Source organism: Mycobacterium sp. smrl_JER01 (genome assembly GCF_048513595.2).
GTDB lineage: Bacteria > Actinomycetota > Actinomycetes > Mycobacteriales > Mycobacteriaceae > Mycobacterium.
This window is the reverse complement of sequence record NZ_JBLXXK020000001.1, coordinates 1,023,269-1,138,611: the sequence shown is the minus strand read 5'-3', so window position 1 is coordinate 1,138,611 and position 115,343 is coordinate 1,023,269. Positions and strand designations below refer to the sequence as shown.

The following is a 115,343-nucleotide window of genomic DNA, read 5'->3' as shown; positions in this document are numbered from 1 at the left end:
ATTCACCAATTCGGCGATCGCGGCCAGCTTGCGCGCCGCGGCCTGGGCTTCCTCGCGCGCAGCCTGTTCGATCGCAGCGATCAAGGCCGGCTCATCCAGCCCGGCATGCAATCTATCGAACATATGTTCGATTCTAGCGGGCCGCACCGACATGCCGCTGCACTGATCTCTCGCCGGCGGTGGTTCCCCGACCACGGGACGAGCAGGTGAAACTAGCCGAGCAACTCCGCGATCGGCGCGCCGGCGGCGATCTTCGCCCGGACCTTCATCACCTTGCCCGGGAACCCGCCGCCGACCACACCGACCACCACGCCGTCGCGCTCGTAGTAGGCCAGGAACTTGCGTCCGTCGTCCTCGACGATGTGCACGGTGTCGGTGGCCTCCGGCTCGCCGAGGGCCTGGATCTTGACGTCGTACTGGTCGCTCCAGAAGTACGGCACCGACACCGTGGCCGGCGGTTGCTGACCGAGCATCGTCGGTACCAGCACCCGAGCCTGGTCGGCGACGTTGCTCCAATGTTCCACGCGCACTTGACCACCGACGTCGTCGCGCCACGACGCGACATCACCGATGGCCCACACGTGTGGGACGTTGGTCCGGCCCGCCTCGTCACAGACCACACCGTTGTCGATCTCGATGCCGCTGCCGCCGAGCCACTCCGTCGCGGGATGCGACCCGATACCGACGATCACGAGGTCGGCGTCGACCTCGGTTCCGTCGCTCAGGGTCACCGTGCGGACCCGGTCGTCACCTTTGACGTCGGAGACCCCGACGCCGCAGCGGACGTCGACCCCCTCGGCGCGGTGCAACCGCGTCACCAGGTCGCCGATCTGCGTGCCCAGGACCGATGCCAGCGGTGCGGGCTGCGGCTCGACCAGTACCACGTCGACACCCAACTTGCGCAGGCTGGCGGCCACCTCGCAACCGATGAATCCGGCACCCACCACCACGGCGCGGCGCGCCGCGGCGGATTCCTGCCGCAGGGCGAGGCTCTCGTCGACGTTGCGCAGCACGTGAATGCCCGGCAGATCGGGAAACGACGGGATCCGTTTGGGCACCAGGCCGGTCGCGATCACCAGCTCGTCGTAGCTCAGCTCGGTGCCGTCGGCCAGCGTCAGCGTCCGGGTGTCGGTGTCGATCGACCTGGCTCCGTTGTCCAGCAGCACGGTGATGTCGTTGTCGGCGTAGAACTCGGCCGGTTTGAGGGTCACATCGTCGGTCTCGGCGCGCAGCACCTCTTTGGACAGCGGCGGCCGGTCATACGGCAGGTGGCGCTCGTCGCTGACGATGGTGATGGCTCCGGCATACTCCGAACGACGCAACTGCTCGGCCGTGCGGGCCGCGGCCAGCCCACCGCCGACGATGACGACCCCTGCCGAGCCTCCGGAAACCTCAGATGTGCTCACGTGGGCTTTTTACACGATGTTCGGGAACCCGTGTGCGACACCCCACGGATCGGTGTTCAGCCCGGAGCACGCTCGATGATGTTCGACAGCACGACGATGCTCTCACTGCGCTCGATGTCGGCGCTGGCACGGATCCTCTCCAGCGCCTCTTCCAGGTGCCGCATATCGCGCGCCAGCACCCGCAGTATCGCGTCGGCAGTGCCGGTGACCGTGGCGGCGCTGACCACCTCCGGGATGTCCTGCCAGGCCGCGCGCAACTCGGTGGGCGCGATGGTGCCGTGGCAGAACACCTGCACGAACGCCTCGGTGGTCCATCCGAGCGCACTGCGGTCGATCACCGTGGTGAACCCCCTGATGACACCGGTGTCGAGCATGCGATCGACCCGGCGCTTGACCGCGGGCGCGGACAGACTCACCTGCTGCCCGATCTCGGCGAACGTGGCGCGAGCATTGTCGGCGAGCTCGGCCAGAATGCGCTCATCGGTTTCATCCAGCCGGTCCATGATCCTCCTACGCAACAAACCAACGCCCTGCAGTCCTGAGCGCAACAGATCCATACTAGACACGCAAGATTCGTCGATTGATTGCGTGAGCGCAGCTCCATATCGTTGATTTCATGAGGATGGAGATCGCCGCTGTTCCGGTGAGCGCTGCTGTTCCGGTGAGCACCGCCAGCCCAACCCGTGCCGCCCGCCCTCGCCGCTACGCCATGACGTCCCCGCAGTTCTTCGCCGTCGAATACGTCATCAACCCCTGGATGGACACCTCCACGCCGGTCGATCGCGGGCTCGCGTCACGCCAATGGCACGCGCTGCGCCAGACCTACCTCGATCTCGGCCACCGTGTCGAGCTGGTCGAGCCGCTGGCCGGATTACCCGACATGGTGTACGCCGCCAACGGCGGCACCGTCATCAACGGCCACGCCGTGGTGGCGCGTTTCGCGCATGCCGAACGCGCCGGAGAGGCGGTCGCCTACGCCGCGTGGATGATGCGCAACGGCTACCGCCCGCTGCAGACCCGGCACGTCAACGAGGGTCAGGGCGACTTCCTCGCCGTCGGCGCGACGATCCTCGCCGGCCACGGGTTCCGAACCGACCGGCGCGCCCACGACGAAGTCGCCGCACACGTCGGGATGGACGTCGTCAGCCTGGAGCTCGTCGACCCCCGCTTCTACCATCTCGACACGGCACTGGCCGTCCTCGACGACAGCACCATCGCCTATTACCCGCCCGCTTTCGCCGAACACTCCCGCACGGTGCTGGCCGAGCTGTTCCCCGACGCCATCGAGGTGGGCAGCGCCGACGCCTACGTGCTCGGCCTCAACGTCGTCTCCGACGGCCTGAACGTGGTGCTGCCCGCCGGGGCCACCGGTTTCGCCGGACAGCTGCGCGCGGCCGGGTTCCGCCCGGTCGGCGTCGACCTGTCCGAGCTGCTCAAAGGCGGCGGCTCGGTGAAATGCTGCACGCTGGAGGTTCATCCGTGACGCTGAGCATCATGAGCACCACAGAGTCCACCATCGAACTCGACAGCCGCCACGTCGCGCACAACTACGCGCCGCTGCCCATCGTCGCCGCCGAGGCCGACGGTGCCTGGATCACCGACGTCGAGGGCCGTCGGTACCTCGACTGTCTGGCGGCGTATTCGGCGGTGAACTTCGGGCACCGCAACCCCGAGATCATCGCCACCGCACATGCCCAACTGGACAAGGTGACGCTGGTCAGTCGCGCGTTCCACTCGGATCGGCTCGCCCCATTCTGCGCGGCGCTGGCCGATCTGTGCGGCAAGGACATGGTGCTGCCGATGAACAGCGGCGCCGAGGCCGTCGAAAGTGCGATCAAGGTCGCCCGTAAATGGGGCGCCGACGTCAAGGGTGTCCGAGATCCCAGCGCGTCCAATATCGTGGTCGCACAGAACAACTTTCACGGTCGCACCACCACGATCATCAGCTTCTCCGACGACGAGACCGCACGCCGCGGCTTCGGCCCGTACACCCCGGGATTCCGGTCGGTGCCGTTCGGAGACGCCGAAGCTCTGGCGCGCGCTATAGACGACGACACCGTCGCCGTGCTGATCGAACCGATCCAGGGCGAGGCCGGGATCATCGTGCCCCCCGACGACTACCTGCCGCGGGTGCGCGCGCTGTGTACCGAACGCACCGTGCTGATGATCGCCGACGAGATCCAGTCCGGCCTGGCCCGCACCGGCCGCACCTTCGCCTGCGATCACTGGGACGTCGTGCCCGACGTCTATCTGTTGGGCAAAGCTCTCGGCGGCGGTGTCGTCCCGCTCTCGGCGGTGGTTGCCGACCGCGAGATCCTCGGCGTGCTGCATCCGGGCGAGCACGGTTCGACGTTCGGCGGTAACCCGCTGGCCGCCGCGATCGGGACCACCGTGGTCGACATCCTGCGCCGCGGCCACTTCCAGGCCCGCGCCGCCGAACTCGGCGTCGGCCTGCACACCCGGCTGCGACAGCTGATCGGCCGCGGCGTGCTGGCGGTGCGCGGTATGGGCCTGTGGGCTGGCGTGGACGTCGACCCCGTGCACGGCACCGGAAAGCAGGTCAGCCTGCAGCTGGCCGAACGCGGCATCCTGGTCAAGGACACTCACGGATCGACGCTGCGCTTCGCGCCGCCGCTGGTCATCACCGCCGACGAGATCGACTGGGCTGTCGACCAGCTCGCAGAAGTGCTGGGCGGCTAGTACTTCGCGGTGCCGCGGTCGACGGCGATCTGGGACCCCGAGATCGTGGCCGACCCGTCGCTTGCCAGCCAGGCCACCACGTCGGACACCTCTTCGGGGGTCATGAACTCCTGCAGCCCCGGCTTACCCTCGTGCGCAACGGGTTTGTAGGGCATCGGCGCGAAGCTGTGCAGGAACGCCGGGTACTTGCCGAAGATCTTCATCATCTCGTCGGGCTCGACCATCGGGGTGTCGATCGAGTACGGGTGGATCGAGTTCACCCTAATCCCGAACTCCCCGGCCTCGATCGCCAGCGCATTGGTCAGTGCCACCAGGCCGTGCTTGGAGGCCGAGTAGTGCGCGTTGCCCGGGGTGGCCTTCGTCCCGGCCGACGAACTGACGATGACGATGGAACCACCGTTACCGGCCTCGATCATCGCGGGCACCGCGGCCCTGATGGTGCGCCAGGTGCCGTTGAGGTTGACGTCGATGACGCTGTCCCATTGCTCCTCGGACATCTCCCAGATTCGGCCCCAGCTGAGGATGCCGGCGTTGGCGACCACGATGTCGAGCCGGCCGAACTGTTCGATACCGTCGGCCACCAGTTGCTGTTGCGCACCGAGATCGCGGATGTCGACCTCGCGGGCCAGCACCTTGCGGCCGGTGGCCTCGACCAACCGCACCGTCTCGGCCAGGTCCTCCGGCGTCGGCATCGGGTAGGTGACCGTTTCGGAGACGGGCTTGCAGACGTCGATCGCGATGATGTCGGCGCCATCGCTCGCCAGCCGGACCGCGTGTGCGCGGCCCTGCCCCCGGGCGGCTCCGGTGATGAGCGCGACGCGGCCTTCCAGTGGTGCACCTGATGACATGCGCATCAGGCTAACAGCAGAACTAGAACGCGTTCTAGAGTCCGGCGATCAGAGATCGGCGATGATCTGCTGCCGCTTGGCTGCGTACTCGTCGTCGGTGATCGATCCGGTGGCCCGTAGTGTCTCCAGCTCCTGAAGCCGTTGGGCGATGGTCGGTTCGGGAAGCGGTGCCGCGTACGACGGGGCCGCGGGCACCGGCGGCGGCACCACGTGGTGCGCGGCCGCACGCCGGACGATCGCTTGCACCTGCTGCCGCGCCCCGGGATTGGAACGAAGGTCGATCATGCTGTCCATGCCGATTCCGTGGGCCTTGAGCACCTGCAAAATCTCCATCAGCGGCTCGGTCTGACCCGTCAGATCGTAGGTCCGGTTGTCCAGCCCGTCGGCCTCAGCGACGCTGAAGGTGGCCGGCATCAGCCCGGCGACCAAAGCGCTGCGCTCCCAATCGATCTGGTAATCGTGGGTGACCGGATCCACCAGCACGACAAGCTTGCGGCCGGTGATCATCGGCAACCGTCCGACCGAGGCGACGACCTGGTCCTGGGTGGAGAACGGGGTGACGCCGGGCCCGGAAACCTGCAGGTCGAGCTTGACCAGCGGCTGGTCGTTGATCCTGGTGTTGGTCTCGTGGATCCCGACAACCTGGCCCAGCGCCAACACCCCCGAAGCCTCCAACGCCTGCTTCTTGGCCGCCGATCGAGCCCCGAAACTCGTCAGGACCAACGCGATCAGCACGTCGGCGGCGGTGATGAGCAGTCCGGTCCAGAACATCCACCGCAGCAGCGGATCGCCGCCCGTCGCGAAGTAGATGACCAGGAAGATCGGGCCGACGATGCCACACAGCAGGACGAAGAGCTGAATCTTCACATATCGCCAGAAAGTCGACATGCGGAGATTATGACCGCAAAGCGGCTCAGGAACCGGCTGTTACCTGCAGTGGGTAGGAGGGCAGCGGCACCGGCTGCGGCGCCTGACTGACAAGCTGGTAGAGCGGCACGGTCCAGGCGTCCATCGCGCTGGCTCTGCGCGCGTAGCTGGTGTGCACCGCCACCGACGCCGGGTTCATCACGTCCTCGGCATCGGGGTCGTAGTCACACACCGCATCGCCGAGATCGCAGACGCTGATGGTGCGGGCACCCATGGTGACCGGCAGCGGCGCCGGCGCACCGGCGAGGATCGGCCAGTCCTGGGCGACCCCCTTCCCAGCTCCCGGCACCGAGACCACCGACCCGATGTTGATGGTCGGGTCCTGCGGCAGCCGGTCCCCGTCGGCGACCAGCAACGCGGCCGCCAAGTTCGGGCTCGCATCGAGCTCGTGCAGATTGCGGTGCACCACCATGGCCCCCTGCGAGTAGCCTGCCAGCACCACCTGGGTGGTCGGGCACTGCGCAACGAACGCCTGATACTGCTGCCCGAGCGCGGCCGCGCCGGTGTCGACGCTGCTCATGAAGCCGGCCCAGGCCAGGATGCCGCCGTCGTCGGGCACCGCGGTGGCGGGGTAGTTGACGGCTTCGGCGGTGATGGTCCGTCCGCTCTGCTGCACCAGCGAGGCGAAATCCCGGTAGGACTTGTAGACCACCCGGCCCATGCCGGCGTCGGCGGCCATGTCGCCGGCACGCTCGCCGGAGCCGGCGGCGCCGATCCAGTGCACATCGGGACACGCGGGCTGCGCGGACGCAGCCCCCGTCCCCAGTCCCAGAAGAGCAGCGCCGCCGATGACGGCGGCGCCCGCGACTGCGGCAATGCCAGAACTGCTTCTCAACACCAACCTCTTCACCTCGAGCCGGCCGACCCCTCGACAGCCGTCGGAACATACATCGGACTCGGCGGCGACGGTGTTACGCGTTCACCAACAAGAAAGGCGCCCACCCTTGCGGGTGAGCGCCATTCTCGTACTGAGCTAGATCACGTGATGATCCGTAGGCGGGGCCTACGTGATGATCCGTAGGCGGGCCTACTTGATGATCCGTAGGCGGGCCTACTTGATGATCTTGGTCACGCGGCCGGCGCCGACGGTGCGGCCGCCCTCGCGGATCGCGAAGCGCAGGCCTTCGTCCATGGCGACAGGCTGGATCAGCTTGACGGAGATGTCGGTGTTGTCACCGGGCATCACCATCTCGGTGCCCTCGGGCAGGGTCACCACGCCGGTCACGTCCGTGGTACGGAAGTAGAACTGCGGACGGTAGTTGTTGAAGAACGGCGTGTGGCGGCCACCCTCGTCCTTGGACAGGATGTAGACGCTGCCCTCGAAATCGGTGTGCGGGGTGGTGGTGCCGGGCTTGACCACAACCTGGCCACGCTCGACGTCCTCACGCTTGATACCGCGCAGCAGCAGACCGACGTTGTCACCGGCCTGCCCCTGGTCGAGCAGCTTGCGGAACATCTCGACACCGGTGACCGTGGTCTTGGTGGTGTCGGGACGGATGCCGACGATCTCGACTTCCTCGTTCACGTTGATGATGCCGCGCTCGACACGACCGGTGACCACGGTGCCACGGCCGGTGATGGTGAAGACGTCCTCGACGGGCATCAGGAACGGCTTGTCGGTCTCGCGAACCGGGTCCGGGATGGACTCGTCGACGGCCTCCATGAGCTCCTCGACGGACTTGACCCACTCCGGGTCACCCTCGAGAGCCTTGAGCGCCGACACCTTGACGACCGGGGCTTCCTCGTCGAAGTCCTGGGCAGCCAGCAGTTCGCGGACCTCCATCTCGACGAGCTCGATGAGCTCCTCGTCGTCCACCATGTCCGCCTTGTTCAGCGCGACCAGGATGTAGGGCACGCCGACCTGACGAGCGAGCAGCACGTGCTCACGGGTCTGCGGCATGGGGCCGTCGGTGGCGGCGACCACCAGGATCGCGCCGTCCATCTGGGCGGCACCGGTGATCATGTTCTTGATGTAGTCAGCGTGACCGGGGGCGTCGACGTGTGCGTAGTGACGCTTGTCGGTCTGGTACTCCACGTGGGAGATGTTGATCGTGATACCGCGCTGACGCTCCTCGGGCGCATTGTCGATCTGGTCGAATGCGCGCGACTCGTTCAAATCGGGGAACTTGTCGTGCAGAACCTTGGTGATCGCTGCAGTCAGCGTGGTCTTGCCGTGGTCAACGTGACCGATGGTCCCGATGTTGACGTGCGGCTTCGTCCGCTCGAACTTCGCCTTCGCCACTTCTGTGTCCTCCTGGACTGTGTTGGTGCTCTTACTTAAGCAGTGTTGATTTTTGCAGTTGTGGTTCCCTGCGCCGGCGGCAGGTCAGATTACTGACCCGTCGCCTTCGCGATGATCTCCTTCGACACGTTCGCCGGAACCTCGGCGTACGAGTCGAACACCATGGAGTAGTTCGCCCGGCCCTGGGTCTTCGACCGAAGGTCGCCGACGTAGCCGAACATCTCCGAGAGCGGAACCTGCGCCTTGACGACACGGGCACCGCTTCGCTCCTCCATGGCCTGGATCTGACCACGGCGGGAGTTCAGGTCGCCGATCACATCGCCCATGTAGTCCTCGGGCGTGGTGACCTCGACGGCCATGATGGGCTCCAGGATGACCGGCTGCGCAGACTGCGCGGCCTTTTTCAACACCTGGGAGCCGGCCACCTTGAACGCCATTTCCGACGAGTCGACCTCGTGGAAAGCGCCGTCGAGCAGGGTGACCTTGATGTTCACCAGCGGGTAGCCGGCGAGCACGCCGTACTGCATGGCGTCCTGCGCACCGGCGTCCACCGACGGGATGTACTCGCGCGGGATGCGGCCACCGGTGACCTTGTTCTCGAACTCGTAGGTCGCACCGTCCTCGCCGCTGAACGGCTCGAGGTCGATGAGCACCTTCGCGAACTGGCCGGAGCCACCCGTCTGCTTCTTGTGGGTGTACTCGACCTTCTCCACCTTGCGGCGGATGGTCTCGCGGTAGGCGACCTGCGGCTTGCCGACGTTGGCCTCGACCTTGAACTCGCGGCGCATGCGGTCCACCAGGATGTCCAGGTGCAGCTCGCCCATACCGCCGATGACGGTCTGGCCGGTCTCCTGGTCCAGGTGCACCTTGAAGGTCGGGTCCTCTTCGGCGAGCTTCTGGATCGCGGTGCCCAGCTTCTCCTGGTCGCTCTTGGTCTTGGGTTCGATCGCGACCTCGATCACCGGATCCGGGAACGTCATCGACTCCAGCACGATCTGATCGCTGGAATCGGAGAGGGTGTCGCCGGTGGTGGTGTCCTTGAGGCCGATGACCGCGTAGATGTGGCCGGCTGAGGCCCGCTCGACCGGGTTCTCCTTGTTGGAGTGCATCTGGAACAGCTTGCCCAGCCGCTCCTTCTTACCCTTGGTCGCGTTGATGACCTGGCTGCCCGACTCCACGGTGCCCGAGTAGACGCGCACATAGGTCAGCTTCCCGAAGAACGGGTGGGTGGCGACCTTGAACGCCAGGGCCGAGAACGGCTCGTCGGTGGACGGCTTGCGGGTGATCAGCTCCTCTTCCTTACCGGGCACGTGGCCTTCGGCAGGCGGAACGTCCAGCGGCGAGGGCAGGTAGTCGATCACCGCGTCGAGCATGGGCTGCACACCCTTGTTCTTGAACGCGGAGCCGCACAGCACCAGGTAGGCCTCGGAGTTGATGGTCAGCTTGCGCAGCGCGGCCTTGATCTCCTCGACCGTCAGCTCTTCGCCGCCGAAATACTTCTCCATCAGCGCATCGTCGGTCTCGGCGACGGCCTCGAGCAGCTTGGTGCGGTACTCGTCGGCCTTCTCCGCCATATCGGCGGGGATCTCGACGGTGTCGTACTTCTCGCCCAGCTTGGCTTCGGCGCTCCACACCTTGGCGTTCATCTCGACCAAGTCGACGACACCGGCGAAGTCACCCTCGGAGCCGATCGGCAGCTGGATCGGGATGACGTTGGCGCCGAGGCGCTCTTCCATGGTGCGCACCGAGAAGTAGAAATCGGCGCCGAGCTTGTCCATCTTGTTGACGAAGCAGATCCGCGGCACGTCGTACTTGTCGGCCTGGCGCCACACCTGCTCGGACTGCGGCTCCACACCTTCCTTGCCGTCGAAGACGGCGACGGCGCCATCGAGAACGCGCAGCGAACGCTCCACCTCGACGGTGAAGTCGACGTGGCCCGGGGTGTCGATGATGTTGATCTGGTTGTCGTTCCAGAAGCAGGTGGTGGCAGCCGAGGTGATGGTGATGCCCCGCTCCTGCTCCTGCTCCATCCAGTCCATCGTGGCGGCACCGTCGTGCACCTCACCGATCTTGTAGCTGATACCGGTGTAGTAGAGGATGCGCTCGGTCGTCGTCGTCTTGCCGGCATCGATGTGCGCCATGATGCCGATGTTGCGGACCTTCGTGAGGTCGGTCAGCACGTCCTGTGCCACGGCTTGATACCACTCTTTCGCTTGCTTGTCGGGTGTTGTCGTCGCGCCGCGCCGGCGTCACTGACCGCGGGGCACCCCGGCGAGCCGGGCGGTTGGAACCAGAATCACCAGCGGTAGTGCGCGAAGGCGCGGTTGGCCTCGGCCATCTTGTGGGTGTCCTCACGCCGCTTGACGGCGGCACCCAGGCCGTTGCTCGCGTCGAGGATCTCGTTCGCGAGACGCTCGATCATGGTCTTCTCGCGGCGCTGCTTGGAGAAGCTGACCAGCCAGCGCAGCGCCAGCGTCACCGAGCGGTCCGGACGGACCTCCACGGGCACCTGGTAGGTGGCACCGCCGACGCGGCGGCTGCGGACCTCGAGGGCGGGCTTGACGTTGTCCATGGCCCGCTTGAGGGTGACCACCGGATCGGTGCCGGTCTTGTCGCGGGCCTGTTCGAGCGCACCGTAAACAATGCGTTCGGCCAGCGATTTCTTCCCGTCCAGCAGAACCTTGTTCACCAGCTGGGTGACCAGCTGCGATCCATAGACCGGATCGTTGACCAACGGACGCTTGGGCGCGGGTCCCTTGCGCGGCATCAGCTCTTCTCCTTCTTCGCGCCGTAACGGCTGCGGGCCTGCTTGCGGTTCTTGACGCCCTGGGTGTCGAGCGACCCACGGATGATCTTGTAGCGCACGCCGGGGAGGTCCTTCACACGGCCACCGCGCACCAGCACCATCGAGTGCTCCTGCAGGTTGTGGCCTTCACCCGGGATGTAGGCGGTGACCTCGACCGCGCTGGTCAGGCGCACGCGCGCGACCTTGCGAAGCGCCGAGTTCGGCTTCTTCGGGGTCGTCGTGTACACGCGGGTGCACACGCCGCGACGCTGCGGGCTGCCCTTGAGGGCCGCGGTCTTCACCTTGGCGATCTTGTCGCGGCGACCCTTACGGACCAGCTGGTTGATGGTTGGCATGTACCGGCTTTCTCTGTTCCTCGTCGTTGTGACGTCTGTGCTGCTTGTTACGTCTTAAGTTCTCTGTACTGCTGTTTTGCCTGCTGCGGTTACCCCGCGTCCGGGCGTGTCGCATGCGTCCGCCGCGGTCTCTGCGACAGTTTCCACAGCACCCCGCGAGAGCGAGACATGCGAATTCGCCCGGCGTGCAGGCATGCTGCGCCTTAGCGGCCAGGCACGAACGTCCACAATACCAGGGCCGGATACCTCGACAAAACCCGCTGACCTGCGAATCCGCGGTGACAGCGTCTCAGCGGGGCTGCATTCCGGTGGCCAGCCTGGTCACCATATCGGTGAAGACCGCGTCGGTGTCGATGCCGGCCATCACCCCGGTCATCTCCAACAACACGAAGCCGTGCATCGCCGACCAGAACTCCAGCGCCGCGTGGAACGCGGGCTCGCTTTCCAGCCCGAAAGTGGCCAGCACCGAGATGACCGGGGCCGCGGCTGCCCAGGTGGCCTCGGTGAACTCGGGGTCGTCTCCACCCAGCGGCATCCGGGTGAACGCCGAGTACCGGCCCGGATGATGGTGCGCGTAGCTGCGGTAGGCGCTGGCCATCACCATCACCGCATCCTCCGGGCTGCGGCCCTGCCCGACCGTGTTGAGCATGTCGATGATGTCGCCAACCACCCGCATGCGCACGGTGCGGCGCAGATCGTCGAGGCTGTGCACGTGGTTGTACAGCGACGGACCCTTGGTCCCGAGCTGATTGGCCAGGGCGTTGATGGTCAGCGCGTCCCAACCCTCCCGGTCCAGGAAGGTCAACGCAGCGTTGACGATGGCGTCGCGGCTGAGCTTGGCGGATCGCGGCGGCCGAGCTGCCATGCCACATCCCCCTCGGATCGATCAGTCGTCCAGGGTCAGCCTGGTCAGCGAGCAACTCTAGTTCACCCGTTGTTGGCTCAACTGAGCCAGTTCGTCGACGATCGAGCACAGGTCGGGCATCGTGGTGGCGTTCATCGTCTGAATCGACCAGGTGATGACGTCACCGCCCTTGCCGACATAGATGCTGCACGCGGTGTCATCGTAGGCCTTGAAGCCCTGGTTGCCGTCGATGGTCAACTCGGTCAGGGTGCGTCCGGCCCGTTGCTCGAGTTCGCGTTCGGTGGCCATGTCGCTGCCGCGATACCACCAGGTAGAGATACCCATACCGGCCCCGACATCGCCGATCGTGGTGTCTTCCTGCCAGAAGCAGCCCGCGTCACCGACGACCGCCGGGGTGTAGAGGTCCTCTCCCGCGATCTCGGCGATGTCGGCATCGGTGACGCCGTTGCAGTCGCCGCTGCGGAAGCCCTCGCCCGACGCCCGTGTCCCGGGTCCGGTGCCGGGTTGGTCCTCCTGATCAGGGCCACCGCATCCGGCCAGCAGCGCGGCGAAGGTCAGCGCCGCGCAGATGCGGGCGGGTGTGCGTGCGCCCACGTCACATATCCGAGCGCAGCGTCGCCGCGAGCAGCTTCTCGGCATCCAGGCAGGGGTCGCCGGTGGTCTGTCCCCGGTACTGAACCCACCAGCTGAGCACACCGGTGCCGGCCGCGGCGGTGGCCGAGCAGGCCGCGCCGGTGGTGTCGCGCCGGGCAGAGAACGCTTCATGGCGTTCGACCACGGCGTCGGTGACGTCTGCACCGCGCGCGGTCGCGAGGTCCCGTTCGCGCCGCAGGTCGCCGGTGTCGAACCAGGAGAAGGTGACGTCGACGGTCCCATCGGAACCCACGCGCAGGATGTACTGGCAGACCGCACCGCTGTAGGGCCGGGTAATCTGATCGGCGCCGACGGTCGCTTGGACGGTGGTGTCGTCGAGCAGGCCGCAGCGGTCGTCGACGTAGCCGTAGCTGCGGTCGGGGTCCACCGCGCCGGCATCGGAACGTTGCGCCACGCCGGTCACCGTCTGCGCGCAGCCGACCACCGTCGCCGTCGTGGTCACCGCCACGGCGAGAATCCGTCCGAGATCGCCACACCACCGGAGCATCGCGCCTCACGCTACCCTTCCGCGCGAACCCCGACAGCGCGAGCGACGGACGTCGTAGGCTGCCGGTGTGACTGCATCTGTTGTCGGACGTCTGGTTGCGGTGGGTGCGTTGGCGATGGGGGCGGCGCTGGCCGCGGTGAACCCGGTGGCGCACGCCGAGAACGGGGACACCCACATCACCGGAATCGGTGTCGTGCAGACCATCGACTGCAACCACGGCACGCTGATCGTCAACGGCAACAACAACCAGATCAACGCACTCGGCACCTGCTGGGCGGTGACCGTGCAGGGATCCTCGAACCTGGTGGTTGCCGACAATGTGATCAACGACATCACGGTCTACGGCTGGGATCAGACGGTGTTCTACAAAGACGGCGTGCCCGTCGTGTGGGACCGGGGCCGCGAACTGGGGATGACGAACCGCATCGATCGGGTACCCACGTAGGCATGATTCGTCTGGGTGTGATCGGGTGCCTCACGGCCGTGGCGGTCGGGCTCACCGCATGCGGTTCGGCCAGCAACGACACCAACAGCCCTACCGCGACGGCGGGCACCTCCGGTGCGCAGGTCGAGATCGGCAACACCATCAACTACGGCTCGTTCGGAACGACCGCCGAGATCGACTGCGCAGACGGCAAATCACTCAACGTCGGCGGGTCCAACAACACCTTGACCGTCACCGGCACCTGCGCCAACGTCAACATCGGTGGGGCGGACAATCGGATCTCGCTGGACCGGGTGGACTCCGAGCTGTCGGTGGTGGGGCTCAACAACACCGTCACCTACCGCCAGGGCGACCCGAAGGTCAACGACACCGGCAGCAACAACAACGTCAGCCGAGGTCAGTGAGGCCCAAGTCCTCTATCGGCAGAGCCTTTCGGAAAGGTTCAGTCTTCCCATGAGGGGTTTCCGTCCACTCTTGTCCGGGCTGGGCGCCGTGGTGTTGCTGGCTGCGCCCGCCTCGGCCGCGCCGCCCGGAGACATCGATGCCTACCCGCTTGCGGACGGCGATTTCACGACGCCTGAGGACTACGGCTGGGTTTTCTTCATCACTCCGGACGGGCGGGCGTGCGGCATCGGGCCGAACGGTGGACCCGTGGGCTGCGACGCGGTCGCCGCCGACGCTTCGCCCGGGGTCAACCAGACCTGGGTGATGAGTTGGGGCCCAGCGCAGTACCGCTACTCGGACACGGCCTCGTTCACCCGCGTCGTCGACATGCTCCCCGTCGGTGAACGCGTGGAAAGCCTCGGTGGCGCCTGTGCGGTCACCTCCCCCGACACCGTGCGCTGCGAGACCTACGGAAACCACGGCTTCACCTTGTCCGCCGATCAGGGCGTCTTCTGGTGACTCAGCCGGGCGCTCCGTGCCGGCCCGCGCCCCCGGCGAAACGTGCCGCGCCTTGCAGTGATTCGGCTGCCACGCGTGACATGCTGCCGAACTCGACGTCCATCGCCTCGGCTTCCGACACGCCCCACTGGTTCAGCACCGACATCCGGTCCGAGCGCAGGCACTGCTGCGGCAGCGCGGCCAGTTCGGCCGCCAGCTCCTCGGCCCGTCGGCGCGCCTTCCCCGTCGGCACCACCCGGTTGGCCAGCCCGATGGCATAGGCCTCGTCGGCGTCGACCGCGCGCCCGGTGAGGATCAGGTCCATCGCCCGGCTGTGCCCGATTAGCCGCGGCAATCGCACGGTGCCGCCGTCGATCAGCGGAACACCCCAGCGCCTGCAGAACACCCCGAGCACCGCATCCTGCTCCACGATCCGCAGGTCACACCACAACGCCAGCTCCAGGCCGCCCGCGACGGCGTAACCGCTGATGGCGGCGATGACCGGTTTGGACAGCACCATGCGACTCGGGCCCATCGGACCCGGACCGGTGCGGTGCACGGGGTTGGAGTTCTCGGTGCCGATCGCCTTGAGGTCCGCACCGGCACAGAAGGTTCCGTTGGCACCCCAGAGCACCGCCACCGACGCCGACTCGTCGTTGTCGAACTCGTCGAAGGCGGCGTAGAGCTCCATCGCTGTCGGGCCGTCGACGGCGTTGCGCGCGTGCGGCCGGTCCAGCACGACCGTCGTGACCGCACCGGATTTCTCCACCCTCACACTCATCTGGCCTCCATCAGTTCCACGTCGTCGCGCCGCGCGACCAGTTCGGCGGCGAAATCGCGGTAGGCGTCGCGCAACGCCGCCCCGGGCCATTCGGCGGGCAGCAGCTCGTCGGGCAACACCGGGTCGGTGAGAAGGTGGCGCACCATCGCAGCCGCGACGACGAACCGGCCCGGGACATCCTCGGCGTCGGTCATCGAGGTGAGCAGATCGCGGCCGTGGCCGGCCCAGCCGGGCAGGTCCCACAGCCGGGCCGCCAATTCGGCGGGCGCGTCGTCGCGCGCCGCCAGGATGCGCACCTTCTCGGTGATGTCGGGGCCGAGTTCCACCGCGACATTGTCCGGGCGCATCCATACGCCCTCCCGCATCTCACCGAAGCGGTTGTGTTGCAACGTGTTTCGCAGTTGAGCGCGCGCCCTGGCGTCATGGCCGACGCTGGTGATCACCAGCGTGGTCCAGCTGCCGTCCCAGTGCCGCCGCCGCGGGGCGATGGCGTCGTCCTGGCGGCGCTGGCGGGCCAGCAGCCGGTCCGAGAGCCGGTAACCGTCCTGGGAACGCACCAGGTCACCGGTGCCGACCATACGGGTCAAGGCGACCCGCACCGTGGACTCCCGGATGCCGAAATCCTCGGTGAGCCTTATCAGCTCGGCGGCCGTCGCCCAGGCCGGATGCGCACCCAGCAGCACGCTCAGCACCACCGAGCGTGCTGTCATCCGCAGCACCGCTACACCCCGGAGGTGGTGCGGCCGTGGTCACCGAACGGCGCGTCGCGGCCACGCACCGCCTCGCGGAAACCGTGCTCACGGGCCTGCGCGACGAACGCGTGTCCTTCGGGGGTATGGCGGGCGATGCCGTCGAACACGGTGGAGATCATCGCGCTGTTGGCCACCCCCTGGTTGTACAGCGCACTGTTCATCGCGAGCTTGACCATGATCAGCTGGTTGACCGGCATCGCGGCGATCCGCGCCACCAGCCGCTCGGTACGCTCGTCCAGGTCGGCGGGTGCAGGCGCCTCCACCGCCAACCCCCATTCGGCGGCCTGCGCCCCGGTGATGCAATCACCGGTCAGCAGAAGGCGTTTGGCACGCTGATCACCGAGCCGGTGCGCCCACAACCCGGCCGCCGGTACGCCCCACACCCGGGTGGGCGGATAGCCGATCTTCGCGTCGGCGGCGGCGATCACCTGATCGGCATGCAGCGCGATGTCGGTGCCGCCGGCCACGCAGTAGCCATGGATCTTGACCACCGTCGGTTTGTCGCAGCGCATCAGGCTGGAGAAGCCTCGCACGAAGCGGCTCATCATCTGGTAGTCGATCATCGGATCCCACGGCCGGTCCGCGCGATGGTTGACCGCCTGGGTCTTGGCGTCGAGCACGGTACCCCGACGATCGGAGCCGGGCGAGGAAGATCCGTCGGCGTAGGCCGACAGGTCGAATCCGGCGCAAAACCCCTCGCCACGTCCGGACACCAGGATCACGTGGACGTTCGGATCCAGGTCGGCGCGCTCGACCAGGGCCGCGAGTTCCAGTGGGGTGTCGGCGATGATCGCGTTGCCCTTCTCCGGCCGGTTGAAGGTGATGCGAGCGACCCGGTCGGTGACCTCGTAGGTCATGGTTGTGAGGGTCTCCGCTTTGAGGGCATCAGTCACGCTTTCACCAGGGCCCGCTCGAGGATCGGCGCCAGGTCGAGCCCGGTCGGCAGCGTCCCGAACGCGCCGCCCCACTGGCCACCCAGTCTGCTGGCCAGGAACGCCTCGGCCACAGCGGGATGGCCGTGACGCACCAGCAGCGAACCCTGCAACGCCAGCGAGATGTCCTCGGCGACCTGGCGGGCGCGGTACTGGATCGTCACCAGATCCTCCAGCTGCGGTCTCAGGTGTTGAACATGCGCGTCCAATCGTGGGTCGTGGCCGGCCGTCGCGGCGAGTTCGTCGAACAGCACGTCGACACACTCGGGCCGGGTCGCGATGGCGCGCAACGTGTCCAGCGCACTGACGTTGCCCGAGCCCTCCCAGATTCCCATCAACGGGGCCTCCCGGTACAGCCGCGGCATTCCGGAGTCCTCTACGTAGCCGTTGCCACCCAGGCATTCCATCGCCTCGGCCGCATGTGGGGTGGCACGCTTGCACACCCAGTACTTGGCTGCCGCCAACCCGATTCTGCGCAAGAGGGTTTCGCGGTCGTCGCCGCGCACAGCCCGATCGGTGGCGCCCGCCATCCGCATCGCGAGTATCGTGGCGGCCTCGGCTTCGACCGCGAGGTCGGCGAGCACATTACGCATCAGTGGCTGGTCGATGAGGTAGGCGCCGAAGGCCTTGCGGTGCTGGGCGTGGTGGATGGCGCGCATCAGCCCGTTGCGCATGCTCGTCGCACTGCCCAACGTGCAGTCCAGCCGGGTCAGGTTGACCATCTCGATGATGGTCGGCACGCCGCGCCCCTCCTCGCCGACCAGCCAGGCCGTCGCCCCGTCGTACTCCACTTCACTGGAGGCGTTGGCGTGGTTGCCGAGCTTGTCCTTGAGGCGTTGCAGGAACATCCGGTTTCGGGAGCCGTCGGGCAGGATGCGCGGCAGGAAGAAGCAGCTCAGCCCGCCGGGCGCCTGCGCGAGCACCAGGAAGATGTCGCACATCGGTGCAGAGGTGAACCACTTGTGCCCGCGCAGCGCGTAGGTGCCGTCGCCGTTGGGGGTGGCCTCGGTGGTGCCGGCCCGCACGTCGGAGCCGCCCTGCTTCTCGGTCATCGACATCCCCGCGGTGATGCCCGGTTTGGCGCTGGGCACCGACAACTCGGGATCGTAGACGCGGCTGGTCAGCAGGGGTTCGTAGACCGCGGACAGCTCCGGGTTGTGACGTAGCGCGGGCACCACGGCGTAGGTCATCGAGATCGGGCAGATGTGCCCAGGTTCCGGAGTCCACACCGAGGTCTTGGCGGCCCGCACCACGTGGGCTCCGGGGCGGTCGTCGGCCCACGGCGCGGCGTGCAGGCCGTGGCCGATCGCCACGGTCATGAGCTGGTGGTAGGCCGGGTCGTATTCGACTTCGTCGATGCGGTGGCCGGTGCGGTCGTGGGTGTGCAGCACCGGCCGGTTGCGGTCGGCCAAATCCCCCCAGCGCTGCGCCTTCGCGGTGCCGGCCAAGGCGCCGAGTTCGGCGACCTCGTCGACACCCCATTGCCCACCCTCGCGGATCAGCGCCTCGGCGAGGACCGGCGAGCCGGCGGGGTTGAAGTCCTCCAGCGGCGGAACCTGGTTGGTGACGACATGGGTGTCCGGCATGCCACCACTGTTACATCAATCAGACAATCGCACAAGAACTGTAATAGTCGTTACGAGCTGCAGATCGTGCTCAGCTTGTTCCGGGAGGATTCGGCGCTGATGATGCGGCCGGCCTGCAGCTCGTCCTCGTTGGAGACGCCGGCCAATGCGTTGGCGCCGATCTGCTGCAGGGTGTTGCCGAACGAACGGGCCGCCTCAGCGAGATCCTGGGGGGTATCGGAGCTGATCTGGCTCAGCAGATAGTCACCACCGCCGAGCATCGCCAAGCGGGCATTGGCCGCCACCGCCTCGATCGCGGCGGGCTCCTCGCCGATGTTGGCGTTGGTCTGGCGCTGCACCGCCATCGCCACGGTGTGCGCCGCGGTGCAGACGCGGTCCTTGGCATCCCCGGCAAGCGGTGCACCGGTCGCCGAGACCGACTGCTGTTCGGGCACACTCAGCAGCGCCCACACCGCGAGCCCGACCGCGATCAGCGCTACCAGCAACGCGACCGGGGTGAGCGGTGATCTGTTGCGGGTGACTTTCTGGGGTACCCGTGACACGTGCGGTTCAGGGGTGGAATCGTCGTCGGGATCTCGGTGATCGGCCACGAACGCGATGGTAGAGCTACCGATGCCGAAGAAATGAGCGGAATGGCGAAAACGGAACACATCAGCGACCGGATCGTCACTCGAATTTGTGCTTTTCGCAAAGGATCTCTTGTGTATCCTCAGCGCGCAAGGGGGTCTTTCGCCTATTCGGGGGTGTGCTGATGTCGATTGATACGACCTATATGCGGGAGGCGCTGACACGGCGGCTTTTGCGCCGCGGCGTGTCCAGCGGGAAGATCACGCTGCCCGCGGTGCCCAGCATGGTCGACGAATATGTTTCTTTGTGCAACAAGATTTTCAGCGCACTCGGCCGGAAGTTCACCCGCGAGGAGCTCGATCATCTGCGAACGCTGCTTGCCAAGGAATTAGCCAACGCATTCGAGGGGTCGAACCGGTCCAACATCGTCATCAGCTATGACGCCCCGGTCGGAACGGTGCTGAACTACTTCATCCAACCCGAGATCACAACTCTCGAGCAGTCCTACGACAACTGGGTGGCGACCCGAAAACCCCCATTGTTCGGCAAGCATCCCGATGCCAGAGTGATGGCGTTGTCGGCCGGAACGGCCGATCCGGAATCGAGTCGGGTGCTCGACATCGGCGCCGGGACGGGCCGCAACGCACTGGCGCTGGCCCGTCGCGGTCATCCCGTCGACGCCGTCGAACTGACGCCGAAGTTCGCCGAGATCCTGCGCGCCGAGGCGTACAAACAACTGCTGAACGTCCGTGTCATAGACCGTGACGTCTTCGAGACCCTGGACGACCTGAACAAGGACTATCAGTTGATCGTCTTGTCCGAAGTAGTGTCCGATTTCCGCAATGTGCAACAACTTCGGGCCATTTTCGAACTCGCAGCCCAGTGCCTGTCACCTGGTGGACGCCTGGTGTTCAACACATTCATGCCGAGGCCCGGTTACCTGTCCGACGACGCAGTCCAGGCGCTCGCCGATGCGGCACGTGAGCTCGGCCAACAGGTGTACACAACGATTTTCACCGGAGAGGAAATCGATTCGGCCTCCGCGGGATTGTCGCTGCGGTTGATGACCAACGACTCGGTCTACGAATATGAGAAGGCCAACCTCCCTACCGGTGTCTGGCCGCAGACGGGGTGGTATCCCGAGTGGGTCAGCGGCCAGGATGTCTTCGACGTGCCGCGCGAGCAGTCGCCGGTCGAGATGCGTTGGCTGGTCTATCAGAAGACGGACTGAACCTCATGCCGGGAGCACAGCCCACGATCTGTCTCAACATGATCGTTCGCAACGAGGCGCACATCGTCCATGAGGTCCTCGATTCCGTCGCGCCCTTCATCGACTCGTGGGTGATCGTCGACACCGGGTCCGACGACGGCACCCAGGACAAGATTCGCGACCATATGGCCGCGTTGGGCATTCCGGGTGAACTGTATGAGCGACCATGGCGCGACTTCGGCCACAACCGGTCCGAAGCACTGGACCTCGCGCGTGGGCACGGCGACTACATCTGGGTCATCGACGCCGACGACCTGCTCGTCGGCACGCCGGACTTCAGTGGGCTCACCGCTGACGTCTATCAGCTGCACTACGGCCCCGGCGTTTCCTACTGGCGCAGGCAGTTATTCAAGGACGGCCTGCCGTGGCGCTATATTGGTGTGCTGCACGAGTACGCCGACTGTGGTGGTCCGTGCGCGGAGGAACGGCTCGACGGCGACTACTACATCGAGTCACGGCGGCTCGGCGGCCGGAGCCAGGATCCCGAAAAGTACCTTCGCGATGCCGAGATACTGCTCGCCGAGGTCCAGCGCGACCCCGAGAATCCCCGCTCGGTCTTCTACCTGGCGCAGAGCTACTACGATTACGGCGATTTCGTGAGCGCTCGCCGCTGGTATCAGCGTCGCACCGAGATGGCCGGCTTCGACGAAGAGGTCTACTGCTCGCTGATGCGTGTCGCCGATACGATGGTGCGCCTCGATGAACCGTGGCCGGCAGTTCTGGACGTTTATCTGCGCGCCTGGGAGTTTCGTCCGAGCCGCGCCGAACCGCTGCACGCGATCGCACACCGGTACCGAAACGATCAGCGCTATCAGTTGGGTTACCTGTTCGCGGAGCGCGCCGCCGCGATCCCGCTGCCCCAGGACGACGTGCTGTTCGTGAACTCCGCGGTGTACGAGTGGTGTGCCCTCGACGAGCAGGCGGTGTGTGCATCGTGGATCGGCAAACACGAGGAGGCGTTCACCCTCTGCCGCCGATTGATCAGCCGCGACGACATTTCCGACGATGACCGACGTCGCATCGCGGCCAACCGTGACTGCTCGGCGGGCCCGCTGATCGAGGCTGCGGCCGTTTACCCGATCGCTTTGGCGCAGCACCTGTCAGCAGGTGGGCACGAAGGTGATGTCACCGTCACGCTGATCGCCGGGCCGGGACGTGACATGACCGAGCGGACGCTGAACTCGTTCCTGAACTGCTGCGCCGACTCCCGGCTGATAGAGAAGACGCTGATCCTCGATGTCGGTTTGCGACCGGACGACCGCGCCGCGTTGTCAGCATCGTATCCCTTCATCGAGTTCCGCCCACTTCCGCCCAATCTGGAACTGCGGCAGATCCGCGCTCAGATCAGTGGCCGATTCTGGTTCCACCTCGGGATGGGTTGGCAGTTCTTCGCCCGCGAAGACTTGATAACCCGGCTGACCGCAGTGCTGCAGTCGGGACCCGAAGTCGTACAGGTCGGCGTCAACTACGAAGACGCGGACAAGTTGACCGGCGCCGCCGCATCCGGCCCGTCGGTGCGCCACGCCGTCCGGGCAGGCCGCTACGCACTGACCGATGCGGCGGTCAGCGGTCCCGCGATGTTCGACTGCACGCGGCTGGACCAAGTGTTCGCCGGCGAGGACGGCAGAAGAACGACCATCGCCGACCTGGGCCGGCGCGCAGCCGAAACCGGTCTGCATATCGCCACGCTCGACGAAGTGCTATGCATCCTGCAATTCTGAGATCGACCGGTGAGGTGAGGCGATGAGCGAACCGACCGGGGTCGACATCCAGGGCGGCAAGGACGTCGGGCGGCTACTGCTCCGGTGCGCAGACCGACCCGGACTCGTCGCCGCCGTCAGTACCTTCCTGGCCGGCGCCGGCGCCAATATCATCTCGCTGGACCAGCATTCCACCCAGCAGACCGGTGGAACCTTCATGCAGCGCACCATCTTTCATCTTGCCGGCTTGACCGCAGCACGCGATGCGCTGGAGCAGGATTTCGCCCGTGAGGTGGCCGGGCCCTTCGCCATGGACTTTCGGCTGACCGAGGCCGCCAAACCCAAACGTGTCGCGATCATGGCGTCCAAGGAAGACCACTGCCTGCTCGACCTGTTGTGGCGGAACCGCCGCGGCGAGTTGGACATGTCAGTGGTGATGGTCATCGCCAACCACCCCGATCTGGCCGACGAGGTGCGCCCCTTCGGAGTGCCCTTCATTCACGTCCCCGCACACAGAGACATCCGCGAGGACGCCGAATCCCGCCAGCTCGATCTGCTGCGTGGAAACGTCGACCTGGTGGTGCTGGCCCGCTACATGCAGATCCTGACCCCGAACTTCGTCGACCGTGTCGGTTGCCCGTTGATCAACATCCATCACTCCTTCCTGCCGGCATTCATCGGAGCGTCGCCGTACCGGCGGGCCCGCGAGCGCGGTGTCAAACTCGTCGGCGCCACAGCGCATTACGTGACCGAGGACCTCGACGAAGGGCCCATCATCGAGCAGGATGTGGTGCGGGTGGACCACCGGCACAGCGTGGACGATCTGGTCCGGCTCGGCGCCGACGTGGAACGCGCCGTCCTGTCCCGCGCGGTGCTGTGGCATTGCGAGGATCGGGTGATCCGGTTCGGTAATCAGACTATCTGCCTTTAGCGGCAACGACATCGGCCGCCGGCCGCTGTGCCGAAGTTTCACCGAAAGAAACGGCCCCCTCCCGAAGGAGGGGGCCGTTCCCTTCATCTCACCGGCTAGTCGTCGCCGCCCGCGCCGTTGGAGCCACCGGCACCGCCGTCGCCTCCGCCGCCACCGGCTCCGCCGCCGCCACCATTTCCACCGGTTCCACCGGTGCCGTTGGGATTACCCGCGCCACCGGGGGTTCCGGGGTCGCCGGCCTTGCCGGGCTCGCCGGCCTTACCCTGCTCGCCGGCCTTACCGCCCGCACCGGTCGCACCGGTCGCACCGGTCGCACCGGTCACACCGTCGGCTCCGGTCGCACCGGCCTTACCGGTTGCACCGGACGTGGTGCCGGCCGCACCGGATGCTCCGGTCCCACCCTGTGCGCCCTGCGCGCCGGTGGCACCGGTCGCACCGGTCGCACCGGTTGCACCCGCGGCACCGCTGGCCCCGGCGGCGCCTGTTGCGCCGGTGGTGCCGGCCTTGCCGTTGCCGCCGAACAGGCCGCCCTTACCGGCGGTTCCCGCCTGGCCACCCGCGCCTCCGGCGCCGCCGGTGCTACCGCCCGGGCCGCCGGCACCGCCGACGCCACCGGCGCCACCGGGACCGCCTAGACCGCCGACACCGCCGAGACCACCGGCTCCACCGACGCCGGGTGCGCCGCCTTCGCCGCCGTCACCACCGAGACCGCCGGCACCGCCCGGACCACCGGGACCACCGGTACCGCCGGTACCGCCGGCACCGGCTGAGCCACCGGTACCACCAGTGCCACCGTTACCGCCGGTGCCACCCGTGCCGCCCTGACCGCCTGTGCCGCCCGCACCGTTGCCGGTGCCGGTGCCAGTGGCGCCGCCTTGACCACCGGTACCGCCTTGACCGCCGGTACCGCCCTGACCACCGTCACCGCCGGTGCCACCCTTGCCACCGTCACCGCCGGTGCCGCCGGTGCCACCCGTGCCACCGGTGCCACCCGTGCCACCGGTACCGCCCGTGCCACCGGTACCGCCGGTGCCGCCGATTCCGCCGGTGCCACCTTTACCACCCGTGCCGCCCTGAGCGCCGGTACCACCCGTGCCGCCGGTGCCACCGGCGCCGCCGGTGCCACCCGTACCGCCCTGGCCACCGGTGCCGCCGGTACCGCCGCTACCCGCGTTGCCGCCTTTACCGAACAGGCTGAACAGACCGGCGCTGCCGCCGTTGCCGCCCTTGCCGCCGACGCCGCCCGTCGAGCCGGCACCACCGATGCTGGTGGAGGCCGATCCCGGGCCGCCCTGGCCGCCGGCGCCGCCTTGACCACCCTGACCACCCTGGCCGCCCTGAAGTCCGGGGAGGCCCTGCAGACCGGTGTTGCCGGTGTCGCCAACGCCGCCGTTTCCGCCCTGACCGCCGACACCGCCGACACCGCCTTTGCCGCCGGCTTCGCCGGTTCCGCCGGCCTCACCGGCTTTACCGTCCTCACCGGCGTCACCTTCGCCGCCGATACCGCCGATACCGCCGGCGGTACCCGCACTACCGGTCACCCCGGGTGTGCCGGGAGAGCCCTCATAGCCCGCACCGCCGGATGCACCCGGACCGCCGTTGGCGCCGGGACCGCCCGGGTCACCGGGGCCGCCGGTCGAGCCGACGTCTCCGGCCTTGCCGGAGGCACCGATGCCGCCCGCAGCTCCCGCTTTGCCGATCGGCGGCAAGCCCGGAAGTCCCGGCAGCTGACCGTTGGGGACATCCGCGCCGACGGAGCCGACGGCACCGCTCGCTGCCCCGGCGGCGCCCGCAGCGCCGACCGCACCTGGCGTACCGATCTGGCCGATCTCGCCGACGACACCCCAGCCGCCGTTACCGCCGTTACCGCCGTTGCCGCCGAACAGGCCGCCGTTACCGCCGTTGCCGCCATCCCTGCCGGCGATGGTGCTGTTCCACCCGTTACCGCCATTTCCGAACAGGATGCCGCCGGCCTGGCCGTCCGGGTTCTCCTCCGTGCCGTCGGCACCGTTGCAGATCAGGCCGCAGGGCCGGCTGTAATCGACCACTGCGGCGGCCAGATTGTTGGGGGTCGGAGCGGCAGAACGTCCGAAGTTGACCACGTACCACGGATCGGTGGCATCCGATCCCGTCGACGTCAACTGAATTGCCGCGGACACGGGTCCCGGCCCCCCCGGAGGCGCGAGGAACATCATTCCCGCGGCCAACATTCCCGCACCGGCGAGGCCGGTGGTGATAACAGGGCGGACCGCTTTCTTGGTACCGCCAGACTTTTGCTTACGTCGACTGGACAAGGTCGTAAACCCCCTACTGAGAACCCGATCGGTGCCTGCGGAGCGCAGACGGAGGGAAATTAACACCCCGATTTACCAGGCATAAGGGTTTCGGCAGCTTCGGCCATGGTGTTGTTGCGTGCTCAATTAGCTTTCGCTCGCGATCTGTGCTACCGCAATTACTTGACGGGCGCGTCAGTTTGCCAGAGCCTCATGGGCAGCTTCGGTAACCGGCAGGTCACCGGCCATGGAAGCGAGACATCACCGGTGGATCCGGCCCCGCCCATCCCGGGTTCGCGGCGTGAAATTGACAACCTGTCAGAGAATGGGACGCGAGCAAATTGCTTGGGCATTGCGATCGGCGATGTCGTCCGAACACCCGCAAAATGCGTCACCAGTGCGGAACGGCCCCGGTCGCCGGACCCGGATTCTCGTCGAGATGCTGGTTGCGCCAACGGCGCCCGCATGTCCTGGCCGCATCGGCGCCGCCTCGGCGCACGAATCACTCAGCAAAGCGAATTCCCGACCAACGGGAGGTTGCCTGCCGACGACGAGTCACCTTCGGCGAACCGATTGACGAATTTGGCCTCTGGCGGATCGACCAGAAACGTGCTCCGAAAATCTGCCCGAACACCGGACTGCTGAGCGATAGATTCGTCTCGCCCCTTCCCCGGTCCCATCCCCGCTCGAAGGCGACGTCATGACCACTGCTTTTCGCGACCTGCTGGGCCCCTCTCGGGTGACCGAGGTGGTGGATGTCGGCGCGAATCCGATCGACGGCGAGCCGCCCTACACCCCGATGCTCGCCGCGGGGCTGTGCCGGGTGACCGGATTCGAGCCGCAACCCGCTGCCCTCCAGGAGCTGCAGAGCCGCCAGGGCGCGTCCGAGCGCTACCTGCCCTATGCCGTTGGCGACGGCGGCCAACACACCCTCAACCTCTGCCGTTCCTCCGGCATGACCAGCATGTTCGAACCGGATCCGGACACCCTGAGTCTGTTCGAGGCGCTCGCACCCCACGGCGAGGTCATCGAGCGGATCCCGCTGAGAACACACCGGCTCGATGACATCGCCGAGATCGAACACCTCGACTTCATGAAAGTCGACATCCAGGGCGGCGAGCTGGCTGTTGTGCAGAGCGGCCGCGACAAGCTCGCAGAGGCGGTGGTGATCCAGACGGAGGTGTCGTTCGTGAAGCTCTACCTGAGGCAACCCGGCCTCGGCGACATCGATGTGGAGTTGCGGGAACAGGGCTTCATCCCGCACGGCGTCGCGGACGTCAAGTACTGGCCGATCGGCTCCTACCGGGTCAACGAGGACCCGCGCTGGGGACTGAACCAGATTCTCGAAGCCGACATCGTCTACGTCCGCGACTTCACCCGTCCGGACGCGATGACCGACGAACAGCTCAAGCATCTCGCATTGGTCGCCCACCACTGCTACGGCTCCTACGACCTGGCCCTGCGCTGCGTGCTGCTGCTCGAGCAGCGCGGATCCCTCGAACCGGGCGCCCAACAGCGCTATCTGTCCCTGCGCTCCGACTGACGTTTCTCGTAACACCAGAGCGCGCCGACGACGACCGCCGCCAACGCCCAACCGAGCACAATGTCGACCACATAATGCTCGGCGGTGTAGACCAACGTGAACGCCATGATCAGCGGATAGGCCACCAGAACCGGACGCCACCCGGCATGTACCCGCGTCCACAGGAAGATCGCGATCCCCAGCGACAACCCGGCGTGCAGTGACGGGATGGCCGCGACGAGGTTCACGCTCGCCTGACCCTGATCGATCAGCGCGCTGGCGGTGTGCAACTCCAGCGCACCCCAACCCCGACCGACGATGCGCTCGATCCAGTCGTTGGCGCCGGGCTGCACGACCTGCATGCTCCCCAGCAGCCCCCCGTCCGGCACCCCCCGCGCGGACCGGAACATGCAGCCGGGGTCGGAGGGCCCGCCGGCGACGTCGGCCGCCGTACACCGGGCCGCGGCCCACGGCGGTGCGGCGGGTACCAGCGCATAAATCACCAGCGCGGTGAACGACAGCCCGACGAACAACCGGACGAACGACTTCCATTCCTCACGGTTGCGTAGCCACAGCACCCCGGCCACCACGTACGGGAGGATGAAGAACGACATGTAGACGCTGCTGATCACCACCTCCCACCACGGCGGGTGGGGCAGCTTGAGCCGTTCCTGCAGCCACACCGTCGGCATCGTCCCGCCGAACAACCACCGGTCCATATCCGCCTGCCAGTGCCAGAGCGTCGGACTGCCGACCAGCAGCGCCGCTCCCCTGCTGAAGTCGTAGGCGATCAGCACCAGCGCGAACGGCAACCAGTCCCTGACCACATACAGGACCCGACGGCCCTGTCCGATGCTGGCCGCGGCCAGACCGATGCAGATGTAGAGCAGCAGCAGTTCACGGTTGAAGGCGAAACCATCAGTCACCGTGCGCCAGACGACCACCACCGCCCACGTGACGATGGCGACCCAACGAATGATCGTCAGACGGCGAGTCCGGCGGCGGGTCCGTGCGGTGACCGGATCCTCCGAAGGCGCATGCGGCAGCGCAATCGACGGCTGGTCAATCGCGGACACACAGGCCTTTCGACGAGGGACACTCGGTTCTCGGCGTCAGCCTATTTAACCCCGCCGCCACCTGCAGTTTGGTAACCGTTTGGCGACAATGGTGCCGATAAGGGTTCAGACGTGCTCGCGCAGAAAGGCGATGTCGTCCTTGCGGCCGTCGTCGGAGGTTTCACAGATCACCGGCGCACCGGCCGCCTTGACCACGGCGACCAGCAGCTGAGGGTCGATCTGGCCGGTGCCGAAGTTGGCGTGCCGGTCGGCCCCCGACCCCGCAGCGTCCCGGGAGTCGTTGCAGTGCACCAGGTCGATGCGCCCGGTGATGGCCTTGATCCGTTCGACGGCGTCGATCAGCGCCTCTCCGGCGGCCCACGCGTGGCAGGTATCCAGGCAGAACCCGATGCCCATGTCGCCGATGTGATCCCACAACCGCGCGATGGTGTCGAAGTGCCGGGCCATCGCGTGGTCACCGCCGGCGGTGTTCTCCAGGTAGATGGGCACGTCGGTCTTCAGGCTCGCCAGCGCCTTGACCCAGCGCTCGAACCCGGCGTCCATGTCGTTGTCGTCGGCGTGCCCACCGTGCACGATCACCGCGGTGGCGCCGATGGCCGAAGCCGCATCGCAGGTGTCCTGCAAGATCTTTCGCGACGGGATGCGCACCCGGTTGTTGGCCGACGCGACATTGATCATGTACGGCGCATGCACATAGACCGGAACCGGTGAGGCCTTGAGCACCTCGGCGTCCTCGCGGGGCGGCGGCTTCTTCCAGCTCTGCGGATTTCCGAGGAAGAACTGCACGACGTCGGCGCCGTCGGCTTCGGCGGCCGCGAGCGGATCGTCACCGTGGACGTGGGAACCAATGAGCACGCCGACGAGTGTAGGCGCGCCGAGGCCAACGACGACCGCCGGCGCCGGTTGCGCGGATAGCTTCACGATCGGCCTCGAGCGAGCCGATAAATTCACACCCGGCCACCGACAGCTGCGCTGCGCTGGGCGCGACCGTCATCGTGGGATGCGAAAAAGCCCCCACCCCCGCAGCGGGGATGGGGGCCTTCTCATCGACCTATCGGTAGTCCGAGTAGCCGTAGTCGTCCAGCGGCACCGCAGCGCCGGTGGCCTGGCCGAAGTCCGGGCTGTAGTACTGATCCTCGTAGGACGGGATCGTGTACGCCGCGGCGCGGGCCTCCTCGGTGGGCTGAACCTGGATGTTGCGGTACCGGTTGATGCCGGTGCCGGCCGGGATCAGCTTGCCGATGATCACGTTCTCCTTCAGACCCTGCAGCTTGTCGCTGCGGCAGTTGATCGCCGCATCGGTGAGCACGCGGGTGGTCTCCTGGAACGACGCCGCCGACAGCCACGAATCGGTGGCCAGCGACGCCTTGGTGATACCCATCAGCACCGGGCGACCGGCCGCGGGCTCGCCGCCCTCGGCCACCACCCGACGGTTCTCGGTCTCGAACTCGCCACGCTCGGTCAGCGAGCCGGGCAGGAACTCCGTGGCGCCCGAATCGATGATCGTGACGCGACGCAGCATCTGCCGGACGATGACCTCGATGTGCTTGTCGTGGATCGACACACCCTGGGCGCGGTAGACCTCCTGGACCTCCTTGACGAGGTGGATCTGCACCTCGCGGGGACCCTGGACGCGCAGCACCTCGTGCGGGTCGGCCGAACCTTCCAGCAGCTGCTGGCCCACCTCGACGTGGTCGCCGTCGGTCAGCAGACGCTCAGAACCGTCATCGTGCTTGAACACCTTCAGGCGCTGACGCCGCGAGAGCTTGTCGTACACGACCTCCTCGCCCCCGTCGTCGGGAACGATGGTGATCTTGTAGAACTTGTCGCTCTCCTCCAGGCGGACCCGCCCGGACACATCGGCGATCGGGGCCCGGTTCCGCGGAATGCGGGCCTCGAACAGCTCCTGCACGCGGGGCAGACCACCGACGATGTCGGCACCGCCGGTGACGCCACCCTGGTGGAAGGTACGCATCGTCAGCTGCGTGCCGGGCTCACCGATGGACTGCGCGGCGACGATGCCGACGGCCTCACCGATGTCGACCAGCTTGCCGGTGGCCATCGAGCGGCCGTAGCACATCGCGCACACCCCGGTGCCGGTCGCACAGGTCAGCACCGAACGGACCTTCACCTCGGTGATACCCGCCGCCAGCAGCGCATCGATGGCCGGATCGCCGAGGTCGTGACCGCGCTCGACGATCACATTGCCGTTGGCGTCGACCGCATCGGTGGCCAGCGTCCGCGCATAGGCAGACGTCTCGATGTGCTGATCGCGCACCAGCTGCTCGCCCTGCAACTCGGCCAGCGTGACCGTGATACCGCGCTCGGTCTCGCAGTCGGTCTCGCGCACGATGACGTCCTGCGACACGTCCACCAGACGACGGGTCAGGTAGCCCGAGTCCGCCGTGCGCAGGGCCGTGTCCGCCAGGCCCTTGCGCGCGCCGTGGGTGTTGATGAAGTACTCCAGCACCGTCAGGCCCTCGCGGAACGAGGACTTGATCGGACGCGGGATGAACTCACCCTTCGGGTTGGTCACCAGACCCTTCATGCCGGCCAGTGTCCGCGTCTGGGTGAAGTTACCCGTCGCGCCCGAATCCACGATCGTGATGATCGGGTTGTCCTTCGGGTAGTGCGACCGCAGCGCCTGACCGACCTCTTCGGTCGCGTCCTGCCAGATCTTCACCAACGCTTCGTTGCGCTCGTCCTTGTTGAGCTTGCCGCGCTGGTACTGCTTCTCGATGCTGTCGGCTTCAGCCTCGTAGCGCTCGAGGATCTCCTGCTTCTCCGGCGGGACCAGCACGTCGGCCATCGACACGGTGACACCCGAACGGGTGGCCCAGTAGAAGCCGGCGTCCTTGAGCTTGTCCACCGTCTGCGCGACCACGATCATCGGGTAGCGCTCGGCCAGATCGTTGATGATCGCGGCCTGCACCTTCTTGTGCATCTGCTTGTTGACGAAGGGATAGCCCTTGGGCAGCAGCTCGTTGAACAGCACGCGGCCCAGCGTGGTCTCGGCCGTCCAGGCATCGCCCATGGTCCAGCCGTCCGGGAACTGCTCGGCCTCGACCTCGGCCGACGGACGCAGCTGCGTCAACCGCACCCGGATCCGGGCCCGCGGGCTCAGCGCGCCGCGGTCCATCGCCATGATGGCTTCGGCCGGGCTGCTGTACACACCGGACTCCGGCTGATCCGTGGCGGCCGGGACGAACTCACCCTTGTCGCCTTCGATCTCGGTGGTCAGGTAGTACAGGCCGGTCACCATGTCCAGACGCGGCATGGCCAGTGGACGGCCCGACGCCGGCGACAGGATGTTGTTCGAGGACAGCATCAGGATGCGGGCCTCGGCCTGCGCCTCCGCCGACAGCGGAAGGTGCACGGCCATCTGGTCGCCGTCGAAGTCGGCGTTGAACGCCTCGCAGACCAGCGGGTGCAGCTGGATGGCCTTACCCTCGACCAGCTGCGGCTCGAAAGCCTGGATCCCTAGACGATGGAGTGTCGGTGCCCTATTCAGCAGCACCGGGTGTTCGGCGATGACCTCTTCGAGGACGTCCCACACCTGGGGACGCTGACGTTCCACCATGCGCTTGGCGCTCTTGATGTTCTGCGCGTGGTTCAGATCGACCAGACGCTTCATCACGAACGGCTTGAACAGCTCGAGAGCCATCAGCTTGGGCAGGCCGCACTGGTGCAGCTTGAGCTGCGGGCCGACCACGATGACCGAACGGCCCGAGTAGTCGACGCGCTTACCGAGCAGGTTCTGCCGGAAGCGGCCCTGCTTGCCCTTGAGCAGATCCGACAGCGACTTGAGCGGACGGTTGCCCGGCCCGGTGACGGGCCGGCCGCGACGGCCGTTGTCGAACAACGCGTCGACCGACTCCTGAAGCATGCGCTTCTCGTTGTTGACGATGATCTCGGGAGCGCCGAGATCGATCAGCCTCTTGAGCCGGTTGTTGCGGTTGATGACGCGGCGGTACAGGTCGTTGAGGTCCGAGGTGGCAAAGCGGCCACCGTCGAGCTGAACCATCGGGCGCAGCTCCGGCGGGATCACCGGAACCGCGTCGAGGACCATGCCCATGGGCGAGTTCCGGTTGGTCTGGAACGCCGCGACGACCTTGAGCCGCTTGAGCGCGCGCAGCTTCTTCTGGCCCTTGCCGTTCTTGATGGTGTCGCGCAGCGACTCGGCCTCGGCCTCGATGTCGAAGTTCTCGATGAGCTTCTTGATCGACTCGGCACCCATGGCGCCCTCGAAGTACTCGCCGTAGCGGTCCTGCAGCTCGCGGTAGAGCAGCTCGTCGACGATCAGCTGCTTGGGAGCCAGCTTGGTGAACGTCGTCCAGATCTCCTCGAGCCGGTCCAGCTCGCGCTGGGCCCGGTCGCGCAGCTGGCGCATCTCGCGCTCGCCGCCGTCCCGCACCTTGCGCTTGACGTCGGACTTGGCGCCCTCGTCCTCGAGCTCTTTCATGTCGGCTTCGAGTTTCTGGGCACGCGCCTCCAGATCGGCGTCGCGCTGATCCTCGATGGCCTTGCGCTCGACGGCCATCTCGGCCTCCAGCGTCGAGAGCTCGTTGTGCCGCATCTCGTCATCGACCGCGGTGATGACGTAGGCCGCGAAGTAGATGATCTTCTCGAGATCCTTCGGGGCCAGGTCGAGCAGATAGCCCAGACGCGAGGGCACGCCCTTGAAGTACCAGATGTGCGTGACGGGTGCGGCCAGTTCGATATGGCCCATCCGCTCACGCCGCACCTTGGCGCGGGTCACCTCGACGCCGCAGCGCTCACAGATGATGCCCTTGAACCGGACGCGCTTGTACTTGCCGCAGTAGCACTCCCAGTCGCGAGTAGGTCCGAAGATCTTCTCGCAGAACAGGCCGTCCTTCTCTGGCTTGAGCGTGCGGTAGTTGATGGTCTCCGGCTTCTTGACCTCGCCGTAGGACCAGTTGCGGATGTCGTCCGCGGTCGCGAGACCGATGCGGAGTTCATCGAAGAAGTTGACGTCTAGCACGTAACTCCCTTTCCCCTTTCGGGATTAGAAACTTGAACTATCAGGCACCACGGCGGAGCCGTGAATCAGGCACCACGGCGGAGCCGTGAATCAGGCACCACGGCGGAGCCCTGCATCAGGCACCACGGCGGAGCCGTGCATCAGGCCAGGTCCTCGACAGAGGCGGATTCGTTGCGCGACAGGTTGATTCCGAGGTTGGCAGCAGCGCGCTCCAGGTCCTCGTCGTCACCGTCCCGCATCTCGATGGCCGCACCGTCCGAAGACAGCACCTCGACGTTCAGGCAGAGCGACTGCAGCTCCTTGAGAAGCACCTTGAACGACTCCGGGATGCCCGGTTCGGGGATGTTCTCGCCCTTGACGATCGCCTCGTAGACCTTGACGCGGCCGACGGTGTCGTCGGACTTGATCGTCAAGAGCTCCTGCAGCGTGTACGCCGCACCGTAGGCCTGCATGGCCCAGCACTCCATCTCACCGAAGCGCTGACCACCGAACTGCGCCTTACCGCCCAGCGGCTGCTGGGTGATCATCGAGTACGGACCGGTCGAACGCGCGTGGATCTTGTCGTCGACCAGGTGGTGCAGCTTCAGGATGTACATGTAGCCGACCGTCACCGGGTACGGGAACGGTTCGCCACTGCGGCCGTCGAACAGCACCGCCTTGCCGTCGGCGTTGACCATGGTCTCGCCGTCCCGGTTGGGCAGCGTCGCACCGAGCAGACCCTGCAGCTCGCTTTCCTTGGCGCCGTCGAACACCGGGGTCGCGACGATGCTGTCGGGCGGTGCCGAGAGCATCTGCTCGGGCAGCTTGGCCGCCCACTCCGGAGTGCTTGCGACATCGATGTTCCAGCCGGCCTTGGCCACCCACCCGAGGTGGGTCTCCAGGATCTGGCCGATGTTCATACGACGCGGTACACCGTGGGTGTTCAGGATGATGTCCACCGGGGTGCCGTCGGGCAGGAACGGCATGTCCTCGACGGGCAGGATCTTGCCGATGACGCCCTTGTTGCCGTGACGTCCGGCGAGTTTGTCGCCGTCGGAGATCTTGCGCTTCTGGGCCACGTAGACGCGGACCAGTTCGTTGACACCGGCGGGCAACTCGTCGTCATCCTCGCGGCTGAACACGCGGATGCCGATGACCTTGCCGGACTCACCATGGGGCACCTTGAGCGACGTATCGCGCACCTCGCGGGCCTTCTCACCGAAGATGGCGCGCAGCAGCCGCTCCTCCGGAGTCAGCTCGGTTTCACCCTTCGGGGTGACCTTGCCGACCAGGATGTCGCCGTCGCGGACCTCGGCGCCGATGCGGATGATGCCGCGCTCGTCGAGATCGGCCAGCACCTCATCGGAGACGTTCGGGATGTCCCGGGTGATCTCCTCGGCGCCCAGCTTGGTGTCGCGGGCATCGATCTCGTGCTCTTCGATGTGGATCGAGGTGAGCACGTCCTCTTCGACCAGACGGTTCGAGAGGATGATCGCGTCCTCGTAGTTGTGTCCCTCCCACGGCATGATCGCCACGAGCAGGTTCTTGCCCAGCGCCATCTCACCGTTCTCGGTGCACGGTCCGTCGGCCAGCACCTGACCCGACTCGACACGCTGCCCGGCGTCCACGATCGGACGCTGGTTGGCGCAGGTGCCATGGTTGGAGCGGGCGAACTTGCGCATCCGGTAGGTGTGCCGGGTGCCGTCGTCGGCCATCACGGTGATGTAGTCGGCGGAGACCTCCTCGACCACACCGGCCTTGTCGGTGACGACCACGTCGCCGGCGTCGATGGCGGCACGCAACTCCATGCCGGTACCGACCAGCGGCGCCTCGCTGCGCACCAGCGGAACCGCCTGACGCTGCATGTTGGCACCCATCAGGGCGCGGTTGGCGTCGTCGTGCTCGAGGAACGGGATCATCGCGGTCGCGACCGACACCATCTGGCGCGGCGAGACGTCCATGTAGTCCACCTCGGCGGCCGACACGAACTCGACCTCGCCACCCTTACGGCGGACCAGGACGCGGTCCTCGACGAACTTCTGACCCGCGGGGGTGTCCTCGGTCTCCGAGTTGGCCTGCGCCACGACGTGGCGGTCCTCCTCGTCGGCGGTCAGGTAGTCGATCTGGTCGGTGACGACGCCGTCGACGACCTTGCGATAGGGCGTCTCGATGAAGCCGAACGGATTGACCCGGGCGTACACCGACAGCGAACCGATCAGGCCGATGTTCGGGCCTTCCGGGGTCTCGATCGGGCACATCCGGCCGTAGTGGCTGGGGTGCACGTCGCGGACCTCAAGGCCGGCACGCTCTCGGGACAGACCGCCGGGGCCCAGCGCCGACAGTCGGCGCTTGTGGGTCAGACCGGACAGCGGGTTGTTCTGGTCCATGAACTGCGACAGCTGGCTGGTGCCGAAGAACTCCTTGATCGCCGCCACGACGGGACGGATGTTGATCAGGGTCTGCGGCGTGATCGCCTCGACGTCCTGGGTGGTCATGCGCTCACGCACGACACGCTCCATCCGGGACAGACCGACGCGGATCTGGTTCTGGATCAGCTCGCCGACGGTACGCAGCCGGCGGTTACCGAAGTGGTCGATGTCGTCGACCTCGACCGGGACCTCGGTGCCGCCGGGGGCGGTCATCGTCTGGTCACCCTGATGCAGACGCACCAGGTATTCGATGGTCGCGACGACGTCCTCTTCGGTCAGCGTCGAGCTGGTGATCGGCTGACCCACGTTGAGGCCCAGCTTCTTGTTCACCTTGTAACGGCCGACGCGGGCCAGGTCGTAGCGCTTCTCCTTGAAGAACAGGTTCTCCAACAGGGTCTGCGCGGACTCCTTGGTGGGGGGCTCGCCCGGGCGCAGTTTGCGGTAGATGTCCAGCAGCGCCTCGTCGGTGCCTGCGGTGTTGTCCTTCTCCAGGGTGCTCATCATGATCTCGGAGAAGCCGAAGCGCTCGGTGATCTGCTCGCTGGTCCAGCCGAGGGCCTTGAGCAGCACGGTGACCGGCTGGCGGCGCTTGCGGTCGATACGCACGCCGACGGTGTCGCGCTTGTCGACGTCGAATTCCAGCCACGCGCCGCGGCCGGGGATCACCTTGACGCTGTGCAGTGTCTTCTCGGTCGACTTGTCGATCGACTCGTCGAAGTACACACCCGGCGAGCGGACCAGCTGGCTCACCACGACACGCTCGGTGCCGTTGATGATGAAGGTGCCCTTCTCGGTCATCATCGGGAAGTCACCCATGAAGACCGTCTGGCTCTTGATCTCACCGGTGTTGTTGTTGATGAACTCGGCCGTGACGAACAGCGGGGCCGCGTACGTCATGTCCTTGTCTTTGCACTCGTCGACCGGCGCCTTGACCTCGTCGAAGCGCGGGTCGGAGAACGACAGCGACATCGAGCCGGAGAAGTCCTCGATCGGCGAGAGCTCTTCGAGAACCTCCTGCAGCCCACCCTTGGGGTCGACGTCGCCGCGGTCGGCGGCACGCCGGAACCAGTCCTCGGCGCCGACCAGCCACTCGAATGACTCGGTCTGCACGTCGAGAAGCCCCGGAACCTCAAGAGGCTCGCGGAGCTTGGCAAAAGAAATTCGGTTTGGCGCTCCGGGAACGGAGTTATTGGTGGTTACTGACTCGATCTGGCGGGACCCTGCCAAGATGCATCCTTCCAGCACCTCATGCGACCCTTCGGGGACCGGAGAGGCCGGACCCGTTCAGTCGCGTTTCTGCGTCGGTTTGGCCGGCTTCACCAGACCACCCGACGCACGGCACGCGTCTAGATCCCTGAGCAGAGGCTCAGGCTAGGACCACGTGACTAGTGCGGGTCGGAAAGAGCGAGGTGGGCAGGATGCAGCCAGCGCAACGTCCAACGATAGCGCACGCCGACCTATTCCTCAACCCTCGAGGCAGCACCGTATGCTACGGAACTCTGGGCGCTGGCCGGCGTCCCTGTTCGCTGTCATCCGTGTACACATTGCTGGCCAATAGATTGGCCCGGTTTCGTCCTTCCGTCAAGAGATAACGCCGTGTTGGGTACCGAGTTTTCGTAGTTTCGACCGAAACCTTCGCCCGCGTCGACGGCGCAGGTGGCGAAGTTGATGCCGAACATGATCCGGGCTCCGGTGGTGAACAACCAGTCGAAGAATGTCTGACGCTCGGTGGGGCCCGGCAGAACGCGGGCGGTCGCGGTTCCGCGGGCGGTCGGGATCTGCAGGACGTCGTCGGGAGCGCCGTAGAAGCCGGACTGCGCCGAAGGCGGCGTCCCGCTGAACATGTCGTTGAACCACCCGGCGCTGAGGATCTCGGCGGCCGCCACATTGGCCGGACGCGGCCATCCGGTGACGAGGTTCATCGCCACCTGGACGAAGATGTTGCCGGCGCTCATCGCGTCGCCGTGCGAGCTGTTGTCGAGCTTCACCCCGTTGAACTCCCCGGGCCGCCACTGCTGCAGAACGGCATTGGTCGTTCCGGACAGGTTCCAGTAATACGACCTGGCCGCCAGGTTGTAGATCGGGAAGTCCAGCGGCAGTTTCGCCAGCGCTTGCGGGGTGACGTCGCCGAAGCCGACCCCGTCGAGCATCACCACCCCCGCCAGCTTGTCGAAGGAGCCGTTGCGGGTCATATGGCCCGCGGCGCCCACGGCCAGTCCCCCGCCCGCCGAATGGCCGGTGAGCCCGACCTTGTCGATACCGTCGAGCAGGGTGCCGCTGTAGCCCGCTGCCAGCGCACTCTGCGCAAGTGCGGTGTTGCCGTCGACGAACAGGTCGGCCACCGCCCGGTGCATCTGCGTGCCACCGACCCAGCACCCGTCGCAGGCAAGGAAGTTCGACGTCAGTGACGTGGCCACGACGATGCTGTTGGTCGCCTCGGCGAGCCGGGCGGCGGTGTAGCTGTAGAACGGGCCGGCCGCCATGAAGCCATGCTGGAAATAGATCAGCCGGGTCGGGGTCGCACCGTCGGGGACGTACCAGTCCGCGGGCACGTCGTAACCGTCGCCGCAGTCGATTCTGAGCTTCGAGCTACGAACGGTGACGGTGCTGTTGGGCGGCAGGATCGGCGGGCCGCCGAGGACGCGGATGGCGACCGAATAGATATTGAAGATGACGGCGCCGATGACGCTGAGCAGCGTCTGCTTGCGTGGACTCGACGCTGCCTCGTCGGCGGGCGCGACCTGCATCGAAGCCAGCGGCCGCAGCACCGCGGTGTTCACCTCCGCGACCGCCGGATCGGCACCGGCGGCGGGCGCGTCGACCGGGATGGACGCCACGGGCTGCTCGGCGGTAAAGGGAGCTTCGGATCCGCCGGCCGCGGCCTCGGCATCCACACGTTCCTGTTCGGCAGCGTCGGGGTCGGGGATGTCGGGGTGATCGCTCGACGCGGCGGCCGGGTGATCGGACCCGACGGCGCCGTCGGCACGGCCGGCCGGTTCGTCGGGGACGGCGGCATGCGCGCCGCCGGCCTCCTCGGAGGAGTCGTCCCCGCCCCCTTCTTCCTCGGCGTCTTCCCCGGCGTCCTGTCCCTCTTCCTCGGCGTCTTCCCCGGCGTCTTGATCGGCGTCTCCCTCGGCGCCGTCGGGATCTTCGACGGTGTCCTCGGTTTCTGGGGCAGCGTCGTCAGGATCGGCGTCCGGGCCGAGGGTGTCGACGCGGGACTCGGTGCTGTCCTCGCCACCCGCCGAATCCGCCTGCGCCTGCGACTGCGATGTCGACTGCGATGTCGATGTCGACTCCGGGGCGGCAACCGCCACACCGGCACCGGCCAGCAGCGCGGCCGCGACCCCCGCGGTGACAGCGCCGGCCCCGAGCAGTACCGAAACCCGGTCGCCCATCGCAATCCCCTCTGCCCGAATCGGGCACACCGTAACGCGGCGGCACGGGGGCCGACGCGCTTTGCTCAGATCAGACCGCGACGCGGGCGGACGGGCTGTCGGACTCCCGACCGAGCACGTCGGGGGCCGACGCATCCGCACAGCTCAGTCCGGCCGGATCGGCAGGACACACTTGCGGGACACCTTCGACGTACGCCGTGAGTGTGACGACCCGGGCGCTGGAGGGCGGGCTGAACCAGGTGCTGGTCACCAGCACCGCCGGAAGTACCGGGAACAGCGAAGACGGATACCACCGCTCGGTGTAGGTGCCGTCGAGCATGTCGTTGATCCAGCCCGCTGTCAGGAGCTGGTTCGCCTGGACGTTCCACGGCGAGGAGAACCCGGTGGCCAGATAGGCCATGAACTGCACCGACAGGCTGGAGCTCTGCATCGAGTCGCCGTGCAGACCACCGCGGACCTGCACGCCGGTGAACATGCCGGGCCGGGCGACCTTGAGCCGGAAGCTGGCATGACCGTAGTTGTTCCAGGTGTCGGCGGTAGCTGCCAGGTTGTAGACCGGGATCGACTTCGGGATCTTGGCCAGGTCAGCGCTGAGGACCCCGATCCGGCCCGCGCCGTCGAGCATGACGACACCCGCGAGGTTGTCGGCCAATCCGGCGTCCACCATGTACCCCGCCGTACCCACCACCGCGCCGCCGCCCGCCGAGTGCCCGGCGAGGACGATCCGCGTGGGCAGCTCGCCCTGGAAACCGGCCTCACGGGCGCTGGCGGTGAGCGCACCGCGATCACCGGCGAACAGCTGCGCCAGGACGCGATGGGTCTCGGGCATGTTCAACGGATAGTTGTCGGTGTCGAAGACGTCCCAGGTCAGTGTCGGCACGACGACGATGCTCTGGGTCTTCTCCGCGAGATAGGCGGCGGTGGCGCCGTAGAACGACGCACTGGCCAGCAGGCCGTGCTGCAGATAGATCAGGCCCTTGGGCTCACCCTTGCCGGGCGGGAAGTACCAGTCCGCGGATACCACGACACCGTCGCCGAGGGTCAGCGACGAGGTCTCGACGCGGACCCGGCTGCCGAACGGCGCGCGCGCCGGGCCGGCCAGGAACTGCATGGTGCGGGTGTACCAGTTGAAGAAGCCCGCGCTGATGTCGCTGAGGAAGCCGAACACGGTGTTGAAGGGCGACTCTTCTTCGACTTCGGTCTCGGTCTCCGGCCAGGGCGCCGACGCCGCTGCGAATTGCATGACCGCTGTGCCCTCCGGGGAGGACAGATCGGTTTCGATGCTGTCGATGAACGGCGAGGTCTCGACGGCGTCGTCAGCGTTCGAGTTCGAGCCGTCCGCGCCGCTGCCGACCGATCCCGCCGGCACGTCGGTCACCGCGGGAAGGTCTGTCACCGACTTCGCCGGCGGCAGATCTTCGGTCACCGGCGCGGCCGACCCACCCCCGGACACCGGTGCGGCGCCGTCTTTGCCTTCTGAGACCGGTGCGGGGTCCTGGTCGCCGTCGGCCTCGTCGGTGTCGGCCGGGTCTTGAGCGTCGGCGGGGTCTTCGGAGTCTTCGGTGTCGCCGTCTGCGTCCTGGTTGTCTTCGGCGTCCTGGTTGTCTTCGGCGTCCTGGTTGTCTTCGGCGTCCTGGTTGTCTTCGGCGTCCTGGTCGTCACCGTCGGACTGCGCGGGCGCATTCGCGTCATCGTGGCCGGCCTGCGACGTCGACGTGGTCGAGTCGGTACCGGCGGACTCTCCCGAACCCGAGGCATCCGAACCCGATCCGGCCGAACCCGCAGCCGAACCACCCGAACTGGATGACGTGCCGTCATCCGCGGCTGCGATACCGGCACCAGCCAGCATTGCCGCCGAAACTCCCCCCGCCAGTACGCCTGCCCCCAACCAGACTCGATAGCGGTCGACCATTCTTCTCCCGTTCTCAGACACCGCGGAGCGCCACCGACTCGACGACGCCGAGATGGTTTGATGCGACGAAACGCGATTCTGGCAAACTGTATAGCCAGTCACGGAAGTATTCAAGATCACAGCCGACAAAATTGACGACTGCGACGAGAAGTGGCTAGTCAGCTGCTCTGACGCCTCGCTTGCGATACTGGCCGGTGCGACCTTCGCGGCCCACCCGGCTCATGCCGAGACCTTGTTACCTACAGGTAGTTTTCTAGCAACGCGAGTCACAGTTGCCACAGCAGACACGGATTGTCGCAGCACAACAGCGGTACGCCCGGGAACGAAAGCGCGCCTGAAGTTTGCCGACCCCGCGTCGTCGCACAGTGCGCATCGACCACCCGCCCGGCGGTCGCCGGGCGGCCAGGAAGTCAGCGCTCCGGCGGCGTCAGCGCTCGCCGGCGACCGGGATACGTCCGGTCGGAGCGTCGTCCTCGTGACGGTGCGCCGGCTCCCCCGCGAACTCGTGGGTCGGGTACTGGTGGGTACCTTCGAGGTCGTCACGGATAGCAGCCTGCGCGGCAGGCGGCAGGGTGTGCATGATCTCGCGCACCCGGGCTTGACGACGCTCGACGGCCCTGCGCTCGGGCATGCCGGGAGTCGCCTGCACCTGCGGGGGCACACCCTCGATCTCCTCGACACCACCGTCGTGGTGACCGGCGTCGATCATGGCCTGCTCTTCGGCCATCGTCGACTCGTCCTTCTCCTCCGACATACCGATGGGTCCGATCCGGCGGCCGTTGAGGAACTGCTTGACCACCGGCTCATCGCTGGTCAGCAGCACCTCGCGGGGGCCGAACATCACCAGCTTCTTGCGGAACAGCATGCCCATGTTGTCGGGCACCGTACGGGCGATGTTGATGTTGTGCGTCACGATCAGGATCGTGCAGTCGATCTGGGCGTTGATATCGATCAACAGCTGGGACAGATACGCGGTACGCACCGGGTCCAGACCGGAATCGGGCTCGTCACAGAGGATGATCTGCGGGTCGAGCACTAGCGAACGGGCCAGACCGGCGCGCTTGCGCATACCGCCGGAGATCTCACCCGGGAACTTGTTCTCATCGCCCGCCAGACCCACCAGGTCCAGCTTCTCCATCACGATCTGACGGATCTCGCTTTCCTTCTTCTTCGTGTGCTCACGAAGCGGGAACGCGGTGTTGTCGTAGAGGCTCATCGACCCGAACAGCGCACCGTCCTGGAACATCACGCCGAACAGCGTGCGGATCTCGTAGAGCTCCTTGGCCGAGCACTCGATGATGTTGGTGCCGTCGACGATGATCTTGCCGCGCTCCGGGCGCAGCAGGCCGATCAACGACTTCAAGAACACCGACTTACCGGTACCGGACGGGCCGAGCAGAACGCTCACCTCACCCGCGGGGAGATCGAAGGTCACGTCCTCCCAGATTCGCTGGGCTCCGAAGGACTTCGTCAGCCCCTCAATCTGAATGCCAATGCCCACGCGAAGTCCCTTCCCACCAAAAACCGGCAACCACCTGCCACACGTTTCCCGCCTGTGGCTTGAGTCACTGTAACCTACGCACCCACTCGGGAACACTCGGTCCGCCAACACCGCCGACGGCCCTCGACCGCAGACGACTGTGGGGCCGGTCTGTTTGCCAGACCGGCCCCACAGCTCGCGTTTGGTCGAACTACTTGACGGTGACCGACGCGCCGGCAGCCTCGAGCTTGGCCTTGGCGTCGTCGGCGGCCTCCTTGTTGACCTTCTCCAGCAGCGGCTTGGGGGCGCTGTCGACGAGATCCTTGGCTTCCTTGAGGCCCAGGCCGGAGACGATCTCGCGGACGACCTTGATGACGCCGATCTTCTTGTCGCCGGCACCCTCGAGGATGACGTCGAACTCCGACTGCTCCTCGGCGGCCTCGGCGGGGGCACCACCGCCGGCGGGGCCGGCAGCGGCGACGGCAACCGGAGCCGCAGCGGTGACGTCGAAGGTCTCTTCGAACTGCTTCACGAACTCAGAGAGTTCGAGCAGGGTCATTTCCTTGAACGCGTCGAGCAGTTCGTCGGTGGACAGCTTGGCCATGGTTATGGTCCTTCCTGGTTACTTCTTTTGGGGTGGTTTGTTACGCGGCGGATTCGGAATTTTCCGAGCCGGACTTCTTTTCCTGCAGAGCTGCGGCCAGGCGGGCGATCTGAGACGCGGGCGCCACGAACAGCGCCGCGGCCTGGGACTGCTTGGCCTTCATCGCACCGGCCAGCTTGGACAGCAGCACCTCGCGGGACTCCAGGTCGGCGATCCTCTCGACCTCGGAGACGCTCAGTGCGCGACCGTCCATGTAGCCGCCCTTGACGACCAACGCCTTGTTGTCCTTGGCGAACTTCTTGAGCGCCTTGGCGGCGTCGACCGGCTCACCCTCGATGAACGCGATCGCGGTCGGACCGACGAAGAGCTCATCGAGCCCCTCGATGCCCGCTTCTGCCGCGGCACGCTTCACCAGAGTGTTCTTGGCGACGGTGTAGGTCGTCGATGAACCCAGCGACCTACGCAGCTCGGCAAGGTTGGACACCGTCAGGCCGCGGTACTCGGTGACGACGGTGGCCGTCGACCCCTTGAACTTCTCGGCGATGTCGGCGACCGCGGTGGCCTTGTCAGCCTTGGCCATGCTTGCCTCCTCGTGATGGTTGGGACGTCCACCGACCGAAAGGCACATCCGGCTGATGAGCCGGGAAAACACAAACGCCCCGACGCAGACAGGTCGGGGCGCACAGAAGTACGTATCAGACGTACCAGCCTCGTCCTCCTGCGTGGGCCGCCGGGATTTTCCCGGACCTTCAACCGATTTCTTGAGTTCTTGCTCTTCGCGCAAGCGCTCATCTGAGTTCTTGCTCTTCGCGCAAGCGCTCATCTGAGTTCTTGCTCTTCGCGCAAGCGCTCATCTGAGTTCTTGCTCTTCGCGCAAGCGCTCATCTGAGTTCTTGCTCTTCGCGCAAGCGCTCATCGGTGACCGACGGTCTTCGGTGGAACCGAGTCAGGATAGCGCGTCGCCCCCCGATCAGCCAAAACGGTCGGCGCGGGCCAGTGCGGCCGCCCCGACCAGGCCCGCGTCCCCACCCAGCTGGGCCGGAACCACACGCAGCCCGCGCAGAAAGTCCAACCCGGCGTACGCGGTCAGGGCCTCGCGCAGCGGGTCGAACAACAACGCACCCGCCCTGGCAACCCCTCCTCCGATCACCACCAGGTCCAGATCGCACACCGCCGCCACCGACGCGATGGTCCGCGCGATGGCATCGGCGCCGCGGCCGAACGCGCGCAGCGCCACCTCATCACCGCGGCCGGCGGTCTCAGCGAGATCCTTCGCGTCAGCGCCGTCGACCCAGCCGTGCTCGCGGGCCCACCGCGCCAGATGAGGTCCCGACGCGACCGTTTCGACACAGCCATGGCCGCCGCACGTGCACGCCGCTCCGCCCGGTTCGATCACCACATGCCCGACGTGTCCGGCATTCCCGGTGCGGCCGTGGTAGGGCGCGCCGTCGAGTACCAGGCCGCCGCCGATCCCGGTCGACACCACCATTCCCAACAGGAAATCGGCGTCGCGGCCGGCACCGCGCCACCACTCCCCCATCGCCATGCACAGACCGTCACCGCCCAGGCTCACCGGCACGCCGCTCAGTTCGGCGACGCGCTGCACGATCGGGAAGCGGCTCCAGTCGGTGATGTTGATGGGGCTGACCGTGCCGCCGGGGACGTCGATGGGGCCGGCCGAGGCGATACCGACCGCGGCGACCGGCTCCGGAGCCGCGGCCGTGGTGTCCGCGAGCAGCGACGCGACCGTCTCCCAGACGAGTGCGGCGTCACCGTGCGGTGTCGGCCGCTGGGCATGGTGGACCAGGGTGCCGTCGGCGTCGACGAGCCCGGCGGCGATCTTCGTGCCGCCGATGTCGAGAGCCAGGATGAGATCGGTCATCGGTTCCTTCGGTTTCAGCACGCACTCGGGACATTGTCTGGCGGTCAGTGCCGATGGGTGTTGTCCGGCTGCCGGGGATCGCCCGGATGCTCATATCCGTGCGCCAACGTGACCAGCTCGGCGCATCGCGCGTCGAGCCACCTCCGATACTCCCGCCGGCGCGCGGCGGCCAGTAGATGCTCGGTGATCGCGGCACGCACATCGTCGAGTTCGGCCGGCGCGGGTGCGCCGTGCCAACCCCCCGGCGCCGGCGCCGACGGGCCGAACCGGCGCGGGTTGCGGGCGTGGTAGTCGGCGACCGCGGCAGCGGTGACGTCCACGGCCGCGGTGACGGCGACGAACATCGCCCGGCCGCGTGGGTCGGTCAGGGTGGCCGCCGCGACGCTACCGACCTCCATGCGTGCCACCGCGTCGGGAAGCAGCTGCGCCTCGGTGGGCGCGTCGTGCACCTGCAGGCCGGCCGATGCCGTCGCGACCACCTTCTCGGCGACGATCACCTGGGTCAGCCAGCGGCGCAGCTGCCGGGCCTCGCTGGTGCCCGGACGCGGCAGCGCATGCTCGCGATATCCGGCCCGCAGGCTGTGTTCGCGGGCGTCCAACTCGGCGACCGTGACCACCTGCGACCCGACTGTCGCCGCGACGGTGCTCACCGCACGCTCACCCGGACCGCGGACGAATACACCAGCTCCCCCGCGCACGCCACGCGGATCAACGCCCACCACCGGCCCGGCTGCACCCAGATCGGCGGTGCCACCCGAAAGGCCAGCTCCACGGTGCCCCGACATGGGACGACCCCGCCGATGACGTTGGGCCCCAACCATTCCCATGTCCCCCACGGTGATATCACGTGCGCCTCCACGGTCAGGTCGGCGCGAGCGTCGGTGCCGACCGTCACGCTCAGCGGTGCGACCTGCCCCGCGGCGATGTCGATGTCGTCCGGTTCGGCGACCAGCCGCAGCAGGCAGTCCCGGTGCTGCCCGACCGAGATCACCGCGACGTCCTCGACGGTCTGGTGCCACGCGGCCGGGATCGCACCACCGGTGGCCGCGAGTTCGGCGCGCACCGGGTAGAGGCCCGGTGCGGGATCGGCGGGGACTGTGAGCTCGGCCGTCGACTCCAGGTACTCCCCAGGCGGCAGCACGAACGGCAGCTCGGTCACCGCGCTGTCCCATCCGGTCGGCGTGAGGACTCGGACCCGGCCGTGCAGTGCGGTGTCGGTGGCGTCGCTGACCGCGGTGAGCCGCAGCGGGACCGTGTCGCCGGGGTCTGCGTCCAGCCGGTGCGGGTGCAGATGCGCCACCGCGGGAAGCCCGCCCAGCGGCGCCGGCCCGCGGTTGTGCAGCCAGTATCTCGCGTACAGCGGTTGCACCGCCTCTGCGTCGGCGGCCAACGGCGCCCCGTCGGTGACCGCGACCCGCGGGAGGTTCAATTGCGTTCTCCAGGTGGCCATCTGGAATCCGTGCAACCGCGGGGAATCCCCGGCCAACGGCTCTTCGACCAGATTGAGCTGCGATATCCCGGCAAGGTGGCGAAGGCCGGATTGCACCGACACCTCGGCGGTGCGGCCGAGCGTCTCGACAATCCTGACGACGACGCCGTCGGCGGGATCGGCCCGACGGGCACTGCCACGCGCCGTCGGATTGCCCGCGGCCTTGATCGCGCCGACACGCACAGCCCGCTCGGGATGCACCTCCAGCAGCGAACCCCAGGGCGGCAGGCCACCGGCCGCGCCCTGCCCGCCGGTCGCCACCGCGATCAGCGGCTGATTGAATTCCGCACTGCGCGAAGGCATGTGCAGGTCACGCCAGTCACCGTCACCCGCGACCAGGGCGTGGTCGAACACGTGTGTCCAGTGCTGGAGCCCGAAGTTCGAACCGTCGGGGGCGGTGCGCCGCGGCGGATCGATCCAGGTGCCCGACGGCCACCCGGTGCAGGACCGCATCAGTGAGGAGTGCAGCGTGCCGTCGGACTCGACAGCGAAGCCGGGGACGCCGCGATTCACCAACGCGACGGTGCGCGCTTCGAACTTCTCCTCGACGTCCTGGTCGACCTCGATCTCGGCGTCGGCCAGATCGACGATCAGTGCCGCAACGGCCGCCGCGGTGTCACCGTCGGCGCCGACGACCAGGACCGGCAGGGCCGCGGGGTCGCGCAGATCGGCGCCGGGCACCCACACCTCTGGCAGCCCCCGCGCGGCAGGCACCCACACCCGTGCAGACCCGTTCCGCCGGCCGAGAACCTGTGCGGTGAAGGCGTTCTCGCCGGGTCCGCCGATACTGATGCGGACGTCGGGAAGGTTGGAGTCGACCGACAGGTCGCCGTAACGCGGCGCCGCGGCCGCGGTGCAGGTGGCCGTCACACCGGCCCGGCCGAGCGCCGCGAGCAGATCACGGATCGCGTCATCGGCACCGTCGGGCACCACCACCTCGGCCACCGAGACGGCGCGGACCGCGTCGCCGCGGAACCGCACACGTACCGCCGAGGACAGACCGAACCAGCCGTAGGCGGGATTGTCCAGCGTGTACGGATGCACCGCGGTGTCCACGGATTCGGTGGATCCGGGCTCGTGCAGCAGCGCGAAGCCGCGGCCCACGACTGCATTGCCGACCTCGCTGACGGGCATGGCTCCCGGCACCGGGCAGGGCCAGCGCAGCCGCAGCAGCCGATCCGCGCCGATGAACTCGTCGATCGTGGTGCGACAGTCCACTCTGTCGATTCCCTGCCACAGCGTCACCGTCTGTGTGTAGCGCAGCAATCCGGGAATCTCGCCGGTGACCACCAGGCGTTCGCCGATTTCGCTGCGCAGTACCTGCACCGAGGTTGCCGGCTGCTGCGCCGACGTGACCACCGGCCCCTTGGGCAGCAGATGCCACGGTCCCTCACCCGCGCTCGGATGGGCCGGGTACTCGTCGTAGACGGCGAGCTCGTTGCCGATGCGTCCGGCCGCCATCAGCTCCTGGCCGCCGGCGAGTACGGAGCTGACCGCGCCCCCGCGTGCGGGGTCGACCCGTACCCGGTAGTGCCCGTTGCCGATCTCGGCGCCGGTCCCGGATTCCCAGGCACCGGGCGGATCACCGGGTAGCACGCGGTAGGCACGCCACCCCAGGGCGGGCACGTCCCGGGCGACCCAGGTCAACGTGTGTCCGCCGTCCTCGCTGAGTACCGGCACCGCGCGGCCGTCGGAGTCGACCACGCGACCGGCCAAGGGTGCTTCGAGGTGCACGGTGACGACGTCGGTTCTCTGGTGCGACAACGGGTTCCACACGACCAGCGGCGCGCCGACGGCGCCGGACAACAGGGCCAGGGCACGTTCGCGGGTGCCGCTGCCCAGTTGCCACGCGTCACGCCACCCGGTCAGCAGGTCGAGGTAGACCTGATCGGACTCCGATCCGGTGATGGCGTCGTGGTGAGCGCCGTACGCCAGCTGCACCCAAGCCTTGGCCAGCGCGTGTTCCGGGTAGACCGCCCCGGTCAACAGTGCGGCGAACACCGCGAACTGCTCGCCTTCGAGCACCGCGAACTCTGCCGCACGGTTGGCCTGCTTGGTGTCGATGTAGGACACATCCTTGCCGGTGTAGATCGGGTTCATGTCCCGGGTCTGCGGTGCGGCCGCCACCCCGGCGGCGGCAAGCTCGGCGCGCACCGCGGCGAAGAACTCCCGGGGCAGCGCGCAGACGAAGCGCGGCCACGTGTAGCGGGCGTTCCAGTCGCGGTGGATGTCGGTGACCCATTTGTTCGGTGGGGTGTAGTCGGTGCCCACGGGCAACAGCACGTTGCGGGTCAGCGCGACCTTCTTCATCTGGGTGAACAGCTCATAAGTGGCGTCCTCGGCCTCTGCCAGTGACGGGGACGAGTCCATCCACCAGCCGGCCGCGTAGTGCGCCGGCATGTAGTGGGTGAGCAGACCCGACCCGGACGGCCCCATCCACTCGAACTCGCTGGCGAACTGCATCCGTTCGGGGTCGCCGGCCTGTCCGTTCTCGGCGGCCATCGGCCCCCACTGGTGGTGCGGGCCGCGGGCCCAGGAACTCGACGTCAGACCCGCCTCGGCGGCCATTGCCGGAAATTGCGGGTCGTGGCCGAACACGTCGAGCTGCCATGCCGTGGCGGGATCGGCGCCCAGCACCTCGCGTTGAAACCCGATGCCGTGCACGAAGTTGCGGATGGCCGTCTCCGGGCCGGTGAGGTTCGTGTTCGGTTCGTTGTAGGTGCCTCCCATGATCTCGACGCGCCCCTCGGCGATCAGTCGGCGCAGGTCGGCGCGGTCCTCGGGGTGGGTGTCCCAGAACGGCTTGAGGTAGTCGACCTCGGCGAGCACGAACTTGTACTCCGGTTCCCGCCGGGCCGTCTCAAGATGTGCGCGGACCAGTTCGAAGCCGTTGGTCTGCCGACAGCGGCCCGGAGGGTCCTCGGTCCAGGTGCTGGTGTAGGCCGCCTGGGTGTTCCACCACACCGGGTCGTAGTGGAAGTGGCTGACCATGAACATGGTCCAGCCGGGCTCTGCGTCGGTGAAGCCGAAGTCGAAGGTCACGTCGTCGGCCTGCACGCGTGCCGCGCGTCGTCTCCCCGGCACCGGGTCGGTCACCACAACGGGGATCTCGACGGTCCCGGTGCCCGGCTGCGCGACCGGATCGACGACCGTGTGCAGTCCCGGCCCTCGCACCCGGACCGGCGTCGGTGCCGAACAATCGCGATAGGCGACCCGCACCACCTGGTAGGGGTTGTCCGGTGACCCGGTGAACAGCTCCGTCGACGCGGCGGAGGTGACGTCCACGCCAGCACCCTACGGCGTCGAGCACCCCGCATGTCGCCGATCGGTTCACAGGTAGTCGTCGACCAATTCACAGGAACTAGTTGCGCTAAGGAAGGACTGTGACATCATCGACACCCACAGGCTGCGAAACGCTCGATGACCCGTCACTGAAGGAGATTGCTCGATGACCGCCACCACCCGTGTCCTCGCCCGCACCGCCAAGATCGTCGGGATGGCAGGCATCGGAGCGTTCGGGGCAGCCGCCTTCATGGGCCTGGGCGCCGGCGCCGCCGGTGCGGACGTCCGCAATGTCGGTCCCGGCCCCACCGTGAAAAGCCGGCAGGCCTCGGAGAACTCGGTGATCCGGATCAACGACTTCGGCGTGGCGCGCGGTATCTCCGAGGCGCGGGTCGGCGACGCCGGCATCGTCAGCGCGCAGGGCGAGGTGCGCGGCGGCACCAGGGCGGTCGTCGGCAGCAAGTCCCGGCCGTTCCGCGGCGGTTTCCCGTCCGGTCCGGCCATCGGCGACTGGTGATCTGACCCTGCCCCTCACCGGCCACCGGCGCGGGCGATCCGTTCGGCGACCACCTGCACCGCGGTGATGACCTCGGGCGGCTCCAGCACCTCGAACGCACACCCCGGCATGGCCAACCACGGAACCATCCGTTCCGGGTCGTCGGCGCCTGCGGTCACGATGCAGGTGCCGGGACCTTCCGGTTCGATGTCTGCAGACGCGGCCGAGAATGTCCGTGCCACCACGTCGTGGGGCGCGAAGTACCTCACCCGCGCGATGTACGGATAGGGCGAGGACGTGATGGCCCGGCGCACATAGGCGGCCGCGTCCGGTGCGTCCCGGGGAGTGAAAGTGCTCCCGACCGCCCGCACATCGGACATTCGGTCCAGCCGCAGGCTGCGCCAATCGTCGCGGTCACGGTCGTAGCACATCAGATACCAGCGCCGCCCGGTCGTCACGAGCTGGTAGGGCTCGAGTCGCCGTTCCGTGCGGGCACCTCGTAGGTCCACATAGTTCGCGGTGACATGCTCGCGGTCGCGACTGGCTCGGGCCAGAGTCATCAACACCTCCGGTTCCACCGGGGTGTCGGTGGCTGCACCGAGCGTGACGGTCGCATCGTGGATCGCCGAGACCTGCGAACGCAGCCGTGCCGGCATGACCTGGTCCAGCTTGCTCAGGGCCCGTAGCGCCGACTCCCCCACACCCGCCACACTTCCGCCCGCGGCCACCCGGAGACAGACCGCCATGGCGACTGCTTCCTCGGGGTCGAGCAGCAGCGGCGGAAGTGCCGCGCCGGCGCCGAGCTGGTAACCGCCGCCGTGCCCGGTGCTGGCGTGCACCGGATAACCGAGCTCGCGGAGCCGGTCGACGTCGCGGCGGACGCTGCGGGTCGTCACTCCGAGTCGCTCGGCGAGTTGCTCGCCGCTCCACACCCGACGGGACTGCAGCAGACCCAGCAGTTGCAGCACGCGACCAGTCGTTTCGGACATGTCGACGAGTCTGCCGCAATCTGCGGACAGAAACTGTCCTCAATACATGTGAGAGTGGCAGGCATGAGCAACGAACTGACCACCCAACTGGCAGAACAGCTCGACTTTCATTGGACCCATCAGCTGCGTCCGCGCCTGGACGGCCTCACCGACGAGGAGTACTTCTTCGAGCCCGTGCCCCACTGCTGGACGGTCCGCAGCGACAGCCCGCGACCGTTCCCGGACTTCGCGTTTCCGCCACCGGATCCCGAACCGTTCACCACGATCGCCTGGCGAATGGCCCATGTGATCGTCGGCGTGCTGGCCGTGCGCACCCACTCGCACTTTGGCGGTCCCCCGGCGGACTATCAGAGCTGGGACTACGCCGCCGGCGCCGACGCGGCCCTGCGGCAACTCGACGACGCCTACGCGGCCTGGATCACCGGCGTTCGCGCGCTGACGGACGCCGATCTGGCCAAGCCCTGCGGCCCCGCCGAGGGGGCGTGGGCCGACGCACCCATGACCACCCTGATCCTGCACATCAACCGAGAGGTGATCCACCACGGTGCCGAGATCTCGATGCTGCGGGACCTCTTCGCCCATACCGACACCGGGACCCACCCCGGGACCCACCCCGAGAAGAAGGAGAACTGACATGGCCGCCATGCCGCCACCGATCGCCGACGAGCGGGCCGGACTCGTGGAGTATCTGCGGGCTCAGCAGTACGCATTCCATGCGATCGCGTTCGGTCTCACCGACGAGCAGGCGCGCTCCACTCCGTCGGTGAGCGCACTGTCCATCGGCGGGTTGATCAAGCATGTGACGCACTGCCAGCGGGGCTGGATGCAGCGGGTGGCCGCCGCGCCCGAACTCTGCGCGAGCGACAAACGTCCGATGGAGGAGCAGTCCTCCGAGTACGGCGACGAGTTCGTGATGCGCGGAGACGAGACGCTCACCGACATCCTGGCCGCGTTCGACCAGCAGAACGCCGAGACCATCCGGCTGGCAGAGACGACAGACCTCGGTGCGGCGGTGCCGGTCCCGCACCAGGTGCCGTGGTTTCCCAAGGATGTGACCGCCTGGTCGGTGCGCTGGGTGTTCTTCCACATGATCGAAGAGCTGGCCCGGCACGCGGGTCAGGGCGACATCATCAGGGAGAGCATCGACGGCGCCACCCTCTACGAACTGCTCGCCGGACTGGAGGGCTGGCCGGAGACCGAGTGGCTCAAGCCGTTCACCCCGGCCTGAGGTTTCAGCGGGTTGACACCGGCGCGGGCGACTCAGCGCAGCACGAGCTCAAGCGCGTAGCCGACGACGGCATCGAGGTCGTCACCGAGATGGCCGGCCAGCCACTGCTGGGCGAGCTCTGCCATCGCGCCGGTGTACATCGCGGCGCCCACCACCGCGGCGGTCGGATCGGAGTCCGGGTGCAGCCGCCACCCTTCGGTCAGTACCGCCTCCCGCAGCAGATCCTGCGTCGCGGCCCGCCGCATCGTCAGCACGGGGTTGGCCCGGGCATCGGTGAACAGCACCCGGCCGCGGCGCGGATCCGCAGAGCTGAAGTGCAGCACCGCGGTCATCCCGGCCCGGGTGCGCGCGGCCAGGGAGTCGCCGGCGCACGACATGGCGTCTGCGACCACGTCGGCCAGCTCGGCGCTCACCCGGTCGTACACCGCGCCCAGCAGGCCGTCGGTGTCGGCGAAGCTCTCATAGAAGTACCGGGTGTTCAAGCCGGCTTCGCGGGACACCGACCGGACGGACAGCGCCGACTCACCACCGTCGCCGAACAGCCGGTACGCCGCATCGACGAGCAGCGCGCGACGCTCGGCGCGACGATCGGTCAGCGGCACCCCGGCCCACCGGGTCGAATTGGATGCGGCACCGGGCACCGCTACAGCGTAGGCCGGGCGGCGCCGGTTCTGGCCACAACCGTACCCAGACGATATTCTGGACACACCCGTGACCAACCTTGGAGGCGCCCGAATGTTCCTGCCCCACCAGATCGCACAGCAGGCGGTACAGAACGTCGTGGACAAGCGGTTCGATCAGGACATCCGCCGGCACTTCTTCAAGGGGATGGATTTTGCCGGCCCGGCCGGCGACCCCGGCTGGTTCGGCCCCGGCAGTGCCGTATGGCATGTGCATTCGCATATGCAGTCACTGGTGTTCGGGTTGCAGTGCGCCGCGTTCCTCGAACGACTCGACCCGTCCATCTACTGGATGGGAATCCACCATTCGCGCCTGGTCAAGCCGGAGACCCGCAACGATCCGATGCCCGAGATCGACCCGAAGGGCGCCCTGGTGCGACTCGGCCATTCGGTGGCCTTCTTCATCGGCACGGCCTACGGGTCGACCGCGACCGCCGACCGCCTCGCGCTGGCCGTGCGCTCGATGCATCACACGGTCAAGGGCACCCGGCCCGACGGAGCCCGCTACGACGCCGATGACCCCGAGTGGCTGCGGTGGAACTACGCGACCGTGGTCTGGGGCATCGCCACCGCCCATGAGCTCTACCATCCGCAGCCGCTGCGCGGCGCGAAGCTCGACCGCTACTACGGTGAATTCGTGCGCGTCGGGCACGCACTCGGCGGCACCGATCTCCCCGCCACCAAAGCCGAGACGCTGGACTGCCTGAAGTCCTATCTCCCCAGGCTGGCCGTCACCTACGGGACCGCGATGGCGACCGGGCCGAACCTTCCCCTGCCGCAGGCCGCGTTGAACTGGGCCGTCCGCGACACCATGCCGTCCTGGGCCAAGGGACTCATCCAGCACCGCGACCCCAACATCCTGGAGCGCACCTCGCGTCGCGCCCTGGTGTGGTCGGTGATCAACGGTCTGCACATCGCGTCGGGGCCGGTCCCGGAGTTCGAACAGGCCAAGGCCCGCGTCGCCGACGGGCTCGATCCGGCCTTGGCACCCCACACCGTGCCCAGCTATCGACCGGGCGACGATCCGGTCCGGTCCCGGACCGAGCTCGAAGACGCCTTCGCTTGAGTACGCAAATGAGCTAGCGTGACAGATGCCGGGGGGCGAAGCGAGAACACGCGAGTTCACCGAGGGGGAGAGTCGATGAGAAAGTTCCTCGCAGCCGGCTGCACCGCAGCCGCGCTGACCGCCGCCGCACTCGGGATGGGCACCGCAGCCGCCCAGCCCGAGGAGCTGGAGATGCCGTCGTTCGAAGGTATGACACTGCAGGCAGCCAAGGAGATGTTCGCCGGGATGACCGGGATGGAGCTCGGCACCAGGGTCATCAACACCACCGCGCACACCCCGATGAACCCGGTCAGCTGGGAGGTGTGCGGGCAGAAACCCTCTCCGGGCGCCAAGCTCACCGCGCAGACCTCCGCCGCGGTCGCCGTCGCACCACCCGGGATGTGCGCCGCCTGACTCAGCGGCCCGCTGTGACCCGCTCCACAGCTTTTTCGCATGACCGCGGCTTTTGAGACACTGCACCCATGACTGCACCGCGGAAGACCCCACACCGCGACGTTGCCAGGCTGGACCGGGTTCCACTTCCGGCCGAGGCGGCGCGAATCGGAGCCACCGGCTGGCAGATCACCCGGACCGGCGCACGAGTACTGACCAAGTTGACCGGGCGCGGCTCCCTCCAGAACAAGATCGTCAAAGAGGTGCCCCAGGCGTTTGCCGATCTCGGCCCCACCTACGTCAAGTTCGGGCAGATCATCGCCTCCAGCCCAGGCGCGTTCGGGGAGCCGCTGAGCCGTGAGTTCCGCGGCCTGCTCGATCGGGTGCCGCCCGCCGACACCGACGCCGTCCACAAACTGTTCCGCGAGGAACTGGGCGACGAACCGCAGAACCTGTTCAAATCCTTCGACGACAAGCCGTTCGCGTCGGCGTCCATCGCCCAGGTCCACTACGCCACCCTGCATTCCGGTGAAGAAGTCGTGGTCAAAATCCAACGGCCGGGCATCCGGCGCCGGGTCGCGGCGGATCTGCAGATCCTCAAGCGCGGCGCCCGGCTGGTCGAGTTCGCCAAACTCGGTCAGCGACTGTCCGCACAGGACGTGGTGGCCGACTTCGCCGACAACCTTGCCGAGGAATTGGACTTCCGGCTCGAAGCCCAGTCGATGGATGCCTGGGTCGCCCACATGCATGCGTCGCCACTGGGCCGCAACATCCGGGTTCCGCAGGTGTACTGGGACCTGACCAGCGAACGGGTGCTGACGATGGAACGGATCACCGGCGTACGCATCGATGACGTCGCCGCGATCCGCAAGAAGGGGTTCGATGGCACCGAGCTGGTCAAAGCTCTGCTGTTCAGCGTCTTCGAGGGTGGCCTGCGGCACGGCCTGTTCCACGGCGACCTGCACGCCGGCAACCTCTACGTCGACGACGGCGGCAAGATCGTGTTCTTCGACTTCGGCATCATGGGCCGCATCGACCCGCGCACCCGCTGGCTGCTGCGGGAATTGGTGTACGCGCTGCTGGTGAAGAAGGACCACGCCGCCGCAGGCAAGATCGTGGTGCTGATGGGCGCTGTCGGCACCGTCAAACCCGAGGCGCAGGCCGCCAGAGACCTGGAGAAGTTCGCCACTCCGCTGACCCTGAAGTCGCTGGGCGACCTGAGTTATGCAGAGATCGGCAAGCAACTCTCGACACTGGCCGATGCCTACGACGTGAAGCTGCCGCGCGAACTCGTGCTCATCGGCAAACAGTTCCTCTACGTGGAGCGTTATATGAAGTTGCTGGCGCCGAGCTGGCAGATGATGAGCGATCCGGCGCTGACCGGGTACTTCGCCAATTTCATGGTGGAAGTCAGCCGCGAGCATTCCGACGAGGTCGACTCGTGACGCCGGTCCGCACCGGTACGGCCAAGTCCGGCGAGCTGGACATCTTCTACGAGGACATGGGCCGACCCGACGATCCGGCGGTCCTGCTGATCATGGGCCTGGGAGCGCAATTGTTGTTGTGGCGCACCGGCTTCTGCGAGAAGCTCGTCGACCAGGGCCTGCGGGTGATCCGGTTCGACAACCGGGACGTCGGCTTGTCCAGCAAGCTGCCACACCACCATTCCGGCGCGCCGCTGCTGCCGCGGATGGCCCGCTCGCTGGTCGGCCTCCCGAGCCCGGCCGCCTACACGCTGGAGGACATGGCCGACGATGCGGCGGCTCTGCTGGACCATCTCGACATCGACCGCGCCCACGTCGTCGGCGGTTCCATGGGCGGGATGATCGCGCAGATCTTCGCCGCCCGCCACCATGCGCGCACCAAGACACTGGCCGTCATCTTCTCCAGCAACAACCAAGCCGCGCTACCTCCGCCCGGACCCCGCCACCTGGCCGCAGTTCTGCAGCGGCCCAAGGGATCTGACCGCGAGGCCATCATCGACAACGCGGTCCGCGTCGCAAAGATCATCGGCAGCCCGGGTTATCCGGCGGCCGAAGACCGCATTCGCGCCGACGCGATCGAGGGGTACGACCGCAGCTACTATCCGGCCGGCGTGGCACGGCATTTCGCGGCGATCCTCGGCAGCGGCAGTCTGCGGCGCTACAACCGCCAGACCAGAGTGCCCGCGGTGGTGATCCACGGCACAGCGGACAAACTGATGCGGCCATCCGGCGGGCGGGCCATCGCCAGGGCCATTCCACGGGCCCGCCTCGTACTATTCGACGGAATGGGACACGAGCTGCCCGAACCATTGTGGGACGACATCGTCGGGGAACTGAAGAACACGTTCGTCGAGGGCTCTTGACTTTCACGTCAATTCCGGTTCACCCATGGGCGCGTAGCATCCTCGAGAGGGCATGATCGCCGTCTCAGAAGATCCTCTTCGGGCTGTGTCCGCAGGAAGGCCGGACATGGCCTCACAACGCAAACTCACACCGCACTTCGACGACGTGCAGGCGCACTACGACCTCTCGGACGAGTTCTTCCGATTGTTCCTCGATCCTTCGCAGACCTACAGCTGCGCGTACTTCGAGCGCGACGACATGACGTTGGAAGAGGCTCAGCTGGCCAAGGTGGACCTGGCCCTGGGCAAGCTCGGCCTGCAGCCCGGGATGACACTGCTCGACATCGGCTGTGGCTGGGGCTCCACCATGCTGCGCGCCATCGAGCGCTACGACGTCAACGTCATCGGACTGACGCTCAGCGAGAACCAGAAGGCGCATGTCGACCGGGTGTTCGCCGACTCGCCCAGCCCGCGCACCAAAGAGGTCCGGCTGGAAGGGTGGGAGAGCTTCGACCAGCCCGTCGACCGCATCGTGTCTATCGGAGCGTTCGAGCACTTCGGCAAGGATCGCTGGGACGACTTCTTCGCCACCGCCTATCGCGTGTTGCCGGACGACGGCGTGATGCTGCTGCACACCATCACCGCGCTGACGATTCCGCAGATGATCGAGCGCGGCATCCCGTTGACGTTCTCGGTCGCCCGGTTCATCAAGTTCATCCTCACCGAGATCTTCCCGGGCGGGTATCTGCCGACGATCGAGTTGGTCGGCGAGTACGCGGGCAAGGCGGGGTTCACGTTGACCCGCGAGCAGTCGCTGCAACCGCACTATGCCCGCACCCTGGACCACTGGTCGGCCGCACTCGAAGCGCACAAGACCGAGGCTGTCGCCGTCCAGTCCGAAGAGGTCTACGACCGCTACATGCACTACCTGACCGGGTGCGCGGACTCCTTCCGCAAGGGCTACACCGACGTGAACCAGTTCACGCTGGCCAAATAGCGCCACCCGAGCGGGTTGGCTCGTCCGACCGGCCAAACGTTAGGCTGATGCCTTCAGGACGCGCGTTTGCAGAAGGCCGAGCCGCGTTTTCGGTACCGTCTTCTCCATCGTGACAGCGACGGGAAGCGCGAATCAGGGGAAATATGTCTGACCAATCCACCGGCACGAAGGATATGACTCCTCATTTCGAGGACATCCAGGCTCACTACGACCTGTCGGACGACTTCTTCGGCGTGTTCCAGGATCCGACCCGCAAGTACAGCTGCGCGTACTTCACCGGGCCGAACGTCACGCTGTCGGAGGCGCAGATCGCCAACGTCGACCAGAACCTCGACAAGTTGGACCTCAAGCCCGGTATGACGCTGCTCGAAGTGGGCTGCGGTTGGGGACTGACCCTGCAGCGCGCCATGGAGAAGTACGACGTCAACGTCATCGGTCTGACGCTGTCGAAGAACCAGAAGGCCTACTGCGATCAGCTGCTCGGCAAGATCGACACCGAGCGCACCTTCGATGTCCGGTTGGAAGGCTGGGAGCAGTTCCACTCCCCCGTCGACCGCATCGTGTCGATCGAGGCCTTCGAGCATTTCGGTTTCGAACGCTACGACGACTTCTTCAAGATGTGCTACGACGTCCTGCCCGAGGATGGCCGGATGACCATCCAGAGCAGCGTCGGGTATCACCCCTACGACCTGGCCGAACGTGGGAAGAAGCTGACGTTTGAGCTGGCCCGGTTCATCAAGTTCATGATCACCGAGATCTTTCCCGGCGGTCGTATCCCGACCACGCAGATGATGATCGAACATGGCGAGAAGGCCGGCTTCGTGGTGCCGGAAGCAATTTCGCTACGCAACCACTACATCAAGACGCTGGGCATCTGGGCCGACCGCCTGGAGGCGAACAAGGATGCCGCGATCGCAGCCACCGATGAGGAGAACTACGAGCGGTACATGCGCTACCTGAAGGGCTGCCAGTACTACTTCATCGACGAGTCGATCGACGTCAGCCTGGTGACCTACCTCAAGCCCGCGGTCGCCGCCTAGGCGTGATGACCTAGCCACCGACCGGGCCGTACGCCCCCCGGACAAGGAAGAATCCCCCGCACGCCTGAATGCGGGGGATTCTTCATGGTGGCCCTCAGGCCGCGGCCGGTGTCTCGCTGTCCGCCCTGTCGTCGGACTCCGCGCGTCCGCTCTCGGTGTCCGTGTCGTCGGTGTCCGTGTCGTCGGTGTCCGTCCCGGTCTCGGTCTCGGTCTCGGTGTCCGTCCCGGTCTCGGTCTCGTTCTCGGTGTCCGTCCCGTTCTCGGTGTCCGTGTCGTCCTCGGTGACGTCCTCGTCGGCGCCGTCTTCGGCGCCATCCCCGGCCACACCGTCCTCGGCGCCATCCCCGGCCACACCGTCGTCGGCGCCCTCCCCGGCCGGGCCGGCGACTGCCTCGTCCGCAACCGGCGTCGAGACCGTCGGCTCCTCGTCGTCACCGGATCCCGCACGCAGCGACGACATCTCCGGTAACGCCGGCGCCGTATCGTCGCTGGCAACCAGTGCGCTCGCGGTCGCCGTGGGGATGAAATTCTTGATGAAGGCTTCCACGCCCTTGACCGCCGCGACCGCGATGTCGATCCCAACCTTCAACCAGTTCTGAAACAGCTTGAACGGCAGGATGGTCGAGCCCCGGGACACACCCGGATTACCGCTCCAGTCGAAGCCCAGGTCGACGAACTCGCGCACCACCGGCTCGACCAGGTCGATGAAAGGCTTGGCCAACCAGCCGATCCCGAGCGAGTTCGCAAGGGAACGGAGCAGATCCGTCAAGGGCAGGGTTGTCGCCGGAATCATGATGTAGGTGTTGCCGAAGTTGTCGGTGCGGCAGTTACCCGGATTGAGCCCGCAGTCGAGCTGAGGTGCGAGCGTGACGTCGGTGTAGCCGTACGGCATCGGGTTGTCGTTGGCTTCATTGGGTGCGAGGTAGTAGCCGTGCACAGTGTCGAAAGCGGCGATCATGTTGACGACGGCGAACAGGTTCCCCCAGTACCGCGGTGCGTAGACCACCGGGTCGTACTCGAAACCGACGGTGGTCGTGCCTATCCCGGTGTCAATGGGCATGGCAGGCAGGAAGGACAGGTCCAGGATCGGAACCGGGTTGCCGAGCAGATAGCGCAGCCACGCCAATCGCTGCCACAAACCACCGTCGGGGTTCTCGATGCCGCCGATCGTGACGACCTTCAACCGATCCTTGACCTCATCGGAGAGGCCGAGTTCGGCGAGCGCGGTCAGGGCGTTGGCAACGACCGCGCCGCCTTGGGAGTAGCCGAAGATGAAGATGTCCTCGTCGGATCCCGGATCCAGGAAAGGTTGCAGCGCCGCCAGCAGATTCTCGGTGCCCTCGCCGACGGAGACATCCCACTTCTCACAGCGACCGGTCACACACCATCCCGGCAGGAACGACAGCGGCCAGAAGGACGCCGGGTAAGGGATGCCGACCAGGTCGGGATCGGAGCATTCGGTGGGATCCGTGCAGACGAGGCCGTCGATGTACCGGCTCCACGCGTTCTCGCGGTAGCCGGCCACCACGTCGGAATTCGGAGTGCCGGTGCCCGGCACGATGAGCGCGGTGGCGCCGAAAGCCAGCGCCGAGACGAAAGCCGAAGCGATGCCGAGAGCCATCGTCGTGATGAATGCAGTGATGACGAGCACCAATGCGCGGGCCTGATTACGCATGCGTCAACGATCACACAGGAGCGGGTCGGCGTGCGGTGATTCAGCAAACCCGTCACCATGGGCGGGCGCGACCGCCGACGGCCGCGACGTCGCACTGCTGGTGGCCCTCTGCCGGCGCGTGGCAAGTCCCGTTGCATCGACTGCGCCAGTCACCGGGCCCCGCATTGGCTCCGGCGCCGCCGCCCGACCGCATCCGGGGGCGCGCCGGGCTTGCGGCATTCGATGCCACCCTTTTGCCGGTGGCAGACCTCCGGCGCCCTGTCGAATCTCCACGATGCGCTTACGTGCGGCGCTGAAATCTTCGACATTCAACAACCGAATTGACGGCCGCGATGCTATGTTGCTGCACGAGGGTGCTCTTCGGTCGCCGCGTCGCGGTGCGCCAGGGGGATACCGACGACCTCCGGCCGTCATACCCGACCTTCCGTTCGTGGGGGGCGGTGAATCGGGTGGGCCGGAGAGTGCGATCGAGGAGCACTCTCAAAGACCGAGACGCGAAACCCCGCACCGGACGGTGCGGGGTTTCGCGTTGCGAGGGGTCGGGCTGCCTACTCCTCGGTGTAGTTACGGGTGACCGCCGGGTCGACCGGAATGCCGGGACCGGTGGTCGTCGAGACCACGACCTTCTTGAGGTAGCGGCCCTTCGACGAGGACGGCTTGGCACGCAGAACTTCTTCCAGCGCGGCGCCGTAGTTCTCGACGAGCGCCTTCTCGTCGAACGACGCCTTGCCGATGACGAAGTGCAGGTTGGCCTGCTTGTCGACACGGAAGTTGATCTTGCCGCCCTTGATGTCGGCGACGGCCTTGGCTACGTCCGGGGTCACAGTGCCGGTCTTGGGGTTCGGCATCAGGCCACGGGGCCCGAGGATGCGGGCGATGCGGCCGACCTTGGCCATCTGATCGGGTGTCGCGATCGCGGCGTCGAAGTCGAGCATGCCGCCCTGGATCTGCTCGATCAGGTCGTCGCTGCCGACGATGTCGGCGCCGGCGGCCTGCGCCTGCTCAGCCTTGTCACCGACGGCGAAGACGGCGACACGGGCGGTCTTGCCGGTGCCGTGCGGCAGGTTCACGGTTCCACGGACCATCTGGTCGGCCTTGCGGGGGTCGACGCCCAGACGGATCGCGACCTCGACGGTGGCGTCCTGCTTCTTCGACGACGTCTCCTTGGCCAGCTTCGCGGCTTCCAGCGGCGAATAGAGCTTGGACCGGTCGACCTTCTCGGCGGCTTCCCTGTATGCCTTGCTGTTCTTGCTCATTGATATCTCCTTGGTTGCAGAAGTTGTGGTTGGTGCGAGCCGATGCCAGCTCTCCCACGGACTAGGTGTTGAGACTGCGAGCAGGGCGGTGGTTACTCGAACTTCTCCACCGTCACCGCAGTCTCAACGCGGGGTGTCGATTCGCAAGCTACTCGACTGTGCCCCGGGTCGATCCGCAAGCTACTCGACTGTGATCCCCATGGACCGGGCGGTGCCGGCGATGATCTTGGCGGCCTGATCGATGTCGTTGGCGTTCAGGTCTTCCTTCTTGGTCTCGGCGATCTCACGCACCTGATCCCAGGTCACCTTCGCAACCTTGGTCTTGTGCGGCTCGCCGGAACCCTTGGGAACACCGGCCGCCTTGAGCAGCAGCTTGGCCGCGGGCGGGGTCTTCAGCGCGAACGTGAAGCTGCGATCCTCGTAGACGGTGATCTCCACGGGGATGACGTTGCCGCGCTGCGACTCGGTGGCAGCGTTGTACGCCTTGCAGAACTCCATGATGTTGACGCCGTGCTGGCCGAGCGCGGGTCCGACCGGCGGGGCGGGATTGGCCTGCCCGGCCTGGATCTGCAGCTTGATCAGCCCGGCGACCTTCTTCTTCGGGGGCATGGCTGTGCTTTCTCTCTTCTCTCGTTCTCTTCGAAGTGGGGCTTGTACGGCCCGCGTTAAATCTTGGCGACCTGGGTGAAGGTCAGTTCGACCGGTGTCTCACGTCCGAAGATGGACACCAGCACCTTGAGCTTCTGCTGTTCGGCGTTGACCTCGCTGATCGATGCCGGCAGGGTCGCGAACGGTCCGTCCATGACGGTGACGGACTCGCCCACCTCGAAGTCGACCTCGATGACGGGACGCTCGATGCCACCGGCCTCGGCTGCGGCAGTGGATGCGGCCGTGGCGGCCTTGCCGGGCTTCTTGGCCGCGGCGGGCGGCAGCAGGAACTTCACCACGTCGTCCAGCGACAGCGGCGACGGCCGTGACGTCGCACCGACGAAACCGGTCACGCCCGGGGTGTTGCGCACCGCGCCCCACGACTCGTCGTTGAGTTCCATGCGGACCAGGATGTAGCCGGGCAACACCTTGCGGTTGACCTGCTTGCGCTGGCCGTTCTTGATCTCGGTGACTTCCTCGGTGGGCACCTCGACCTGGAAGATGTAGTCGCCGACGTCGAGGTTCTGCACGCGGGTTTCGAGGTTGGCTTTCACCTTGTTCTCGTAACCGGCGTAGGAGTGGATGACGTACCACTCGCCCGGCTTCAGACGCAGCTCCTTCTTGAGCGCGACCGCGGGATCCTCGTCCTCGGCCTCTGCAGGCGCCGCCTCGGCCTCTGCAGGGGTCGCCTCGTCGTCATCGGCACCGTCATCGGCGGCGGGCGCGGCGTCCTCGTCGCTGCCCACGGCCTCGGCGTCGGCACCAGCCCGAACCTCGGCGTTGGTCTCGTCGCCGTCGATGGTGTCGACGGTGTCGCCCGAAGGCGCTTCCCCGTCGAAGCTAGTCACGTGTCAGTCCTCTCTCAATGTGTTCGCCACGGCGCGTAGCCGTGCCGGGTCGGCGGCGGTCAGGCGAAGATCCAGGTCACGATCCTGGACAGGCCGATGTCGACGCCACCGATCAGCGCCACCATGAACACCAGGAACACGAGCACGACCGTCGTGTACGTGACCATCTGCTTGCGGTTCGGCCAGATGACCTTCCGCAGTTCACCGACAACTTCCCGCAGGTAGTTGAGGACGAACGCGAACGGGTTGAAGCCGCCCTTACCCGGGCCGTCCTTGGGCTTCTTGGCGGTCTTCTTCTTGGCCCGGGGGCCATCGCCGTCGTCCTTGGATCCCGAACTGTCGGTCTCGGGAGCTTCGTCGCTGTCCTCGTCGGTCTCGGCTACCCGCCGGGTCCGCTTGCCCGTGGGGCGCAGCGGCCGCGTCACCACCGCGGTCTGACCGCCGGTGTCACCGTCGTCGCTCTGTGCGCCGTTGTCGGTGTCCGCGGAGCTGACACCGTCGCGCTCGTCGCTCACCGCATGCTTCCCATCTGATCGTCGTCTGACCGTCTTCTGTGCGGTCACCTACTACCAGTGTCCACACTTGTCGAGTATTCAGTTGAGCAGGGGCGACAGGACTTGAACCTGCAACCTGCGGTTTTGGAGACCGCTGCTCTGCCAGTTGAGCTACGCCCCTTCACGGGCCCCTATCGGGCCCACACAATTCGCGCGCTCCCCGTTCGGTCGATCTGAGCCGACGGACAGCGCGCTTAACTGGGAAAACCCCGAAGCCCGAGTGTAGCGCGCCCGGGGTCTCAGTTACTAATCCGAGTCCGGATCCGAACCGGGATCGTGCTGGACCGGTCTGCGCAGCACCTGACCGGTCTCCGGATCCCAGCCGGCAGAGATCGAGTTGTCCCCCTCGTGACCCATCAATGTGGTGAAGGCCTCCATCACCACTTCGCCGTGCTGGTTGGTCAGCACGTTGCGGGTGGTGACGATGTCGGCGCCGAACCGCTCGGCCACGGTCTCGATGTGCATCACGCCGGTGACCTCGTCGCCCTCTTTGATCGGGCTGTGGAACAGGAACTTCTGGTCGACCTGGACGATCTGCATGGTCTCGAATCCGACGTCGACGTGCTGGAAGAAGTGTCGCTGGATCATCACGGCGAAGATCGACAGGAACGTCGGGCCTGCGACGAGTCCGGGGTGGCCGAGCGCGGCGGCGGCCTCGACGTCGTGCGAGGCCGGGTCGTGAGCCTTGACGGCCTTGGCGTACTGGCGGATCTGCTCGCGTCCGACGACGTAGGGCTCGGGGTACTTGTAGACCATCCCGCGGATGTCTGTCTTGAGTGCCATCGCTGTCTACCTATGCGAGCTTCGCGACGGCGACGGCGCGGCCGAAGATCTTCTTCCCGCCGGCGGTGGCGCTCAACGCGATGGTGACCGTCTTCGCCTCGGGATCGACGGACTTCACCCGCCCGTTGAACACGATCTCGGCACCTTTGCCGTCGTTGGGGACGGGCACCACGGCGGTGAAGCGCACGTTGTACTCGGTGACCGCGGCCGGGTCGCCGACCCAGGACGTCACATAGCCGCCGCCCAGTCCCATGGTCAGCATGCCGTGGGCGATGGCGGTGTCCAGCCCCACCTGCTTGGCGATCTCGTCGTCCCAGTGGATCGGGTTCAGGTCTCCCGACACACCCGCGTAGTTGACGAGGTCGGCCCGCGTGAGCGGAATGACCCGTTCGGGCAGTTGATCGCCCACGCTTACCGAACTGAACTCACGCAGTGCCATCTGAAAAGCCACTCTCCCCGTCTTCTTCGCTACGCCCCGCCAGCGTGGTGTAGCTCTCCTGCACGACCTCGCCGTTTTCGCGGCTGACGATGTTCTTGGTGACGATGATGTCGGTGCCGTGCGCTTTGCGGATCGAGTCGACCCACACATCGCAGTACAGTTTGTCGCCGGCCCTGATCGGCGAGACGAACTTGAGCACCTGGTCGACCTGCACGATCTTGGCGTCGGAGAGGGCGATATTGTTGGCCTCGAACATCGCACGCTGGGCCTGGTAGCCGAACACCGAGATGAAGGTCAGCGGCGCCGGGAGCGAATCGTGACCCAGCTCGGCGGCAACTGTTTCCTCGAAGAACGCGGGGTCGTCGTTCTTGACCGCGACGGCGTACTCGCGGATCTTCTCGCGCCCGACTATGTAGTGGTCGGGATAGCGGAAGTGTGACCCGACGAGTCCGTCCAGCAACGACACGAGTGATGAACCTACCTAGTCGACCTCGGCAACCGCGAGTCGACGGTGCCTGCCCTCGTCCGTGTCGCCTACCGCGACTCTTTGTGCGCCTGGTGCTGCCCGCAGTTCGGGCAGAACTTCTTGATCTCGAGCCGGTCGGGATCGTTGCGGCGGTTCTTCTTGGTGATGTAGTTGCGGTGCTTGCACACCTCGCAGGCCAAGGTGATCTTGGGCCGTACGTCGGTACTGGAGGCCACGTCAGTCGTCCTTCTTCTTCGCGTTCAGTCGCGTCGTTCTTGTAGCGGTGGGGAGGCTCGATCTCCCGACCTCACGATTATGAGTCGTGCGCTCTAACCAGCTGAGCTACACCGCCCCGGACGGATCCGGTCTGGGCGCACTCGGTCGCTCGCCCGGTATCCACCGAGCCCCCTAACGGAATCGAACCGTTGACCTTTTCCTTACCATGGAAACGCTCTGCCGACTGAGCTAAGGGGGCCTGAGCCCGCTGAAGTGCCGCGAGCCTTAAAGAGGGTACATTCTCACCGTTTCCGGCGCCAAACCGCTGGTCACTCCCGGCGATCAGCACCCGCCAGCCTACGCTGAGGCCTATGGCCGACTCCGACCGCCTCTACTTCAGACAGCTGCTCTCGGGCCGGGATTTCGCCGCCGGCGACATGATCGCCCAGCAGATGCGCAACTTCGCCTACCTGATCGGCGACCGGGAAACCGGTGACACGGTGGTGGTCGATCCCGCGTACGCCGCCCAGGATCTGGTCGACGCGCTGGAAGCCGACGGTATGCGGCTGTCCGGGGTGCTGGTCACCCACCACCACCCCGACCATATCGGCGGGTCGATGATGGGGTTCGAGCTCAAGGGCCTCGCCGAGTTGCTTGAGCGGGTCAGTGTCCCGGTCCACGTGAATGCCCACGAGGCGGACTGGGTGTCGCGCACCACCGGCATCGCGCCCGGCGAGCTCACGCCGCATGAGCACGGCGACACGGTGTCGGTCGGCGCCATCGACATCGAGCTGCTGCACACCCCCGGCCACACCCCGGGCAGCCAGTGCTTTCTGCTGGACGGGCGCCTGGTCGCGGGCGACACGTTGTTCCTGGAGGGCTGTGGCCGGACCGACTTTCCGGGCGGCGATGCCGACGAGATGTTCCGCAGCCTGCGGGCTCTGGCGCAGTTGCCCGGTGATCCGACGGTGTTCCCCGGACACTGGTACTCCGCCGAGCCGAGCGCGTCGCTGTCGGAGGTGCGCAGCACCAACTACGTCTACCGGGCAAGCAATCTGGAGCAGTGGCGCGCAATGATGGGCGGCTGACCCGCGAAACCGCATTTCGTGGCAGAAGCCGCGGTTTCGCACTGATTCCGTAGCCGAAACCGGGCTTCGGATCGGCCAAACCGAAGACGCGGACCCGCCCTACTGGCAAACTCGAGTCCGGCGCTGTCCGCTACTCACGTCGGGGGTCTTCGTGAAGAACATCGCGCTGTGCTTCGACCTTGCCCGCAGCCGTACCGGGCTGCCCTCGAACACCGGGATCGCGGCCGAGTTGTTGTGCCGGGATGCCCGCCAGCTGGTCTGGTCGCCCGGCGCGCCATCCGCGGCCGGTCGTCCCACCGCGGCGGGGGCCCGGGCCGCGGTGGCCGGGGCCTACGAGTTTCTCGCGCGGTGGTGGGAGCCCGGAGATCGGGTCCTGGTTTTCGGCGGCGGTCACGGTGCCACCTGCGCCTGGGCGCTGGCCCGTCTGCTCGACACGTTCGGGCTGCTGGTGGGCGACGTCCCCGCCGGGCCGGCCACCGGGATCCGGGAGTATGTGCTGGCCACCTACGCGCTGCCACGGACGCGGCGCGACGGCACCGACTGGGCCCGTCTCGCCCGCCTGGCGGCCGACCTGTCGGGCGGCGCCGATGCCGGGGTGGACGTCGACTACCTCGGCCTGTGGGATACCGCCGGGTTGGCGGGGGCGCCGGGGACGGCGACGTCGGTGCCGCTGCCCAACGTCAAGGTCGTCCGAGACGCCGTCTGAGACGAGTGGGGGTGGCATCGTGGAGCAGGTGTGGTTCCGGGGCGCGCACTGTGACGTCGCGGGCGGCAATCACGCGTGCGCGCCGCTCTCGGGCATCGCGCTGGACTGGGTGCTCGACGGCGCCGCTCGCGCGGGTGCGGCGGTGTGTCCGCCGCCGCAACGACCGTCCCCGGATGTCGTCGACGCGCTGGCCGGCAGCGCCCACCCGGTGTCGTTCCGCCGAGTTCCGGCCGGCGCTGCCGTTCACGCAAGCGTGGAGTTCTTTGTGCGCGCGCATCCGTCGTACTGGCGACGGTTGCCCGAGCACGTCGTGTGGACCGATCCCGACTGGGTCGCGCGCGGGGAGCGACTGGTGTCCGACCAGGCGACGCCTCGTGATCCGGCCGCGCCGGCACCGGCCCTCACCGCCACCGGGGTGTCGTGAGTGAGCTGCGGCACACCGCTGGTCGGGCGCTCCTCACGTCGGTCTCCACCGGTCCCGGCTCGATGGTGCGGGGATCCACGCTGTTAGGTTCGATCCATGACCAGCACCGTTTCGTATGAGATCGCGGACGCCGTGGCCACCGTCACCCTCGATGACGGCAAGGTGAACGTGCTGGGACCCGCGATGCAGGCGGCGATCAACGAGGCGCTCGATCGCGCCGAATCCGACGAGGCCAAGGCCGTCGTGCTCGCCGGGAATTCGAGGGTGTTCAGTGGCGGATTCGATCTCGCGGTGTTCCAGTCCGGGGACGCCGACTTGGCGCTGGGCATGCTTGCCGGCGGCTTCGAGTTGTCGCTGCGCACCCTGACGTTCCCGGCGCCGGTGATCATCGCCGCCACCGGACCCGCCATCGCGATGGGATCGTTCCTGCTGCTGTCGGCCGACCACCGAGTGGGCCAACCGAAAACCCGGTGCCAGGCCATCGAGGTGGCGATCGGGATGACCATCCCGATCTCGGCGCTGGAGATCATGCGGATGCGGCTGACCCCGGCGGCGTTCGAACGCGGTGCAGCGCTGGCGGCGACGTTCACCGGTGACGAGGCGATCGCCGGGGGCTGGCTCGACGAGATCGTGGCGGCCGACCAGGTCGTCGCGCGGGCCCAGCAGGTGGCCCAGGAGGCCGCGGCCACGCTGAACCCGGGCGCCCATCTGGCCACCAAGCTCAAGGCACGCCGGCCGGCCCTCGACGCGATCCGAGCCGGAATCGAAGGTCTTCCAAAGGAATTCAGCCTGATCTAGTCCCGGCATCAGGCGCGGGAGAGGCGGTCCGCACCGGCACGCGAGGCCGCCTCCGGTAGCCGCACCCCGCTGCCGATGTTTCTCCGAGATTTCGGCGGTGAGTTCCCCCTAACGAGTTCGTATTCCGTCGGCAACCAATGCGCAACTGTTCGGTCCTGTAATCGAGACAGCCACAGTCACCGGACCACAGGAGCGCCCATGCCTTTTGACGATTCCATCGCCGAGAACATCAAGACCTCGCTTGCCGAGATCCCGCACCCGTCGCTGCCCAAGGGTTCCAACATCTACGGCAGCACCAAGATCTTCCCGGACTACCAGGCCGAGAACGGGGAGAGCTACTTCACCCTGGTTCACGGTATCGCCCACGAGTCGTCGGTCAGTTTCGTCGCAGTGCTCCAGGCGACCCGCGCGCTGCGGAAGGGTTTCGAATCCGCGATCTACTTCTACGGCCCGGGTTCGATCAATTGCCTTGCCACGCGCGGCTTTCCGAAGACCGGAGATTCGGGGTTCCCGGGTGAGCAGAACATCAACGACGCGCTCGGTGCGTTCATCGGCGAGGGTGGAACAGTCTTCTGCTGCCGGTTCGGTCTCGCACTGCACGGGGGCCGCGAGGAGGATCTTATCGAAGGTGTGATCCCGGCACACCCGCTCGACGTGCAGGACGCCCTGATCCATTACGCCCGCAAAGGCGCCATCATCAACTCCACCTACATGGTGTAGGGCGATGACGACACTCGCCGCGGCGGCCGCCAACTTCACCCGCGACCTGGACCAGAACTATGCCGTGATCGCTGCGCTTGCCGACGAAGCCAGGCAGCGGGGGGTGGATTTCCTCGTCCTGCCCGAGGCAGCGATCGGCGGCTATCTGTCGTCGCTGGGCAACCACGGGGACACGGTGCGCAGTACGCCCCGGTCGCTTCCGCCCGCGATCCGACTGGACGGTCCGGAGATCGCTACGGTGCAGCGGATCGTCGGGGATCTGGTCGTCGCCATCGGCTTCTGTGAACTCGCCGACGACGGTGAGACCCGATACAACGCCGCTGCGGTACTCGACGGCGCGACAGTGTACGGCTCGTACCGCAAGGTGCATCAGCCGTTGGGCGAGGGTATGTCCTATTCGGCCGGCACCGATTATGGCGTCTTCGAAACCCCGGTCGGCCGCGTCGGCCTGCAGATCTGCTACGACAAGGCCTTTCCCGAGGCTGCCCGGATCATGGCGTTGAAAGGCGCCCAGGTGATCGCGAGTCTGTCGGCCTGGCCGGCGGCACGCACCGCAACCGCCGAGAATCTGCAGGACGACCGCTGGACCTATCGGTTCAATCTGTTCGACTCCGCCAGAGCGCTGGACAACCAGGTGTTCTGGGTGGCGTCCAACCAGAGCGGAACTTTCGGCTCGCTGCGCTACGTGGGCAACGCGAAAGTGGTTGACCCGGGTGGAAATGTGCTTGCCACAACACTTCTCGGCAGCGGTATGGCGGTCGCCGACGTCGACATCGACGGGACGTTTCGCACCATGCGGGCCGGCATGTTCCATCTGCGCGACCGCAGGCCCGACGTCTACGGGCCGATCACCGATACCGACTCTGTGCCGGGATGGGAGCTGACCCGTGCCTGAGATGACGTTCCGAGTGCGTTGGCCCGACGGTGTCGAGCAGCACTGCTATTCACCGAGCCTGGTGGTGCACGACCATCTGCGCGCGGGGGCCGACTACACCGTCACCGACTTCGTCGAGCGTAGCTCACGCGCGATGACCGAAGCCGGCGACCGGGTCTTGGCGAAATTCGGTTTCGCCTGTACGTCTGCGGCCGCCACTGCCGAACAGATCGTCGAGGCCGCCACCCGCTACCCGGGCGAGGCCGTCCTGCAGGTGGTCTCGATGGACCCCGCATCGGGGGCGTCATGAGCACCCAGATTCCCGTCGCGGTGATCGGCGGCGGTCAGGCCGGATTGTCGGTGAGCTGGTATCTGAGCCAGGCCGGTGTCGACCACGTGGTGCTGGAGGCGCAGACACCGGTACATGCGTGGGCGGATACCCGTTGGGACAACTTCACTCTCGTGACGCCGAATTGGCACTGCCGTCTGCCGGGCTACTGCTATGCCGGATCCGATCCCGATGGTTTCATGACCCGCGACGAGGTGGTGGCATGGCTGTCCGGCTGGCTGGACACCTTCGATGCCCCGGTCCGCACGCACACCCGGGTGACCCGGTTGCGGCACGGCGCCGACGGGGGTTTCGAACTCACCCTGGGCACCGATGACGGTCAGGACACCTTGTCGTGTACCCATGCCGTCGTGGCCACCGGCGGTTACCCGATTCCGGTGCTGCCCAACTATGCGGGGGCGCTGTCGTCTTCGGTCACTCAGATTCACTCCGAGCAGTACCGCAACGCCGATGAACTCCCCGACGGCGCTGTGCTGGTGGTCGGGACGGGTCAGTCCGGCGCCCAGATCGCCGAGGACCTCCATCTGGCTGGGCGGCAGGTGCATCTGGCGGTGGGGAGCGCCCCCAGAGTGGCTCGGTTCTACCGCGGGCGCGACTGCATGACCTGGCTGGCCGAGATGGGTCTCTATGATCGGCCCGCGGGCGAGTACCCGGGCGGCAAGGCGGCCATCGAGAAGACCAACCACTACGTCACCGGACGCGACGGCGGTCGCGACATCGACCTGCGCCGCTTCGCTGCCGAGGGGATGCGACTCTACGGTGCGTTGGTCGACGGTCACGGCACCGCACTGCGGTTCTCGCCGACACTGCGGGACGCCCTCGATCATGCCGACGAGGTGTACAACTCGATCTGCAACGACATCGACACTCACATCGAACGCACCGGGGCGCAGGCGGACCCGCCGAGCCGCTACACCCCGGTCTGGGAGCCCGACACCGAGCCCACGACGTTGGATCTGCACGCCGCGGGGGTGACGACCATCGTGTGGGCGATCGGGTACCGGCCCGACTACCGGTGGATCGAGGCCAGCGCGTTCGACGGCGGTGGCCGCCCGATGCAGAACCGAGGCATCACCACCGTGGCGGGGTTGAGCTTCATCGGCCTGCCCTGGATGCACACCTGGGGGTCGGGCCGGTTTCTCGGCATCGACCGCGACGCGGCTCATGTCGCCGCGGCGATCATCGCGAGCCTGCGCGGAGCCCGGATCGAGTCAACCCGGCTGCGGCTGGCGGTAGGAGGCTGAGCAATGACATCCCCGAAATCATCCACCCGGGTTGATCTCGCGCTGCTCGGCATCCGGGGCCGTCCACCGCTGAGCCGGGGCGCCGGTGCCGGGCCCAGCGCCGACGGTCATCTGGTGATCGACGGACTCAACGCCGCGATTCCCCGTAACCCGTTGAGCCCGTTCACCTTCGACGGGGACAGGATTCTGTTCGACGGACATGACTCCGGCCTCGATGTCGAGGTGATCCACCGGCCGAGATTCTACGATCTGGTCACGGTCGACGGAGTTCGCTATGAGAAGTTGGCTCGGTTACACGGGCGTGATGTCCTGGCCACCACGGTGGTTCAGACCTGTGTTCGCTACTCCCCCGATCAGCGCTGCCGGTTCTGCTCGATCGAGGAGTCGCTGCGCGCGGGTGCGACGACCGCGGTGAAGCGTCCGGCGGATCTCGCCGAGGTGGCCCGGGCAGCCGTCACCCTCGACGGCGTCACGCAGATGGTGATGACGACAGGAACCTCGGCGGGCACCGACCGCGGTGCTGTGCATCTGGCTCGATGTGTGCGGGCGGTCAAAGCGGCGGTGCCGCAACTGCCGATCCAGGTGCAGTGCGAGCCACCGGCGGATCTGAGCGTGCTCACCGACCTGCGCGCGGCCGGCGCGGACGCGATCGGCATCCACGTCGAATCCCTCGACGACGAGGTGCGACGCCGATGGATGCCCGGGAAGGCGACGGTGCCGCTGGCCCAGTACCGGGCGGCCTGGCGGGAAGCGGTCCGGGTGTTCGGCCGCAACCAGGTGTCGACCTATCTTCTCATCGGGCTCGGCGAGGACACCGAGGAGTTGATCGCCGGTGCCGCCGAGTTGATCGAGATGGGTGTCTATCCGTTCGTGGTGCCCTTCCGTCCGCATCCGGGCACTCTGGCTGTCGACATCGACGGGGTGCCGGCGCCCGACGCCGCGGTGGTCGAGAAGGTGTCGCGCGAGGTGGCTGACCGCCTGCGACTGGCCGGCATGGCCGGCTCCGACCAGAAGGCCGGCTGCGCCGCCTGCGGCGCCTGCGGTGTGCTCCAGCCGCTGGGCGGGTGAATCACATGCTTTTCGGAGGTTCATCGACCGGAAGCGCGGTGGCCAGGGGTGAGTTGTCCATCCTGGCGGGCACGCGGCCACCCTCCTCGGCGCGTTTCCTCATCCATCCCGCCGATCACCGTGAACGCGAGCACTACCGCCGACTGCGGCGGGAGTCGTTCGTCGTCGAACAGGGCATGTTCGACGGAACCGACCGCGACGACGTCGACGACGACCCCCGTACGGCGGTGCTGGTCGCGGTCGGGGCCGACGGCACGGTGGTCGGCGGTGTCCGGTTGGCGCCGGCCTGCACACCAGACATCGGGTGGTGGACGGGCAGCAGACTGGTCGCCGATCCGGCCGCCCGGGCTGCGGGTCTGGGTCCCGCGCTGATCCGTGCCGCCTGTGCCTATGTCGAGTCGGTCGGGGCACTGCGCTTCGAGGCCACTGTGCAGCGCCGCTATGGGCCGATGTTCACCGGGCTGGGCTGGACCGAGCACGGCGAGTGCGTCGTTGCCGGGCGCCCACACCTGGTGATGCGATGGCCGATGGATCCGATTTCGCGCGCCGCGGTCGCGACGAAATCCTTCCTGGGCGAGACACTCGCGCCGCTGCGTGAGATGGCCGGTGCGCTGGGTCCGGCCGGATTCGTCGGAGACGACGGTGTCCCCCTGCCAGGCAGCGATGTGGTGGCCGCCTGCGATGCGATCATCCCGTCGATGGTCGAGCGGGATCCGGAGTGGGCGGGCTGGTGCTCGGTGCTGGTGAACGTCAACGATCTCGCCGCGATGGGTGCCACCCCAACCGGCCTGCTCGACGCGGTCGGCGCACCGACCCGGTCGGTGTTGACGCGCATCGTGCGTGGGCTGGCCCGCGCCTCGCAGGCGTGGCGGGTTCCGGTGCTGGGCGGTCACACTCAGGTAGGGGTGCCGGCCGCGCTGGCGGTGACCGCACTGGGCCGTACCACCGATCCGGTGCCCGCCGGCGGCGGTGTGGCCGGCGATGCGGTGCGGTTGGCCGTCGACCTCAACGGCGGTTGGCGCCCCGGCTACCACGGCAGGCAGTGGGACTCGACGAGCACCCGCAGCCCAAATGAACTTGCGGCGCTGATGTCCTATGTGGCCACGGCGCGCCCGCGTGCGGCCAAGGACGTCAGCATGGCCGGGATCGCAGGGACCGCGGGGATGCTGGCCGAAGCGTCCGGGGTCGGCGCCGAGCTCGATGTCGCGACGGTTCCGCGTCCCGCCGACGTCGAGATGGCATCCTGGCTGACGTGTTTCCCCGGCTTCGGCATGCTGACCACCGGTGACCAGGGCGCTGCCCCGTTACCCGACGGGGTCGTCGCCCGGGGGTGCGGCCGACTCGTCGCTGAGCCCGGCATCCGTCTGCGTTGGCCCGACGGGGCGGTGACCACCGCGCTGCCGGCCGGCGTGACCGGGCTGGGGACCGCGTGAGCCATGGCGCCGACCAGGATAGGGGCCGTCGCAGCGCATTTCGGCCGTGATCTGGACCGCGGGGTGGCCAAGGTGGTGGGCATCATCGAGGCCGCCGCGCGGGACGGCGTGCACCTGCTGGTGTTCCCGGACGCCTGCCTCGGCGGCTATATCGGCGATCTGCGCGCTCCCGACCCGAGCGATCCGCCACCGGCGCTGGATCCGGACGGTCCCGAGATCAGGACAGTGATCGCTGCGGCGGGCCCGATGACCGTCTGCGTCGGCTACGCCGAGGCGGCGCCCGGTGGCGCCCGCTACAACTCGGCGATCGCGGTGTGCGGGGACGGCGTGCTCGGCACCCACCGCAAGGTGCACCAGCCGGCCGGCGAGTCCATGGCCTACCTGGCCGGTGACGCGTTCGGCGCGTTCGACACCCCGGTCGGCAGGATGGGCATGCTGATCGACTACGACAAGACCTTCCCCGAGGCCGCCCGTACGCTGGCCCTCGACGGAGCGCAGATCATCGCCGCGCTGTCGGCGTGGCCGGCCAGCGTCACCGATCGGGCGTCGCGACTACCCGCCGACCGCCAGTCGCGGCTGTTCGATCTCTACGACTGTGCCCGTGCCGCCGAGAACCAGGTCGTCCTGGTCTCGGCGAACCAGACCGGAATCATGGGATCGTTGCGTTTTCTCGGCCAGGCCAAAGTGGTCGGGCCCGGCGGCGACGTGCTGGTCACCACCCGGTCCAAGGGCGGTCTGGCTGACGTCGAGATCGATGTGGACGCCGAGATCGCGCGAGCCCGTAAGGTGCTGGATCACCTGGCCGAGCGTCGGGTGGATGCCTACTCGGTGCCGGAGCGGAGCTGACCGATGCGCGTGGCGTTGATCACCTACTCGACCAAACCTCGCGGCGGCGTCGTGCACACCCTCAATCTGGCCGAGGCGCTGGCCGCCGAAGGCCTCGATGTCACCATCTGGTCGCTGGCCCGCCAGGGTGACACCGGTTTCTTCAGGGCCGTCGATCCGGCGGTGACGGTACGGTTGCTCAGGTTTGCCGACCGACCCGGGGAGTCGGTCACCGAGCGCATCGTGCGGTCGATCGACACCCTGCGCGACGCGTTCACCCCTGACGTCTACGACATCGTGCACGCGCAGGACTGCATCAGCGCCAACGCCGTCGGCAGTTGCATCCGCACCATCCACCACCTCGATGAGTTCACCACCCCGATCCTTGTCGAATGCCACGAGAAAGCCGTCGTGGAACCGTACGCGCGGATCTGTGTGTCGGCCGCGGTCGCCACCGAGGTGACCGCAGGCTGGGGACTGCAGCCCACGGTGATTCCGAACGGCGTGCGGGCCGACCGGTTCATCGCCGCCGCGGCTGCGACCGACCGGGGTCACCGGCACGCCGGACTGGGGCGGTATGTACTGGCTGTCGGCGGGATCGAACCACGTAAGGGCACCATCGACCTCCTGGAGGCCCATCATCTGGTTCGGCAACACGACCGGAACCTCCAACTGGTCATCGCCGGTGGTGAGACGCTCTTCGACTACCGGGATTACCGCGCCCGTTTCGATCAACGGTGCGATGAGCTCGGGTGGCGACCGGTCATCCTCGGCGCGGTCCCCGACGACGAGCTACCCGCCATCATGGCCGGCGCCGAGGTGTTCGCTTTTCCGTCCACCAAGGAGGGCTTCGGGTTGGCCGCGATGGAGGCCCTCGCGGCCGGGCGGCCGGTCGTCGCTCGTGACTTGCCAGTCCTGCGGGAGGTTTTCGGCGATACGGTGCGTTACGCCTCGACCGTCGAGGGCCTCGCCGAGGCGTTGCAGGACGCGGTCGGCGACACCGGCCGGTCTGCGGCCGCGGGCCGGGCCTTGGCGGAATCGATGACGTGGAAGGCCGCCGCGTGCGCCCATATCGCCTTCTACACAGCACACCCGCGGCCCACCGGTGCCATGATGTCCGGGTGACTCACGTCCGGGGCCGGATCTGGCGCGACGGCAAACCCGCCGACGATTTCGAGTTCGCCGCGATCTCGGACTGCCTGGCTTCCGAGGACACCCTGGTGTGGTGTGACATCTCAGGACCCGACCACGGGATCCTGACCGAGCTGGCCGGTGAGTTGCACCTCAACACGTGGGCCGTCGAGGACGCCCTCGCCGACGCCGAACGCACCAAGGCCGTCGTCTACCGCACCCACACGTTCTTCACCGTCTACGGCGTGACGGTCAAGACACCTCCGCCCACCGAGTTCACCGAGTCCACGCTGGAAAAGCACCGTGTCTCGGCGTTCGTGCTGCCGCGGGGGCTGATCACCGTGCGGTTGTCGGACAGATTCGACATGGACGAGGTCTCGAAGCGTTTCGATGAGCTCGCGGGCCAGGAGTACGGTGTCGGCTCGCTGGTGCACGCCCTGCTCGACGTGGTGGTCGACGGCCACTTCGACGCGGTACAGGGACTCGACGAGGGCATCGAATCGCTGGAGGACAGCCTGTTCGACGAGTCGATACCACGTAAACAGTTCCAGCACAGCATATTTCAACTACGCAAGGATCTGGTCGCGTTGCGCCGGGTGGTGCTGCCGATGCGTGAGGTGGTGCTGGCCATCCAGCATCGCCGATTGGAGACCAAGATCGCGGTGGAACTCGATCCGCTCTATGCCGATCTCTACGACCATGTACAGCGGGTCTCGGAGTGGACGGAATCGCTGCGCGACATGGTGACGACGGTGTTCGAGACGAACCTGTCGCTACAGGACGCGCGGTTGAACACCGTGATGAAGAAGCTGACCGGCTGGGCGGCGATCGTCGCTGTACCGACCGCCATCACCGGATTCTACGGGCAGAACGTGGATTACCCGGGCATCGACAGCTTCGGCGGATTTCTGACCAGCAGCGTCATCATCGTCGTCCTGGTGCTGGTGTTGTTCCTGGCCTTCAAGCGCAGGGACTGGATCTAGCGTCCAGCGTCGCGACCCGCCGGCCGCCGGACCGGTACACCGCGCAGAACCCTTCATCGGTCTCGGCCAGCGCGCAATCGTCATAGCTGCCGCCCCATCCTCGATAGGACAGCGTGAAAGCGCCTACCTTAGAGGCAAATCCAGGAACCTTGTTCCACGCAGCCGGTTGACCGGCCGCGTTGAGGCCGGCGATCAGGCCCTGCTGGGTGGCATCGCGCCAGTGTTCGGCGACCACCGGCCGGCCCGCCGCGACGTTGTGGGCGAGGGTGACATCGCCTGCGGCGTAGACATTGCCGATGGAGGTACGCATGTGCTCGTCGACGACCACTCGCCCGGCCCGGGTCGCCAGACCGGCGCCGGTGGCCAGCCGGATGTCGGGGCGCACCCCGGTGGCGGCGACCACGACATCGCCGTCGATGTGCTCCCCCGATGCCAGGGTCACCCCGGTGTCGTCTATGGCGGTCACCGTCGTCGACGACACCACCCGCACCCCGGACTGGGCCAGCATCGCGGCGACGCGCCCGCCTACATCCGTCCCGAACCGCCTTTGCAGCGGCACCGATTCGGGCACCACGGCGGTGGTGGCCACACCGAGGCCGGCCAGGCACGCCGCGGCCTCACACCCGACCAGACCACCGCCGATCACCACGGCGCTGGCGGAGTAGCGCGCGGCCATCTTCAGCGCGACCGCGTCGCCGAACGTCCGTAACCGCTGTGCGCGGTCCGCGCCGGGCACCCGCAACGGCACCGCGGCAGATCCGGGCGCCAGCACCAGATGCCAGTACGGGTGGCGCGCACCCCCGGTCGTGATCACCTGCTGGGCATCGATGTCGATGTGCGCCACGGTCACACCGAGCAGCAGGTCGATGTTCTGCCGCCGGAACCAGCCGGCGCTGTGCAAATCCAGATTGGTGTGACCGCCGCCCAGGAACTCCTTGCTCAGCGGCGGTTTGGCGTAGGGCAGCGCCGGGTCGGCGGACAGGATCCGGACCGGGATCCGCGGATGCCTGCTGCGAAATGTCTCGGCCGCGCTGACACCCGCGGGCCCGCTGCCAATGCACAGAAAGCCGGGTGCCGCCATGGGTCCGGGGTACCACCGCGGCGGGCGCTCCAATCGCCCGGCCCGACCCCGGGTCAGCGTTCGGTCACATTTGCCGTGGCCCGTCGCGCCTCAACCGTTGAGCAGCGAGGATCAGGTGTGCAAACATCTGCGCATGGAGCCGTTCGGGGACCCTGAAGCCCGCATCCGAGACCTCGAGCGTCCGCTTGCCGACCGGGCCCGGGCCAGCGAGTTGGGCACGGGACCGTCCGAGGGGGTATCGCCGCCCACCGTGCCGGTCCCACCTCAGCACCACGGACCACCGTCTCAGCCGTACGGATCGCCGTCTCAGCCGTACGGATCGCCGCGCCAGCCCTACGGCTCGCCGTATTACGCGCCACCACAGCGGGTGGTGCGCAAGCCATCCCACACCGTGGCGACGTGGCTGGTTCCGATCGCGGTCGTCACCGTGCTGGTGGTGGGCGTTGCGGGCGCGGTCATGTTCCTGAACTTCGGCGAGCAGCCGGTGCCGCGTCCCGCCGCGCCCACCGCAGGCCGGGGCGAACCGCCCGTGGTGGGCGGCGGCGGACCGCTGGAGGGGCCACCGAGGGTGGGCGTGGACAGCCCCGTCGACTCCACCGAGAAGGTTGTCACGGTCCAAGCGGGCGGCTCGGTGAGTCTCGGCGGTGTCAGCACGGAGCGCATCGTGTTCTGCGACGGCGGTGCGGTGAACATCAGCGGGATGCGCAACGACGTCCGGGTGCAGGGCGCCTGCACGTCGGTCATCGTGTCCGGCATCGAGAACACCGTCACCCTCGATTCGGCCGACATCATCAGCGCATCCGGCGTCGACAACCGGGTCAGCTACCGTTCCGGGAACCCGGAGACCTCGACGTCGGGGTTCGGCAACATCATCGAGCCGGACTGAGCGTCGCCGCCCTGCCAGCTCGCACCGGTTCGTTTTCAGGCCCGCAGTAGGCTGAACGCGATGGCGCTGCACCTTCATCGGGCCGACCGCACCGACCGGCTCGCCGACGGCCTCGCCGCGATGCTGGCCACCCCACCCGACGATCCCTTCGCCGAGGACCTGGTGCTGGTGTCGGCACGGGGCACCGAGCGCTGGCTCAGCCAGCGCCTCTCCCACGTCCTGGGTCGCGGCCGCGGACAGGACGGCGTGTGCGCCGGGGTCACCTTCCGCCACCCGCGCTCGCTGATCGCGGAACTGACCGGAACCGACCGGGCCGATCCGTGGTCGCCGGACACCATGGTGTGGCCGCTGCTCACCGTCATCGACAACTGCATCGCCGAGCCGTGGTGTGCCACGCTGGCCACCCACCTCGGCGAGTTCGCGCACGGCGAGGAGAAGGCGTTGCGTCGGGGCCGGCGGTATGCCGTGGCGCGCCGTCTCGCCGGTCTTTTCGACTCCTACGCCCGGCAACGGCCCGACCTTCTCGTGGACTGGATTCAGGGTCGCACCGAGGACCTCGACGACGACCTGCGCTGGCAGCCCGAGCTCTACCGGGCCCTCGTCGACCGTGTCGATGCCGTCCCGCCGCATGTAAGGCACGCCGAAACGGTTGCAAGGCTGCGGGAATCGCGCTGCGATCTCCCGGACCGACTCTCGCTGTTCGGGCACACCCGGCTGCCGGTGACCGAGATCGAGTTACTGGAGGCGGTCAGCACCCACCACGACCTGCACCTGTGGCTACCGCACCCGAGCGCGCAACTGTGGGACGCGCTGGGCGATCTCACCGGTGCGGTGGCCCGCCACAAAGATGCCTCCCACCGTCTCGTCGGCCACCCGCTGCTGGCGACTCTCGGGCGGGACCTGCGCGAGCTGCAGCGCCTGCTGCCCGGCGGTGCGCGCACCGACCATTGCCTCGGATCGTCCGAACATCCCGACACCCTGCTGGGCTGGCTGCAGGCTGACATCGCAGCCAATACCGTTGGCCGGCAGGGCCGTTCGTATCGGCCGGACGACCGCTCGGTGCAGATTCACAGCTGCCACGGCGCGGCCCGCCAGGTCGATGTGCTGCGCGAGGTGCTGCTCGGCCTGCTCGCCGACGATCCGTCCCTTGAGCCCCGCGACATCCTCGTGATGTGCCCCGACATCGAGACCTACGCGCCGCTGATCGTCGCCGGGTTCGGCCTGGGTGATCTCGTCGACGGTGCCCATCCCGCCCATCGCCTGCGGGTCAAGCTCGCCGACCGCGCGCTCACCCAGACCAACCCGCTGCTGGGCGTGGCACGGCGACTGCTGGGTCTGGCCGGTGGGCGCGCCACCGCCAGTGAGGTACTCAACCTGGCCGAGGCGGCACCGGTGCGGTCGCGGTTCGGCTTCTCCGACGACGACCTGGACGCGATCGGAGACTGGGTGCGCGAGGCGAACATCCGCTGGGGATTCGACCGGGACCACCGTCGTCCCTTCGGCGTCGACTTCGTGCAGAACACCTGGCGGTTCGGGGTCGACCGGGTCCTGGCCGGCGTGGCGATGTCCGACGACTCCCATGTCTGGTTGGACACCACCCTGCCCCTCGACGACGTCAGCAGCAACCGGGTCGAGCTCGCCGGACGTCTCGCCGACTACGTCGAACAATTACGGATGGTGGTCGAATCCCTTTCCGGCACCGCCTCGTTGAACAGTTGGTTGACCACTCTGCGGGACGGCCTCGGCGCGCTCACCGCCGTCGCCGACGACGATCTGTGGCAGTTCAGCCAGGTGGAGCGGGAACTCAACGCGATCCGCACCGACGCCGGCGGTCACGCCGACGTCGAGTTGCAACTCTCCGATGTGAAGGCGTTGTTGGACCGTCACCTTGCCGGCCGTCCGACCCGCGCCAACTTCCGCACCGGCACCTTGACGGTGTGCACGATGGTGCCGATGCGGTCGGTGCCCCACCGGGTGGTCTGCCTGATCGGCCTCGACGACGGGGTCTTCCCCCGCGTCGGTGTGGTGGACGGAGACGACGTCCTGGCCCGTGAGCCGATGACCGGGGAACGCGATCCGCGTTCCGAGGACCGGCAGCTGCTGTTGGACGCGATCGCTTCGGCCACCGAGAAGCTGGTGATCACCTATACCGGTGCCGACGAGGTCAGCGGCCAGCGCAGACCACCCGCTGTTCCGGTGGTGGAATTGCTCGACGCGCTCGACGTCACCACCGCGGCCGCGGTGCGCGACACCGTTCACATCGAACACCCGCTGCAGCCCTTCGACGTCGACAACGTCACGCCGGGCAGACTGGGCACGGCACCGCAGCAGCCGTTCACCTTCGATCCGACCGTGCTGACCGCGGCTCGGGTCGCGGCCGGGCACCGCGCACCCCGCCCGCATCTGCTCGGCGCGCCGCTGCCCCCGCCGGCCCCCGACGACGTCGCCCTCGACGAACTGATCGGGTTCTTCAAGGACCCGGTGAAAGGGTTCTTCCGCGCACTGGACGTCACGCTGCCCTGGGACGTCGACGCGGTCCAGGACGCCATGCCCGTCGAGATCGACGCGTTGCAGGAGTGGAAGATCGGCGACCGCATGCTCGACGACATGCTGCGCGGTATGACCGCGGCGCAGGCTCAGCAGGCCGAATGGCGGCGCGGCTCGCTGCCGCCGGGTCGCCTCGGTTGGCGTAAGGCCCAGCAGATCACGGCGCGTTCCGCCGCGCTGGCGGCGGCGGCCCGGCAGCACCGCTCGCCGCAGCCCAGCGCGGTCGACGTCGACGTCTCGATCGGTCCGACCCGCCGCGTCACCGGCACGGTGCCCAGGCTCTACGGCGGACGTCTGGTGTCCGTGACGTACTCGAAACTCGACGGAAGACATCTGCTCGAATCGTGGATTCACCTGGTGGCGTTGACCGCTGATCACCCCGGCGGGGATCGTTCAGCGGTGTGCATCGGCCGTGGCGGGCGCGGAGGTGACGGTGTCCGGCAGCGCCTACTCGGCCCTCCGGAGTCCGCGGTGGAGGTCCTGCGTGATCTGGTCGCGCTCTACGATGCGGGCCGCCGCGCACCGATCCCGTTGCCGCTCAAGACATCTTATGCGTGGGCCGAAACCGAGTACCACCGGGGGACGCCGGCCCGGGAGGCCGGCTGGAAATGGAAGACCGGACGATTCCCGGGTGAGGACTGCGAACCCGCACACGTCAGGGTGTGGGGTCCGAACTTTCCGCTGGACGGTTTGGTCGCCGCCGGGTTGCCCGACTTCGCGGCACGGCTGTGGTTGCCGGTGCTACGCGCCGAGCGGGCGGCGCCGTGATGGAACCGTTCGATCTGCTGGGTCCGTTGCCGGGTCCGGGAACCACCACGGTGCTGGAGGCCAGCGCGGGCACCGGCAAGACATTCGCGCTGGCGGGCCTGGTCGCCCGGTATGTCGCCGAGGGCGTGGCCACCCTCGATCAGATGCTGTTGATCACGTTCGGGCGGGCAGCCAGCCAGGAGTTGCGCGAGCGGGTGCGTTCCCAGATCTCGGATGCGGTCCGGGCATTCGACGATCCGGCTGATGCGGCCGACAACCCGGTGATCGCTCATCTGCTCGCCGGCAGCGCCGACGAGCTCGCCGCGCGCCGGCAGCGGCTGCGGGACGCGCTGGCCGGTTTCGACGCCGCGACGATCGCGACCACGCACCAGTTCTGTCAGCTGGTGCTCAGATCGCTGGGGGTGGCCGGCGACACCGACTCCGGGGTCGAGCTGGTGGAGAGCCTCGACGATCTGGTGACCGAGATCGTCGACGACCTCTACCTCGCACATTTCGGGCAGGACCGCGACGAACCGCTGCTGTCTTATGACGCCGCCCTGAGCCTGGCGCGCGAGGTGGTCGGCAACGCCCACGCCGAGCTTCGTCCCGCCGATCCGCCTCCCGGATCGGACCCGTTCGTGCGGGTGCGGTTCGCCAGGGCGGTGTGCGCGGAGCTTGAGACGCGTAAACGTCGTCTCGGCATCCTGCACTACGACGATCTGCTGGCGCGGTTGGCCGGCGCGCTGCAGCCGGCGGACTCGGCGGCCCGGTCCCGGATGCAGCGCCGTTGGTCGATCGTGATGGTCGACGAGTTCCAGGACACCGACCCGGTGCAGTGGCAGGTCATCGACTGCGCGTTCAGCAAACGGTCGACCGTGATCCTCATCGGTGATCCGAAGCAGGCGATCTACGCCTTCCGCGGCGGTGACATCGTCACCTATCTGCACGCGGCGGCGACGGCCGGCGCGCAGCGGACACTGGGCACCAATTACCGCAGCGACGGGCCGCTGGTCGAGAGTCTGCAGGCCGTCATGCGCGATGCGCAGCTCGGCGACCCGCGCATCGTGGTGCGCCGGGTCGAGGCCGACCACCGTGAGCACCGCCTGCAGGGCGCACCGCGCAACGCGCCGTTCCGGTTGCGGGTGGTCACCCGGGAGCAGTTCGGCACGCGGCCCGATCGCGTGATCCCGATCGACACCCTGCGCCAACACATCCCGGCGGACCTGGCCGCCGACGTCGCGGCGCTGTTGGCCGGCGGGGCGCAGTTCTGCGACCGGCCGCTGCAGCCCGGAGACGTCGCGGTGATCGTGGAGAGCCACCGCGACGGGCACGCGTGTTTCGCCGCGCTGACCGCGGCCGGTGTGCCGGCCGTGTACACCGGCGACTCCGACGTCTTCGCCTCCCCGGCCGCCGAGGATTGGCTGTGCCTGTTGGAGGCCTTCGATCAGCCGCACCGGCCCGGCCTGGTGCGGGCGGCGGCCGCCACAATGTTCTTCGGCGAAACAGCCGAAACCCTTGCCGCCGAGGGCGACATGTTGACCGACCGGGTCGCCGAGACGCTGCGGCAGTGGGCCGATTTCGCCCGGGAGCGCGGCGTGGCCGCGGTGTTCGAAGCCGCGCAGCTGCGCGGAATGAGCGCGCGGGTGCTGTCCTGGGTGGACGGTGAGCGGCACATGACAGACCTCGCGCACCTGACCCAGGTGCTACACGGCACCGCGCACCGCGAACACTTCAGCCTGCCCGCGCTGCGGGACTGGCTGCACACCCAGCGCGACGAACGCAGTGGCGCCGTCGAACGAAACCGCCGTCTCGACAGCGACGCGGCGGCGGTCCAGATCATGACGGTCTGGGTGAGCAAGGGTCTGCAGTTCCCGGTGGTGTATCTGCCGTTCGCGTTCAACCGCAACGTCCAGACCCGCGAGGTGGTGACGTTTCACGACGGTGACACCCGGTGTCTGCACATCGGCGGCGAGCGCAGCCCCGATCATGCGGCCGCCCAACAGCAGGGCCGCCGCGAGGCGGCCGGCGACGACGTCCGGCTCACCTACGTCGCGATGACCCGGGCACAGTCTCAGGTGGTGGCGTGGTGGGCACCGTCGAACGACGAACCCAACGGCGGGTTGTCGCGGTTGTTGCGCGGCCGCGCACCCGGGGACACCGCCGTCCCGGACCGCTGCGATCCCCCGCGGATCGACGATCCGGACGCCATGGCGCTGCTACGCGCATGGGCCGACGCGGGCGGCCCTGTCCTGGAAGAGTCGGTTATCGCGCCGGCTGCCGCGGTCGAATTGCCGCCGCCACCGGCACATCTGGATGTTCGGCACTTCCACCGGCACATCGACACGACGTGGCGACGCACGTCGTACTCGGGTCTGATCAGGGCCGCAGAAGCCGATCAGGCGGCGGGGGTGACCAGTGAAGCGGAGGTGGTCGAACTCGACGACGAGGCCGGTGAGGTTCCGGTGGGCGAACCCGACCGGAGCACCGACGACAGGGATCGGGTGCCGTCACCGATGGCCGACCTTCCGATGGGCGCCACCTTCGGCACGCTGGTGCACGCGGTACTGGAGACGGCCGATCCGTTCGCCGCCGACCTGTCCGCCGAGCTGGAGTCCAAGGTGCGCGAGCACTCGCTGTGGTGGCCCGTCGGCGTCGCACCCGCCGAGCTGGCCGCCGCGCTGGTCCCGATGCATGACACCTCGCTCGGTCCGCTGGCATCTGGGACCACACTGCGGGCGATAGGACTGCGAGACCGGCTGCGGGAGATGGATTTCGAGTTCCCGCTCGCCGGTGGCGACCGCCGCGCCGGCGGCAACCGTGCCCCCACTACCTTGTCCCCCACGACCTCGGCCCCCACGATCTCGCTTGCCGACGTCGGGCAGCTGCTGGCCGAACATCTGCCGGCGGCAGATCCGCTGGCTCCGTACGCCGAGAGGCTGACCGGCGCCGCGCTGGCCGCCCAGTCGCTGAAGGGATACCTGACCGGGTCGCTGGACGTCGTGCTGCGGATCGACGGGCGCTACCTGGTTGTCGACTACAAAACCAACTGGCTGGGCGATCCGTCCCGCCCGCTCACCGCGGCGGACTACGGACCGGCCCGGCTGACCGAGGCGATGCTGCACTCCGACTATCCGCTCCAGGCTCTGCTGTACTGCGTTGTGCTGCATCGCTTCCTGCGCTGGCGACAGCGCGGTTACCGGCCGGATCACCACCTCGGCGGGGTGTTGTACCTTTTCGTACGCGGGATGTGCGGCCCCGACACCCCGATCACCGACGGCCATCCCGCCGGGGTGTTCAGCTGGCGACCACCCGCGTCGCTGGTCGAGGCGCTGTCGGATCTGCTGGACGCGGGCAGACCATGACGTTCGACGCGTATGCGGAACTCTTCGAGCCCGCTGATCTGCGTGTGGCACAACGGCTCTGCGCGTTGACCCAGGATCGTGACGACCGGGTTGCGCTGGCCGTGGCGTTGGCGGTGCGGGCCCTGCGCGGTGGATCGGTGTGCGTGGACCTGCGGGAGATCGCCGCCCAGGTCGGCATACCCGAGCTCCCGTGGCCGGCACCGGCGCAGTGGGTGGATGCCGTGCAGGCCAGCCCGCTGGCGAAGGAAGGTGTGCTGCGGGTGCACTCGGACCCGTCGACCGATCTGCTCTACCTCGACCGCTACTGGCGCGAGGAGCAGCAGGTCTGCGACGACGTGCTGGCCTTGCTGGGCGGCCCGCCACGGGGTCCCGTCCCCGGGCTCGGGCGACTGTTTCCCGACGGCTGGGAAGAACAGCGCGCGGCCGCCGAAGTCGCGTTACGACAGTCGCTCACCGTGCTCACCGGCGGTCCGGGCACCGGCAAGACCACGACGGTGGCGCGCCTGCTCGCCGCGATCGCCGAGCAGGCCGAGGTCGCCGGCGGCGCACCACCGCGGATGGCGTTGGCCGCGCCCACCGGCAAGGCGGCGGCCCGGCTGCAGGACGCGGTGCACGCCGAGGTCGGCAGGCTCGCCGTGCTCGATCAGCGCCGGCTGTCCGGGCTGCAGGCGACCACGCTGCACCGGCTGCTGGGCAGTCGGCCGAACACCTCGTCGCGGTTCCGTCATCACCGCGACAACCGTCTCCCGCACGACGTCATCGTCGTCGACGAGACCTCGATGGTGTCGTTGACGATGATGGCCCGGCTGTTGGAGGCGGTGCGGCCGGACGCCCGCCTGGTGTTCGTCGGTGATCCCGACCAGTTGGCGTCGGTGGACGCGGGCGCCGTTCTGGCCGACCTGGTGGAGGGCTTGGGCTCCGACGGTGTGGTCGAGCTCAAGACCCCGCACCGGTTCGGCGAGACGATCGGTGCGCTGGCCCACGCAATCCGCGCCGGGGACGGCGATGCCGCGGTGCAGTTGCTCCGCGACGGCGGGGACGCGGTGGCATGGCTGGACACCGAGGACCCGGAGGAGGCGCTGCGGGTGCCGCTGGCGGACCGCGCGGACGAACTGCGCCGGGCCGCCGTGCTCGGCGATGCGGGCGCCGCGCTCGCGGTGCTCGACGGTCACCGGCTGCTGTGTGCGCACCGCCGCGGCCCGTTCGGGGTGACGCAGTGGAACCGGCGCGTGGAACGCTGGCTCGCTGACCGCACGGGACAGCCGCAGTGGTCGCAGTGGTATCCCGGGCGGCCACTGCTGGTCACGGCGAACGACTACGGTCTGGGCGTCTACAACGGTGACACCGGGGTCGTGGTCGCAGCCCCGGACGGCCTGCGGGCCCATATCGGCGCGCTGCGGTTCGCCCCGAGTCGGCTCGGCGAGGTCGAGACGATGTTCGCCATGACGATCCACAAAGCGCAGGGCAGTCAGGCCGACGACGTCACCGTGCTGTTGCCGACGCCGGACTCGCGGCTGTTGACCCGCGAGCTGTTCTACACCGCGGTCACGCGCGCCAAGAAGCACGTCCGCGTCGTCGGCACCGAGTCCGCGGTGCGCGCGGCGATCGAACGCCGTGCCGTCCGCGCATCCGGGCTCGCGCCGCGGCTGCGCGCCCGGCGCTGAGGCGTCGTGTAACGCACGGCGCGCACGACCACACCCACTTTCAGATGCCCGACTATCGAGAAAGTGCAGGCCCCATCATGAACAGCACCACCGTCGTGAACAGCACAACCGCCAAGGTCACTGCCGCCGTTGCCGCCGCTCTGACCGCCGCACTGGTGAGCTTTGCGCCCCCCGCCGCGGCCGCGCCGATGCCCGGCGGCGACGCCGCGGAAACCATCACCATGCTCGAGGCGGCGGGCAATCGGGTGATCGTCAACCGCCTCTCCGATACCCCGGTGGACCAGGCCGACGTGGTGAGCATCTATCGCGGTCCGGCACTGCGTGACACCATCCGCGACGACCGCTACGACCACACCTACCAGCGGACGGTGGTCGGCCACGTCTACTACCTCGACATCCGCTGAGGCGTGCCGGCCACGCCGGCCCGCTGACCACTGCAGAAGGGGCGCCCCGGCCGGGGCGCCCCTTCTGCGTGTACCGATCGTCACCGAACAGTCGCTATTTTGTCGGTGAGCCGATGTCGGCTCACACGACGATCGGAGAGATCCTTGCCTGATGCGAGTTGACGGGCCACATGCGGGTTGACGGGCAGGACGTCACGGTTTCGGGCAGCCTGCTGCAGCCGTTGACCCGACGCACCAACGACATCCTGCGCCTGACCCTGTCGGGCGTGTTCCTCGTCGTCGTGGTCACCAGCTCGCTGATCACCCGCTACGAGTGGGAGACGCTGGAGCGGTCCATCTCCGAGATCGTCGGTGTGTTGAGCCCGACGCAGTCCAACATCGTCTATCTGGTCTACGGTGTCGCGATCCTGGCGCTGCCGTTCATCATCCTGATCGGGCTCATCGTCTCCCGGCAGTGGCGGATGCTGGGCGCGTACGCCGCCGCCGGTGTGATCGCGTTGCTGGCGTTGTCGATCACCGGCAACGGCATCGCCGCACCCAAGTGGCATTTCGATCTCAACGACCGTCTCGACACGGTGCTGTCCCAGTTCCTCGACGACCCCCGGTGGATCGCGATGCTGGCGGCCGTGCTCACGGTGTCGGGTCCGTGGCTGCCTGCGCGATGGCGTCGGTGGTGGTGGGCGCTGCTGCTGGCGTTCGTACCGATCCATCTGGTGGTCAGTGCGGTGGTGCCGGCACGCACCCTGCTCGGGCTCGCGGTCGGTTGGTTCGTCGGTGCGCTCGTGGTGCTCGTGGTCGGCACTCCTGCTTTGGAGGTACCGCTCGACGGGACGGTGCGCGCGCTGGCGCGGCGGGGGTTCCGGGCCACGGCGCTCAATGTGGTGCGTCCGGCGGGCCGTGGCCCGTTGGTGTTGCACGCCATCAACGGCAGTGGCTCCGACGAGGCGCCGTCGACGGTGATCGTGGAACTGTACGGGCCACACCAACGCGGCGGCGGATTTCTGCGGCAGTTCTGGCGCAAGTTGCGGCTGCGCGACAGTGAGACCGCTCCGCTGCAGACCTCGATGCGCAGGGCCGTCGAACACCGCGCGTTGATGGCGCTGGCGGTCTGCGACCTGGGCATGTCGAACACCGCGCCGATCGCGGTGGCGACGCTGGACCGCGGGTGGACGGTGTATGCACACAAGCCGGCCCGCGGGACACCGATCGACGAGTGTGTCGAGAGCACTCCGGTGGCGCGGGTGTGGGACTCGTTGGCCGTGCTGCACAGCCAGCAGATCTCGCATGGCGACCTGCGCGCCAAGTCGATCACGGTGCTCGACGGCACCCCACTGTTCGGTGGCTTCATTCACGCCGAGTACGGCGCCTCCGACGCGCATCTGCACACCGACATCGCGCAGCTGTTGATCACCACGACCGATCTGTACGGCGCCGCCGAATCCGTCGCCGCGGCGATCACGGTGTTCGGCTTCGAGCCGGTGCTGGCCGCGTCCCGCCGACTGACGAAGACGGCGCTGCCCAGACGCGTCCGAATGGCGGTGCCGGACGCGGGCGCCACGATGTCGACGATCCGCGATGAGGTGAAGCGCCAAACCGGTGCCGATCAAATCACGACCGCGACGATCACGCGGTTCACCCGCAACCAGCTCATCCAGATGGTGCTGCTGGTGGCGCTGGTGTATGTCGCCTACCCGTTCATCAGCTCGGTGCCGGTGTTCTTCTCCGAGCTGAGGTCGGCGAACTGGTGGTGGGCGCTGGCCGGTCTGGCGGTGTCGGCACTGAAGTACCTGGGCGCGGCGGCGGCGTTGTGGGCGTGCGCGGACGGACTGGTCAGCTTCCGCCACCTCACCATCATGCAGGTTGCCAACACGTTCGCCGCCACGACCACACCGGCCGGGGTGGGTGGTCTGGCGTTGAGCACCCGGTTCCTGCAGAAGGGCGGGCTGGGCGCGCTGCGCGCCACCACGGCTGTGGCTCTGCAACAGTCGGTTCAGGTGCTCACCCACATCACGCTGCTGATCATCTTCAGCACCGCGGTGGGGATTTCGGCTGATCTGTCCCGGTTCGTGCCGAGCGCCACTGTGCTGTATCTGATCGCCGGTGCGGCTCTCGGGGCGGTCGGGGTTTTTCTGTTCGTACCGAAGCTGCGGCGCTGGCTGGGCACCGCCGTCCGACCGAGGCTGCAGGAGGTCCTCAACGACCTCAAGGCGCTGGCCCGGGAGCCTCGGCGCCTGGCAGTCATCGTATTAGGTTGTGCGGCAACCACTCTCGGTGGAGCACTGGCTCTGTGGGCGAGTATCGAAGCGTTCGGCGGTGACACCAGCTTCGTGACCGTCACCATCGTGACGATGATCGGCGGAACGCTCGCGTCGGCTGCCCCGACCCCCGGAGGCGTCGGCGCGGTGGAGGCCGCTCTGATCGGCGGCCTGGCCGCGTTCGGCGTTGCGGCCGCGGTGGCGGTGCCGGCCGTGCTGCTGTACCGGATCCTGACCTGCTGGCTGCCGGTGTTCATCGGCTGGCCCACGATGCGCTGGCTGACCCGCAAGAACATGATCTGACGCCGACGAAACGCGCCCGCTACCGCGGGTAATCTCCTCGAAACGCGCCCGTGGTTTCCTCTCATCAGACGATGTTTCATCGCAGAGATCACTCTGGAGGGTCCATGACGAGTACCGCCGCCCCCACCTTTCTGGTGACATCAGGCTTCTGGCAGAAGCTTCCGCAGATGCCGCTCGAGCAGTACCCGGGCACCGAAGGCTTCATCGACGATGTCTACGCCAATCCCGACGGGGTGCCGATGTGTTCGGGCTACTTCGAATTGCGCAACACCGATGCCGCACTGGACTACTACTACGACTACGACGAGATGAAGATCGTGCTCGAAGGTGAGTTCCGGCTGGAGAACCCCGACACCGGCCAGGTCCAGATCGCCAGGGAGAAGGACGCGATCTTCTTCCCCAAGGGTTCGCGCATCCTGTTCTCCACGCCGGACCGGGCGCTCGCCTTCTACGTCGGCTACCGGTCGTTCGCGCCCTGAACGCCTTGTGGTGGAACTCTTCCGGGTGGCACCCGGGTCGGTGACCGCCGTTGCGGTGTTCGGTGGTGACCGGTTCGACGTGATCGACCAGTACGGCCGGCAGCCCGCGGAACTGACGGTGCTCGCCGACGATCCACGGGCGGTCGCGGGTGCCCGCGCCGATGCCGCCGCGACGGTGCTGCGCGGCCTGGTTCCCGGGCCCGACGAGAACGGTTACGCGGCGGCGCGCATCCTCTCGCTGCTGTCGAAACACGCTGTTGCCCAGACATCATCGACGGCCACCCGGTTGTTCGATGGGCGTTCGCCGGCCGGGTCCCGGGTCGGCTTCACGGTGGACGCCGACGCCATGGTGTTGATCGGCGCACCGGCGCACCCGATGGCCGTCACCGACAGCGAGCCCAACCCCCCGTCGGAGGTACGCGTCGAGGTCCACCGGGCCGACCCGCGACGACCCGAGGCCCGGGAACTTCCGGCGCCGTTGGCCGAACCGCTGTGGGATGCCCGAATCGATGCCGCCACCGCGTGCTCCTACCAGGTCAAGACCGGTCAGTTCATCCAGATCATCGATGTGGCCGGACGCCAGTGCTCGGATTTCCTCGCCTTCGACGCTCGCGCGTTGGCCGATGGGCGCGAGTTCGGGCTGGACGCGACGACCACCAGGACGGTCGGCGGCGGCGCCTACCCGCAGCCGGGCCTGTCCGGGCGGTTCTTCGATTCGCGGGCGCGCCCCCTCGTCGAGGTGGTGCGTGACACGGTGGGCCGGCACGACACGTTCGCCCTGGCCTGCACGGCGAAGTACTACGCCGACATGGGCTATCCCGGCCACGTCAACTGCACCGACAACTTCAACGCCGCGCTGTCCGGGTTCGGGGTGGCCGCGCGACCGGGTTGGCCGGCGTTGAACCTGTTCTACAACACCGCATTCGACGCCCGTCATCAGCTGATCACCGGGGAACCCTGGTCCAGGTCGGGCGACTACGTGCTGCTGCGCGCCTGCACGGATCTGGTGTGCGCCTCGTCGGCCTGCCCGGATGACATCGACCCCGCCAACGGATGGCTGCCGACCGACATCCATCTCCGCGTCTACGACTCCACCAGGAGGTTCTCTGTGGCGGTGGGACACCGGCTGACGCCGGATTCCGAGCCGGTGCTGACCAAGCCCACGGCCTTCGCCTCTCGGACCGGTGCGATGACCACCAACTTCACCGAGTATCAAGGCTATTGGCTGCCCAACAGCTTCGACAACCACGGCCCGCACCAGGAGTACTGGGCGTGCCGTGAGCGGGTCGCGGTGATGGATCTGTCGGCGTTGCGCAAGTTCGAGGTGCTCGGCCCGGACGCCGAGGCGCTGCTGCAGGGCACCCTCACCCGCGACATCCGCCGGCTGGCCCGCGGTCAGGTCGTGTACTCGGCGATGTGCACCGAAACCGGCGGCGTGCTCGACGACTGCACGGTACTGCGGCTCGGGGACGACAACTTCCGTGTCATCGGCGGCGACCCGTACGACGGCACCTGGTTGCGCACCCAGGCTGAACACCTCGGACTGCAACGGGTGTGGATCAAGGACTCCAGTGATCACCTGCACAACCTGGCAGTCCAGGGCCCCGCGAGCCGAGACCTGCTCGCCGACCTGATCTGGACCCCGCCCGCTCAGCCGGCGCTGCGCGATCTGGGGTGGTTCCGGTTCCTGATCGGTCGGCTCGACGGGCCCGACGGCGCACCGCTGCTGGTATCGCGGACCGGGTACACCGGCGAGCTGGGATTCGAATTGTGGGTGCATCCCGCCGACGCCGAAACACTGTGGGACCGGCTGTGGCAGGCCGGAGGTCCCTACGGGTTGACGCCGCTCGGTCTCGAAGCCCTGGAGATGCTGCGCGTGGAGGCGGGCCTGGTGGCGGCAGGCCACGAGTTCGACGAGCAGACCGACCCGTTCGAGGCCGGCATCGGGTTCACCGTCGCGCTCAAGACCAAGGCCGACGACTTCGTGGGACGCGCTGCGCTGTCGGAACGCAGGGCCCACCCGCAGCGGGTCCTGGTCGGTCTCCGGCTGGACGGCAACGAGACCGCTGACCACGGCGACTGCGTACACGTGGGTCGTGCCCAGGTGGGGGTGATCACCAGCGGCGTCCGATCACCGGTGCTGCGCGCCACCATCGCGTTGTGCCGCATCGCCGTTCAGCACGCCGCACCGGGAACCCGAGTGGAGGTCGGCAAGCTCGACGGTCATCGCAAACGCATCCCGGCGACCGTCACCACCATCCCGTTCTACGACCCCGACAAGACCCGACCGCGCTCGTGACCTCATCAAGGAGGAATTCATGTCCCGGACCGCTGTGATCGGTGCAGGCCCCTGCGGCCTGGCCCAACTGCACGCTTTCGAACAGGCTCGTCTCGACGGGGTCGACGTCGGGGAGGTCGTGTGCTTCGAGAAGCAGAGCGACTGGGGCGGGTTGTGGAATTACACCTGGCGCACCGGGCTGGACGTCCACGGCGATCCGGTGCACGGCAGCATGTACCGCTACCTGTGGTCCAACGGACCCAAGGAGTGCCTGGAGTTCTCCGATTACACCTTCGACGAGCATTTCGGCGGGCCGATCCCGTCGTTCCCGCCGCGCGAGGTGCTCTTCGACTACATCGCGGGCCGGGCCAAGAAAAGCAGCGTGCGCCAGTTCATCCGGTTCGACACCGCGGTGCGGCACGTGTCCTTCGACGACGCCGCGCAGACGTTCGCCGTCACCGTCGAGTCCTGGGAGTCCGGTGAAAGCAGGGTTCGCACCGAGGCTTTCGATCACGTCATCGTGGCCACCGGCCACTTCTCGGTCCCGAACGTGCCGGAGTATCCCGGCTTCGCGTCGTTTCCCGGCCGCATCCTGCACTCGCACGACTTCCGCGACGCGCTCGAGTTCTCCGGTAAGGACCTGCTCATTCTCGGCAGTAGCTACTCCGCCGAGGACATCGCGCTGCAGTCCGCGAAGTACGGTGCCGCCTCGGTCACCATCGCCTACCGCAACAACCCGATGGGGTTCGGCTGGCCCGACGCTGTCTCCGAGGTCCCGGCGCTGCAGCACGTCGACGGCCGCACAGCGCACTTCGCCGACGGCACCAGCCGCGACGTCGACGCGATCATCCTGTGCACCGGCTACCGGCACCACTTCCCGTTCGTCGATCCCGAGCTGAGGCTCACCACGACGAACAACCTCTACCCCGCCGGCCTGTACAAGGGCCTGGTGTGGAAGGCCAATCCGAAGCTGATCTACCTCGGCATGCAGGACCAGTTCTACACCTTCTCCATGTTCGACGCGCAGGCGTTCGTCGCCCGTGACGTGGTGCTGGGCCGGTTGCCTCTGCCGGGGGCCGAGGCGATGGCCGCCGACGTCGCGGCGTGGCTGGCCAGGTACGCCGAGGTGGACGGGGTCGCCGCGCAGATCGATTTCCAGACCGACTATGTGCGCGACCTGATGGCGTTGACCGACTATCCCGATTTCGACCTGGAGCTGGTGCGTCAGCACTTCGTCACCTGGGAGCACGACAAGGAGGTCAGCATCACCGGTTACCGCGACCGATCGTTCGCCTCGCCGTGTACCGGCACGGTGGGGCCGCCACCACACACCACCTGGTGGGATGAACTCGACGACAGCCCGGCGCGGTTCCTGCGCCCCTGATCTGGTCCGACCCGGCCTTTTGATCGCGGTGAGACAAACCCGCGACCCGGACGCCGCGCAACGGGCACCATTTCGCGGTGATTCCCGTGACCCGTCCCAGACCCGGCCGCCGTGACTGCACCGGACCGGCGGCACCGTGACGCTCACCCTGCACTGGTTCCTGCCGACCTACGGTGACAGCCGCCTGATCGTCGGCGGCGGCCACGGGACGCCGGCCGGCGCGGCACACAGCGACCGCGACGCCTCCATCGACTATCTGGCATCCATCGCCCGCGCCGCGGAGACGTTCGGTTTCACCGGTGCACTCATCCCGACCGGCGCGTGGTGTGAGGATGCCTTCATCACGGCGGCGCTCCTGGCCAGGGAGACGACATCACTGGCTTTTCTGGTGGCGTTCCGGCCCGGTTTGGTGAGCCCGACCTTGTCGGCCCAGATGGCCGCGACATTCGCCCGCCACGCACCGGGACGCCTGCTGCTCAACGTGGTCGTCGGCGGGGAGGCTCACGAACAACGATCGTTCGGCGACTATCTCGACAAGGACGGCCGCTACCGGCGGTGCGACGAGTTCCTGGAGGTGGTCACCCGGTTGTGGGCCGGCGAGACCGTGTCCTTCGACGGTGAGCACATCCGCGTCGACGAGGCCGCCTTGGCGACCCTGCCGGCCCCGGTGCCACCCTTGTACTTCGGCGGCAGTTCGGCCGCGGCGGGCCCGGTCGCGGCTCGCCACGCCGATGTGTACCTGACCTGGGGAGAGCCGCCGGACGCGGTGCGCCGCAAGGTTGAGTGGATCCGGGACTTGGCCGATCGGCAGCACCGCACCGTGCGCTTCGGTATCCGGCTGCACACGATCACCCGGGACACCTCCGACGCGGCCTGGTCGGAGGCGGACAGGCTGGTCGGCGCCCTGGACGAGGCCACCGTCGCCAACGCCCAGAAGGGCTTGCACCGCAGCGAATCCGAGGGGCAGCAACGGATGCTGGCCCTGCACGAGGACAACCGCGCCAACGGTACTTGGCATGATGCCCGCTCCCTGGAGGTCGCGCCGAACCTGTGGGCGGGGGTCGGTCTGGTCCGCGGTGGAGCGGGCACCGCCCTGGTCGGCAGCCACCACGAGGTCGCCGACCGGATCGGCGAGTACGCCGACGCCGGGATCGACGAGTTCATCTTCTCGGGCTATCCCCACCTGGAGGAGCTGTTCTGGTTCGGGGAAGGCGTCCTACCGATCCTGCGGGAGCGCGGACTGTTCAGCGGCGGCAGCCACGCTCCGGCAGCCGCCTCGATTCCCTTCGTGGGCTCGCCGCGATGACCCGCATCGAGTCCGGCGACGCGGCGCTCGACATCGCGGCCAAGCTCGCCGCCGAATTCGAATCCGAAGCCGGTGAACGAGATGCCCGGCGGCAGTTGCCCCACGAGCAGGTGCAGGCCGTCAAGGCGTCCGGTCTGCTGGCGATCACGGTGCCGACGGAGTACGGCGGCATCGACGCGTCCGCCGCGGTGGTGGCCGAGGTCTTCCGGCTGATCGCCCACGCGGACCCCTCGCTGGCACAGATCCCCCACTCCCACTTCACGTTTCTGGAGGCCCTGCGCCTGCAGGGCACCCACGAGCAGAAGGCACACTTCTACCAGCAGGTGCGGTCGGGGGCACTGTTGGCCAACGCGCAGTCCGAGCGGGGCCCGAACCCGATCGACGTCGACACCACGACGCTGACGGCACGCCCGTCCGGGGACTACGTGTTGTCCGGTCGGAAGTTCTATTGCACCGGAGCGCTTTTCGCCGACTGGGTGCTGGTGCGGGCGTCATTGAGCGATGGTTCCGACGGACCGCCCACCGCGTCCACACCGAAGGCCGTCGCGTTTGTCAGGCGCGGCACCGAAGGCGTCGAGGTGGTCGACGACTGGGACGGCATGGGTCAGCGCACCACCGCGTCGGGGACGGTGACCCTTCACGAGGTGCTGGTACCCGCGGCACATGTGCTGCCGTTCTCGCCGATCTTCGCCGAGCCGACGACCTATGGGGCACGGGCACAGCTGTGGCACAGTGCGATCGATGTCGGTGTGGCCACCGGGGCGCTCGCCGCAGGGGTTCGCCAGGTTGGCCTCGCCAGGCCGCATTTCGAAGCGCGCACCGAAACCGCGGCGCAGGATTCGACGCTGGTCAACCTCGCAGGCGAGCTGACGGTGGCGGTGCGCGGGGCGCAGGCGCTGCTCGCCGAGGCCGCGCGGCGGGTCGACATCGCCGGCCACCAGCCCTCCGCGCAGGCCGCGGTGACCGCGTCGATCGCCGTCGCGGTGGCCAAGGTGGCCGCGGTCCGGGCGGCACTCGACGCCGCCAACGGCCTGTTCGAACTGGGCGGCACCCGAAGCACGGCTGCGTCGGCCAATCTGTCGCGGTTCTGGCGTGACGCGCGCACCCATACACTGCACGACCCGACGCGCTGGAAACTGCAGCACATCGGCCGGCACACGCTGTCCGCCACACCGCCGCCGCGGCACGGTCAGATCTAGCGACCCGGCTGGGCTCGGCTCACTCTGGGGCGCGCACGAGCAGCGAGCCGGCACGGTTGCGATGCGACCGCGCACCGGACAGCATCGGGGGTATGAGCCGAGGATCTGCAGCCGAAGCCCAGCGGTCGGTCGAAGATGCCGAGTTCGCCGGCGCCGCGCACGCCCGTGGTCGCGCCGAGATCCTGGCGGCGTTGCGCACCACCGCCTCCGGTCTGTCATCCGCCGACGCCGCGCAGCGACTTACCGAGACCGGCCCCAATCGGTTGCCCGCTCCCCCGCACCGGTCGCCGCTGGTGCGATTCCTCGCGCAGTTCAACAACGTGCTGATCTACATCCTGATGGCCGCCGCGGTGCTCAAGGCGATCCTGGGCAGCTGGGTCGACGCCGCCGTCATCGGTGCCGCGGCGATCATCAACAGCGTCGTGGGATACCTGCAGGAGGGCAAGGCCGAGAAGGCACTCGACAGCATCCGCGACATGCTGTCGGTTTCGGCGCGGGTGCTCCGCGACGGGCAGTGGATCGATGTCGACGCCGAGACGCTGGTTCCCGGTGATGTGGTGCGCATCGGGTCGGGTGACCGCATCCCCGCCGACCTGCGGTTGTTGGAGGTCAACAACCTACGGGTCGAGGAGTCGGCGCTGACCGGCGAATCAGTTCCTGCGGCCAAGAGCGTCACCCGGGTGGAATCCGAGGCCGGGATCGGTGACCGCACCTCGATGGTGTACTCCGGCACCATCGTGGCGGCCGGCACCGGTGTCGGAGTGGTGACGGCAACCGGCACGGCGACCGAGATCGGCCGCATCCAGACCCTGATCTCCGAGGTCGAGGGCATCGACACTCCGCTGACCCGCAAGTTGGAGCAGTTCGGCCGCCAGCTGTCGGTGCTGATTTTGGTGATGGCCGCGGTGATGCTGATCATCGGCCGGCTGATCCACCAGTTCACCGTCGAGGAGCTCATCTCGGCGGCGATCGGTTTCGCGGTGGCCGCCATCCCGGAAGGTCTGCCCGCCGTCGTCACGGTGACGCTGGCTCTCGGTGTGCAGCAGATGGCCCGCCGCAACGCCATCACCCGCAAGCTGCCCGCGGTCGAGGCGCTCGGTTCGGTCAACGTGATCTGCTCGGACAAGACCGGAACGTTGACCCAGAACGAGATGACGGTACGTACCGTTGTCACCGCCCGTCACCGCTATACCGTCACCGGGGCGGGGTACGCCCCGCACGGCGACGTCGAACTCGACGGCGCGGCAGCGAGTTTGGAGGACCACCCGGACCTGGTCGCACTGGTGGTCACGATGGCCCAGTGCAACGACGCGCGGTTGAGCGACACCGACGGTCATTGGCGGGTGGTCGGCGAACCCACCGAGGGCGCGCTGCGGGCACTGGCACACAAGGCCTTCGGGGAATCCGGAGCGGACGCTCCGATGCGCCGCCTCGCCGAGATTCCGTTCGAATCGGCGCACAAGTTCATGGTCACGCTCGACGAGGCACCGGACGGGCACCGCTGGCTGCACGTCAAGGGGGCCCCGGATCGCCTGTTGGAGCGGGCGAGCACCCAGTCGCGTGGCGGTGTGACCGAACCGGTGGACCGCACCTTCTGGCACGCCCGCGTCGACGAGCTCAGCGCCCAGGGACTGCGCGTACTCGCGGCGGCCAGACGCCCGGCGGGCGCGGCCGAGGGTGTGCAGATCTCCGACGTCGACGACGGTCTGGAGTTCGTCGGAGTGGTCGGGATCGTCGACCCACCCCGCCCGGAGGCCATCGCCGCGATCGCGAACTGCCACAGCGCCGGCATCCGGGTGAAGATGATCACCGGTGATCACATCGGCACCGCCACGGCGATCGCGCGCGAGATGGGCATCGTCGAGGGCAGGGAGCCGACCGCGCTGACCGGCGCCGACCTGCAGGAGATGAGCCAACCGCGGCTGCGCGAGGTGGTCGGTGACGTCGACGTCTTCGCACGCACCAGTCCCGAGCACAAGCTGCGCATTGTCAGCGCGTTGCAGGCCGAGGGCGATGTCGTCGCGATGACCGGGGACGGTGTCAACGACGCACCGGCGCTGACCCGAGCCGACATCGGGGTGGCGATGGGGGTCAAAGGTACCGAGGCCACCAAGGAAGCCGCCGGCATCGTGCTGGCCGACGACAACTTCGCCACCATCGAGCGGGCGGTCGAGGAGGGCCGCCGGATTTACGACAACATCCGCAAGTCCGTGTTGTTCCTGTTGCCCACCAACGGTTCTCAGTCGTTGGTCATTCTCGTCGCGGTGCTGTTCGGTTTCGCGCTGCCGCTACAGCCGGTGCAGATCCTGTGGGTGAACCTGGTGACCGGGGTGACGCTGGCGCTGGCGCTGGTGTTCGAGAAGGCCGAGGACGGTCTGATGACGCGCCCGCCGAGACCCGCAACCCAGCCGGTGGTGCGACTGGCCGATGTGTCGATGATCGCGCTGGTCTCCGTCCTGGTCGCCGGTGCCGCGTTGGCGATTTTCTTCATCGGCCGCGCCAACGGCTACCCGTTGGAGGTCGCCCAGACCGCCGCGGTGAACATGCTGGCGATGGGACAGCTGGCTTACCTGTTCAACTGCCGGTTCGTGTCGGGCACGAGCCTGCGTCCGGCCGCGTTGCGCGGCAACCCGTGGGTGTGGCGGATGGCGGCGGTGCTGCTGGCATTGCAGTTGGTGTTCATCTACACGCCCTTCATGAACGCCTGGTTCCATTCGGCGCCGATCACGCTGCTGGGCTGGAGCGTCGCGCTGGGCTTGTCGGTGGTGATCTTTTTGATCGTGGAGGCGGCCAAAGCCGTGGGTCACCACCTCGGGTACTGAGGCAGTTCAGCCTGAGCCTCGGGTACTGAGGCGCTCGGGGTGCGCTCGGGCGATCAGCAGGCGACGCCGGCGAAGGCCGCTCCGGCGACGAGTGCGATCACCAGGGCCACTGTCGGCATCCCGCTGAACAGCGCGACCACGACTCCCGCGACCGCTCCGATCAGCAATGCCACCATCAGCAGAGCGAGCACCCAGTTGACCGAATTGGACGCGTGCGCCGCGCGGTGCGATTCGACAGCCTGTGGGACCATCGCACTCTCGCCCATACCGACCATGTCCGTCCTCTCTGTGATGACGGACACAATATATCGTGCCGATGAGCTAAATCACATCAATGACGGCGAGGTTGTGACCTAGTCGTCAAATTCGAAAGCCCAACTAACAGAACTGATGAGCGCAGCTAATCGCAATCGGTGTTCCGGTAGGTTGGTTCCCGGTGAACTTCGCGGGACTGGCCGTGCTGATGGCGGTCGTGGTGACGTCGGTGGCTTGCGCGTCCGCCGTCGACGCGCCGACGACACCGGCGGCATCCGCGCAGCCTCCCTCGTCGTCTCCGCCGTTGCCGCCGGAGACCTTCCGCACCGTCACCCCGCCGCCCCCTCCGCAACCGCGGCCGCCCGAGGTGCGGTCGGTCACCGCGGCCGATCTCGGGACGACATGGCGGCCCGGCTGTCCGGCGGCCCCGGAGGTGCTGCGGCGCGTCGATCTGGACTTCTGGGGGTTCGACGGGCAGACCCACCGCGGCAGTCTGGTGGTGCATGAGGAGCTGACCGCGCAGGTCATCGACATTTTCGGCGAACTGCACCGGTTGCGGTACCCGATCGAGAAGATGCGCACCGTCGATGCCTACCCGGACGCCGACGACGAGTTGTCGATGCGCGACAACAACACCTCGGCCTTCAACTGTCGCGACATTCCGGGCACCGGAAGCTGGTCGTGGCACGCCTACGGCCGCGCCGTCGACGTGAACCCCAAACTCAACCCGTACATCGACCGCAACGGCGGCGTCGAGCCGGCCAATGCCGGCCCGTGGGTGGACCGCTCCCGAACCGACCCGGGGATGCTGCACGACGGCGATCCCGCCGTGCTGACGTTCACCGATCGCGGATGGACCTGGGGCGGCCACTGGCGAACCCCGCTTGATTACCAGCACTTCGAATTCACCTGATTCTCTCAGGGTTCCGCGCGAGTATGTCCATTACGTGACAAGTCGAATACGTGGACCCCCACAGCAGCTATCCGGTGTTCTAGATTGAGGCGCCGTTCGTTGGACTGGAGACTCAGCTGCTCGAGAAAATCGCCGTTCTGGCCCTCGCCGCCCCGCGCCGCATCCTGTTCGCGGCGGTGGTGCTGACGGTCGGTCTGGCCGTGTTCGGGGTTCCGGTCGCCAAGAGCCTGTCCCCCAGCGGTTTTTCCGATCCCGGGTCGGAATCGGCTCGCGCGTCGGCGATTCTGACCGACAAGTTCGGGCAGGGCGATGTGCAGATGCTCGTCCTGGTGTCCTCTTCCGACGGCATCGATGCCCCGCGCGTTCGCGAGGTCGGCATGGACATCGTCAAACGCCTCGACGCGGATCCACACGTCGTCAATGTCTCCTCGCCGTGGACCGTGCCGCCCGCCGCCGCGGCCGACCTGATCAGCCGCGACCGCACCGACGGACTCATCGTCGCCGGGATCACCGGCACCGAGGCCGAGCAACAGACCTACGCCAAACAGATCTCCGACGAGGTCACCCGGGACCGGGACGGCATCACGGTGCACACCGGCGGCACCGCGATGGTCAACGTCCAGATCACCGAGCATTCCCAGCGCGATCTGCTGATCATGGAATCGCTGGCGATCCCGCTGAGCTTCCTGGTGTTGGTCTGGGTGTTCGGCGGACTGGTGGCGGCCGCGCTGCCGGTGGCCATCGGCGGCATGGCGATCCTGGGCGCGTTGGCGGTGCTGCGGCTGGTCACCTTCGCCACCGATGTGTCGATCTTCGCGCTGAACCTGGCGACCGCAATGGGTCTGGCGCTGGCCATCGACTACACGCTGCTGATCCTGTCGCGCTACCGCGACGAGCTCGCCGCCGGAGCCGAGCCCGGCGACGCTGTCCGCCGCACCATCACCACCGCGGGCCGCACGGTGCTGTTCTCGGCGACGACGGTGGCGTTGTCGATGTCGGCGATGGTGCTGTTCCCGATGCACTTCCTGAAGTCCTTCGCGTATGCGGGCGTGGCCACCGTGGCTTTCGCCGCGGCGGCCGCCGTCGTCGTGACCCCGGCCGCGCTGGCGGTTTTGGGCCATCGGCTCGATTCCCTCGACGTGCGCCGGCTGGCACGGCGCATCCTGGGCCGGCCCGATCCACAGCCGGTCCCGGTCGAGCAGCGGTTCTGGTATCGCTGCGCCAAGGCGGTGATGCGGCGCGCGCTGCCCCTCGGGTTGGCCGTGGTCGCGCTGCTACTCGTGCTGGGCACGCCGTTTCTGGGGGTCAAATGGGGCTTCCCCGACGACCGCGTGCTACCGCCGTCGGCCTCGGCGCACGAGGTCGGCGACCAGCTGCGCACCGACTTCGCCGACAACACCGACACCGCGGTGACCGTCGTCGTGCCCGACAGCACCGGCCTGGCCCCCGGCGACCTGTCCGATTACGCCGCCGAACTGTCCAGGGTCCCCGACGTTCCGGCGGTTTCGGCGCCCACCGGCACCTTCGTCGACGGTGTCCGCGCCGGACCGCCCTCGGCGCCGGCCGGCGAACGCGACGGCAGCGTCTTCCTGACCGTGACCAGCACGGCCCCGCTGTTCTCCGACGCGTCGGAGAACCAGCTGGACCGGCTGCGCGCCGTCGCGGGGCCGGGCGGGCGCGAGGTCCAGCTGACCGGCACCGCACAGGTCAACCGCGACAGTGTGGACGCCATCACCTCCAAGCTGCCGCTGGTGCTCGGACTCATCGCGGTGATCATGTTCGCGCTACTGTTCCTGCTTACCGGCAGCGTCGTCGTTCCTGTCAAAGCCCTTGTGCTGAATATGCTTTCGCTCACCGCGGCGTTCGGCGCGCTGGTGTGGATCTTCCAGGACGGGCATCTGTCGGGGCTCGGGACCACTCCGACGGGCACGCTGGTGGCGAACATGCCGGTGCTGCTGTTCTGCATCGCATTCGGCCTGTCGATGGACTACGAGGTGTTCCTGGTCTCGCGGATCCGCGAATTCTGGCTCCAGACCGGAGATTCCGATGAATCCGTCGCGCTCGGCATCGCCCACACCGGCCGGGTCATCACCGCAGCCGCGCTGATCATGTCCATCTCGTTCGCTGCCCTGATCGCCGCCAGCGTCTCGTTCATGCGGATGTTCGGTCTAGGCCTCACCCTGGCCGTGCTGGTCGACGCCACCCTGGTGCGCATGGTGCTCGTCCCGGCGTTCATGCGCCTGATGGGCAGCCGGAACTGGTGGGCGCCCGGTCTTCTCACACGTATCCATGAGCGCCTGGGATTCAGCGAAGAACCCACGGCGAAACCCGACAAACGCACCCGCACAGAACAGGCTCCGACATGAGCGATATGAGCGACACTCCCGCCAGCGTGATCGCCGGTGCCCAGGGCGCCCTCCCACCGCATCGCTACAGCCAGGAACAGATCACCGCGGAGTTTCTCACCGAACCGGCGTTCGCCGACGTCGAGGACTTGGTTCGCGGACTGCATGCGAACGCCAAGGTCAACGCGCGTCATTTCGTGCTCCCGCTGGACCGGTACCACGATCTGACCGATTTCGGTGACGCCAACGCCATGTACCTGGAGCACGCGGTCGACCTGGCATGTGAGGCGCTGACCGCCGCACTCGAGGAGGCCGGGCTGCGACCGGAGGACCTCGACATGATCATGACGACGACGGTCACCGGCATCGCGGTGCCGTCGCTGGATGCCCGCATCGCCGGTCGCCTCGGCCTGCGACCAGACGTACGCCGCGTCCCGCTGTTCGGCCTGGGCTGCGTGGCCGGCGCGGCCGGTGTGGCCCGTGTGCACGACTATCTGCGCGGCGCCCCCGACCACGTCGCGGCCCTGGTGTCGGTCGAGCTGTGCTCGCTGACGTTTCCGGCCGTGCAGCCCACCATCGCCAACCTGGTGGGTACCGCGCTGTTCGGTGACGGCGCCGCGGCGGTGGTGATGGCCGGAGCGAACCGGGCCGAGAAGATCGACGCGGCGGGACCGGCGGTCCTGGACTCACGCAGCCGGATGTATCCGGACTCGCTGGACACCATGGGCTGGAAAGTGGGGCGGACCGGCTTCGAGTTGATCTTGGCGCCGGACCTGCCCGAGCTGATCGAGCGCTACCTGGCCGACGACATGACCGGGTTCCTGGGCGACCACGACCTGGAGATCTCCGACATCGCGACCTGGGTGTCACATCCGGGGGGCCCCAAGGTCATCGAGGCGATCACCGCCACCTTGGGCCTATCCGAGGACGCGCTGGAGTTGACCTGGCGGTCACTGGCCGAGATCGGCAACTTGTCGTCGTCCTCGGTCCTGCACGTGTTGCGGGACACCCGCGCCAAGAAGCCTCCCGCCGGTGAGCCCGGCCTGCTGATGGCGATGGGTCCGGGGTTCTGCTCCGAGCTAGTGCTGCTGCGTTGGCGCTGAGGCCGACACCATGATTGCCTACACAGTGCTCATCGCCGCGGTCGCGGTCGAACGCGTCGCCGAACTGGTCGTGTCCCAACGCAACCTGAAGTGGAGCAAGGCCCGCGGCGGCATCGAGTTCGGCGCGTCGCACTACCCCGTCATGGTGGTACTGCATACCGCGCTGCTGATCGCCTGCCTCTTCGAAGCGGCACATCGAGAGTTCATCCCCGCCTTGGGGTGGACCATGCTCGTCGTCGTGATCGGCGCCCAGGCGCTGCGCTGGTGGTGCATCGCGACGCTGGGCAGGCAGTGGAACACCCGAGTCGTGGTGGTCCCGGGGTCCGGACGGGTCAGCGGCGGCCCCTATCGATTCATGTCGCACCCCAACTACGTGGCGGTGGTCATCGAAGGTATCGCGCTGCCACTGGTCCACACCGCGTGGATCACCGCCCTGGTGTTCACCGTGCTCAACGCGCTGCTGCTGTGGGTTCGGATCTCGGTGGAGAACAAGGCATTACACACCTTGACCGCCGGGCGAGCATGATCGATCTGACGGTTGTCGGCGGTGGGCCCGCAGGCCTGGCCGTCGCCATCCACGCCGCCCGCGCGGGTCTGGAGACCGTCGTCATCGAGAAGCGCACCGGCCCGATCGACAAGGCCTGCGGCGAGGGTTTAATGCCACACGCGGTGCGGCAGCTGAACCTGCTGGGCGCCCAACCGGCCGGCAGACCTTTTCACGGCGTCTCCTACCTCGACCGCCGGCACGCCGTCACCGCCCTGTTCGGCTCCGGCGCCGGGCTCGGGGTACGACGCACTTCGTTACACGAGGCGCTGCTCACCGAGGCCGACCGCGCCGGGGTCAAACTCGTCAACGAGAAGGCCGGCCCGGTCACCCAGGGCGCGGAATCGGTGACTGTCAGCGGTATTCGGGCCCGCTATCTGGCCGCCGCCGACGGCCTGCACTCACCGATTCGATCGGCTCTGGGCTTGGAGCTGCCCCCGGCCCGGGGGCGGCGCTGGGGGATCAAGCGCCACGTCGCGGTCGCACCGTGGAGCGAGTTCGTGGAGGTGTACTGGTCGGCCGAGACCGAGGCCTACATCACGCCGGTGGCCGATGATTGCGTCGGTATCGCCATCCTCACCGCACGCCAGGGCCGCTTCGAGCACCATCTACAGGCATTTCCGGCGTTGCGTGATCGCATCGACGCGGCCGCGCACGAGCCGGACCGTGCGGCCGGACCGCTCCGGCAACGGGTGCGCCGCCGCGTCGCAGGCCGGGTGCTGCTCGTCGGTGATGCCGCGGGCTACGTCGATGCGCTCACCGGAGAGGGGCTGGGTTTGGCGTTCGCCGCGGCCCGGTTGCTGGTCGACTGTGTGGTGGCCGACCGGCCCGGCGACTACGAGCGGCGCTGGCGCCGCGCCACCCGGCGGTACCGGGTGCTGACCGCGGGGATGCTTGCGGCGAGCACCTCACCGCTGCGCTCAGTCATCGTGCCCGCCGCGGACCGGCTCCCGCGGGTTTTCACCGGCATGGTGAATCTGCTCGCCGATTAGCAGCGTATCGTCGTGGGCCACCGAGATGGCGTTGCGGCCTTGGGATTTCGCCGCGTAAAGCGCTTTGTCCGCGCGGTCCAGTAGTTCGCCCACCGCGGCGTCAGGGTCGGCACCGCCGAATCGGATCTCGTCGCGGGGTGACATCGTGGCGACCCCGACGCTGACGGTGACCACCCCGCACGGTGATGCCGGATGTCCGATTCCGAGGGCGCGAATCGCCGAGGACAATCCGGTCGCGAATGTGTACGGATCCTCGCAGTCGGCCAGCACGACGGCGAACTCCTCGCCACCGTACCGGGCCGCCACGCACGTCCGCGGGTCGGCCAGCTGCGCGAGCACTTCGCCGACAGCTCGCAGGCAGACGTCGCCGGTCTGATGACCGAAGTGGTCGTTGTACGCCTTGAAATGGTCCACATCGACGAACAGCGCGCTCAGCGGTTGGTCGAGTTCCAGTGCACGCAGCCAGATCTCGCGCGCCCGGTGGCTGAGACCGCGCCGGTTCGCCAGACCGGTGAGCGGATCGGAGTTCGCCATGTCGGTCAGCGACTCCTGCACCTCGCGCTCCAGGGTGACGTCACGCAGCACCGCCGCCGAAATACCCTGGGCCGCGCGTCGACAGTGCATGACATACCAGCACCAGGACCCGTCGCGGGTCTGGAGCCGGAACGGCGGCGAGGCGCCGGAGCCGCCCGAGGACCAGTGCTCGGCGATGACGTGCACGTCGTCGGCATGCACCTGGCTCTGCCACTCGGCGCGCTCGATGCGACCACTCGACAGATTCAGGTTGCTATGCCCGGTGAACGCGTGATGGAGGACGTCGCCGTGGGCGTCGACCACCAGTACCAGGTCACCGGTCAGATCGGCCACCAAGTCGTAGACCTCGTGGCTGGCGTGGTCGAGCGCGCTGAGCCGGTTACGCTCCTCCAGCGCCGCCGCGACGAGCACCACCATCGCGTAACCGGTCAGTAGGAACACCTGCGCGTGGATCATCGCCTGGGTCGGGTCCACCGCCGTGGCGACGAATGGACCGATGCCGGCGAAGGTGGTGCCGAGTATGACGACTGCCCCGACGGCCAACTGCCAGAACGCCGGGGCGATCCCGAACTCGATCAACACCAGCAGCGCGGGCACCGCGGTGAGGAACATCAGCACGAAGTTCGATTCGTAGGCCGCGACCAACCCCAGAGCCACCATCAGCAGCGTGAACGCGACGGTGGTGAAGATCTGGCGTCCGCTCTGTCTGCGCCAATACCGGCCCCAGCGAAGCAGCACCGGCGCCAGAAACGCGATGCCGACCGCCTCGGCGAGGTACCAGATCACCGCGACGATCGCCAAGGACTTCGGATCGGTGCGGCCCTGCTGATGTACCAGCACGCTCAGCGCGCCGATCACGCCGGCGAACGCCGGTGCGACGACGACGGCGTAGACCACGAAGCGGCGCCAGCTGCGCAGCGAATCGCTGCGCCCCTGGATCCAGTCCTGGTCGTGATGCAGCACCGCGGCCGCGAACACCACGGCAGTGACGGTGGACAGTGCGGCCACCTCGGGCGGCCGGTCCAGCAGCAGCCAGGGCGGAACGTACTGGATCACGGCGAACGTGATCAGGTAAGCGGGCCAGTGCCTGCGCCGTGACATCAGCAACGCGACCAGTTGCGGTGCCGCTGCCAGCCACACCACGGTGAACGTCCTGCCGTCCACCGAGGCCAGCCAGCGAACCAGATAGGACGCCGCCGCCACTCCCGCGGCCCAGCCCAGCAGCTGCCACAGCGGAGGCATCACGTCGGCGGCCGCAGCGCGGGCACGCCACCGCGTCCAGCGGCCCGGCCCGCCGGTGCCCGGCGCGGCGCGGCCCGTCGACATGTTTACAGTCAACCCCGTCAATAATCGTCCGGCAATCCCCCACACCGTTCGGCGAGGCGAACGCGCCGTTCACATCCCCGACCCGTACCGGACCCGCACCAGAAACGCGGGAAGGACACAATGGCTGGTCCGCTACTCAGCTTGCGACCGCAGGAGAGCTCGTGACCGATGTCGTCAACCCCGCCTCAGATGAATCCGTCGAGGTCAACGGGGTCCAGGTGGGACCGACCGGGCAGACCAGGTCGGGGATGACGGCCGCCGCGCTGCGCGCCGCGGTCACCGACCATCTCGTCTACTCGATCGCGCGCCCGGCCGCCGTGCTCACCCCCGAGCACTACTACCGCGCGCTGTCACTGGCGGTGCGCGACCGCATGCAGAAGCGTTGGATGGCCACCACACAGGACTGGCTGGACCTGTCGGCGAAGGTCACCTGCTACCTGTCGGCCGAGTTTCTGATGGGTCCGCAGCTGGGCAACAACCTACTCAACCTGGGCATTGAGCACGAAGCGCGGCAGGCGCTGGCCGAGCTCGGCCAGGACCTCGACGTGATCCTGGCCTGTGAGGGCGAACCGGGTCTGGGCAACGGCGGACTGGGCCGGCTGGCTGCCTGCTACCTGGATTCGCTGGCGACGCTGGAGCGGCCCTCGATCGGCTACGGCATCCGCTACGAGTTCGGCATCTTCCGGCAGGAGATCGTCGACGGCTGGCAGGTCGAGAAGACCGACAACTGGCTGGTGCGCGGTAACCCATGGGAGATCGACAAGCCGGACGCCAGCTACACCGTCAACTGGGGCGGCCACACCGAGCAGTACGAGGACGTCACCGGCCGGCTGCGGGTGCGGTGGGTGCCGCAGCGGGTGCTGCAGGGCGTCTCCTACGACACCCCGGTACAGGGTTACGGCGTCAACACCTGCAACACCCTCACGCTGTGGAGCGCCCGGGCGGTCGAGTCGTTCGCGCTGGAGGCGTTCAACACCGGCGACTTCTACAAGGCGGTCGACGAGGAGGTCGTCTCCGAGACGGTCTCGAAGGTGCTCTACCCCAACGACGAACCCGAAGCAGGTAAGCGGCTACGGCTGCTGCAGCAGTACTTCTTCGTGACGTGTTCGCTGCAGGACATCCTCAACATCCACCTGCTGCGGGCCCAGTTGCCGCTGCGGAACCTGCCGGACAAATGGGCCATTCAGCTCAACGACACTCACCCGTCGATCGCGGTGGCCGAACTGATGCGGCTGCTGATCGACGAGCACCACCTCAAGTGGGACGACGCCTGGGACCTGACCGTGCGCACGTTCGGGTACACCAACCACACGCTGCTGCCCGAGGCGCTGGAGACCTGGCCGCTGCACATGTTCGGCGAGGCGTTGCCGCGCCATCTGGAGCTGATCTACGAGATCAACGAGCGATTCCTCGACGAGGTACGGGCCCGCTTCCCCGGCGATGACGAGCGGGTGGCGCGGATGTCGTTGATCGGCGAGGACGGCGGTAAGAGCGTGCGCATGGCGCATCTGGCCACCGTCGGCAGCCACGCCGTCAACGGCGTTGCGGCGTTGCACTCTGAACTGCTCAAGGCCAGCGTGCTCAAGGACTTCTACGAGATGTGGCCAGAACGCTTCGGCAACATCACCAACGGTGTCACGCCGCGCCGGTTCCTGGCGCTGTCGAACCCCGGTCTGCGCGCGCTGCTCGACGACACCATCGGCCCCGGCTGGCTGACCAACCTGGACCGGCTCAAGGGCCTTGAATCGTTCGTCGACGACCCGGCGTTCCGGGACCGGTGGCGGGAGGTCAAGCGTGCCAACAAGTCCCGGCTCGCCGAGTATGTGCATTCGACGACGGGCATCGAGCTGGATCCGACGTGGATGTTCGACGTGCAGGTCAAGCGGATCCACGAGTACAAGCGACAGCATCTGATGGCGCTGCACATCGTCACGCTCTACCACCGGCTCAAATCCAACCCCGGGCTCTCGATCCCGCCGCGGGCGTTCCTGTTCGGCGGCAAGGCCGCGCCCGGCTACTTCATGGCCAAGCGGATCATCAAGCTGATCACCGCCATCGGCGCCACCGTCAACAACGACCCCGACGTGAACCGCTGCATGCGGGTGGTGTTCCTGCCGAACTTCAACGTCAAGAACGCCCACCTGGTCTACCCGGCGGCCAACCTGTCCGAGCAGATCTCCACGGCGGGCAAGGAGGCCTCGGGGACAGGGAACATGAAGTTCATGATCAACGGCGCGCTGACGATCGGCACGCTCGACGGTGCCAACGTCGAGATCCGGCAGGAGGCGGGTGCGGAGAACTTCTTTCTGTTCGGGCTGACCGAGAGCCAGGTGGAGCGGGTGAAGGCCGACGGCTACCGACCGCTGGACCATGTCGACTCCGACCCGGAGTTGGCTGCGGTGCTGGAGTTGATCGCCCGCGGCGAGTTCACCCACGGTGACACCGAGGTGCTGCGACCGGTCGTCGACAATCTGATCCACCACGATCCGTTCCTCGCGCTGGCCGACTACCGTTCCTACGTCGACTGCCAGGACGAGGTGTCGAGAGCCTGGCTGGATCGGGACAAGTGGTCGCGGATGTCGATCCGCAACACCGCACGCAGCGGCAAATTCTCCTCCGACCGGGCCATCCGGGAGTACTGCGACGAGATCTGGGGAGTGAGCCCGATGTCGGTCGACCTCTAGCGCCGAAACTGTTCTGTTCTCGCGCGTCACACCGCGAAGATCCCGCACTGGACGCAATCTCGGCGCGGTGAAAACCGTTGGTGCGCAGAGCGGTCGCCGAAGCCGCGCGCACTCTGTTGTGGCACCGGTTGCCCGTGTCGCCGGACGACCCGTCGACGTGGACCGAACCGGTGCTGCGGACCTGACACATCACCGGGGCGAGGACCGGTTCACCAACCGCCGACCCAGCCGTCGAAGATCGCCTCCGGTTCGTCCGCGGGCCGCTGCGACCGCCCGACCAGGAAATCGAAGTCACACCCCTGGTCGGCCTGCAGGACCCGTTCGACGTACAGGGCGGCATAGCCGCGCGCCGGGGTTTTGGGCGCATGCGAGGCGAGATCGGCTCTGCGCGCGTCGAGTTCGGCGTCATCGACCAGCAGGTCGAGTCGGCCCGCGTGGGCGTCCAGGGAGATGATGTCCCCGTCACGGACCAGGCCCAGCGGCCCGCCGGCCGCGGACTCCGGGCTGACGTGCAACACGCAGGTCCCGTAGGCGGTGCCGCTCATCCGGGCATCGGAGATGCGGACCATGTCGGTGACCCCCGCGCGCAGCAGCTTGCTGGGGATCGGTAGTTGACCCCACTCCGGCATCCCCGGAGCCCCGCGCGGTCCGGCATTGCACAACACCAGCACCGAGTCGGCGCTCACCTCGAGTTCCGGATCGTCGAAGCGGGCCAGCAGATCTCGCATGTCGTCGAACACCACCGCGGGGCCACGGTGCACGAGCAGGCCGGGCGTGGCTGCGCTGCACTTGATCACCGCACCACGGGGCGCGAGGTTGCCCCGGACCACTGCAAGCCCCTGCGGCGGCTGGAACGGGTGCGCCGGCGACGTGATCACTGTGGTGTCGGTGGCGGGCTGCACGGGCAGGTTGTCCGCGACGGTCTTGCCGGTGACGGTCAACGCATCCGTGTGCAACAGGCCCTCGATGGATTTCATGACCGCCGGGATGCCGCCGGCGTGGAAGACCTGTTCGACCAGGTGCTCACCGGCGGGCCGCACGTTGACCACCAGCGGTGTGCGGGCGGACAACTCGTGGAACCGGTCGAGGGTCAGCGGCACCCCGGCGCGCCCGGCGATCGCCAACAGGTGCACGATCGCATTGGTCGAGCCCCCGACGGCCAGCATCAAGGTGATCGCGTTGTCGAAGGCCTGCGCGGTCAGTACCCGGGACGGCCGCAGACTCTCGACCGCCAGGCCGACCGCTCTGGCACCGACCTCCTCGGCGACGTGCAGCCGCCGCGAATCCATCGCCGGGACCGCGGCGCTGCCGGGCAACGTCATGCCCAGCCCCTCGACCAGCGTGGCCATGGTGGAGGCCGTGCCCATCTCCGGGCAGTGCCCGCGCGACGGCCCCGCCGCCGCCTCGAGTCGCTCGTAGTCCGCCATCGACATCCGCCCCGCCCGGACGTCGTCGATGTACTCCCAGAGGTCCGTCCCAACGCCCAGCTGCTTCCCGTTAAACACCGCCGGAGAGGCAGGTCCGCCGGTCAGCACAATGGCCGGGACATCGGCGCTGGCGGCACCCATGAGCTGAGCGGGTACCGTCTTGTCGCACCCGCCCAGCAGGACCACCGCGTCGAACGGATACGCCCGGATCGATTCTTCGACGTCCATGGCCATCAGGTTGCGGAACAGCATCGTGGTCGGCTTCATCAGCTGTTCCCCGAGGGACATGGTGGGGAACTCGAGCGGGAACCCGCCGGCGGCCAGCACACCGCGGCGCACCGAATCGGCCAGCCCGCGAAAGTGCATGTTGCAGTTGACGACTTCCGACCAGGAATTGCAGATCCCGACGATGGGCTTGCCCTCGAAGGCCATCCGGGAGAAGCCCGAGGCGCGCATGGCCGAGCGGTGGACGAAGCCGGGGACGTCCTGGCCGGAGAACCACTTGGCGCTGCGCAGCTCGCTCACCGGACTTTGGCCGCGTAGGCGGTGATCCTGCGCAGCGCGGGCTGCCGGGCGGCCCGGTATCCCACCCACCGACCGGGCCTGGTGGACATCAGGGTACCCACCATCCGCTGCTGCCACGGCACCTTGGCCGCCGGATTCGACCGGACCTGACGGCTCGCCGAGACGCCGTCGGCGTCGGCGAGGGCGACCTTGGCCGCGTTGTGACCGTTGGCGCCCATCACCCCGCCGCCGGGATGGGTGCCCGACCCACAGAGGTAGTAGTTACGCACGGGCGTCCGGTAGTTGGCCAGCTCCGGAATGGGTCGGGCCCCGAACAGCTGATCGAGCATCATGCTGCCGTGGAAAATATTGCCGTCAGTGATCAGGTATTCGTTGTCGAGGTCGTCGGGGGTGATGACGACCCGGTCGAGGATGTGGTGACGCAGGTTGGGCGCATAGGTGAACAGATCCTCCAGCACCAGGTCCGCCCACTTCTGCTTCTCCGCCGCCCAGGTGGTGCCGGTGAGCTCCGACGGCAGCTGCTGGATGCCCAGCGTCATCGTGTGCAACCCGGCCGGTGCCAGCGAGTCGTCGGTCACCGACTGGGTGACGGCTTCGATGACGAACGTGCTCGGGAAGGTGCCGCGGCGCTGGGCCTCATAGGCCTCCTCGAACGCCTCCCGGCTGGGGCCCAGCAGCTGATGTCCGTGATGCTGGGGTCCCTCGGTGGCGTCGGCGAACGGAAGGTACTGCGGCAGTTCGTCGATCAGCAGGTGGATGCGGGCCATGGATCCGCGGGTGTCGATGTTCTCGACGGCGCGGACCAGTGTCGCGGGTAGCACACCGGGCTCGACCAGACGCAGCAGGGAACGCTTGGGATCGGCGTTGGAGAACACCTGATCGGCTGTGATCACCGATCCGTCGACCAACCGCACCCCGGTGGCGGTACCGCGTTCGACGATGACCGTCTCGACCGGGGCCGAGGTGCGGATCGTCGCGCCGTGGTGCCGGGCACCCGCGGCCAGCGCCTCGCTGATCGCGCCCATCCCGCCGCGGGCCAGGCCGAATTGACCGAAGTTCCCGTTGAACTCGCCCCAGGAGTGGTGGCCGTAGGTGTAGGCCGTTCCCGGCGTCGACGGACCGCCGAAGATGGACACCATCCCGAAGAAGGTGAGCATGCTCTTGAGTCGTTCGTCCTCGAAATAGCGGTCGAGCAGATCGCGGACCGAGAGCAGGGTGAACTCGTCGAACAGCGCCTGCTCACCCGCCGCCTCGAATGCCGCGAAGACCTCCGAACGCTCCGGCGGCGGGGTGAGCAGATACGGCGTCACCAGGCCGGCGAATCGTTGCAGCCGAATTCCGAAGTCCAGGAACGCCTGGGCGTCCTTCTTGTTGAGTTTCTCGATCTCGCGCAGGGTGCGGTCGGTCTCCTTCCACATCGTGAACGAGGTGCCGTCGCGGAACAGGCTGTAGGACAGGGCCTCACCCTGATACAGATCCAAACCGAACCGGCGCAGTTCGAGCTCGTCGATGATCTCCGGCCGGAGCAGACCGGCGATGAACGCACATGACGACCATTTGGAGCCGGGGATGAGCTCCTCGGTGACACAGGCGCCGCCGACGATGTCACGCGCTTCAAGTACCAGGACCTTCTTACCCGCCCGGGCGAGATAGTTCGCGGTCACCAATCCGTTGTGGCCGGCGCCGACGACGATGGCGTCGTATTGCGTTGTTGCCGGCATCTCAACTCTCCTGCGAAAGCGGTGAACAGCGGGCGAAAACGGTGGTGACGCTGCCCGGTTGCACCAGTTGATCGAATCGTTCGACGACGGGCTTCAATTCCGGTGCCCCGTCTCGCACCTTCTCCCATTCGGGCCAGGAGGTCACCGTCATGATCTCCACCACGGTCCCGTCCTCGGACACGTAGACGTCGAATGCCCGCACGACGTCGAAACCCAGGCACACCGGCCGGTCCAGCTCCACCGAGAACTGTTCGAACTCGGCGGTGGTGACCCCGGGCCGCAGCCGGAATGTGTTGATCGCACTCACCGTCATGTCAGGCGCTCTCACGGTTGATCATCACGTGCTTGATCTCGGTGTACTCCTCGAGGGCGTAGACCGACATGTCCTTGCCGTTACCGGACTGCTTGAAGCCCCCGTGCGGCATCTCCGGGGTGACGGGCAGGTGGTCGTTGACCCACACCGTGCCGAACTGCAGCTCCGCGGACACCGTCATGGCCCGGCCGATGTCATTGGTGAACACCGAAGCGGCAAGCCCATATTCGGTGTCGTTGGCCCAGGAGATCGCGTCGTCGCCATCGCCGAATCGGGTGACGGACGTGACCGGGCCGAACACCTCACTACCGACGATCTCGTCTCCCTGCCGGGCTCCGACCACCACCGTGGGGGCTGTGTAGAAGCCGGTGCCGGGGTTGTCGCCCTGGATCAGCTCGGTGTGACCGGTGGCCTTCGCACGGGAGACGAAACCCTCGACGCGGTCGCGGTGGGCGGCGGTGATCACCGGACCCATACTGGTGGTCTCCTCGGCGAGATCACCCAGATCGAGCTCTTTGACCGCCTTTTCGAGTCCCGACACCAGGTCGTCGTGGATCGCGTCGTGGACGTAGAGCCGCGATGCGGCCATACAGTCCTGACCCGAATTGCAGAATGCGCCCTCCATGATCTTGGCAACGGCCAGCGAGATGTCGGCGTCGGGATAGACGAGCACCGGCGCCTTGCCACCGAGTTCGAGATGCAGGCGTTTGAGGTTGGAGTCGGCCGAGGCGCGCATCAGGGCACGTCCGGTGTCGACCGAACCGGTCAGCGAACTCAT

Annotated in this window: 98 protein-coding genes and 3 tRNA genes (2 of these 101 running past the window's edge); 49 read left to right on the top strand and 52 right to left on the bottom strand. The window is 67.5% G+C overall.

Going from position 1 to position 115,343, the window contains the following annotated elements:
- From ACNUDN_RS05400 to ACNUDN_RS05390, 3 genes are all read right to left on the bottom strand, one after another.
- Window positions 1–123 carry the start of an HNH endonuclease signature motif containing protein gene (locus ACNUDN_RS05400; protein WP_419125025.1) on the bottom strand. The gene continues 1,392 nt to the left of window position 1, outside the view, so only the first 123 of its 1,515 coding nucleotides appear in the window; the start codon lies at window positions 121–123; its stop codon lies off the left edge, out of view.
- An 89-nt stretch (window positions 124–212) separates the two neighbouring features.
- Window positions 213–1,406, bottom strand: coding sequence for an NAD(P)/FAD-dependent oxidoreductase (locus ACNUDN_RS05395; RefSeq protein ID WP_419120993.1), 1,194 nt, complete (start codon window positions 1,404–1,406; stop codon window positions 213–215).
- Between the two features lie 56 nt (window positions 1,407–1,462).
- A complete protein-coding gene (locus ACNUDN_RS05390; protein ID WP_419120992.1) occupies window positions 1,463–1,909 on the bottom strand; it encodes an Rv2324 family transcriptional regulator in 447 nt (148 codons plus the stop codon).
- Window positions 1,910–2,028: 119 nt separating this feature from the next.
- Here ACNUDN_RS05390 and ddaH point away from each other — a divergent pair, with 119 nt between their 5' ends.
- On the top strand, window positions 2,029–2,889 hold the full coding sequence (gene ddaH, locus ACNUDN_RS05385) for a dimethylargininase (RefSeq protein WP_419125024.1): 861 nt from the start codon (window positions 2,029–2,031) through the stop codon (window positions 2,887–2,889).
- An 11-nt stretch (window positions 2,890–2,900) separates the two neighbouring features.
- The gene (gene rocD / locus ACNUDN_RS05380) at window positions 2,901–4,106 is read left to right on the top strand and encodes an ornithine--oxo-acid transaminase (protein WP_419120991.1); all 1,206 of its coding nucleotides are present in this window, start codon (window positions 2,901–2,903) and stop codon (window positions 4,104–4,106) included.
- On the opposite strand, the gene ACNUDN_RS05375 is transcribed toward rocD, so the two are convergent.
- The 10 genes from ACNUDN_RS05375 to ACNUDN_RS05330 form a co-directional block, all read right to left on the bottom strand.
- Complete coding sequence (locus tag ACNUDN_RS05375) at window positions 4,103–4,960, bottom strand: mycofactocin-coupled SDR family oxidoreductase (RefSeq protein ID WP_419120990.1); 858 nt, start codon at window positions 4,958–4,960, stop codon at window positions 4,103–4,105. The two genes, rocD and ACNUDN_RS05375, sit on opposite strands and share 4 nt — an antisense overlap.
- A 42-nt stretch (window positions 4,961–5,002) precedes the next feature.
- Window positions 5,003–5,842 (bottom strand): SHOCT domain-containing protein, encoded by an 840-nt coding sequence (locus tag ACNUDN_RS05370; protein ID WP_419120989.1) that lies wholly within the window; start codon window positions 5,840–5,842, stop codon window positions 5,003–5,005.
- 25 nt (window positions 5,843–5,867) lie between these two features.
- Window positions 5,868–6,716 carry a cutinase family protein gene (locus ACNUDN_RS05365; protein WP_419120988.1) on the bottom strand — a complete coding sequence of 283 codons (849 nt, stop codon included), beginning with the start codon at window positions 6,714–6,716 and terminating at the stop codon, window positions 5,868–5,870.
- A gap of 216 nt (window positions 6,717–6,932) precedes the next feature.
- On the bottom strand, window positions 6,933–8,123 hold the full coding sequence (tuf, locus tag ACNUDN_RS05360) for an elongation factor Tu (protein ID WP_419120987.1): 1,191 nt from the start codon (window positions 8,121–8,123) through the stop codon (window positions 6,933–6,935).
- Window positions 8,124–8,212: 89 nt separating this feature from the next.
- A complete protein-coding gene (gene fusA / locus ACNUDN_RS05355; RefSeq protein WP_419120986.1) occupies window positions 8,213–10,315 on the bottom strand; it encodes an elongation factor G in 2,103 nt (700 codons plus the stop codon).
- Between the two features lie 104 nt (window positions 10,316–10,419).
- Window positions 10,420–10,890 carry a 30S ribosomal protein S7 gene (gene rpsG, locus ACNUDN_RS05350; RefSeq protein ID WP_059101330.1) on the bottom strand — a complete coding sequence of 157 codons (471 nt, stop codon included), beginning with the start codon at window positions 10,888–10,890 and terminating at the stop codon, window positions 10,420–10,422.
- Window positions 10,890–11,264 (bottom strand): 30S ribosomal protein S12, encoded by a 375-nt coding sequence (gene rpsL / locus ACNUDN_RS05345; RefSeq protein ID WP_003929602.1) that lies wholly within the window; start codon window positions 11,262–11,264, stop codon window positions 10,890–10,892. Before rpsL ends, rpsG begins: the two co-directional genes overlap by 1 nt.
- Window positions 11,265–11,553: 289 nt before the next feature.
- Complete coding sequence (locus tag ACNUDN_RS05340; protein WP_419120985.1) at window positions 11,554–12,129, bottom strand: TetR/AcrR family transcriptional regulator; 576 nt, start codon at window positions 12,127–12,129, stop codon at window positions 11,554–11,556.
- Window positions 12,130–12,186: 57 nt separating this feature from the next.
- Window positions 12,187–12,723 carry a DUF3558 domain-containing protein gene (locus ACNUDN_RS05335; RefSeq protein WP_419120984.1) on the bottom strand — a complete coding sequence of 179 codons (537 nt, stop codon included), beginning with the start codon at window positions 12,721–12,723 and terminating at the stop codon, window positions 12,187–12,189.
- 1 nt (window position 12,724) lies between these two features.
- Window positions 12,725–13,270 carry a DUF3558 domain-containing protein gene (locus tag ACNUDN_RS05330; RefSeq protein ID WP_419120983.1) on the bottom strand — a complete coding sequence of 182 codons (546 nt, stop codon included), beginning with the start codon at window positions 13,268–13,270 and terminating at the stop codon, window positions 12,725–12,727.
- Window positions 13,271–13,385: 115 nt separating this feature from the next.
- Between ACNUDN_RS05330 and ACNUDN_RS05325 the strand changes: the two genes are divergently transcribed.
- The 3 genes from ACNUDN_RS05325 to ACNUDN_RS05315 are packed head-to-tail and all read left to right on the top strand — an operon-like array spanning window position 13,386 to window position 14,618.
- The gene (locus ACNUDN_RS05325) at window positions 13,386–13,715 is read left to right on the top strand and encodes a DUF3060 domain-containing protein (RefSeq protein WP_419125023.1); all 330 of its coding nucleotides are present in this window, start codon (window positions 13,386–13,388) and stop codon (window positions 13,713–13,715) included.
- Window positions 13,716–13,717: 2 nt separating this feature from the next.
- The gene (locus ACNUDN_RS05320; RefSeq protein ID WP_419120982.1) at window positions 13,718–14,119 is read left to right on the top strand and encodes a DUF3060 domain-containing protein; all 402 of its coding nucleotides are present in this window, start codon (window positions 13,718–13,720) and stop codon (window positions 14,117–14,119) included.
- Window positions 14,120–14,168: 49 nt separating this feature from the next.
- Entirely contained in the window at window positions 14,169–14,618 is a 450-nt protein-coding gene (locus ACNUDN_RS05315; protein ID WP_419120981.1) for a hypothetical protein, read from the top strand.
- Window position 14,619: 1 nt separating this feature from the next.
- Here the strand turns inward: ACNUDN_RS05315 and ACNUDN_RS05310 are convergent, their stop codons facing one another.
- The 5 genes from ACNUDN_RS05310 to ACNUDN_RS05290 are packed head-to-tail and all read right to left on the bottom strand — an operon-like array spanning window position 14,620 to window position 19,238.
- Window positions 14,620–15,378 (bottom strand): crotonase/enoyl-CoA hydratase family protein, encoded by a 759-nt coding sequence (locus ACNUDN_RS05310; RefSeq protein WP_419120980.1) that lies wholly within the window; start codon window positions 15,376–15,378, stop codon window positions 14,620–14,622.
- Window positions 15,375–16,088, bottom strand: coding sequence for a PaaX family transcriptional regulator C-terminal domain-containing protein (locus tag ACNUDN_RS05305; protein ID WP_419120979.1), 714 nt, complete (start codon window positions 16,086–16,088; stop codon window positions 15,375–15,377). Before ACNUDN_RS05305 ends, ACNUDN_RS05310 begins: the two co-directional genes overlap by 4 nt.
- A gap of 11 nt (window positions 16,089–16,099) precedes the next feature.
- Window positions 16,100–17,023 (bottom strand): crotonase/enoyl-CoA hydratase family protein, encoded by a 924-nt coding sequence (locus ACNUDN_RS05300; protein ID WP_419120978.1) that lies wholly within the window; start codon window positions 17,021–17,023, stop codon window positions 16,100–16,102.
- Window positions 17,020–18,648, bottom strand: a complete 1,629-nt coding sequence (locus ACNUDN_RS05295) for an acyl-CoA dehydrogenase family protein (RefSeq protein WP_419120977.1) — start codon at window positions 18,646–18,648, stop codon at window positions 17,020–17,022. The genes ACNUDN_RS05300 and ACNUDN_RS05295 overlap by 4 nt, the downstream gene beginning before the upstream one ends.
- 50 nt (window positions 18,649–18,698) lie before the next feature.
- Window positions 18,699–19,238: a hypothetical protein gene (locus ACNUDN_RS05290; RefSeq protein ID WP_419120976.1), complete on the bottom strand. Its 540-nt coding sequence runs from the start codon at window positions 19,236–19,238 to the stop codon at window positions 18,699–18,701.
- Between the two features lie 161 nt (window positions 19,239–19,399).
- On the opposite strand from ACNUDN_RS05290, the gene ACNUDN_RS05285 reads away from it, so the two are divergent.
- From ACNUDN_RS05285 to purU, 3 genes are read left to right on the top strand one after another with little or no spacing between them, the layout of a single operon-like run.
- Window positions 19,400–20,446 (top strand): class I SAM-dependent methyltransferase, encoded by a 1,047-nt coding sequence (locus tag ACNUDN_RS05285; RefSeq protein ID WP_419120975.1) that lies wholly within the window; start codon window positions 19,400–19,402, stop codon window positions 20,444–20,446.
- A gap of 38 nt (window positions 20,447–20,484) precedes the next feature.
- Complete coding sequence (locus ACNUDN_RS05280; protein ID WP_419120974.1) at window positions 20,485–22,206, top strand: glycosyltransferase; 1,722 nt, start codon at window positions 20,485–20,487, stop codon at window positions 22,204–22,206.
- A 22-nt stretch (window positions 22,207–22,228) separates the two neighbouring features.
- On the top strand, window positions 22,229–23,116 hold the full coding sequence (gene purU / locus ACNUDN_RS05275) for a formyltetrahydrofolate deformylase (RefSeq protein ID WP_419120973.1): 888 nt from the start codon (window positions 22,229–22,231) through the stop codon (window positions 23,114–23,116).
- Between the two features lie 95 nt (window positions 23,117–23,211).
- Here the strand turns inward: purU and ACNUDN_RS05270 are convergent, their stop codons facing one another.
- Window positions 23,212–25,326, bottom strand: coding sequence for a PGRS repeat-containing protein (locus tag ACNUDN_RS05270; protein ID WP_419120972.1), 2,115 nt, complete (start codon window positions 25,324–25,326; stop codon window positions 23,212–23,214).
- 763 nt (window positions 25,327–26,089) lie between these two features.
- Here ACNUDN_RS05270 and ACNUDN_RS05265 point away from each other — a divergent pair.
- Window positions 26,090–26,932: an FkbM family methyltransferase gene (locus ACNUDN_RS05265; RefSeq protein ID WP_419120971.1), complete on the top strand. Its 843-nt coding sequence runs from the start codon at window positions 26,090–26,092 to the stop codon at window positions 26,930–26,932.
- Here ACNUDN_RS05265 and ACNUDN_RS05260 read toward each other — a convergent pair.
- The 12 genes from ACNUDN_RS05260 to ACNUDN_RS05205 form a co-directional block, all read right to left on the bottom strand.
- Window positions 26,908–27,987, bottom strand: coding sequence for a phosphatase PAP2 family protein (locus ACNUDN_RS05260; protein WP_419120970.1), 1,080 nt, complete (start codon window positions 27,985–27,987; stop codon window positions 26,908–26,910). The genes ACNUDN_RS05265 and ACNUDN_RS05260 overlap by 25 nt on opposite strands.
- A gap of 105 nt (window positions 27,988–28,092) precedes the next feature.
- Window positions 28,093–28,842 (bottom strand): deoxyribonuclease IV, encoded by a 750-nt coding sequence (locus tag ACNUDN_RS05255; RefSeq protein ID WP_419120969.1) that lies wholly within the window; start codon window positions 28,840–28,842, stop codon window positions 28,093–28,095.
- A 196-nt stretch (window positions 28,843–29,038) separates the two neighbouring features.
- A complete protein-coding gene (locus ACNUDN_RS05250) occupies window positions 29,039–32,989 on the bottom strand; it encodes a DNA-directed RNA polymerase subunit beta' (protein WP_419120968.1) in 3,951 nt (1,316 codons plus the stop codon).
- A 140-nt stretch (window positions 32,990–33,129) separates the two neighbouring features.
- Window positions 33,130–36,642, bottom strand: a complete 3,513-nt coding sequence (gene rpoB / locus ACNUDN_RS05245) for a DNA-directed RNA polymerase subunit beta (RefSeq protein ID WP_419120967.1) — start codon at window positions 36,640–36,642, stop codon at window positions 33,130–33,132.
- Window positions 36,643–36,926: 284 nt separating this feature from the next.
- Complete coding sequence (locus ACNUDN_RS05240) at window positions 36,927–38,795, bottom strand: alpha/beta hydrolase family protein (RefSeq protein WP_419120966.1); 1,869 nt, start codon at window positions 38,793–38,795, stop codon at window positions 36,927–36,929.
- A gap of 70 nt (window positions 38,796–38,865) precedes the next feature.
- Entirely contained in the window at window positions 38,866–40,644 is a 1,779-nt protein-coding gene (locus ACNUDN_RS05235; RefSeq protein ID WP_419120965.1) for an alpha/beta hydrolase, read from the bottom strand.
- A gap of 490 nt (window positions 40,645–41,134) precedes the next feature.
- Complete coding sequence (locus ACNUDN_RS05230; RefSeq protein WP_419120964.1) at window positions 41,135–42,208, bottom strand: ABC transporter ATP-binding protein; 1,074 nt, start codon at window positions 42,206–42,208, stop codon at window positions 41,135–41,137.
- 190 nt (window positions 42,209–42,398) lie between these two features.
- A complete protein-coding gene (rplL, locus tag ACNUDN_RS05225; protein ID WP_419120963.1) occupies window positions 42,399–42,791 on the bottom strand; it encodes a 50S ribosomal protein L7/L12 in 393 nt (130 codons plus the stop codon).
- 40 nt (window positions 42,792–42,831) lie between these two features.
- The gene (gene rplJ, locus ACNUDN_RS05220; protein WP_419120962.1) at window positions 42,832–43,371 is read right to left on the bottom strand and encodes a 50S ribosomal protein L10; all 540 of its coding nucleotides are present in this window, start codon (window positions 43,369–43,371) and stop codon (window positions 42,832–42,834) included.
- Window positions 43,372–43,761: 390 nt separating this feature from the next.
- Window positions 43,762–44,673: an ROK family protein gene (locus ACNUDN_RS05215; RefSeq protein ID WP_419120961.1), complete on the bottom strand. Its 912-nt coding sequence runs from the start codon at window positions 44,671–44,673 to the stop codon at window positions 43,762–43,764.
- 44 nt (window positions 44,674–44,717) lie between these two features.
- Entirely contained in the window at window positions 44,718–45,323 is a 606-nt protein-coding gene (locus ACNUDN_RS05210; RefSeq protein WP_419120960.1) for a DUF7158 domain-containing protein, read from the bottom strand.
- Complete coding sequence (locus ACNUDN_RS05205; protein ID WP_419120959.1) at window positions 45,320–49,447, bottom strand: glycoside hydrolase family 38 N-terminal domain-containing protein; 4,128 nt, start codon at window positions 49,445–49,447, stop codon at window positions 45,320–45,322. Before ACNUDN_RS05205 ends, ACNUDN_RS05210 begins: the two co-directional genes overlap by 4 nt.
- 163 nt (window positions 49,448–49,610) lie before the next feature.
- Here ACNUDN_RS05205 and ACNUDN_RS05200 point away from each other — a divergent pair, with 163 nt between their 5' ends.
- On the top strand, window positions 49,611–49,961 hold the full coding sequence (locus ACNUDN_RS05200; RefSeq protein WP_419120958.1) for a hypothetical protein: 351 nt from the start codon (window positions 49,611–49,613) through the stop codon (window positions 49,959–49,961).
- A 14-nt stretch (window positions 49,962–49,975) separates the two neighbouring features.
- Here the strand turns inward: ACNUDN_RS05200 and ACNUDN_RS05195 are convergent, their stop codons facing one another.
- Window positions 49,976–50,929, bottom strand: a complete 954-nt coding sequence (locus ACNUDN_RS05195; protein WP_419120957.1) for a helix-turn-helix transcriptional regulator — start codon at window positions 50,927–50,929, stop codon at window positions 49,976–49,978.
- A 63-nt stretch (window positions 50,930–50,992) separates the two neighbouring features.
- Between ACNUDN_RS05195 and ACNUDN_RS05190 the strand changes: the two genes are divergently transcribed.
- Complete coding sequence (locus ACNUDN_RS05190) at window positions 50,993–51,562, top strand: DinB family protein (RefSeq protein ID WP_419120956.1); 570 nt, start codon at window positions 50,993–50,995, stop codon at window positions 51,560–51,562.
- Between the two features lies 1 nt (window position 51,563).
- Window positions 51,564–52,157 carry a DinB family protein gene (locus tag ACNUDN_RS05185; protein WP_419120955.1) on the top strand — a complete coding sequence of 198 codons (594 nt, stop codon included), beginning with the start codon at window positions 51,564–51,566 and terminating at the stop codon, window positions 52,155–52,157.
- 32 nt (window positions 52,158–52,189) lie between these two features.
- On the opposite strand, the gene ACNUDN_RS05180 is transcribed toward ACNUDN_RS05185, so the two are convergent.
- Complete coding sequence (locus ACNUDN_RS05180; RefSeq protein WP_419120954.1) at window positions 52,190–52,798, bottom strand: TetR/AcrR family transcriptional regulator; 609 nt, start codon at window positions 52,796–52,798, stop codon at window positions 52,190–52,192.
- 94 nt (window positions 52,799–52,892) lie between these two features.
- Here ACNUDN_RS05180 and ACNUDN_RS05175 point away from each other — a divergent pair, with 94 nt between their 5' ends.
- The 6 genes from ACNUDN_RS05175 (at window position 52,893) to ACNUDN_RS05150 (ending at window position 58,638) form a co-directional block, all read left to right on the top strand.
- Window positions 52,893–53,903, top strand: a complete 1,011-nt coding sequence (locus ACNUDN_RS05175; protein ID WP_419125022.1) for an oxygenase MpaB family protein — start codon at window positions 52,893–52,895, stop codon at window positions 53,901–53,903.
- 75 nt (window positions 53,904–53,978) lie between these two features.
- Window positions 53,979–54,296 carry a hypothetical protein gene (locus ACNUDN_RS05170; protein ID WP_419120953.1) on the top strand — a complete coding sequence of 106 codons (318 nt, stop codon included), beginning with the start codon at window positions 53,979–53,981 and terminating at the stop codon, window positions 54,294–54,296.
- A 68-nt stretch (window positions 54,297–54,364) separates the two neighbouring features.
- Window positions 54,365–55,720, top strand: coding sequence for an ABC1 kinase family protein (locus tag ACNUDN_RS05165; protein WP_419120952.1), 1,356 nt, complete (start codon window positions 54,365–54,367; stop codon window positions 55,718–55,720).
- Between the two features lie 56 nt (window positions 55,721–55,776).
- Window positions 55,777–56,622 carry an alpha/beta fold hydrolase gene (locus tag ACNUDN_RS05160; RefSeq protein WP_419125021.1) on the top strand — a complete coding sequence of 282 codons (846 nt, stop codon included), beginning with the start codon at window positions 55,777–55,779 and terminating at the stop codon, window positions 56,620–56,622.
- 106 nt (window positions 56,623–56,728) lie between these two features.
- A complete protein-coding gene (locus ACNUDN_RS05155; protein ID WP_419120951.1) occupies window positions 56,729–57,598 on the top strand; it encodes a cyclopropane mycolic acid synthase family methyltransferase in 870 nt (289 codons plus the stop codon).
- A gap of 143 nt (window positions 57,599–57,741) precedes the next feature.
- Window positions 57,742–58,638, top strand: a complete 897-nt coding sequence (locus tag ACNUDN_RS05150) for a cyclopropane mycolic acid synthase family methyltransferase (RefSeq protein WP_419120950.1) — start codon at window positions 57,742–57,744, stop codon at window positions 58,636–58,638.
- Between the two features lie 94 nt (window positions 58,639–58,732).
- Here ACNUDN_RS05150 and ACNUDN_RS05145 read toward each other — a convergent pair whose 3' ends face one another.
- The 12 genes from ACNUDN_RS05145 to ACNUDN_RS05090 all read right to left on the bottom strand — a co-directional run bounded on the left by ACNUDN_RS05145 (window position 58,733) and on the right by ACNUDN_RS05090 (window position 65,782).
- The gene (locus ACNUDN_RS05145) at window positions 58,733–60,313 is read right to left on the bottom strand and encodes a PE-PPE domain-containing protein (protein ID WP_419120949.1); all 1,581 of its coding nucleotides are present in this window, start codon (window positions 60,311–60,313) and stop codon (window positions 58,733–58,735) included.
- Window positions 60,314–60,861: 548 nt separating this feature from the next.
- On the bottom strand, window positions 60,862–61,569 hold the full coding sequence (rplA, locus tag ACNUDN_RS05140) for a 50S ribosomal protein L1 (RefSeq protein ID WP_419120948.1): 708 nt from the start codon (window positions 61,567–61,569) through the stop codon (window positions 60,862–60,864).
- Between the two features lie 180 nt (window positions 61,570–61,749).
- Window positions 61,750–62,178, bottom strand: coding sequence for a 50S ribosomal protein L11 (gene rplK, locus ACNUDN_RS05135; protein WP_003929645.1), 429 nt, complete (start codon window positions 62,176–62,178; stop codon window positions 61,750–61,752).
- Window positions 62,179–62,234: 56 nt separating this feature from the next.
- A complete protein-coding gene (nusG, locus tag ACNUDN_RS05130) occupies window positions 62,235–63,065 on the bottom strand; it encodes a transcription termination/antitermination protein NusG (RefSeq protein WP_419120947.1) in 831 nt (276 codons plus the stop codon).
- Between the two features lie 59 nt (window positions 63,066–63,124).
- Window positions 63,125–63,580 carry a preprotein translocase subunit SecE gene (gene secE, locus ACNUDN_RS05125; protein WP_419120946.1) on the bottom strand — a complete coding sequence of 152 codons (456 nt, stop codon included), beginning with the start codon at window positions 63,578–63,580 and terminating at the stop codon, window positions 63,125–63,127.
- An 87-nt stretch (window positions 63,581–63,667) separates the two neighbouring features.
- Window positions 63,668–63,740: transfer RNA gene (locus ACNUDN_RS05120), tRNA-Trp, on the bottom strand.
- Between the two features lie 125 nt (window positions 63,741–63,865).
- On the bottom strand, window positions 63,866–64,402 hold the full coding sequence (hadC, locus tag ACNUDN_RS05115; RefSeq protein WP_419120945.1) for a (3R)-hydroxyacyl-ACP dehydratase subunit HadC: 537 nt from the start codon (window positions 64,400–64,402) through the stop codon (window positions 63,866–63,868).
- 10 nt (window positions 64,403–64,412) lie between these two features.
- The gene (gene hadB, locus ACNUDN_RS05110; protein WP_419125020.1) at window positions 64,413–64,841 is read right to left on the bottom strand and encodes a (3R)-hydroxyacyl-ACP dehydratase subunit HadB; all 429 of its coding nucleotides are present in this window, start codon (window positions 64,839–64,841) and stop codon (window positions 64,413–64,415) included.
- On the bottom strand, window positions 64,828–65,307 hold the full coding sequence (hadA, locus tag ACNUDN_RS05105) for a (3R)-hydroxyacyl-ACP dehydratase subunit HadA (RefSeq protein ID WP_419120944.1): 480 nt from the start codon (window positions 65,305–65,307) through the stop codon (window positions 64,828–64,830). Before hadA ends, hadB begins: the two co-directional genes overlap by 14 nt.
- Window positions 65,308–65,375: 68 nt before the next feature.
- Complete coding sequence (gene rpmG, locus ACNUDN_RS05100) at window positions 65,376–65,543, bottom strand: 50S ribosomal protein L33 (RefSeq protein ID WP_419120943.1); 168 nt, start codon at window positions 65,541–65,543, stop codon at window positions 65,376–65,378.
- A gap of 42 nt (window positions 65,544–65,585) precedes the next feature.
- Window positions 65,586–65,659, bottom strand: a tRNA-Met gene (locus tag ACNUDN_RS05095).
- Between the two features lie 50 nt (window positions 65,660–65,709).
- Window positions 65,710–65,782 (bottom strand) — tRNA-Thr (locus tag ACNUDN_RS05090).
- A 112-nt stretch (window positions 65,783–65,894) separates the two neighbouring features.
- On the opposite strand from ACNUDN_RS05090, the gene ACNUDN_RS05085 reads away from it, so the two are divergent.
- The 13 genes from ACNUDN_RS05085 (at window position 65,895) to ACNUDN_RS05025 (ending at window position 77,166) form a co-directional block, all read left to right on the top strand.
- Entirely contained in the window at window positions 65,895–66,611 is a 717-nt protein-coding gene (locus ACNUDN_RS05085; RefSeq protein ID WP_419120942.1) for an MBL fold metallo-hydrolase, read from the top strand.
- 151 nt (window positions 66,612–66,762) lie between these two features.
- A complete protein-coding gene (locus ACNUDN_RS05080; protein WP_419120941.1) occupies window positions 66,763–67,317 on the top strand; it encodes a phospholipase effector Tle1 domain-containing protein in 555 nt (184 codons plus the stop codon).
- A 19-nt stretch (window positions 67,318–67,336) separates the two neighbouring features.
- Window positions 67,337–67,741, top strand: coding sequence for a T6SS phospholipase effector Tle1-like catalytic domain-containing protein (locus ACNUDN_RS05075; RefSeq protein WP_419120940.1), 405 nt, complete (start codon window positions 67,337–67,339; stop codon window positions 67,739–67,741).
- Window positions 67,742–67,837: 96 nt separating this feature from the next.
- A complete protein-coding gene (locus ACNUDN_RS05070) occupies window positions 67,838–68,539 on the top strand; it encodes a crotonase/enoyl-CoA hydratase family protein (protein WP_419120939.1) in 702 nt (233 codons plus the stop codon).
- Between the two features lie 198 nt (window positions 68,540–68,737).
- On the top strand, window positions 68,738–69,259 hold the full coding sequence (locus ACNUDN_RS05065; protein WP_419120938.1) for an MSMEG_0572/Sll0783 family nitrogen starvation response protein: 522 nt from the start codon (window positions 68,738–68,740) through the stop codon (window positions 69,257–69,259).
- Window positions 69,260–69,263: 4 nt separating this feature from the next.
- The gene (locus tag ACNUDN_RS05060; RefSeq protein WP_419120937.1) at window positions 69,264–70,154 is read left to right on the top strand and encodes a carbon-nitrogen hydrolase family protein; all 891 of its coding nucleotides are present in this window, start codon (window positions 69,264–69,266) and stop codon (window positions 70,152–70,154) included.
- Window positions 70,147–70,443, top strand: a complete 297-nt coding sequence (locus ACNUDN_RS05055; RefSeq protein ID WP_419120936.1) for an MSMEG_0570 family nitrogen starvation response protein — start codon at window positions 70,147–70,149, stop codon at window positions 70,441–70,443. The genes ACNUDN_RS05060 and ACNUDN_RS05055 overlap by 8 nt, the downstream gene beginning before the upstream one ends.
- A complete protein-coding gene (locus ACNUDN_RS05050) occupies window positions 70,440–71,726 on the top strand; it encodes an MSMEG_0569 family flavin-dependent oxidoreductase (protein WP_419120935.1) in 1,287 nt (428 codons plus the stop codon). Before ACNUDN_RS05055 ends, ACNUDN_RS05050 begins: the two co-directional genes overlap by 4 nt.
- A gap of 3 nt (window positions 71,727–71,729) precedes the next feature.
- Window positions 71,730–72,794 carry an MSMEG_0568 family radical SAM protein gene (locus ACNUDN_RS05045; RefSeq protein ID WP_419120934.1) on the top strand — a complete coding sequence of 355 codons (1,065 nt, stop codon included), beginning with the start codon at window positions 71,730–71,732 and terminating at the stop codon, window positions 72,792–72,794.
- Window positions 72,795–72,799: 5 nt separating this feature from the next.
- Window positions 72,800–74,227: an MSMEG_0567/sll0787 family protein gene (locus tag ACNUDN_RS05040; RefSeq protein WP_419120933.1), complete on the top strand. Its 1,428-nt coding sequence runs from the start codon at window positions 72,800–72,802 to the stop codon at window positions 74,225–74,227.
- Between the two features lie 3 nt (window positions 74,228–74,230).
- A complete protein-coding gene (locus ACNUDN_RS05035; RefSeq protein ID WP_419120932.1) occupies window positions 74,231–75,073 on the top strand; it encodes a carbon-nitrogen hydrolase family protein in 843 nt (280 codons plus the stop codon).
- A 3-nt stretch (window positions 75,074–75,076) separates the two neighbouring features.
- Entirely contained in the window at window positions 75,077–76,177 is a 1,101-nt protein-coding gene (locus ACNUDN_RS05030; protein ID WP_419120931.1) for an MSMEG_0565 family glycosyltransferase, read from the top strand.
- A complete protein-coding gene (locus tag ACNUDN_RS05025) occupies window positions 76,174–77,166 on the top strand; it encodes a magnesium transporter CorA family protein (protein ID WP_419120930.1) in 993 nt (330 codons plus the stop codon). The genes ACNUDN_RS05030 and ACNUDN_RS05025 overlap by 4 nt, the downstream gene beginning before the upstream one ends.
- Here the strand turns inward: ACNUDN_RS05025 and ACNUDN_RS05020 are convergent.
- Window positions 77,144–78,247: an NAD(P)/FAD-dependent oxidoreductase gene (locus tag ACNUDN_RS05020; RefSeq protein WP_419120929.1), complete on the bottom strand. Its 1,104-nt coding sequence runs from the start codon at window positions 78,245–78,247 to the stop codon at window positions 77,144–77,146. The genes ACNUDN_RS05025 and ACNUDN_RS05020 overlap by 23 nt on opposite strands.
- A 97-nt stretch (window positions 78,248–78,344) precedes the next feature.
- Here ACNUDN_RS05020 and ACNUDN_RS05015 point away from each other — a divergent pair, with 97 nt between their 5' ends.
- The 12 genes from ACNUDN_RS05015 (at window position 78,345) to ACNUDN_RS04960 (ending at window position 99,883) form a co-directional block, all read left to right on the top strand.
- Window positions 78,345–79,133, top strand: coding sequence for a DUF3060 domain-containing protein (locus ACNUDN_RS05015; RefSeq protein WP_431959445.1), 789 nt, complete (start codon window positions 78,345–78,347; stop codon window positions 79,131–79,133).
- Window positions 79,134–79,193: 60 nt separating this feature from the next.
- Window positions 79,194–82,448, top strand: coding sequence for an exodeoxyribonuclease V subunit gamma (gene recC, locus ACNUDN_RS05010; RefSeq protein WP_419120927.1), 3,255 nt, complete (start codon window positions 79,194–79,196; stop codon window positions 82,446–82,448).
- The gene (recB, locus tag ACNUDN_RS05005) at window positions 82,448–85,789 is read left to right on the top strand and encodes an exodeoxyribonuclease V subunit beta (RefSeq protein WP_419120926.1); all 3,342 of its coding nucleotides are present in this window, start codon (window positions 82,448–82,450) and stop codon (window positions 85,787–85,789) included. The genes recC and recB overlap by 1 nt, the downstream gene beginning before the upstream one ends.
- Entirely contained in the window at window positions 85,786–87,453 is a 1,668-nt protein-coding gene (gene recD, locus ACNUDN_RS05000; RefSeq protein ID WP_419120925.1) for an exodeoxyribonuclease V subunit alpha, read from the top strand. The genes recB and recD overlap by 4 nt, the downstream gene beginning before the upstream one ends.
- A gap of 77 nt (window positions 87,454–87,530) precedes the next feature.
- On the top strand, window positions 87,531–87,857 hold the full coding sequence (locus ACNUDN_RS04995) for a hypothetical protein (RefSeq protein ID WP_419120924.1): 327 nt from the start codon (window positions 87,531–87,533) through the stop codon (window positions 87,855–87,857).
- Between the two features lie 170 nt (window positions 87,858–88,027).
- Window positions 88,028–90,415: a lysylphosphatidylglycerol synthase transmembrane domain-containing protein gene (locus tag ACNUDN_RS04990; RefSeq protein WP_419120923.1), complete on the top strand. Its 2,388-nt coding sequence runs from the start codon at window positions 88,028–88,030 to the stop codon at window positions 90,413–90,415.
- A 104-nt stretch (window positions 90,416–90,519) separates the two neighbouring features.
- Window positions 90,520–90,894, top strand: a complete 375-nt coding sequence (locus ACNUDN_RS04985) for a EutQ-related cupin domain-containing protein (protein WP_419120922.1) — start codon at window positions 90,520–90,522, stop codon at window positions 90,892–90,894.
- Window positions 90,895–90,904: 10 nt separating this feature from the next.
- Window positions 90,905–93,193 carry a trimethylamine N-oxide demethylase gene (locus ACNUDN_RS04980; RefSeq protein ID WP_498450146.1) on the top strand — a complete coding sequence of 763 codons (2,289 nt, stop codon included), beginning with the start codon at window positions 90,905–90,907 and terminating at the stop codon, window positions 93,191–93,193.
- 19 nt (window positions 93,194–93,212) lie between these two features.
- The gene (locus tag ACNUDN_RS04975) at window positions 93,213–94,556 is read left to right on the top strand and encodes a trimethylamine monooxygenase (RefSeq protein WP_419120920.1); all 1,344 of its coding nucleotides are present in this window, start codon (window positions 93,213–93,215) and stop codon (window positions 94,554–94,556) included.
- Between the two features lie 136 nt (window positions 94,557–94,692).
- On the top strand, window positions 94,693–95,862 hold the full coding sequence (locus ACNUDN_RS04970; RefSeq protein ID WP_419120919.1) for an LLM class flavin-dependent oxidoreductase: 1,170 nt from the start codon (window positions 94,693–94,695) through the stop codon (window positions 95,860–95,862).
- Window positions 95,859–97,061, top strand: a complete 1,203-nt coding sequence (locus ACNUDN_RS04965; RefSeq protein WP_419120918.1) for an SfnB family sulfur acquisition oxidoreductase — start codon at window positions 95,859–95,861, stop codon at window positions 97,059–97,061. Before ACNUDN_RS04970 ends, ACNUDN_RS04965 begins: the two co-directional genes overlap by 4 nt.
- A gap of 92 nt (window positions 97,062–97,153) precedes the next feature.
- Entirely contained in the window at window positions 97,154–99,883 is a 2,730-nt protein-coding gene (locus ACNUDN_RS04960; protein WP_419120917.1) for a cation-translocating P-type ATPase, read from the top strand.
- Window positions 99,884–99,936: 53 nt separating this feature from the next.
- On the opposite strand, the gene ACNUDN_RS04955 is transcribed toward ACNUDN_RS04960, so the two are convergent.
- Window positions 99,937–100,185: a hypothetical protein gene (locus ACNUDN_RS04955; protein ID WP_419120916.1), complete on the bottom strand. Its 249-nt coding sequence runs from the start codon at window positions 100,183–100,185 to the stop codon at window positions 99,937–99,939.
- 134 nt (window positions 100,186–100,319) lie between these two features.
- On the opposite strand from ACNUDN_RS04955, the gene ACNUDN_RS04950 reads away from it, so the two are divergent.
- From ACNUDN_RS04950 to ACNUDN_RS04930, 5 genes are all read left to right on the top strand, one after another.
- Complete coding sequence (locus ACNUDN_RS04950; protein ID WP_419120915.1) at window positions 100,320–101,051, top strand: M15 family metallopeptidase; 732 nt, start codon at window positions 100,320–100,322, stop codon at window positions 101,049–101,051.
- A 116-nt stretch (window positions 101,052–101,167) separates the two neighbouring features.
- Complete coding sequence (locus ACNUDN_RS04945) at window positions 101,168–103,417, top strand: MMPL family transporter (RefSeq protein WP_419125019.1); 2,250 nt, start codon at window positions 101,168–101,170, stop codon at window positions 103,415–103,417.
- 5 nt (window positions 103,418–103,422) lie between these two features.
- Entirely contained in the window at window positions 103,423–104,499 is a 1,077-nt protein-coding gene (locus ACNUDN_RS04940) for a type III polyketide synthase (protein WP_419120914.1), read from the top strand.
- A 10-nt stretch (window positions 104,500–104,509) separates the two neighbouring features.
- A complete protein-coding gene (locus ACNUDN_RS04935) occupies window positions 104,510–105,025 on the top strand; it encodes an isoprenylcysteine carboxyl methyltransferase family protein (protein ID WP_431959438.1) in 516 nt (171 codons plus the stop codon).
- The gene (locus ACNUDN_RS04930) at window positions 105,022–106,035 is read left to right on the top strand and encodes an NAD(P)/FAD-dependent oxidoreductase (protein ID WP_419120913.1); all 1,014 of its coding nucleotides are present in this window, start codon (window positions 105,022–105,024) and stop codon (window positions 106,033–106,035) included. The genes ACNUDN_RS04935 and ACNUDN_RS04930 overlap by 4 nt, the downstream gene beginning before the upstream one ends.
- On the opposite strand, the gene ACNUDN_RS04925 is transcribed toward ACNUDN_RS04930, so the two are convergent.
- Entirely contained in the window at window positions 105,964–107,895 is a 1,932-nt protein-coding gene (locus ACNUDN_RS04925; protein WP_419120912.1) for a sensor domain-containing diguanylate cyclase, read from the bottom strand. The genes ACNUDN_RS04930 and ACNUDN_RS04925 overlap by 72 nt on opposite strands.
- Window positions 107,896–108,056: 161 nt before the next feature.
- On the opposite strand from ACNUDN_RS04925, the gene ACNUDN_RS04920 reads away from it, so the two are divergent.
- Window positions 108,057–110,579, top strand: a complete 2,523-nt coding sequence (locus ACNUDN_RS04920; RefSeq protein ID WP_419120911.1) for a glycogen/starch/alpha-glucan phosphorylase — start codon at window positions 108,057–108,059, stop codon at window positions 110,577–110,579.
- A gap of 209 nt (window positions 110,580–110,788) precedes the next feature.
- Here ACNUDN_RS04920 and ACNUDN_RS04915 read toward each other — a convergent pair whose 3' ends face one another.
- The 4 genes in view from ACNUDN_RS04915 to ACNUDN_RS04900 are tightly spaced (at most 1 nt apart) and all read right to left on the bottom strand, a layout consistent with a single transcriptional unit that may run on beyond the window.
- Window positions 110,789–112,531 (bottom strand): dihydroxy-acid dehydratase, encoded by a 1,743-nt coding sequence (locus ACNUDN_RS04915; protein WP_419120910.1) that lies wholly within the window; start codon window positions 112,529–112,531, stop codon window positions 110,789–110,791.
- Window positions 112,528–114,252: a phytoene desaturase family protein gene (locus ACNUDN_RS04910; protein WP_419120909.1), complete on the bottom strand. Its 1,725-nt coding sequence runs from the start codon at window positions 114,250–114,252 to the stop codon at window positions 112,528–112,530. The genes ACNUDN_RS04915 and ACNUDN_RS04910 overlap by 4 nt, the downstream gene beginning before the upstream one ends.
- 1 nt (window position 114,253) lies before the next feature.
- Window positions 114,254–114,565, bottom strand: a complete 312-nt coding sequence (locus ACNUDN_RS04905) for a RedY/HapK family protein (RefSeq protein ID WP_419120908.1) — start codon at window positions 114,563–114,565, stop codon at window positions 114,254–114,256.
- A gap of 1 nt (window position 114,566) precedes the next feature.
- Window positions 114,567–115,343, bottom strand: the 3' portion of a protein-coding gene (locus ACNUDN_RS04900; RefSeq protein ID WP_419120907.1) for an aminobutyraldehyde dehydrogenase. 660 nt of this gene lie beyond the right edge of the window; 777 of the gene's 1,437 nt are visible here — the last part of the coding sequence; its start codon lies off the right edge, out of view — the gene reads right to left on this strand; the stop codon is at window positions 114,567–114,569.

Coding starts and splice junctions, on each gene's coding strand:
- ACNUDN_RS05045 (WP_419120934.1), top strand. CDS start 71,730: ATGACATCCCCGAAATCATCCACCCGGGTTGATCTCGCGCTGCTCGGC.
- rplJ (WP_419120962.1), bottom strand. CDS start 43,371: ATGGCCAAGGCTGACAAGGCCACCGCGGTCGCCGACATCGCCGAGAAG.
- ACNUDN_RS04935 (WP_431959438.1), top strand. CDS start 104,510: ATGATTGCCTACACAGTGCTCATCGCCGCGGTCGCGGTCGAACGCGTC.
- ACNUDN_RS05285 (WP_419120975.1), top strand. CDS start 19,400: ATGTCGATTGATACGACCTATATGCGGGAGGCGCTGACACGGCGGCTT.
- ACNUDN_RS05235 (WP_419120965.1), bottom strand. CDS start 40,644: ATGCTGGCTGGTGCCGGTATCGCAGCCGCGGATGACGGCACGTCATCC.
- ACNUDN_RS05030 (WP_419120931.1), top strand. CDS start 75,077: ATGCGCGTGGCGTTGATCACCTACTCGACCAAACCTCGCGGCGGCGTC.
- ACNUDN_RS05020 (WP_419120929.1), bottom strand. CDS start 78,247: ATGGCGGCACCCGGCTTTCTGTGCATTGGCAGCGGGCCCGCGGGTGTC.
- ACNUDN_RS04925 (WP_419120912.1), bottom strand. CDS start 107,895: ATGTCGACGGGCCGCGCCGCGCCGGGCACCGGCGGGCCGGGCCGCTGG.
- recD (WP_419120925.1), top strand. CDS start 85,786: ATGACGTTCGACGCGTATGCGGAACTCTTCGAGCCCGCTGATCTGCGT.
- ACNUDN_RS04940 (WP_419120914.1), top strand. CDS start 103,423: ATGAGCGACACTCCCGCCAGCGTGATCGCCGGTGCCCAGGGCGCCCTC.
- ACNUDN_RS05270 (WP_419120972.1), bottom strand. CDS start 25,326: ATGTTGGCCGCGGGAATGATGTTCCTCGCGCCTCCGGGGGGGCCGGGA.
- ACNUDN_RS05175 (WP_419125022.1), top strand. CDS start 52,893: ATGTTCCTGCCCCACCAGATCGCACAGCAGGCGGTACAGAACGTCGTG.
- rplA (WP_419120948.1), bottom strand. CDS start 61,569: ATGAGCAAGAACAGCAAGGCATACAGGGAAGCCGCCGAGAAGGTCGAC.
- ACNUDN_RS05155 (WP_419120951.1), top strand. CDS start 56,729: ATGGCCTCACAACGCAAACTCACACCGCACTTCGACGACGTGCAGGCG.
- rpsG (WP_059101330.1), bottom strand. CDS start 10,890: ATGCCGCGCAAGGGACCCGCGCCCAAGCGTCCGTTGGTCAACGATCCG.
- rpsL (WP_003929602.1), bottom strand. CDS start 11,264: ATGCCAACCATCAACCAGCTGGTCCGTAAGGGTCGCCGCGACAAGATC.
- ACNUDN_RS04905 (WP_419120908.1), bottom strand. CDS start 114,565: ATGACGGTGAGTGCGATCAACACATTCCGGCTGCGGCCCGGGGTCACC.
- ACNUDN_RS05085 (WP_419120942.1), top strand. CDS start 65,895: ATGGCCGACTCCGACCGCCTCTACTTCAGACAGCTGCTCTCGGGCCGG.
- ACNUDN_RS05320 (WP_419120982.1), top strand. CDS start 13,718: ATGATTCGTCTGGGTGTGATCGGGTGCCTCACGGCCGTGGCGGTCGGG.
- ACNUDN_RS05370 (WP_419120989.1), bottom strand. CDS start 5,842: ATGTCGACTTTCTGGCGATATGTGAAGATTCAGCTCTTCGTCCTGCTG.
- ACNUDN_RS04930 (WP_419120913.1), top strand. CDS start 105,022: ATGATCGATCTGACGGTTGTCGGCGGTGGGCCCGCAGGCCTGGCCGTC.
- ACNUDN_RS05040 (WP_419120933.1), top strand. CDS start 72,800: ATGCTTTTCGGAGGTTCATCGACCGGAAGCGCGGTGGCCAGGGGTGAG.
- ACNUDN_RS05280 (WP_419120974.1), top strand. CDS start 20,485: ATGATCGTTCGCAACGAGGCGCACATCGTCCATGAGGTCCTCGATTCC.
- ACNUDN_RS05145 (WP_419120949.1), bottom strand. CDS start 60,313: ATGCGTAATCAGGCCCGCGCATTGGTGCTCGTCATCACTGCATTCATC.
- ACNUDN_RS05390 (WP_419120992.1), bottom strand. CDS start 1,909: ATGGACCGGCTGGATGAAACCGATGAGCGCATTCTGGCCGAGCTCGCC.
- ACNUDN_RS05375 (WP_419120990.1), bottom strand. CDS start 4,960: ATGCGCATGTCATCAGGTGCACCACTGGAAGGCCGCGTCGCGCTCATC.
- ACNUDN_RS04975 (WP_419120920.1), top strand. CDS start 93,213: ATGTCCCGGACCGCTGTGATCGGTGCAGGCCCCTGCGGCCTGGCCCAA.
- ACNUDN_RS05050 (WP_419120935.1), top strand. CDS start 70,440: ATGAGCACCCAGATTCCCGTCGCGGTGATCGGCGGCGGTCAGGCCGGA.
- ACNUDN_RS05065 (WP_419120938.1), top strand. CDS start 68,738: ATGCCTTTTGACGATTCCATCGCCGAGAACATCAAGACCTCGCTTGCC.
- ACNUDN_RS05060 (WP_419120937.1), top strand. CDS start 69,264: ATGACGACACTCGCCGCGGCGGCCGCCAACTTCACCCGCGACCTGGAC.
- ddaH (WP_419125024.1), top strand. CDS start 2,029: ATGGAGATCGCCGCTGTTCCGGTGAGCGCTGCTGTTCCGGTGAGCACC.
- hadC (WP_419120945.1), bottom strand. CDS start 64,402: ATGGCACTCAAGACAGACATCCGCGGGATGGTCTACAAGTACCCCGAG.
- ACNUDN_RS05265 (WP_419120971.1), top strand. CDS start 26,090: ATGACCACTGCTTTTCGCGACCTGCTGGGCCCCTCTCGGGTGACCGAG.
- ACNUDN_RS05215 (WP_419120961.1), bottom strand. CDS start 44,673: ATGACCGATCTCATCCTGGCTCTCGACATCGGCGGCACGAAGATCGCC.
- ACNUDN_RS05165 (WP_419120952.1), top strand. CDS start 54,365: ATGACTGCACCGCGGAAGACCCCACACCGCGACGTTGCCAGGCTGGAC.
- ACNUDN_RS05195 (WP_419120957.1), bottom strand. CDS start 50,929: ATGTCCGAAACGACTGGTCGCGTGCTGCAACTGCTGGGTCTGCTGCAG.
- ACNUDN_RS05330 (WP_419120983.1), bottom strand. CDS start 13,270: ATGCTCCGGTGGTGTGGCGATCTCGGACGGATTCTCGCCGTGGCGGTG.
- ACNUDN_RS04990 (WP_419120923.1), top strand. CDS start 88,028: ATGCGGGTTGACGGGCAGGACGTCACGGTTTCGGGCAGCCTGCTGCAG.
- ACNUDN_RS04965 (WP_419120918.1), top strand. CDS start 95,859: ATGACCCGCATCGAGTCCGGCGACGCGGCGCTCGACATCGCGGCCAAG.
- rplL (WP_419120963.1), bottom strand. CDS start 42,791: ATGGCCAAGCTGTCCACCGACGAACTGCTCGACGCGTTCAAGGAAATG.
- ACNUDN_RS05325 (WP_419125023.1), top strand. CDS start 13,386: ATGGGGGCGGCGCTGGCCGCGGTGAACCCGGTGGCGCACGCCGAGAAC.
- rocD (WP_419120991.1), top strand. CDS start 2,901: ATGAGCACCACAGAGTCCACCATCGAACTCGACAGCCGCCACGTCGCG.
- ACNUDN_RS04910 (WP_419120909.1), bottom strand. CDS start 114,252: ATGCCGGCAACAACGCAATACGACGCCATCGTCGTCGGCGCCGGCCAC.
- ACNUDN_RS05035 (WP_419120932.1), top strand. CDS start 74,231: ATGGCGCCGACCAGGATAGGGGCCGTCGCAGCGCATTTCGGCCGTGAT.
- ACNUDN_RS05160 (WP_419125021.1), top strand. CDS start 55,777: ATGGGCCGACCCGACGATCCGGCGGTCCTGCTGATCATGGGCCTGGGA.
- ACNUDN_RS05070 (WP_419120939.1), top strand. CDS start 67,838: ATGACCAGCACCGTTTCGTATGAGATCGCGGACGCCGTGGCCACCGTC.
- hadB (WP_419125020.1), bottom strand. CDS start 64,841: ATGGCACTGCGTGAGTTCAGTTCGGTAAGCGTGGGCGATCAACTGCCC.
- ACNUDN_RS05185 (WP_419120955.1), top strand. CDS start 51,564: ATGGCCGCCATGCCGCCACCGATCGCCGACGAGCGGGCCGGACTCGTG.
- ACNUDN_RS05170 (WP_419120953.1), top strand. CDS start 53,979: ATGAGAAAGTTCCTCGCAGCCGGCTGCACCGCAGCCGCGCTGACCGCC.
- recC (WP_419120927.1), top strand. CDS start 79,194: ATGGCGCTGCACCTTCATCGGGCCGACCGCACCGACCGGCTCGCCGAC.
- recB (WP_419120926.1), top strand. CDS start 82,448: ATGGAACCGTTCGATCTGCTGGGTCCGTTGCCGGGTCCGGGAACCACC.
- ACNUDN_RS05340 (WP_419120985.1), bottom strand. CDS start 12,129: ATGGCAGCTCGGCCGCCGCGATCCGCCAAGCTCAGCCGCGACGCCATC.
- ACNUDN_RS05150 (WP_419120950.1), top strand. CDS start 57,742: ATGTCTGACCAATCCACCGGCACGAAGGATATGACTCCTCATTTCGAG.
- ACNUDN_RS04995 (WP_419120924.1), top strand. CDS start 87,531: ATGAACAGCACCACCGTCGTGAACAGCACAACCGCCAAGGTCACTGCC.
- ACNUDN_RS05200 (WP_419120958.1), top strand. CDS start 49,611: ATGACCGCCACCACCCGTGTCCTCGCCCGCACCGCCAAGATCGTCGGG.
- ACNUDN_RS04985 (WP_419120922.1), top strand. CDS start 90,520: ATGACGAGTACCGCCGCCCCCACCTTTCTGGTGACATCAGGCTTCTGG.
- ACNUDN_RS05240 (WP_419120966.1), bottom strand. CDS start 38,795: ATGGGCGACCGGGTTTCGGTACTGCTCGGGGCCGGCGCTGTCACCGCG.
- ACNUDN_RS05305 (WP_419120979.1), bottom strand. CDS start 16,088: ATGACAGCACGCTCGGTGGTGCTGAGCGTGCTGCTGGGTGCGCATCCG.
- ACNUDN_RS05315 (WP_419120981.1), top strand. CDS start 14,169: ATGAGGGGTTTCCGTCCACTCTTGTCCGGGCTGGGCGCCGTGGTGTTG.
- ACNUDN_RS05310 (WP_419120980.1), bottom strand. CDS start 15,378: ATGAGTGTGAGGGTGGAGAAATCCGGTGCGGTCACGACGGTCGTGCTG.
- rplK (WP_003929645.1), bottom strand. CDS start 62,178: ATGCCCCCGAAGAAGAAGGTCGCCGGGCTGATCAAGCTGCAGATCCAG.
- purU (WP_419120973.1), top strand. CDS start 22,229: ATGAGCGAACCGACCGGGGTCGACATCCAGGGCGGCAAGGACGTCGGG.
- ACNUDN_RS05295 (WP_419120977.1), bottom strand. CDS start 18,648: ATGCCGGACACCCATGTCGTCACCAACCAGGTTCCGCCGCTGGAGGAC.
- ACNUDN_RS05190 (WP_419120956.1), top strand. CDS start 50,993: ATGAGCAACGAACTGACCACCCAACTGGCAGAACAGCTCGACTTTCAT.
- ACNUDN_RS04960 (WP_419120917.1), top strand. CDS start 97,154: ATGAGCCGAGGATCTGCAGCCGAAGCCCAGCGGTCGGTCGAAGATGCC.